We start from the raw sequence: 109,607 nt of genomic DNA, 5'->3' as shown, positions 1-109,607 counted from the left end.
AAGCGCTTTGGCGGCGGCGCGCAGCTCGGCCTCGCTTGGGGCGTCCGTGAGGTAAAGGCGCACTTCGGGCGCGTGCGCTTCGATCAGCGCCAGCGTCTGGCGCGATTTTGAGCACCGCGGGTTGTGCCAGATGATCAGAGCCATGCGTCACGCCCTGTGCCGACGGCCTCGGCCACATTGGCAAAACCGTCTTTTTCAAGCAGCGCATCAAGGCCATGGGCGATCTCGCCGGCGAGGCTGAGGCCGTGATAGACGAGAGCGGAGTAAAGCTGCACCGCAGAGGCCCCTGCGCGAATTTTGGCATAGGCCTGCTCGGCCGTGGCGATGCCGCCGACACCGACGAGGGGGAGCTTGCCCTCGGTGGCTTTGGAGAGCTTTGCCAACACCTGCGTGGAGCGCTCAAAAAGCGGCGCGCCGGAGAGGCCGCCTGCCTCGGATTTGGCGGCGTTTTGCAGGCCCTCGCGTGACAGGGTTGTGTTGGTCGCGATGATGGCGCTGAGGCCTTGGGCGCGGGCGACATCAGCGATTTCGCTGATTTCCATATCGCTCAGGTCGGGCGCGATTTTGAGAAACACAGGCAGCGGCGTCTTGAGCCAGCTGTTGGCCTCCATGACCCCCGCGAGCAGGGCCGAAAGCGCTTCGGCGCCTTGCAGATCGCGCAGCTTTTCTGTGTTGGGAGAGGAGACATTGACGGTGGCAAAGTCAAGATGCGCGCCGCAATAGCCGAGCACGCGGGCGAAGTCCTCTGCGCGGTTTTCGCTGTCTTTGTTGGCGCCAAGGTTGAGGCCGATGATGGCGTCTTTCGGGCGCTGCGCCAGCCGTGCGTTGGCGGCGTCCATGCCTTGGTTGTTAAAGCCGAAACGGTTGATCACGGCCTTGTCCTCCGGCAGGCGGAAGAGCCGCGGCTTGGGGTTGCCTGCTTGGGCGCGGGGGGTCACGGCGCCAACCTCTAGAAAGCCGAAGCCTGCGCGCGACAGCGGGCCAAGCACCTCGGCGTTTTTGTCAAAGCCAGCGGCGAGGCCGACAGGATTGGGCAGGCTGAGGCCCGCCAGTGTGGTGGCGAGGCGCGGCGAGGTGACGGGGCCTGAGAGCGGCACAAGGCCGAGCTTGAGCGCGGATAGGGCGAGGCCGTGAGCGCGCTCGGGGTCAAAAGCGTGCATGGCTTTGAGGGCAAGCGCTTCGAGCTTAGTCATCGGCCAGCGCCTCTTTCGGGAAGACATGAACACCATCAACAAGCGGCAACGGCCAATACGCGACGACATCCGATAGCTTCAGGTTGCGGTAAAGATGCGGAAAAAGATCATCGCCGCGCGAGACTTCCCATTCGAGCGCGTCATCGACGGCGTCAGACTCAACCGCCAGCAAGACAAGACCCTCTTCGCCGGCAAAATGCTTGGCGGCGGTCTCTTGAGCCTGTGTGGGCGTGGAAAAATGCACATAGCCATCGGCTATATCAATCGGCGCGCCTTGGCTTTCGCCGTTTGCGCGCAGGGCCGCCCATTCGGGGGCGCGGAATATCTTGAGGATCAGCATAAATGCCAAATGCCTGCTCTCTTCTGGAGCGTCAAGCCTTGCCGGAACAGGGCACACAGGATTTATTCAATGGCTGCCCTGTCCAGAGACGCGCAAAGCCTCTGGCTCTTTTTCTTTCTAAAAATATCCCGGGGTGAGGGGCAGAGCCCCTCATGGTCGGATTTGCGAAGCAAATTCGATCTTTCTGCCCTCGGGCCAGCGCCCCGCTGACGAGAGGCACGGCGTCACTCTGTGCTGAGGAGCACCACTTCGACACGCCTGTTGGCCTCACGCCCCTCTGGCGTGAGATTGCTCAGGACGGGGGCGAGATATCCCATGCCTTCCGCTTCCATCTGTGCGCTGGGGATGCCATGGGCCGTGGCGAGGCGCTGCATGACCGATGTGGCGCGGCGCTTGGAGAGGGCGATATTGCCCGAGAGCGCGCCAACCGTATCGGTATGGCCGACAAGAGCGACTTTACGGCTCGGGTTGGCGCGCAGATAGGTGGCGAGAGCCTCGAGGCTGGCAAATGCACCTTGGCCAAGGTCGGCTGAGCCGGTTTCAAACGCGAGATCCGACAGAATAGCGTGGCCCTGAGTTTCGAGCTGGGTGCCGATGGGGCTTTCGGGCGGGCGCAATGAGGTGACCGCGTCCACAACCAGCGCTTCGCCGCGTTCTGTGGGCAGAGGGCTTGCGCCTGTGGGGGTGATCTGGATGATCTGGACATAGCCTGCGGTGCTGTCGCGGCTCACAAGGAGGGTGATATACTCAGAGGCTGTGCCGCCGTCTGGCAGACGCCGTGTGGTGAGAAAGATATAGTCAAACAGGTCTACAAACATATCGGGCGCAGGCAAGACATCGGTTGAGAAGCGAAAGTCGAACCCGCCACAGAACCTGTCCTGGCATTTGAACAGCGGCTCAAACCCTGCGGCCTCCAAGCTCTCTTCAATGGGCGTCAGGATTTGTTGGGGTGTGATGCCTTGCTGGGGGATGCGGTAGGCTTGCTTTGTAATGCGCCCCTGCACGTCGAACACGGGCAGAAGCCCCGCAGAATAGGGCGCGACGGGGGCAGAATAGCTTGCGGCGCTTTTCACAACTTCTCGGGTCAGGCGCGCATTGGAGGGCAGCGCCAGCGCTTCGGCGAGAAGCGGCGCAGCCGTCAGGTATAGGAGCGCCAGTGCGGCGCAGAAAACACTAGCGCGATTGCGCGTGATACTCATCATTCGGGCGCATATCTGTGGCGGAGGCCACGCGGTTGGTCATGTTGTAAAAGCCTGCGACATTGGCAATGTCCCAGATGTCGCGGTCCGAGAAGCCTTCGGCGCGCAGGGTCTCGCGGTCGGCTTCAACGATTGTGTGGCTGGCGACAGTGATTTTCTCCGCAAAGCCGAGCATCGCGGTTTGGCGTGCGTCCAGACCGGCGGAACGCCAGTTCATCACCAGCATTTCGCCAAGCATCGGATCTCCCGAAAGCTGGCGCACGGCTTGGCCGTGGGCTGTGAGGCAGTAAAAGCATTTGTTGATCGAGGAGACGGCCACGGCGATCATCTCGCGCTCAAGCTTGCTGAGGCCGCTTTGGGCGAGCATCAGGTCATTGTAGAGCGCTGTGAAGGCGTTGAGCTTGTCGATGTCAAAGGCATAGGCTTGCAGCACGTTGGGCACGAGGCCGAGCTTGTCTTGACAGATATCAAAGTATTTCTGCGTCTCTGCGGGGAGCGGATTGACCATGGGCAGGTCAAGTGCAGTCGGTTGTTTATGGCTCATGTCAGCCCTCTTTCTTCAAGCGGTAGTGATACTGTCCCACAGATGTCATGCCGAGGGAAGTGTAGAGCGCGTTGCCGGCCTGATTGGCTTGGGTGACCACAAGCGAGATATGGCTCGCGCCGTTGCGCGCGGCCCAATGGGCCAGCTCGTACATGGCGTATTTGCCCATGTTTTGCTGGCGCTGGTGGGGCAAGACCTCAAGCGCGTGGACCATGGCGACACCGTCATGAATGGCACAGAAGGCGGCGGCGGCGGGGTGGTCATTGAGCCGTCCGATGAGGCCTGTTTTGGGGCCTTGGGCGCGGTGCATCACATCAACGCGGCCCTCGGTGATGCCGCCTTTGGCCCAGATGTCGAGCATGATGGCCAGTGGTTCCCACGCCAGCAAAGCGCAGATGCGCGGCGGGTGTTTTTCGGCAAAGAGTGATACGGGGGCGACATAAGCTGTGACGGGGTCATGCACCTCATAGCCCTGCGTGGCGAGGAGGGCATCGAGCGCCGCGTCGCCTTCGCGGATCATGAAGAGATTGGGCTGGCCCATCGTCTTCATCTGCGCTTCGGCTGTGGCAATGTCGTCGGTTGTGGTAGGGCCACGGGCGGTTGTGGCGCTGACGCGCTGGCCCCCGCCTGCGCCACGCCGAAAGAGCCATGGGCCTGTCTGCATATACTCGGCGGCGGGCCATGTGCCATCGACCACATCATAGATTTGCTGGATGCTGGGGAGGCTCATGCGGGGAATATCTCAGCCAGTTCGCACATGGCTTCGTCAAGCAGAGGGCCATCGGCGCTGCGCATAACGATATTGGAACCATAAACGCCGTTGTCCTGAAACGGGTAGGAGCCGATTGACAGCGTAGGATAGCGCGCAGCCAGATCAGCCAAGGGGCCAGCGATATCGCCTTCGCCACGGTTGATGCGCAGGGTCTGGCTTAGCAGCGGCGCGCCGCCTGTGAGGGTCGGCAGGACTGTGGCAAGCATAGCTTGGAAAACGGAGGGGACGCCTGCCATGACGTGCACATTGCCCAGAGTGAAACCAGGCGCGATGGAGACGGGGTTGTCTATCAGGGTCGCACCATCAGGGATACGGGCCATGCGCATCCGCGCGGCGTTGAACTCTCGGCCTGTCTCTTCATAAAAGGCGGCGAGCAGCGCGCGGGCATCATCACGCACATCAATATGCGCGCCAAAGGCTTCTGCGATACAATCGGCGGTGATATCGTCATGGGTTGGGCCAATGCCGCCTGATGTGAAGACTGTGTCATAGGCCGCCGAGAGCGCCTGAACCGCCGCCACAATCGCTGGGGCGTCGTCTGACACAACACGGACCTCTGAAAGCGTGATACCTGCTTTGGTCAACTCGCCTGCGAGGTGGTGCATATTGGCGTCGCGGGTGCGGCCTGAGAGGATCTCGTCGCCGATGACGAGCATTGCGGCTGTTGGGTTCTTCATGCGGTGTTCCTTGAAGCTCTGTTGGCTTGGGTATAGGCCGTAAGCCATGCGCTTTCAAACCCCACTTGAACCTGCGACACTCTTGCGCCGCTACAAACGCTTTCTGGCCGATATCCGTTTTGCGGACGGGCGCGAGGCGGTGGCGCATTGTGCAAACCCCGGCTCGATGATGGGGCTTGCCGAGGCGGGGGCGCGCATCTGGGTTGAGCCCAATGACGACCCCAAGAAGAAGCTTAAATATGGCTGGCGGCTTGTGGAGCATGGTGGCGGGCATTTTTCGGGGGTGGATACCTCTGTGGCGAACCGCGTGGTCAAGGCGGCACTTGAGGCGCGCGCTATAGCGGGGCTTGAGTATGATGTGGTGCGCCCTGAAGTGAAATATGGCGAAAAGAGCCGTGTCGACTTTTTGCTGCAAGGCGGCGCGCGTGATCTTTATCTTGAGGTGAAATCGGTCACGCTGATGCGGCAGGCGGGGCTTGCCGAGTTTCCTGATTCTGTCACGGCGCGGGGACTGAAGCATTTGCAGGAGCTTGCCGCCATGGTCACGCAGGGGCACAGGGCGCTTCTGTTTTTTCTGGTGCAGCGCACGGATGCACAATCGGTGAGTGTGGCGGGCGACATTGACGCGGCCTATGCGGCGGGGCTGCGCGCGGCTATGGCGGCGGGGGTTGAGATTATGGCTTATGATTGCCGGATTGATGTGCAGGGCATCACCCTTGGCAAGGCCTTGCCTTTGCAGCTCTGATCAGGCGGCGTGCGCTGCTTTTCGCATGGGGTGGCCCTTGGGGCTGATCCGATTTATGTAGGGCGAAAGGGACCAAACAAAGATGAGGCCAGCGCCGTGGGTGAAAAGCATAACGGACCAGTGACGAGAGACGGTATCCGCATTCATAGCGAGGCCGATTTTGCAGGGATGCGCGCGGCGGGGCGGCTTGCGGCAGATATTCTGGACCGCATTGGCGCGCACGTTTTTGTGGGGCAGAGCACTGCCGAGATTGACCGTATTGTAGAAGAGATGGTGAATGCGGCGGGGGCGACCTCGGCCACAATCGGCTATAAGGGCTATGAGCACGCGAGCTGTATTTCGATCAACCATGTGGTCTGTCACGGCATTCCCTCGGACAAAAAGCTCAAGGATGGCGACATTCTCAACATTGATGTGACGGTCATTGTGGACGGTTGGTTTGGTGATACCAGCCGTATGTTCGTCGCGGGCAAGCTTGGCCGCAAGGCGGAGCGGCTGATCGAGATTACCCATGAGGCGCTGTTTAAGGGGATTGAGGCTGTGAAGCCTGGCAATACTTTTGGCGATATCGGCTATGCGATCCAGAGCTTTGTCGAGGCGCAGCGGATGTCTGTTGTGCGCGACTTCTGCGGCCACGGGCTTGGCACAGTTTTCCATGCGCCTCCGAATGTTCTGCACTACGGGCGCGAAGGCACGGGGCCTGTCTTGGAAGAGGGGATGTTCTTTACCATCGAGCCGATGGTGAACCTCGGGCGGCCTGAGACCAAAGTTCTGGCCGACGATTGGACGGCTGTAACGCGGGACAAATCTTTGAGTGCGCAGTTTGAGCACTCGATTGGTGTGACGGCGACGGGCTATGAGATCTTTACGCTCTCGCCTGCGGGGCGGTTTCATCCGACCTATGGCTAGACCCTATGACTCGGCTGGCGCGCGCAGAAGCGTGATCACTGTGCTGCCGTATTTGCGCTGATCTTCTAGCGTGAAGCCTTTGGGCGCATACATGGGCGTGTTTTCTTCCCAGACGATCAAGGCCCCATCCGCCAGCCAGCCTTGGGCAAGGGCTGAGGCGAGGGCCTGCTCGCCCAAGGCCTTGCCATAAGGCGGATCAAGAAAAACCAGATCACAGGGGGCTTTGGCGGGAGGCAGGCTTGTGGCGTCACTTTTGAGCAGGGTCGCGTCTTGGGTGCGGCGGGCTTTGGTCAGGTTTTCAAGGATGAGCTTCTGGCCTGTGCGGCCGTTTTCCACATAGCTCACATGGTGCGCGCCACGGCTGAGCGCTTCAAGGCCGAGCGCGCCTGTGCCTGCGAAGAGATCGAGCACACGCGCGCCAGCGGGCTGGCCGTAATGGGCGAGAATATTGAACAGGCTCTCGCGGACGCGATCAGACGTCGGGCGCAGGTGGGCTGTGGTGTCACCTTGGCCGACCTCGGCCAATATGAGGCCGCGATGTTGCCCTGCGATAATTCTCACGCGGTCATCAGCGATTTGAGCTCGGTGGCGGGGTCTTCGACCACCTCTGGCGCGGGGGATTTGCCAGCCTCGATGAGGCGTTTGCCGATCATATAGGCACGCGGATCATTGGCGGCATCAACGGCGAGGAGCGCCTCGCCTGCGTAATACCAGAACGAGACGGCGCCGTCTTTGTCGCCCTTGCGGGTGATCACGCGGTCATAGCCAGTATTGAGGCCAGCGATCTGGAGTTTGACATCGTATTGATCGGACCAGAACCAAGGCTTGGCGGTGTAGTCGACGCCCTTGCCGAGCATATTTTGGGCGACCACTTCGGCCTGATCAATGGCGTTGGGCACAGACTCAAGGCGGATGCGTCCGTCGCGATAGGGGAAAGAGGCACAGTCGCCTGCGGCCCAGATATGGGCATCAGAGGTGCGCCCGTGGGCGTCTGTCATGATGCCGTTGTCCAGCGTCAGGCCCGCCGATTCAGCCAGAGCTGTGGCGGGGGCAATACCGACGCCGACGAGGGCGAAGTCGATCTCAAGGGTGGTGCCGTCAGACAGCTCGGCGCCTGTGACGCGGCTGTCGCCGATGAGGCGGGTGAGGCCTGTGCCCTCAAGAATATTGACGCCATGGGCGGTATGGAGCGCGCGAAAGTAATCGGAGGTCTGGGGCGAGGCGACGCGCTGAAGGATGCGGTCGGCCATCTCTACGAGCGTGACTTTGAGGCCTTTTTTAGCGGCCACGGCTGCGGCCTCAAGGCCGATATAGCCCCCGCCTATAATGAGCACGTGTTTGCCCTCGCCAAATTCGGGCTCCATTGCATCGACATCAGGCAGACCGCGCACCACATAGACGCCCTCAAGCGCGCCGCCAATGGCGGCGGGCAGACGGCGGGGGGTTGAGCCTGTTGTGAGGGCGAGCTGGTCATAGGCCAATGTCTCGCCGTCGACTGTCAGTGTTTTGGCGGCGGGGTCAATTGCGCTGACCTCTGCACCGAGGCGCAGAGTGATATTCTGGTCTGCATAGAAGCTTTCGGGGCGCAGGTAGAGCCGCTCAAGCTCCATTTCGCCCAAGAGATAGGCTTTGGACAGCGGCGGGCGCTGGTAAGGCGGCGCTGTTTCTTCGCCAATCAGAGTGATCTGCCCCTCAAAGCCTTCATTTCGCAGCTTGGCGACAAGGGAGGCTCCTGCCTGACCTGCACCGACGACGATAATATGAGACATCAGAATGATCCTTCTGCTGGTTCTGAGCGTAAAGACGCTTATATGCATGGATGATCTAAACGCAAACAGGGAGACGCGACAAAAATGACGATTTCAGTTGGAGATAAGCTGCCAGAGGTGGCTGTTATGACGCTTGGCGCGGATGGGCCTGCGCCTGTGGAGCTAGGCGAGAAACTTAAGGGGCGCAAGGTTGTGATCTTTGCGGTGCCTGGTGCCTATACGCCGACGTGCCATTCGGCGCATATGCCAAGCTTTCTGCGCCAGAAAGAGGCGCTGGCGGCCAAGGGTGTGGAGGAGATCATCTGTCTGTCCGTCAATGACCCGTGGGTTATGAACGCGTGGGGCGAGGCCACAGGCGCGCTCGGCGAAGGCATCACCGTTCTGGCGGACGCATCAGGCGCCTTTACCAAGGCGATTAGTATGGACTTTGATGCGCCCCCCGTTGGCTTTGTGAGCCGCTCACGGCGCTATGCTTTGATGGCAGAAGACGGTGTTGTGAAGGTGCTTCATGCAGAAGACAGCCCAGGAACTTGCGAGATTTCTGGCGGTGAAGCGATGGTTGCGGCGCTCTGAGGGCGAAATATTGTGAGACGGATTGGCCCTCCATAATCTGGGGGGCCATTTTTATTTGCTTTTACATGGCCCTGAGACGCATTAGGCAGGCTTATTCACAGTGTTCAGGGGGCGAACATGGCGCAAAAAGCGACGATCTATAAAGTTGACCTATCCGTGTCGGACATGGACCGTCACTATTACGAGACCCATAAGCTGACCGTTGCCAAGCACCCATCAGAGACAGACGAGCGCCTTATGGTGCGCTTGCTTGCCTTTGCCTTAAATGCCCATGAGCAGCTTGAAATGACCAAGGGGCTATCGACGGACGACGAGCCAGATATTTGGCAAAAGAGCCTTGGCGGCGAGCTTGAGCTTTGGGTCGCGCTGGGGCTGCCGAGCGAGAAGCTAGTGCGCCAGTCTTGTGGCAAGGCGGGCAAAGTGGCTGTCTATAGCTATGGCGGCAGGACCGCCGAGATGTGGTGGGACAAGCTCAAAGGCAGCACCACGCGGTTTGACAACCTTCAGGTGACGAACCTTTCGGAAGACAGCACCCGCGCGCTCGCTGGCTTGGCAAGCCGTGCAATGAAACTTCAGGTCAATATTCAGGACGGTGAAGTCATGGTCAGCGCTGACGCGGGGATGGTCTATGTGACGCCTGTTGAGTGGAAAAGCGCTTTGGGTTGAGGGACGGGGTGGCCTGCCCGCACGCCCCTTCTTTACAAACTGTCCATTTTGCGGGCGAGCTTTGCGTCGAGTGAGCTGAGGCCGCCTGCGTCGTGGGTTGTGAGGGTGACGGTGACGCGGTTGTAAACATTGCTCCATTCTGGGTGATGGTTCCACTTTTCGGCCCAGAGGGCGGCCTGTGTCATCCAGCCGAAGGCCTCTGTGAAGTCTTTGAATGTGTATGTTTTTGTGATGGCGTCGCGGGTTTCGTCCTGCGCCCAGCCGTTTTCTATGAGCGGCGCGAGGAGTTGTTCGCGGGCGGTGTCGCTGAGAATTTCGATCAATCTTGTTCCTCCCTTTTGTCGGATTTGAACGGGCCATAGCCTGTCAGGATTTCGATTTCTTCGCCAATCGCGCGGCGCTCTGAGACCAGATATTGCGCGACTGCATTTGAGAAGCCCTCGTCGGCAAGCCAGTGCAGCGAATGGCAGGTTGTGGGCAGGTAGCCGCGCGCCAGCTTGTGTTCGCCTTGCGCGCCCGCCTCGACGCGGGGCAGGCCCAGCTCTATGGCCGCCTCGATGGCTTGATAGTAGCACAGCTCAAAATGCAGGCAGCGGTGATCTTCCACGCAGCCCCAGTAGCGGCCAAAAAGCGCCTGCTCGCCAATGAAATTGAGCGCGCCTGCGATGGGCACGCCGTCACGCTCTGCCAAGATCAGGATCATGTCGTCGCGCAGGGTCTCTTGAGCGATGTCAAAGAAGGCGCGGGTCAGGTAGGGCGTGCCCCATTTGCGGCGGCCTGTGTCTTGGTAGAACTGCCAGAAAGCGTCCCAATGTTCGGGTTTGATCTGATCGCCTGTGAGGCGTCGGATGGTTCCGCCAAAGGCTTGCGCCTCGGCGCGCTCGCGGCGGATGTTCTTACGCTTGCGCGCGGTGAGGGATGTGAGGAAGTCCTCAAAACGGGCAAAATCACGATTTTCCCAGTGAAACTGCTGGGTGGTGCGGCGCAGAAGCCCCATGGCCTCGCCTGCTATGGCTTCATCTTCGGTGCAAAAGGTCACGTGCAGCGAACTGACGCCTTGCTCTGTGGAGACTTGGATCGCGCCTTGGAGGAGGGCGGGCATGGCGACGGCTTCAAAGCCTGCGCGGGCGAGAAAGCGGGGACCAGTGGCAGGCGTGAAGGGCACGGCGATCTGGAATTTTGGGTAATACTGCCCGCCGGCGCGCGTGAAGGCGTCGGCCCAGTTGAAATCAAAGATGTATTCGCCTTGGGAGTGTGACTTGCCGTAGAGCGGGGCACAGCCGATGATCTGGCCGTTTTGATGCAGGGTGAGATAGAGCGGCTGCCAGCCTGTGCCTGGCCCGACAGAGCAGCTGTCTTCCAGCGCGAGCAGAAAGCGATGGGTTGTGAACGGGTCGCGGGGGCGCGCTGCGAGGGCATGGGCGCAGGCGTCCCAATCGGCTTGCGGGATGTCGCGCAAGCTGGGATTGAGCCTGATCTCGATTTGCGCGTCGCTGTCCATCTTGGCCTCAATATTGTTGCAGACAGGCGCGCTTTCAAGCGGGCAAGTAGCCTTCGAACGTGACGTTATCTGCGATGTGGCGGGCGTCTTCTTCTTCTCGAGGTGAGCGGATTGTCCAGCAGAGGATCGGCACGCCTCGCGCCTTGAGCGCGGCCACAGGGGCGCGCGCCAGATCACTGGCTTGATGGCTGATAAAGCTTGCGCCTGTATGGGAGAAATCGGGAATGGAGACAAGCTCGGCGAGGCGGGCCTTGGGAATGGTGGGCCAGTCTTGGGGCAGATAATCGCAGGTTGTGAGGCCGCGCGGGATATGGGGCGCGAGGCGGGCAAGCGCTGCGACAGAATGGGGATTGAACGACATCAGAGCGACATCGCCTGTGTAGCCTGCGAGGGCTTTGACCGTGGCCTCTTCAAGCGGGCCGACATTGGGGCCAAGGGCGCCGTCTTGATCCTTTAGCTCGATCAGGAGCGGTGCGCGTCCTGCGACATGGGCGAGCGTCTCGGCGAGGGTCGGGATGGCTTCGCTTCCGCCTGTGAGGGCGATCTGACCCAAAGCGGCGGCGGTGCGCTGCGCGAGCGGGCCGTTTTCGGCTGTGAGGCGTTCGAGCGAATAGTCGTGAAACACCATTGCCACGCCGTCTTGGGAGAGCTGCAAGTCAAGCTCGATTGCGTAGCCGCGCGCTATGGCGGCGTCAAAGGCAGCAAGGCTGTTCTCGGGGACACCATTTGGCAGGCTGTGCAGGCCCCGATGGGTGATCGGAGCCTGAAGGAAGGTTTGGGGCAAAGCGGGGTGCTGCATTATTTGATCTCGAAGATGCCTTCGATTTCCACGGCAACGCCGAGGGGGAGCGAGACGGCGGACACGGCGGAGCGCGCATGGCGGCCAATATCGCCGAGCGCTTCGACCATGAAGTCGGAGGCGCCATTGATCACTTTGGGCTGGTCTGTGTAGTCGGCTGTTGAGTTTACAAACCCCACGAGTTTGACGACCCGCACGAGGCGGTCAAGATCACCATCACAGGCGGCTTTGAGCTGGGCCAGAAGGCTGAGTGCACAGCTGCGCGCTGCTGCGACGCCGTCTTCTGTGGTCATGGTGTCGCCGAGTTTTCCAAGGATGAGGCCGTCCGGGCCGTTGGAAATCTGGCCCGAGACGTAGACTGTGTTGCCTGTCACGACGAAGGGCACATAGTTGGCTGCGGGCGCAGGGGCTGCGGGCAGGGTGATGCCCATATCGGTGAGGCGTTGTTCTAGTTTGCTGCTCATCTCGTGTCTCCTGAAATTGGCGAGTCGGGGAGAGGCTAGCGGGAAATGCGCCGCGCCGATACGGCAAAAGCGACCTGTCTTATTCGCGCAAGGCCTGCTTGAAATAATCCGAGAGGGGTTTGAGCAGATAGTCGATAGGGCTTTGCTCTGAGGTGAGGATAAAGGCTTCGGCGGGCATACCCGGAACGAGCGTGGCCCCGTCAGGGAGCTTGGCCAACTCGCCTGCATTGAGGGCGATTTCGGCGCGGTAATAGGATGTGCCGCGTGCCTCATCGACGAAAGCATCGGCGGAGAGCGTGACGACGTGGCCGTAAAGCTCGGGGGTGCGGCGCTGATCGAGGGCAGAGAAGCGCAAATTGACGCTTTGGCCGATATGGAGCCTGTCGATATGAATCACTGGAACTTCGGCGGCGATCACAAGCGGGCGGTCTTGCGGAACGATATAAAGGATCGGCTCGGCGGCGCGGATCACGGCGCGGGGCGTGTTGACTGCGAGACCATAGACCAGACCTGAGGTGGGGGCCTGAATAGAGAGGCCTGCGAGCTGGTCGGCGAGGCGCTGACGCCGCTCGCGCAACTCAAGCTCGCGCCCGCGCAGCTCGCCCAGTTGGCTGATGGCCTCTTCCCGCAGGGAGCTTGTCAGCTTCAGGCTTTCAATCTCAAGTTCCGTGGTGCGGCCCTCGACTTGGGCCTTGGTGGCGCGCAGCTCGCCGACCAGCCCCAAGAGGCGCGCTTCTTCACGGCGCAAAGCCAGCACACGTGAGGCTTGGGCAAGGCCGCGCGCAAGAAGGCTGTTTTGGGCCTCAAGCTCTTCGCCGATGAGGTCGATTTGCTGCCCGATGGCCTCTGTCTGGGCTTGGATGCCGTGGAGCTGATCAAGCATTTGATCGCGGCGCTTGGCGAGCTTTTCGCGCTCGTGGGTGATGCTTTCGGCGCGGGCCGTAAAGAGGCGGATTTGACCTGAAACCAGCTCGGCGATGTCGGGCGTTGTTTTGGCAAGGGTTGCGAGCTCTGGATCAAAGCTGAGGGTCGCGGCTGTGTCGCGCTCGGCCTCAAGGCGGGCACGGCGGGCCATCAGCTCAAACAGCTGGCTTTGCACAATGGCGTGCTCGGAGCCAAGTGAGGCGCTGTCAAGCTGGATCAAGGTCTGGCCCGCTGTGACGCTGTCGCCTTCTTTGACCCTGAGTTCGGCAATGACGCCGCCTTGGGGATGTTGAACGATCTGGCGGTTTTGCTCTACTTCGACACGGCCCTGCGCGACGATTGCGCCAGCAAGGGAACTGAAGACAGCCCAGCCGCCAAAGCCTGCCACAAGCAATATTAGGGCACACAGGCCGACACGCACGGGCATATGCGCAGGCCAAGCGCGTTTGACCTCGTGGCGCGGGTCCGGGCTGGCGGGGGTGCGGGCTTGGGGCGCGTTCATATGGCGCTTCCGTTTGTGCGTGAGCTTGGATGCCATGTGATATCAGGGTGATTTTGGACCATGCGGCGCAGGATGTCGTCCTTTGGGCCAAAGCCGAGAAGGCGGCCCTCCTGCAGCATCATGAGGGTGTCGCATTGCTCTATGGCGGCGGGGCGGTGGGCCATGATCAAGACAGAGTTGCCCGCATCACGGAAGGCCGCAATGGTGCGGTTGAGGGCTTGGCTGCCGTCATTGTCGAGGTTGGAGTTCGGCTCATCAAGAATCAGCAGGACAGGGTCGCCATAGAGCGCGCGGGCCAGACCGATCCGCTGGATCTGACCACCCGACAGGCGCCCGCCGCTGGCGGACACCTCTGTGTCATAGCCCTCAGGCAAGGCCATGATCATGGCGTGGGCATCTGCGCGCTGGGCGGCATTGACGACAGCGGCGGCGTCTGGCGCAGGCGCGAGACGGGCAATGTTTTGTGCAATTGTTCCGTCAAACAGAGCCACGCGCTGGGGGAGATAGCCGATCAGATTGCCCAAGACAGCAGGATCGTATTGATCAAGGCTTGCGCCATCAAGGCAGATTTTGCCACCCGCAGGACGCCATGCGCCCGTGAGCGCGCGGGCCAGAGAGGATTTGCCCGCGCCCAACGGGCCGATGACCCCGACAGCCTGACCCGGCTTGACGGAGAATGTGATCATTTTGAGCGCGGCCTGTGACGCGCCAGGGGGGACGATCGTGGCTTGGGTGACATCCAAACGGGCATTGGGGCGGGGCAAGGCCATGCGCGAAGGCTCGGGGGGGCTGTCGCGGAGCACTTGTGCCAAAGCCCGCCAGCCTTTGCGGGCGCGGGCAAACAGAGGCCATTGGCCTATGCTGAGTTCAATCGGGGCAAGAGCGCGCCCCATCAGGATGGACCCTGCGATCATTGCGCCTGAGGTGAGCTGGTTTTGGAGCACGAGATAGGCCCCAAGGCCAAGCATGGCCGACTGAAGCAAAAGGCGGAAAGCTCTGCCAGCGGTGCTGAAAAGGCTCCCGAGGTCTGCGGCGCGCATATGCTCTTTTAGAGAGGCTTTGCGCGCAGCTTGCCAACGGGCGAAGGCCGCGTCGCGCATTCCCATGGCTTGGATCACCTCGGCTTCGCAACGGAACTGTTCTGCAAGAGTCTCGGCTTGGGCGGCGGCGCGGTTTGCTTCTGTGAGGGGGGCGTGTGTGATCAGAAGATTGAGGAGGGTCAGCCCCAGAAGCAGCGCCCCACCCAGAAGAGCCAGAAGGCCAAGCCAAGGATGAAACAAAAATATCCCGAAGAGAAAGAGCGGGACAAAGGGGATGTCAAAGAGCGCCATGAGCGCGGGCGAGGTGAGCAGGCGTTGAACGGCCTCAAGATCGCGCAGGGCGAGGGCGCTTTCGCTCTGGGGACTATGAGCATTTTTACGGATCACCGCCTCAAAGACGCGCCTGTCAAGGCAGGTTTGAAAGCGCGCGCCCACACGCGCCATGATACGGCCACGGGCGTAATCCAGCAGGCCCATCATGGTGTAGAGAAAAACCACAAGGGCTGTGAGGACCAGCAGCGTGGCCTCGGAGCGCGAGCCAAGAACACGGTCATAGACCTGAAGCATATAGAGCGGGCCTGTGAGCATGAGCAGATTTACAAAGGCGCTGAAGAGACCCGCAGCCCAAAAAAGAGCGCGCGACTCACGTCGTGCGGCGCGCAATTCTTCAAGGCCAAAGGGGATACGGGTCACGCTCATAGGCATTTCATAGGGGCAAACCGTTAGGAAACTCTCAAATCGCGCCGTTTATTGCGCATTTGAGGCGATGTTCTGTTTCCAAACGGCCACATATTGGCAATAACGCGGGAGAGCGCTTGGGCTTGTGCTCTGGATAGCATAGGTAAAACAGACTGTTTTGGATGGGAGTTTGCTTTGCATAAGGGAATTTTGAAACCGGTTGCAATGATTGCGATGATCGGGCTGGCTGGTGCCTGCACCAAGCGCGACGCGGGGCTGGACCCCTCTGTGGTGTTTGACCCTTACGAGAAGGTCAATCGCACGACCCACAAGCTGAACCTCGCGGTTGATCGCAGGCTCCTGCGGCCTGCGGGCAAGGGGTATGTCAGTGTTGTGCCGCAGCCTGTGCAACAGGGCGTGAGCAATTTCTCCTCAAATCTTTCCATGCCAGGCACGATTGTGAACAATGTGCTGCAAGGGCGGATTGGTGAAGCGGGGCAAAACACGCTGCGGTTTGCACTCAACACCACGATCGGCATTGGTGGTCTTTTGGACCCGTCATCGGAATTTAAACTGTATCGTGCCAAGGCTGACTTTGGCGAGACACTCTCTGTCTGGGGTATTGGCGAGGGCGCTTATGTGGAGCTGCCGCTGATCGGCCCTGCGACAGAGCGGGATGCGATCGGGCGGGTTGTGGACCTGTTCACCAACCCGCTGACCTATATGCTGCCCAGTCCTGAGAAATATTACGGCACCGGCGCCTCTGTGGCGGCGCGCCTTGGCGACCGTGGCACCTTTGGCGATATGATTGATTCTGTGCTATATGAAAGTGCCGACAGCTATGCACAGGCGCAAACGCTCTATTTGCAAAATCGCCGTTTTGAGTTGGGTCAGGCTGCGCCTGTGGCGGAGGCCGACCCTTTTGATTTGAACACCGAAGGGTTCTGATTATGCGTTTTATGACACGTCGTCATTCTATCAAACTTATGGCTGCAACTGTGGCCAGCTTTGTCTTGTCTCCGCTGCCTGCCTTGGCCTTTTCCAAGGACGAGGCGCGCAAACTGGTTGATAAGGTTGTGGGCGAGATCAATTCGGTGATTGGCTCGGGGCGGTCTGAAGGCGCGATGTATAAAGACTTTGAGCGCATTTTTGCGCGCTATTCGGACACATCCTATATTGCGGCGTATACTTTGGGCAATGATGGGCGCAGCGCGACGGCGTCTCAAAAGAGGGCGTATTCTGCGGCTTTTGAAACCTATGTTGCGCGCAAATATGGCCGTCGCTTCCGCGAGTTTATTGGCGGGCGTCTTGAGGTTACGGGCGTAAAGCAGGTCAAAAAGTGGTATGAGGTCAGTGCTGTGGCCTATTTGAACGGGCAATCGCCTTTTGAGGTGACCTTTCTTGTTTCGGACCGCTCTGGCGACAACAGGTTCTTCAACCTCTATATCGAGGGGATCAATATGCTTTTGACCGAGCGCACCGAGATCGGCTCCATGCTCGATAAGCGCCGTGGCGATATTGATGCGCTGATCGAGGACTTGAGGCAGGCTGGCTAGGCGATTACGGGTTTTTCTGTTTGGTTTAGAGGGTGTTATGCGTAAAATTTTTCAAATGGCTGTGCTTGTGGCAGGGGTCTGTGTGCCCCAGCTTGGGGCGGCCAAATGTGGCGGTACCTTCTCAAAATTTGTGAGCGAAACAAAGAAAGAGGCTCGCGCCAAGGGCTATGAGGCGGGGCTGGTGGACAGCTTTTTTGCCAATGTGCGCCCTGATAGCAAAGTCATCAAAGCAGACCGTGCGCAGGGGGTCTTCCAGCTTGATTTTACGAGTTTTGCCCGCAGGCTTATTTCAAACGACCGCTTGAACAAGGGCGTCAGCATGGCGAAACGCTATGACAGCGTGTTTGACCGTGTGGAGCGGGAGTATGGCGTGAGCCGGGGTGTGTTGCTGGCGTTTTGGGCGTTTGAAACCGACTTCGGTGCCTTTCAGGGAGATTTCAACACGCTCAACGCGCTGATGACGCTTAGCCATGACTGTCGCCGCCCCGAGTTGTTCCGCCCGCAAGTTTTTGCGGCGCTGGAGCTTTACAAGCATGGCGATTTTAGCCCGACCACAACCACGGGCGCCTGGGCGGGTGAGATCGGCATGGTGCAGATGCTGCCGCAGGATATTATCGACAACGGTGTGGATGGCGACGGGGACGGGCATATTTTGCTCAAAACGTCGCCCGCTGATGCGCTTTTGAGCGGTGCCAAAATGCTGAAGCACCTTGGGTGGCGTGCAGGCGAGCCTTGGCTGCAGGAGGTGGTTGTGCCTGAGACGATGGATTGGTCAAAGTCGGGGTTGCGCACGCAAATGAAGGCGTCAGACTGGGCCAAGATGGGGGTGAGGTCGCGCCATGGCACGCTGGCGGGGAGACTGCCTGCATCGCTTATCTTGCCGCAGGGGCGCAAGGGGCCTGCGTTTCTCGCCTATCCGAATTTTCGGGTTTATTTTGAGTGGAACCAGAGTTTTACCTATGTGCTTACAGCGGCGTATTTTGCCAACCGTTTTGGCGGCGCGCCTGTGTTTGACGCGGGCCAGCCCGAGCGCGGGCTTGCGGGGGGCGATTTGAAAATCCTGCAAGAAAAGCTTGCGCGCAAAGGTTATGACGTTGGCAAGATCGACGGCATTTTGGGGGCTGGCACGCGCGCGGCGGTGCAGGATATGCAACAAAAACTGGGGATGCCTGCTGACGCGTGGCCCACGCGCCAGCTTCTCAACCGGCTTTAACTCGCGGTGGCAAAGCCGACATCAAGCGCTGTCAGGATTGTTTCTACATCGGCAGATGTGAGCACGAGGGGCGGAGAGAGGATCACGTTTGGCCCCGAGACGCGCACCATTGCGCCGTTTTGGTAAGTGACCTCTTGCAAGGTCGCGATTGGAGCTTTGCCTATGGGTGTTTTGCTGGCGCGGTCTGACACCAGCTCCAGTGCGCACATGAGGCCGTGGCCGCCGCGCACATCGCCGATCATCTCGTATTTGCCTTGCAGCGCTTGCAAGCCCGCAAACAGCTCAGCCCCGCGCGCAGCGGCGTTTTCATTGACTTTGAGGCGCTTGGTTTCGGCGAGGCAGGCGAGCGCTGCGGCAGCGCCAACGGGGTGGCCCGAATAGGTATAGCCATGCCCGATGGCGGCCTTGCCTGTTTTGTCTTGTTCAAAGACCTGCACCACCTCGTCGGCGATCATTACGGCCCCGAAGGGGAAGTAACCGTTTGTGATGGCTTTTGCCGTGCACATGAAATCTGGCTTCACGCCCCAGTGACGGCTGCCTGACCAAGAGCCAGTGCGCCCAAAGGCTGTGATGACTTCATCGGCGATTAGTAGGATGCCATTGCGGGTGCAGATGTCGCGCACGCCGGGCATGAAGCTTTTGTGTGGCGGGATAACGCCGCCTGCGCCTAGGATTGGCTCCATGATGAAGGCGGCAATTGTGCCCGCGCCTTGGAAGGCGATTTCGTCTTCCAGCGCTTGCAGGCAAAGATGCGCGAGCTTTTCAGGATCGGTTTCATTGAATGGATTGCGATAGGGGTAGGGCGCGGGGATATGAAAACAGCCCGCCATGAGCGGCTCATAGGCGGTGCGGAAGTTTGCGTTGCCATTCACCGATGCGCCGCCAAAATGTGTGCCGTGATAGCCTTTCTTGAGGCTGAGGTATTTGGTGCGCGCAGGCTCGCCTTTGACTTTGTGATACTGGCGCGCAAGGCGCAGGGCGGTTTCGACGGAATCCGAACCGCCAGATGTATAAAAGGCGCGCGTGAGGCCATCAGGCTCAAAGAAATCGCGCAGCTCCTCAGAAAGCTCGATCACCGCGTCGTTGGTTGTGCCGCGAAATGTCGAGTAATAGGGCAGTTGGTTGAGCTGTGCCGAAATGGCGTCTTTGATCGGCTGGCAGGAGAAGCCGAGGTTGACATTCCAGAGGCCGCCGACCCCGTCGACAACTTTGTGACCGTCGACATCAATGATGCTCACACCCTCGGCACCCGTCACGATTGTGGGCGGATTGGCAAGGCTGTCGGCGGGGTGCGCCATCGGATGCCAGAGGGAGCGGGCGTTCTTTTCTTTGAGGAAGTTGCTGTCTTTCACGGGGCTGTCCTTTCAAGATCAAGGAGGCGCAGAGCCTCTGAGTAGCTGTGAGACGGGTCCATTACGTCAAAATGAACCGAGGGCAGGCCAACGGCCTCTGCCCCTTTGATGTTGCGAAGTTGGTCGTCGACAAAGACGCAGGCGGCGGCAGGCAGGCCCAACTCTTGCAAAACCTGCTCATAGGCGCGGGCGTCGGGCTTGAGGATGCCTGTGTAGGTCGCGTCGACAATGACGTCGAAGTCGGTCAGGAACGGCAGCTTTTCTCGAAAGTCGGCACCGTAAAAGAGATCGAGCTCGTTGGAGAGGATCGCAAGGTGGATGCCTGCGGATTTGCAGGCAGCTATGGTGCTGCGAAATTCGGGGCGGATAACGGCGTCTGGATCAGCGCCGCGCGCAGCGCGGACAAAGTCGCTCATCTCGGTCCAGTTTTGGCCAACGAGCTTGCCCACTTCGGTGGTGCGAGTTTTCCAATAGTCGCGCTCTGATATGTCGTCCGCTTGCATCGCCTGCCAGAGCGGGTCGGCCTCGGGCGCAAAAGGGCCTTGCCATGCGAGGGAGCCTGCGGGCAGGCCGAGGGCCTTTTCGCTCAGATCATGGGTTTCAAACAGGGTGCGGGAAATGACGCCGCCGAAATCAAGAATGAGCGCTTTGGGCTGACAGGAGGTCATAGGGGCGGGACTTTCTGAAGGTAAGTTTCGGGAAGAAAGCCCCCCATAAGGCGTGTTAGGCGCGGGGCGGCTTCCAAGAGCGCGGCCCGAATGGAGGCGCGCCCCTCAGGTGTCATTCGTGCTGTGGGGGCGGCGACAGCCATCGCGCCAATGCAGTTTTTCTGGGCATCAAACAGCGGCGCGGCGTAGGAATGCACATCGGTTTCAAAGGCGCTGACGGCCTCTGCATAGCCTTGGGCGCGAATGTCTTTGAGCATGAGGTTCAGCGCGTTGCGGTCTGTGATTGTGCCTGTGGAGAAGGCTTCAAGCGGGCGGGCAAGCGCGGCTTTGGTAAAATCTGCATCGCCATAGGCCAGCACAACATGGCCCGAGCTTGTGGCGTGAAGTGGCAGGATTTCGGCATCGTCCATTGTGACCTGGAGGCCGTGTTGATGTGCGTAGGCGTAGGCTATTGTGCTCAGCACATCGCCATTCAGAAGCGAGACATGGGCTGTTTCGCCCGTCTTTTGGGCGAGATCATCGGCGAGGCTTTGGGCCAGATCCCGCATCGGAACGGTTGCTTCCCGCAGGGCTGCGAGGCGCAAAAAGGCAGGGCCAAGGCGGTATTCGCGGCCCACGCCGGCCTGTTCAACGAACCCCTCTGACTGCAATTCACTCAACATTCGGTGCACTGTTGTTTTGTTCATGCCTGAGAGGCGAGACATCTCGCTCAGCCCGATCAGGCTACGGGATCGACTGAAAAAGCTGAGCAATGACAGGGCTTTGGACACGGTTCCCATGGGGTCTTTTTCGCCTTTCGTCGCGCGTTTGGAGGTGTAAGCCAGCGCGTGCCTGACTTGCTTGTGAAAGGTGTTGACAGACTCGGTGTGGCTCTGTCAATCTGTTTTAGAACCAACGGTTCAAATAATGAACCAGCATGATCAGGGAGATAACAATGCTAGGTAACAAACTTCTCGGCAGCGCCTTGGCGCTCGGCATGGCCGCCATGGGCGGCGCAGCTTTGGCCGAATATCCCGAAAAACCCGTAAGCTTTGTTGTGCCGTGGCCTCCAGGTGATTTGGAAGATGTGCTGACAAGGATGATCGCGGACGATTTTCAGGCAGCCTATGGCGTGCCTGCGGCGGTTGTGAATAAACCCGGTGGCGGCGGTGGCCCGTTCCCCGGCGCGATTGAAGTCGCGAATGCGCCCGCTGACGGCTATACAATCGGCTCATTCATTATTGCTATTCCTGTTGTCGGTCCGCAGATTGGCATTCCCGAGCTAAACCCCGACCCGTTTGAGCCGCTTGGCAACTTTTTGACCTATCCTTTCGTGATCGCTGCGGGTGCGGATGCGCCGTATGACGACATGGCGGGGCTGGCGACCCATGCGAGCGATAATGACGTTGTGCTTGGGCATTTTGGCGCGCCTTTGGTGCCAACTCAGGTGACCATGGCGCTCGCCAAAGAGATGGGCTTTGCCTATGCCTCAGATGCAGCCTTTGATGCGCTGGATTGCAACACACTGGCCTCTGGTGATGTGGATGTGATCAACACAACTTTGCAGCTGATCCTGCCGTGCCTTGATAAGGTCAAAGTGCTCGCCTCGATCGGAGCCGAGCGGATTGCGCTGACACCTGATACGCCCACTGTGGCCGAGCTTGCTCCGGCGCTGGACGTTGCGCTTTGGAACGGTCTCTTTGTGCACAAAGACACGCCGCAGGATGTGCGCGAAAAGATAATTGCGGTCGCGTCAAAGACTGTGATGTCTGAGCGTGCGCAGCAGCTCGCGGCGGAAACAGGCGCGCTTGTCTACTGGCAGTCGGCTGACGATGTTAAGGCGCAGATCAGCAAGGATATTGCGACCCTGAACAGCATCGACTCCATTCTTAACAACTGATCTTCAAATGACGGGTCGGGCAGCTTTGGCTGCCCGATTTGTATTTGGCCCTTTTCAGACAGGACAGATCTCGATGTCACGCGTCAAAACGCTGCAAGCCCTTTTTCAGCGATATCGCCGGCCTGGGGATATTGTTTTTGCTTGGGTGGTGCTGGGTGTTTCTCTGTTTCTTCTCGCGCAGATTTTTACCCAGACGGCCTATAAGCCCAATGGAAAACTTTTCGCGCAGCCACGATTCTGGCCCGCAGTGTCGCTTCTCGGGATGTCGGGCTTTGCGCTGTTTCATCTCATCGGCTCGCTGCTGTCAGAGCGCATTCAGGGGCGTTGGCAGGAGGTTCTGCTTTGGGCCTCGTCTCTCGAATACGCAGCGTGGTTCATCATGTATGCCGTGCTTGTGCCATGGGCAGGCTACTTGCCCTCCACAGTCCTCTTTTCTGTTTTGCTGGTTTTGCGCGCTGGATACCGCAGCAAGACAGCCTTGATCTCTGCGGCTGTGAGTGCGGTTGTTATTGTGGTGTTGTTCAAAACGTTCTTACAGGTCAAGCTACCTGCAGGGCAGATTTATGAGCTGTTGCCAGACGGTTTGCGCCAAATCATGCTGACATATTTTTGATCGGAAGACCTTATGTTTGAAAATCTGATTGCTGGCGTTGAAATGCTTGCCCGATGGGACGTTTTTGCCGCGCTTCTGGTGGGGTCTATCGGTGGTGTGATTATCGGGGCGATCCCGGGGGTTGGCCCTGCGGTTGCGATTGCGATTTTGTTGCCGGCTACGTTTTCAATGGAGCCGATTGTCGGGCTGACCATGCTGTTGGGCATATATGGCTCTTCGATGTATGGGGGGGCGATCCCTGCTGTTTTGATCAATACGCCAGGCACGGCTGTCAATGCTCTGACCTCTTATGACGGCTACCCAATGACGGAGCGTGGAGAGGGACACCGCGCCGTATCGCTGGCTTATAGCGCGTCGTTTTGGGGCGGGATATTTGGCATTATCAGTCTTATCCTGCTGTCGCCAGTGCTGGCCTATATTGCGCCAATGTTTGGCAGTCGGGAGATTTTCCTCGCGGCCCTATTGGGGATTATTCTCGTTATTCTTGCGCACCGTGGGCAGATATTTGCGGCGGGTTTGCTGGCGATGTTCGGGATCTTTCTTCAGACGGTCGGGCTTGACGCTGTGACCTATACGCAGCGCTATACGTTCGGATATTCGTTTCTCAGCTCGGGGATCAATCTGATTGTGGTTGTGCTGGGTCTGTTTGCTTTGAGCCAAGCTTTTTTCCTGCTCACGGCACCTGACACTAGCCCTGACGCCAAACCCGTCACTGGCAGGATGACCGACGGGTTTAAGGAGCTTCTGAAGCACAAGCGCGTCGCCACTGTGGCGTCGGGTTTTGGTGTGATCCTCGGGATGATCCCCGGGACAGGAGAATTTACGGCGCAATTCATGAGCTATACCTATGCGCAAAAAAGCTCGAAAAAGCCTGATCTTTTTGGCAAAGGCTCGCCTGAAGGGCTGATTGCCTCGGAAGCGGCGAACAATGCTGTGCCTGCGGCTGCAATGATCCCTCTCCTTGCGCTGGGCATTCCCGGCGAAGCGCTTACGGCGATGATGCTTTCGGTGTTTTATGTGCACAATGTTATTCCGGGGCCGCAGCTTTTTCAGAACAATATTGATCTGGTTTACGGGCTTTATATGGCGCTTATTCTGCTCAACGTGATCGTTGTGGTGTTTTTGCTGTTCTCCACAAACCTACTCACCAGGATCATTCGTGTGCCGACACGGTTTCTGGGCGTAATGATCCTGATCCTGTCTTTTGTCGGGGTTTACAGCCTGAGAAATTCGCTGACCGATTGTATGATTGCGGCTGGGTTTGGGGTTTTGGGATTGATTTTAAAACGCCTCAACCTGCCGATTGTCCCGATTATCCTTGGGATGGTTCTGGGCGGGATTATGGAAGTGAAACTGCGGTCTTCACTGCCACGCCTCAAGACGCCGTTGGATATGATTGATCGACCCATTGCTTTTATTCTGTTCAGTCTGATCCTTTTGGTTTTGGCTCTGCATTTGCGCACTTTGTTAAAAGAATATCGCGCGCATCAGCCTGAGCTTGATCATGATATGCACGACACACAAATGAGGTAACACCTAATGGACCAGAGCCATATTGACGCGCTGCGCCACGTAGAAATCGCGCCGCAAAAACTGTTTATTGACGGATCGTGGCAAGAGGCGTCGGGTGAGGCGTTTGATGTTTTGTCTCCGATTGACGGGCAAAAGCTCACCACGATCGAGGGGGCGACGGCCCCTGATGTTGAGCGCGCGGTGGCGGCGGCCCGACGCGCCTTTGAAGACGGGCGCTGGCGCGATATGCCGCCCGCGGGGCGCAAGAAAGTGCTGCACAAGATTGCCGATTTGATCGAGCAATATGCGCTTGAGTTGACCGTTTTGGGCGTGCGCGACAACGGCACGGAATTCAATATGGCGCTCAAGGCCGAGGCGGGATCGGCGGCGGGAACCTTCCGCTATTACGCCGAAGCGCTGGACAAGATTTATGGCGAGGTCGCGCCGACGGCCCCCGACGTTTTGGGGCTTGTGCATCATACGCCTGTCGGAGTTGTGGGCGCGATTGTGCCTTGGAACTTCCCTCTGATGATTGGCGCATGGAAGCTTGCGCCAGCGCTTGCGACGGGGAATTCTGTGGTCTTGAAACCCGCCGAGACGGCGTCGCTTTCGCTCCTCAGGCTTGCAGAAATCTGCGCCGAGGCGGGGCTGCCTGACGGGGTTTTGAATGTCGTCACGGGGCAGGGCGCTGTGACAGGGGAGGCGCTGGCGCTGAGCCATGATGTCGACGTCTTGGTGTTCACGGGCTCTGGGGGCGTGGGCCGGCGCTTGCTGGAATATTCGGCGCGCTCCAATCTCAAGCGTGTTTATCTGGAGCTTGGCGGCAAATCGCCCAACATCGTTTTTGCTGACGCGCCTGATCTGGGGCTTGCGGCCAAGGTTTCGGCAATGGGGATTTTCCGCAATTCGGGTCAGGTCTGTGTGGCCGGCTCGCGGCTTTTGGTCGAGCGCTCGGTGCATGACGAGTTTGTCGCTCTGATGGCGGCAGAGGCCGAGAAGCTCAAGGTGGGTGATCCGCTTGATCTTGGCACACAGATTGGCGCGGTGAACTCTATGCCGCAGCTTGAGGGCAACCTTGGCTTTGTTCAAAAAGCGGTGGCTGAGGGGGCCGAGGCTATCAGCGGCGGCGGACGCATACTGGAAGGAACAGGGGGCTATTATATGGCGCCGACGATCCTCACGGGCGTCGAGCGCGGGCATACCGTTTTCCAAAATGAGGTCTTTGGTCCTGTGCTGGCAGTCACAGCGTTTGACAGGGATGAGGAGGCCGTGAGCCTTGCCAACGGGACGGAGTATGGCCTTTCGGCGGGTGTCTGGACCTCCAACTTAAGTCGTGCGCACCGTATGGTGCACGGCATTCGCGCGGGGATCGTTCATGTGAATACCTATGGTGGATCGGATAATTCCGTGCCACTGGGGGGCGTGAAGCAGTCGGGCAACGGGCATGACAAATCGCTTCACGCGATCGAAAAATATGTCGATCTTAAAACGGCTTGGATTCAACTTTGAGTTTGGAGCGCGCGGCAAAAGCGGCTCGGTCTTGGGGGTTTGAACGCCCGCAGATCAGGCTGGCTGCGGCGCGTGAGAATGTGGTTTACCATGTGGAAGCAGGAGAGACTTATGCGCTGCGCCTGCACCGTATCGGCTATCGCAGCGCAGAAGAGTTACGCCACGAACTCGCGTGGATTGAGGCCATGGCAGAGGCGGGCTTGCCTGTGCCGCGGCCTCTTGCCTTGCCATCTGGGGCGCTTGTCACCGAGGTTGAAGGCCAGCTTGTGAGTATGATCTCATGGCTTGACGGCGCGCCCTTGGGGGAGCCGGGCGAAATGGAAAATGTCAGCGACAGGCCTGCGTTCTGTCGCAAGCTTGGCGCGGTCATGGCGGCGTTGCACACGGCTTGCGATGCTTGGCAGCCGTCTATGGGCTTTGCCCGCCCTGCATGGGACCGCGCGGGGCTTTTGGGCGATGCGCCGTTGTGGGGGAAGTTTTGGCAGCACCCTGATTTTAGTGCGGCTGAGCGCGATTTGGTGCTGGCGGCGCGTGGCAAGGCGGATGCAGCCTTGGCCGAGCGGGAAAGCGCGCTTGACTACGGGTTGATCCATGCCGACCTCGTCGGCCAGAATGTCATGTGGGACGGGGCTAAGGTTGGCCTCATAGATTTTGACGATGGTGGCTATGGCTTTCGCAGCTTTGAGCTGGCGACATTTCTGTTACGGTTTATGGATAAGCCCGACTACCCCGAATTGCGCGTTGCACTTTGTGAGGGGTATGCTGTGCGCGCCAAGGTTGATGCTGAAGAGCTGGACCTGTTTCTGATGCTGCGTGCTTTTACCTATCCGGGCTGGTTTATGGACAGAGCGGGCGAGCCGAACACTGCCGCGCGCGCGGCGCGGGCCAATGCAACTGCGCTCAAACTGGCGCAAGCGTTTATGGAGAGATGAGATGAGCCAAGACAAAACGATCCTGATTGTGGGCACCTATGACACCAAAGATGATGAGCTTGGCTATCTGGCTGATGTGATCCGTGCGCAGGGTGGACAGGTGGCCACGATGGATGTGAGCGTTTTGGGCGAGCCGTCAAAGCCCACGGATTATTCCAAGCATGATGTGGCCGAAGCGGGCGGAAGCACCATCAAGGCCGCGATTGCGGCAGGGGATGAAAACGTTGCGATGCAGATCATGGCTGAGGGCGCTTCAGCGCTGGCGCTCAAGCTTTACCGAGCGGGCAAGTTTGACGGTGTGATTGTGCTTGGCGGTTCTATGGGCACAGACCTTGCACTTGATGTTTGCGCAGCACTGCCATTGGGCGTGCCGAAATATGTTGTTTCGACAGTGTCGTTCTCGGCGATGTTGCCGCCCGAACGGCTTGCGCCTGATATTCAGATGATCTTGTGGGGCGGTGGACTTTATGGGCTGAATTCGGTTTGCAAATCCTCCCTGAGCCAAGCTGCTGGCGCTGTTCTGGGCGCGGCGCGGGCTGTGGAGCCGCCGAAATGGGACAAGCCGCTGATTGGCATGACCTCTTTTGGCAAAACCGTGCTTCGCTATATGGTGGCGCTCAAACCAGCTTTGGAAGAGCGCGGCTTTGAAGTGGCGGTGTTTCATGCCACGGGCATGGGCGGGCGCGCCTTTGAGGGGCTGGCCGCCGAGGGCGCTTTTGCAGCCGTGATGGACTTTGCACCGCAGGAAGTGACCAACCACCATTTTGGCTCAAACATCACCGCAGGCGCGGACCGTTTGACCAATGCGGGGCGCAAAGGCGTTCCACAGATGATTGCGCCTGGGTGTTATGATCTGGTGGATTTTGTCGGCTGGCAGGAGCCGCCCGCGCGGCTTGCAGGCTATGAGACCCATGCGCACAACCGCTTGCTCAGCTCGGCGATGATCGGAGCCGAGGACCGCGTGGAACTGGCAGAAGTGATGTGTGGCAAGCTTGCGCAGGCGACTGGGCCAACCGAGGTTTTTCTGCCGCTTCAGGGCTGTAACGAGTGGGACCGTGAGGGCGCGCCGTTGCATGATGGCGCAGGTCTTGCGGCCTTTATGGGCGCTATGCAACAGCAGATACCCGCAAACGCCACGAGCCATGCACTTGACTGTCATATCAACGACGCAGCCTTTGCCGAGGCGGTGCTGTCTGTCTTTGATAAATGGCTCGCAGAGGGCGTTGTGACGCGCTAATCTCGCGCGCATGGAATGGCGTGACACTGGAATTTTGCTGGCCGTTCGGCCCCATGGCGAAAGCAGCGCCATTCTTGACGTGCTCACGCCTGAGCGCGGCTTGCACTCTGGTGTTGTGCGCGGTGGGGCAAGCCGCAAGATGGCTCCGGTTTTGCAGCCGGGGGCGCAGCTTGATCTAATGTGGCGCGCACGGCTTGAAGAGCATCTGGGAAGCTTTAGCGCCGAACTCATGCGCTCTCGTTCGGCGCAGGTCATGAACTCGCGCCTTGCTTTGGCGGGACTGAATACAGTGACGGCTTTGCTGCGCTATGCCTTGCCTGAGCGGGAAGTGCACTTACCGCTTTACAGGCGCACTGAGGCCTTGATGGACTTGCTCGGGCAAGACGAGATCTGGCCACTGGCCTACCTCAAGTGGGAGGTGGCGCTCTTGGAAGAGCTGGGCTTCGGGCTTGATCTGAGCTGTTGTGCCGTGACGGGCGCAGAAGAGGGGCTTGCCTATGTGTCGCCCAAGACAGGGCGTGCTGTCACCGCAGCGGGCGCGGGCGAATGGGCGAGCAAGCTTTTGGAACTGCCGCCTGTTTTGCTCGGAGAAGGCGATGCGGATGATACCGAGGTCGCTGCGGGCTTACGACTGACGGGGTATTTTCTGGCCGAGCATCTTGCGCCAGAGCTGGGCACAAAGCCTTTGCCTGATGCGCGGGCACGCTTTCTAACTGTCTTTGAGCGGCGGTTCACTCCGCTTTAAACACCATCTCTTGGCCTGCGTCATTGCTCAGGATGAGCGTGTCGCCCGAGACTTCAGACAGCGTCATTTCTGCGAGCGCTGCAAAGAAGAGGCCCTCGGCGGCCAAATCGGGGCAGGCCATTTTGGTGACGCCGATTTGACGCGCCTCAAACCACGGATAAGGCACCTCTAGGGTTCCAAAGTAGCGATTGCACGGCGCTTTACCTGCAAGCCTGCCTTTTTCGGGGAAGTTGAGCGTGGCGCGGGCCGGAAAGGCGGCACCGTTGATCTCTTGCAAATGCCAGAGGCTTGTGTCGCCGCTGAAGCCTCGCAGTGTTTCGTCTGATTGGCAGGCGGGAAGGGTTGCCAGCGCAGTGAGCAGCGTTAAAACATGGAGACTGTGTTTCATCGGCTTCATCTCAGTGCCAGAATAAGGTCGATCATGGTATCGAGAGAGGCCTGCGTCGCGCCAGCTTCTGTCTGCGGCAATATCTGGGCACCAATGGCCGCTGCATAGAGTGCTTTGGCGATATCCGGATTGCTGACGCCTGCGCGCTTGAGCAATGCGGCGAGGTATTTGAGGCGCGCATTGTCGATTTCTGCGAGCGCGTTGGCAACCGATGGGTCTGATTGTGCCCAAGCTCTTACGGCTGTGGTTGCGCCTTGAGGATCAGCGACCAGATGCACAAATTTTTGCAAAGCTGTGTGGGCTGTGTTTTGCTCTTCGATTTCAGCAATCAGCCCTGTCAGCGCTGCCTCTTCCCAATGGGTGAGCATTTGGTTTTGAAAAGCGGGCACGTCGCGGAAGTGCCAATAAAATGACCCTTTGGTTGTGTTGAGCGCTCGCGCAAGCGGCTCTGCCTTTAGGGCCGCGGGCCCTTGCGCTTTGAGCGCTAAAAAGCCAGCGTCGATCCAGTCTTGCTGTGTGAGGCGTGTTTTGGTCATGGAGAAAGCCTATGCGAGCGTATGGTCTCGAACAAGTGATATGCTTTACGCGTTACCATCTTCTCCAGCGCCTGCGCCTTTTGCGCGACTGGCGTCTGTTTCTGGCGCATAGGTGCGCTGGCAAAACAGGTTGAGGGCGTCATAGGTTTCTTGTGAACATTCGGCGCGCCAAACCAGCTCTGCGCTTGGCGCTGCTGAAGGCAGGATGCGCAAACCGCTGTCTTCTGGGGCAGGATGAATGAGATGGAGCCCGCCATCAGGTGTTGCCAACCCCTGAAAGGTTTTGCCTTGCAAGCTCAGCGCCGTGCCTTGATCGTCTGCAAGAAGGCTTAAGAACGGCAGGAGCAACAGCGGGGTGTGACACGCGTTCAGGTCTGGTTTTGCACCATCAATCATCTGGTTGCCAAGTTTGATCGGGCAGGCGCTGTCTTTGACTTTGCCTGCTTCGCGGGCTGTAAGGCAGGCCAAAAGCGCATCGGCCCCGGCCAGCCCAGCGGCGGAAAGGCGGCGCACGGCTTGGCCCGCGTCCTCGGCCTCGCCCCAAGAAAAGCCTGCACCGCGCGTGGCCTTGCGGCAGTGGCTCTCAATTTCGCTCATGGAATAGCTCATCGGGCAGCCCCATAGACCCATGTGTCATCCTGATCGTGGGCCAGTTCGTGCGGGTAGGGTGCGCCACGAAACATATTGATCCGCACCCAGCGGTCTGAGCGGGGGTCAAAATGCGTTGCCCCAAAGAAGCTGAGTTTTGCACGCAGCATATCGATCGGTTTCATATCTGCGCCGATCGTGTTGTCGCGGATTTCGGCGTAGGGGTGGCTTGGAGCCATTTGCACGCGGCGCACGATATGGCGGTGCTCAGGGTGCGCTACGAGAAAGGCCGCCACAGTGCTGTGGTCTGTCTCGTTGAGCGCGGCAAAAAGGAAGGCGGCGTCACGGCCTGGCGCGAGGGGCTGCTCATAGGGCTCAAGCGGCTCTTCAAAGCGCTCGCCAAGGCGCGGCTCAAGTTTGGATTCTGAGACATACCAGAGCCGAGCGGAGGCGTCATGGCTGTGCCAATCTGTGGCGAGCGCCCAAGCATAATGCGTTTTGATCAGCGATTTTAGGGTGCTGAGAGGCATTGCGCCGTCGATCCGGAAGAGCGCGTGCTCATCGGCTTGCATACAGGCGCCAAGGCCCTCAAGCACTGCGCCGTGCGGCTCCATGAGAAGCGAGACGACCAGTTCTTGGCCTTCCTCAGAGAGTGCGCCTTCGGCCCAGAGGTAGAGGGCGTTCCATGGCGCATCTTCCGCGCCGTTAAAGGACCGGAGTTTTTTTTCCAGCGCGCAAATGTCGTTGCCAAGCGCGGCAAGTTTGGCCTGCTGGATCGGGTGATCGGATCGCCAGAGCGCCACAGAGGCGCGAGCCTTTTCAAAGGCGGTCTTGAACGCCGTGATCTCAGACAGGGTGGCCCTTGGAAGGGCACGAATTTTGGCGAGGGCGTATTCGCGGGCCATGATCCAATTGTTCAAGAGGCGCGGATGATTGACAAGGAAGGGGGCCATGCCGAGGCCTGTGGAGTTCCCGATCCCGAGGCTGCGGCGCAGCGCAGGGGCAAGCGGCACCGCCGCGTCAGGCTCTTTGAGCGCTGCCATGTGCTCGACCAGATCGGCGACAAAAGCGCGGGTGAGGTAGACCGAGAGCATTTCGACTTGAAAGGGCGCTTCAAACTCGGACCTCGCGCCAACAAAAGCACGATCAGATGCTCCGAATTTGCCAGAGCCATAAACGGCTGTTGTGCGCATGAGGTAGCCGACGTTTGCAAGCTCTTCCGTGTCAGGCTGCTCGCCCTTGGCGAGGCAGTCGACAACATAGTCCCAGAGCCGCGCAGACCGGTTGGCGCGAGACAGGGACAGCTCTTTTTCGCTGACCCGGCCCGCTTCCTGCAAGGGCACATTGGCGCGCAGCCGCTCGATATCCTGCTCTGTCGGGATGCCGTCAAAGAGGGTGAACGTTGCGTCCCATGCTGTGGCGATGACGCGGTCAGAGCGCATCTCGTCGGGTAGGTCATGAGCGAAAGCAACAAGCGAATAGGCGCGCGTGGGGCCTTGAGCCGTATAGACGGCGACGCCTTCGCCGCGCATGGAAATATCAAAACGGGGGCGGGTGATCTGCCAGTTTTCGCGGCGCATACGGCGCAAGAGCTGGCGCATGAAGGACAGTCGACATTGGTGCAGGCTCCCGAGGCGAGAGAGTGTCATCACTTGCTCAGGCGGGCGCATCACCAGATCTGTCATGGGGTGGGTCCAAAGTTTTGCTCAAAAAAGCGATACCAGTTGTCGCCCATGATCCCCTCTGTTTCAGCTGTGGAAAAGCCGACATCTGCAAGGCCTTGGGCGATATTTCCAAAGTGACGGTTGTCTTGATACCAGTCTGGCATGGGCGGAAAGCCGGGCGCGGCGGCGGAGCCTTCGCCATAGTCGATCTCTTTGGTCCAGCGGCCCACTCGCATCCACTCCACCACGCTATCAGGCTGATCTTGGCAGAGATCAGAGCCTATGCCGAGATGCTCTGCGCCAAATTTTGCGGCTGTGTCTGCGATCATTTGGCAGAAGCTTTCCAAAGTGCAGGCTGATTTGTCTTTGAGGTGGTGAGGGTAGAGGGAGAAGCCGAGCATACCGCCATTGGAGGTCACTGCGCGGATCACGTCGTCGCGTTTGTTGCGCAGGGCGGGCTGCCATGTGTGGGGGTTGGCATGGGTGATCGCGATGGGGCGCTCGGAGAAATCCGCCGCCTCAATTGTGGAGCGGTCGGCGGAGTGGGACATATCAACCACCAACCCCACGCGGTTCATTTCGCGCACCACTTGCTTGCCCATTCGCGTCAGGCCTGTGTCTTCGGCCTCGTAACATCCCGTGGCAAGGAGCGACTGGTTATTATAGGTCAGCTGCATGAAGCGCGCGCCAAGGTCGTGCAGCACTTGGACGAGGCCGATATCATCTTCTATGGGCGATGGGTTCTGGAAGCCAAAGAAGATGGCTGTTCGGCCTGTCTCATGCGCCAGTTGAATATCGCTGGCCCAACGGCCCTTCAGGATCAAGTCTGGGAAGAGTTCAAACCAGCGGTTCCATTGCTCCATGTTGAGCACGGTTTCACGAAAGTTTTCGTGATAGGCGATGGTCACATGGACCGCATCCAACCCGCCCTCACGCATTTGGCGGAAGATTTTCTCAGACCAGTTGGCGTATTGGAGGTTGTCGATGCGATACATGGGTCTACTCTGGCAAGCCTGCGGAAATATAAGCGGTTTTCACGGTTGTGTAGAACTCCGCTGCCGCAGAGCCTTGTTCGCGCGGGCCATAGGAGCTTTCCCCGCGCCCGCCGAAGGGGACATGATAATCTGTGCCTGCGGTGGCCAGATTGACCATCACACAGCCTGAGCGGGCACGCGCTCGGAAGTCGCTGGCGCGGGCCAAGGAGCGGGTCACGATCCCGGCTGTGAGGCCAAAGCGGGTGTCGTTGACTGTATGCAGGGCCTCGTCATAGCTGCCCACTTTGATCACAGCGGTGAGCGGTGCAAAAAGCTCTTCTCGGTTGATGTCCATAGCGTTGGTCGTGCCCAGGAAAACCCCCGGAGTCATAAAGTAGCCTTGGGTGGCGCGCTCAACTTGCTCACCGCCACAGGCCAGCTCTGCCCCTTCGGCGCGGCCTTTGGCAACCCATGCAAGGTTTTCTTTCAGCTGCGTTTCGCTCACAACCGGACCGATCTGGGTGCCCTCTTCGAGGGCATGACCGACTTTCATAGCCTGAGCGCCTGCCACGAGCTTTTCAACGAAGGCGTCATGCACTGCTTCGTGCACGACAAGGCGCGAGGAGGCTGTGCATTTTTGGCCCGTTCCGCCAAAGGCCCCGCCGAGGGCAACAGCCACGGCAAGGTCAAGGTCGCCATCGTCCATGACAGCGAGCGCGTTTTTGGACCCCATTTCCATTTGCAGCTTGGTAAAGTTACCGACAGCCGCCTGTGCGATGCCGCGGCCAACGGGGACGGAGCCTGTAAAGGAAATGGCGTTGATGCCTTTGTGTTCGACAAGCTTCTGGCCGATATCGCGGCCAGAACCCATCACAAGGCTGAAGAGGCCCTTGGGGATGTCCTGACGCGAGATGATTTCGGCCAAGGCCTGCGCCGAAGCTGGCGTTGCATTGGCGGGCTTCCAGATCACGGCGTTGCCATAGGCCAGCGCGGGCGCAATTTTCCAGCTGGCTGTGGCAGTGGGGAAGTTCCACGGGCTGATCACGGCGACTGTGCCTACAGGCTCGCGGCGAATGTCGATATCAACGCCCGGGCGCACGGACTGTGCGTTCTGGCCGAGCTGGCGCAGGACTTCGGCGGCGTAATAGGTAAAGAACTGGCCTGCGCGGTAAACCTCGCCCTTGCCCTCGGCGAGCGGCTTGCCTTCTTCGCGACTGAGCAGTGTGCCGAGCTCTTCGGCGCGCGCCATCATTTCGGTGCCGATTGCATTGAGAACAGCTTGCTTGCGCTCAAGACCATAGGCGGCCCATTCGATTTGGGCGCGCTGGGCGGCTTCAATGGCTGTGTCGAGCTCGTCAGAGGAGGCTTGTGCGTAGAGGCCGACCAGCTCGGACAGATCAGACGGATTGTAGTTTTCGACGACGCCTGCGCCTGTGCTCCATGCGCCAGCGATGAAATTTGGTTTGATATCGGTCATAAGGGTTCCTGAGCCAAGGTTTCTTCCTTTTTGGACCGCCTGAAGCTACAGATCAAACGAATTTAATTGAATCTGGCTTCAGAATTTCTGAAGTGCCGCTTGGCGCAACGTGTCGCTGAAGTGCAGCGCGGGGGGCAAGAGCTGACCTTCGGTGCGATGCATCACATGAACGTGGCGTTGTGCGGTGCTGTCTTTGAGGGGCAAAAATACCAACTCGTCGTCCGCAGCCCCGAGGGCGCGCTTTGGCAAAATGGTGATCCCGACATTGGCACGCAACAGCGCGAGGAGGGAGGCTGTGCTGCGCACGAAAAGGCGGGATCGTGTGAGCATCGCAGCAAAGGCGGGGTCACTGATCATTTCACAAAGACCGTTTGAAATCAGGGGCTCGTCAATGATGTCTGACCAAGTGAGGCTTTCCCATTTGGGCGCTAGGGGATGATCGGCGCGGCAGACCACACCGAAGGGATCAGAAAACAGCTCGAAACGCTCAAACCCCGCACGCTCTGGAAGCGAGGCGATCCCGATATCGGCGCGGTCTGCTTCGAGTTCGGCCAAGACGCCTGCGCTGTCAAGATCGCGCAGCTCGACAGAAACGTCTGGGTAAAGAGCGCTATAGGTTTTGATGATATCAGGCAGGACGGTCTGTGCGACAGAGGGGGTGACTGCGATACGCACTTGTCCGTGTGTTGCGCGGGCGAGGCCTTCTATACGCCGCACGGAGCGTGCGAAATGAGTGATTTGTTCGGAGGCTTCGCTCAGGATCGCTTGCCCCAGAGGGGTGAGCTTTGATTTGCGACTGCCAACAAAAAGCGGTGCGCCCAAATGATCCTCAAATTGCTTGAGAGACATGGAGACAGCCGAGGGCGTGCGCTTCAAGGAGGCGGCGGCTTTGGCGAGCGAGCCTGTTTCGGCCACAGCACAGAATGCGCGCAATAGGTCTATTTTGAGTGTCATGAAGGCAATCTTGCAGGCTATGGCGGGTATGTCTAGGCTCGCTTTTGGTCTGGGTCTGCGCGCGCTATGGCTGCGCTTTTTCCCGTGAGGCCTGACGCCTTTTCGCGTCAGCTTTTTTGCCACAATCAGGATTCATCCTGTGTTTTCGGGGGTATGCAGTGAGAATCTCACGTGCTAGCGTCCCAGCATAAAATAAAAACAAGATCGAGGCAGGCAGTAGTGATGGAAACGGGCTTTAAGGGCACGTTCGTTATCTCTTGGCCGCAAATAAAAATAGACGGGCTGGCGAATGCGCCAGTGGCAGACCTGAACGTTGGGGCAACGTGGTCTTGGCAGGGAGACGCTGTGCGCGTTGACGGGCCTTCCGAGCTATTGCGGCTAGACAAGGCGGACGACGAGACAAACCTCAGACGGCGCGCGGCGCGCATGGTGCACCGCTTGGTCGGGGTCGCAACCAGCGACAGGCGCGACATGGCGAGGGAGACGTCTGACGAGATGAGTGACAACAGCTTTGTTGTGACGGATGGAACGCAAAGTTACACGGTGACGCTGATTGAAATTGGTGCCGAGGCGCAACCTTTGTTGATGTTTGTGGACCAGCTCCCACCGAAAAGCCGCGATCTTTGGATTGTGCATCAGAGTTTTGAGCCCGCACGACAAAGTGCCGAGGGGCCAGATGCGGGCGGGGTGATTTGCTTCACGCCTGGCACACGGATTGCCACGCCTGATGGGGTGAGGGCGATCGAGACGCTAAGGCAAGGCGATTATGTGCAAACCAAAGATGCGGGTGCACAGGAAATCCAATGGGTCGGGCAGCGGCGTATGACGGGAGCGAGGCTGTTTGCTATGCCGCGCTTGCGGCCGATCCGCTTCAGGGCAGGGGCGCTGGGCATCGAGCGGCCAGACCATGAGCTTGTTGTCTCTCCTGAGCATCGTATGCTTGTGAGAGGGGCTGTGGCGCGATCTCTGTTTAATACAGACGAAGTGCTGGTGCGTGCGAAAGATATGCTCAATGGCCAAGACATTGTGATCGACAGCCAAATGAAAGAGGTGACCTATGTTCACCTTCTGCTACCAAATCACCAGATTGTCTGGGCCAATGGCGTGGAGACGGAAAGCTTCCACCCCGCCAATACAGCGCTGGCAACATTGAGCGATGAAGACCGCGAGGCGCTTTTGCGAATGCATCCTGATTTTGAGGTGCAGCCAGAACGGTATGGGGCTTTTGCGCGGCGCAATTTGTCGGAATCGGAAGCGGCGATCCTTTCGTATGAAGCGGCCTAGCCATTTGCAGCCGAAAACAACGGGTTTGCGCTTGACTCAGAGCCGAGCGCAGATATAAGCGCGGCTTCATTGGTGTTGGTGGCCCTCGCAAGAGGATCCCTGTCAGGCCCTAGGCCAGAGGACAACGCCCTTCATAGTGGCCCGCTTGAGGCCTCGTTTTTAGAAGGATATCAGCTGTGACCAAACGCACATCTGCCAAGTACAAAATTGACCGCCGCATGGGCGAAAACATTTGGGGCCGCCCCAAGTCGCCTGTAAACCGTCGTGAATATGGCCCCGGCCAGCACGGTCAGCGCCGCAAGGGCAAACTGTCTGACTTCGGTCTGCAGCTTCGCGCCAAGCAGAAGCTGAAAGGCTACTACGGCGACCTGACAGAGAAGCAATTCCGCCGCATCTTTAAAGAAGCTGAGCGCGTAAAAGGCGATACAGGCGAGAACCTGATTGGTCTGCTCGAGCGCCGTCTTGATGCGGTTGTTTACCGTGCGAAGTTTGTTGCGACAGTTTTTGCGGCACGACAGTTCGTAAACCACGGCCACGTCACTGTGAACGGCAAGAAGGTCAACATTCCTTCATACCGCGTCAAAGAGGGCGATGTCATTGAAGTGCGTGATCGCTCCAAGCAGATCGCTGTTGTGATCGAAGCCACTCAGCTCGCAGAGCGTGACGTGCCTGATTACATCGATGCGGATCACTCCAAAATGAAAGCGACATTTGTGCGCGCTCCTGGTCTTGGCGATGTGCCATACCCGGTTGTGATGGAACCAAACCTCGTTATCGAATATTACGCACAAAACTAAGCACGCGTATTTCGCAAAGCTTTATCAGAGGGCTGTGGCGGGATACCGCTGCGGCCCTTTTTCTTTGCTGGCAGCAGGGTCTGTCTGTCAGTATGACCTGTGAGGAATTTGGAGAGAAGAATGCGCCTTACACCGCAAGCAGGGATCATGAATATCGCTCTTTATGAGGGCGGAAAGTCTAGTATTGCTGGGCATTCGGATGTTTTGAAGCTGTCTTCAAACGAGAACCCGCTTGGCCCGCCTCCCGCAGCCATGGCTGCGATTGCGCAGGCGGCCAGTGAGGTTCATCGCTATCCCTCAACCGACCATGCCGAGCTGCGTGCCGCGATCGGGAAAGCCTATGGGCTGGCGCCCGAGCAGATCATCTGTGGTGTTGGCTCTGATGAGGTTTTACAATTCGTCTGTCAGGCTTATGCAGGCGACGGTGACGAGATTATCTACACCGAACACGGCTTCTCTATGTATCCGATCCTTGCGCATATGGCGGGGGCCACGCCTGTTCAGGTGGCGGAGGCTGAGCGGGTTGTGAGTGTTGATACAATCCTTGCGGCTGTCGGTGAGCGCACGCGGCTTGTTATGCTGGCCAACCCAGCCAACCCGACGGGCACAATGCTGCCCGAGGGCGAGCTTGAGCGGCTTGCGCGGGGTTTGCCTGCAAATGTTATTTTGGTGATTGACGGCGCTTATGCCGAGTATGCCGAGGGCTATGATGGCGGCGCGGGCCTTGTGGCCGAGCTTCCTAACGTCTTGATGACGCGAACGTTTTCCAAAGTCTACGGGCTGGGCGGGCTGCGCATTGGCTGGGGCTACGGGCCACGCGAGATGATTGATGTCATGACGCGGATCAGGCAGCCGTTTAACCTTTCGACGGTGCAGCTTCAGGCGGCGCAGGCGGCTGTAGAGGACTTGGACTGGGTGCCGAATTGCACGGCTTTGAACGCGGCGCAGCGGGCGCGGCTGACGGGGGCATTGCGCCAGTTGGGTGTGGCCTGTGACGAGAGCCACGCGAACTTTGTTTTGGCGCGCTTCACGGACGCGGCAGAGGCGGGGGCGGTGGATCTGGCCTTGCAGGGTGAAGGCATATTGGTACGCCGTGTCACGGGGTATGGATTTGCCGAAGGACTCAGAATGACTGTGGGCAATGAGGCGCAGACGGGCCGTTTGATTGCGGCGCTTACGAAATGGCGGGAGGGTCAGGCATGAGCCAGACATATGAAAAAGTCGCTCTGATCGGGCTGGGCTTGATTGCCTCGTCGATGTTTTGGGCCATGAAACGCGGCGGCCTTGCGGGCGAGGTGCGTGGCTATGCACGCTCAAGCGAGACCCGCGATACGGCCCGCGAGATCGGCCTGTGCGATGTCGTCTGTGACAGTGCGGCGGAGGCTGTGAAAGACGCTGACCTCGTTGTGCTCTGTGTGCCTGTGGGCGCGATGGGCGCTGTGGCGCAAGAAATTGCACCCTATCTGAAGGCGGGTGCGACCGTCAGTGATGTTGGCTCTGTCAAAAAGGCGGTGATCGAGGCTGTTGGGCCGCATCTATCTGAAAATGTTAATTTTATTCCGGCTCACCCTTTGGCGGGAACCGAGCATTCCGGCCCGCGCTCGGGCTTTGCGGAGCTGTTTGACAACCGCTATACCCTGCTGGTTCCCGCGGAGGGCACGCCGCCTGAGGCGGTGAAAACCCTGCGCGACCTTTGGGAGGGGATTGGTGCGAAGGTTGAGGAAATGGATGCGGAGCACCACGACCTTGTGCTGGGTGTGACCTCTCACGCGCCGCATTTGATTGCTTATACGATGGTCGGCGTGGCCGATGATTTGCGCCGTGTGACGGACAGTGAAGTGATCAAATATTCGGCGGCGGGCTTTCGGGACTTTACGCGGATTGCGGCCTCGGATCCGACCATGTGGCGCGATGTTTTTCTCAATAACAAAGAGGCGACATTGGAAATTCTGGGGCGTTTTACCGAAGAGCTTTTTGCGCTGCAACGGGCGATCCGAACGGGCGACGGGGATATGCTTCATGCGTATTTTACCCGCACACGGGCGATCAGGCGCGGGATTATTGAAGCGGGGCAGGATACGGACGCGCCAGACTTCGGGCGGGTTAAGAAAGAGTTAAAATCCTAACACACTGTTTTTGCTACATTTTATTTTTTTTGCTTTCGGGGCGGTGCACTGAGAGGGAAAAACGTTGCGGGTTGAGGCTGTTTTGGGCGGGGTTGGGCTTTGGCGATTTGGCGCTTGAGGGGCGTTGATTTGCGTTGGTCTTGTAGAGCTTACCTCTTGTGGGGTTAAGGGCGCGGTAAGGCGCAGGGCGGTCTGTGGCCTGCACTTTTTGTGCGGGGTTTGGGAGATGGTGAAGCCACCTGTAAGTCTATAAAATCATTGAATTATATGAACTCGGGGTCAGTCGCTTTTCGGGGCGGCAGGCGCAGGCTTTCCGGACCGCTGTTGCGGCGTGAGACGGGGGCAGAGCGGACGCGGCGGGCGGGGGGGTCGCCCCTTGGGAGCGGGCTGCGCGGCGGGCAAACGGGGCGCACATAAAAAGGTTAACGGGGCTGATTCGGGGGGGGTGAAAAGCGTGCACAAAGTGTGCACCACCCGTGCACCGGCAAAACGTGATTTTGGAGTGTTAATAAGGCGCGCGGTAACGCGTCGCCCGCGCGCGGTGATCAGCGCCCGCGCGGCGCTGCCCCCAGACGCTGGTTTAACTGGGGGCGCTGCCCCCAGACGCAAGTTTAACTGGGGGCGCTGCCCCCAGACCCCCGGGATATTTTTAGAAAGAAAAAGACGGGGCAAAGACGGGGCAAAGACGGAGAAAAGACGGGAAAAAACAGAGGTGGGGGTGGCAAGGCAGGCGCGGCGCGGGCGCGGCACGGGCGCGGAGCAGATGGTTAGGTCTCTGCGATTTCGCTGTGAAGGCGGGCGAGGAAGGCGCGCATATAGGTTGTGCGCTCTGTTGCGATTTGGCGGGCGGTCTCTGTGTGCATTGTGTCGGCTAATGTGAAGAGTTTGGTTTGGAAGTGATCAAGGGCGAAGGCGGTGTCGTCGGGGGCGCGGTTTTGGGCCAAGGGATCGGTATGATCATAAAGCGGGCGGTTGAGCGCGCCCGAGATCATGAGCATCCGCGCGAGGCCAATGGCTCCGAGCGCATCGAGGCGGTCGGCGTCCTGCAGAATTTGCGCTTCAAGTGTTTGGGGGGCAATTTTTGCCGAGAAACTATGGGCTGCGATCGCGTGTTTGAGGGCGGGGAGCTTGGCTTCGGGCAGGCCGCAGGCGCGGGCGAGCGGGGCGGCGGCCTCGGCCGAGAGGCGGGAGGCCTCGGCGCGGTTGGGCGCGTTCTTGGGCAGGTTGACAAGATCGTGAAACAGAGCGGCGGCGTGGAGAAGCTCCAGATCGACGGTGGCGTTTTGGCCTTCGCCTTTGGCGATATGCTGGCAATTGGCCCAGACGCGGCGGATATGGGCGAGATCATGGGCGCTGTCTGTTGCGCTGTCTCTCGCGCTTTCTGTGGCCTTGCTCCAATGGGCTTGGAGCGCGGTTTCGTAGGGGCAGGGACCGAGGCTCATTGGATGAAGAGGCGTGGTGCGGGGGCGACAGGGATGGGGCCGATTTTGATATAGCCGCCTGAGAAGGTGAGCGGGATGTCGAGGGTTTCGCTATTGCCCGAGAGGCCTGCGAGCAGGGAGAGGCCCTGCTCGATCTGGGGGGCAAGGCTTTGGGGCAGGGCGCCTGCGGCTGTGGCGAGGGCGAGAATATCGCGCCAGTTTCGCGCCTTGAGGGTGAGGGTGCCTGTCGGGGTGCCTGTGCGATCAATGGAGAGTGCGCCTGCGGCGGCCAGTTTGAGCTGGCCCCATTCGGCTTCGGCGCGGTGAAGTTTGATCTGGGTCGGTTGGGGGCGGCTGTCTTCAAGGGCGCTGATGTCCCATGGTTTGGTGAAATCGAGCGTGGCATCGGCGCGGAAGGATGTGAGCGTCTCGGGCAGCTCCCCTCGCAAGGCGGCGGGCAGGGGCGGGGCGAGGCCATCGGCGTTGAAGGCGGCGCGGTAGCTTGTATCCGCCTCGCGGGTGAGCGCGGTTTGCAACCCAGCGATATGGGTGCGGGGGCCTGTTTCGGGTGTGATGGTCAGGGCGGTGGCGGCGAGATTGGCGCGGCTGAAGGCGAGGGCTGTCTTGGGCTCCATGACCATGGAGGCCTGCATCTTTTCGCTTTTGAGGGAGATGCGCGCGGCGGGGGTGCGCAGGGTCTGGAACGCGGGGAAGGCGGCTATGATGTGATTGGGCTGATAGCTCAGGGCGAAGAGCTGCACGAAGGGGGCCGACCATGCGAGGCCTGTGGCGGGGTCGGCGAGGGCGGGGTCTGTCAGGGTTGTGTCAAAGCGGTTGGGGAAGCCTTTGACTGAGAGGTCAGAGTATTCGGCTTGCCAGCCTTCGCTTTGGCGGGCGTCAAACCACGCTGTTATGCCCGATTTGAGGCTTGTTGCGCCGACAAACCAGTAGCCAGACCAGAGCGCGGCCAAAGTCACGATAAGAACGAGCAATTTTTTCACGCGAGCACCTTTTCCCTTCAGTGGTGATGGTGTTTATGGGGGCAGGCGCGCGAAGGGACAAGTGATATGACGATGTGGGTGTTTGGCTATGGGTCCTTGATCTGGAACCCCGGCTTTGACGTGGAGGAGATGCGGATTGCCACGCTTGAGGGCTATGCCCGCAGCTTTTGTATGCGCTCGATCCACCATCGCGGGACGGAGGAGGCCCCCGGGCTTGTGCTGGCGCTGGACGAGATGCCCAAGGCGCGTTGCCACGGGGTCGCTTTTTCTGTGCGGGCGGGGCAGGAGGAGCAGGTGCTGGCTTATTTGCGCGAGCGCGAGCTGATCTCTTCGGCTTATGTGGAGCGCAGGCTTGATATCACGCTGGCCGACAAGCGGCAGGTGGAGGCTGTGACCTATGTGATTGATGCGGCGCATATCCAGTATTGTGGCGGGCTGGACCTTGAGGAGCAGGCGCGGATCATTGCGCAGGCCCATGGCGGGCGTGGCCCGAACAGCGAATATCTCTTCAATACGGCGGCGCATTTGCACGAGCTGGGGATTTCGGACCCCGAGCTTGACGAGATTGTGGCGCGGGTCAAACTGCTGGGCTGAGGGCCGAGACGGTGGCCGAGATGGCGGGCGCGACGGCCTGCGGGGGAGAGATGCGGCATTTGACTTGGCATATGCGCGGGTTCTGCTTATGGTTGGGCAACTGAAATAAGCGTCAGGAGCCGTCATGAGGGCGCATCCGGAGCGTGAGGCCGAGCTGTATTTTTCACAACCCTTGAGACAGATCGTATTGATGCTGTTGGCCCTCGGGCTTGCGGGCTTTGTCACTTTGCTGGCTTTGCCGCAGGTTTTGCCTGTTTTTGAGGCCAATCCCTATCTCAACGGGTTTATCGTTTTTGTCTTTGCGGTCGGCGTTTTGGCGACGTTTTGGCAGATCTATCAGATGATGCGCTCGGTGCGCTGGATCGAGGCCTTTGCGGCCGATGTGGCGGAGCGTGAGGGGGTCAGGCCGCCGTCTTTGCTTACGCCTTTGGCGAATTTGCTCTCCTCGCGCGGGCGGGGGCGCCAGATCAGCTCTGGCTCGGCGCGCTCTATTCTGGACTCGGTGGCGCAGCGGATTGACGAAGAGCGCGAGATCACGCGCTATATTGTCAGCCTTTTGATTTTTCTTGGCCTTTTGGGCACGTTTTACGGGCTGGCGACGACTGTGCCGGCACTTGTCGACACGATCCGAGGGCTGGCGCCTGCGGAGGGAGAAAGCGGCGTTGAGGTTTTTGGCCGGTTGATGAGCGGGCTGGACCAGCAGCTTTCGGGGATGGGTGTGGCCTTTGCATCGTCGCTGCTCGGGCTTGCTGGCTCGCTTGTTGTGGGGTTGCTGGAGCTGTTTGCAGGCCATGCGCAGAACCGCTTTTATCGTGAGCTGGAGGAATGGCTCAGCTCGATCACCCAGCTGGGCTTTGCCTCTGGCGAGGGGGAGAGCGAAGGCGAGGGCGAGGTGAGCGGTCAGGCGGGGGCTGTCTATGGCGGGCTTCTGGAGCATATGGCGGGACAGATGGAGGCGTTGCAGGATCTGGTGCGCGAGGGCGAGATGCGTCAGGCTGGCAGCGACGCGCGCTTGACGCGGCTGGCGGGAGCGCTGGAGCGGTTGACCGATGAATTGGGCGATGCGAACCCGACTTTGGCTGCGCTGGGCCGTGTGGCCGAGGGGCAGGAGGCGCTGATCCATGAGCTGCGTGCGCGCGGGGGCAGCAGCACGGAAGCGGGGATTGATGCGGAGAGCCGGATGCGCCTGCGCTCGATTGATGTGCAGATGCTGCGGGTCTTGGAAGAGATCAGTGCGGGGCGGCAGGAAATGATGGCCGAGCTGCGCGTTGATATTGCCGATCTCGGCAGGGTGCTGGGCGGGCAGCCGGCGGGCCGCGTGCGCAAGCTGCACGTGACAGACGGCAGGCCCGACAGCGCGGAAAACGAGGGCTAGCACATGGCCCTTTCCCGCCGCACAGGGCAGCGCTTTCAGGCCAATATCTGGCCCGGATTTGTCGATGCGATGACGGGGCTTCTGCTTGTTTTGATGTTTGTCTTAACGATCTTCATGGTCGTGCAATTCGTATTGCGCGAGACGATCACGGGGCAGGAAAGCGAGATGAACCAGCTCAATGCCGAGATTGCCAAGCTGGCGCAGGCGCTTGGGCTGGAGCAGCGCCGCGCCACGGGGCTTGAGGCGCGGGTTGGTGAACTTGGGGTTACGCTTGAGGCGGCGCGCACGCGGGCGGGCGAGCAGGCGGCCTTGATCGCCACGCTGCGGGCCGAAACGCAAGCGCAAGACGCGGCCTTGAGTGCGGCGGAAACGCAGATCACAGAGTTTGAAGCGCAGGTGGTGCGCCTTTTGGCGGAGCGCGATCTGGCCCAAAACGAGGCAGAGGCTTTGCGCGCGGAACGTGCCGACCTCACAACCCAGAAGGCCGCTTTGGATGCGGTGATTGCAGCCGCCGAGGCCGAGGCGGCGGCGCAAGATGAAGCGCTCGCAAGCCTTCAGACGGCTTTGAGCGAGGAAGAGGCCGCCCGCGCCATCGAGCTGGCGGCGGCGGAGGCTTTGCGGGCGCGGCTTGCTGAGGCGGACACCGAACTTACCGCAATGACGCTGGCGCTGGAGGCGGCGCGTAAGGATGCGGAAGAGACGCTGACCTTATTGGCGGCGGCCCAAGCGGCCGAAGAAAATCTTGAGGTGCGGGTGGCCGCGCTTCTGCTTGAGGCCGAGACGCAAGCCAGCGAACAGGCGGTGATGAGTGCCGACTATAAAGCGCAGCTGACGCAGGCCTTGGCCGAGAAAATTGCGCTAGAAGAAGAGCTTGGCGAAACGATCAGCGATGCGGCGGTGCGGGCAGCGCTTTTGGCCGAGGCCAAAGCCAAGCTTGCAGACGAAGAGGCGCTGTCGCTGGAGGCGCAGCGGGCGCAGGCCTTGCTCAACCAGCAGGTTGCGGCTTTGCGCTCACAGCTGGGCAGCCTTCAGGCGATCATTGATGATTATAGAGAGCGTGACGCGGCAAGCGACATTCAGCTGAGCAATCTGGGGCAGGATTTGAACGCTGCCCTCGCGCGTGCGGCGGCCGAAGAGCGCAGGCGGCGCGCGCTGGAAGAGGCCGAGCGGATCAGGCTGGAAGCTGAAAAGCAGAACCTTGAGCGCTATCGCAGCGAATTTTTCGGGCGGCTGCGCGATGTGATCGGGGCGCAGGACGGGGTGCGGATTGTCGGCGACAGGTTTGTCTTTTCGTCCGAGGTGCTGTTTGCGCAGGGGCAGGCCGATCTGAGCCGCGCGGGGCAGGGCGAGCTTGCCAAGATTGCCGATATTCTGCGCAATGTTGTGGGCGATATTCCGCAAGAGATTGATTGGGTGATCCGTGTGGATGGCCACACCGACGATGTGCCGCTCTCGGGCGCGGGCGCGTTTGCGGACAATTGGGAGCTGTCGCAGGCGCGGGCGCTGTCTGTTGTGAGATATATGGTGAATTTCCTTGGCATTCCGCCCGAGCGGCTGAGCGCCAACGGCTTTGGGCAATATCAACCGATTGCCATTGGCGACACGGAGGCGGCGCGGGCGCAGAACCGCAGGATTGAGCTTAAGTTTACTGAAAAGTGATCTAACAGGGCGCTGACAGGGCGCTGACAGGGCGCTGACGGGGCGCTGCGCCAAACGCGCCCTTCATTGGGGGCAGCCCCCAAGCCCATAACTAATTGGGGGCCAGCCCCCAACCCCACCATTAATTGGGGGCCAGCCCCCAACCCCACCATTAATTGGGGGCCAGCCCCCAAGCTCACCACTAATTGGGGGCCAGCCCCCAAGCCCCCGGGATATTTTCAGCAAAAAGAAAGGGTGGCTTGCCTTCGCTGATGGCTTGGGCCAGCTTGGCGGAAATATCTGGGAGAATGCTATGCCTGCTTTGAAGCCGAGTGAGTTTAAGGCGACCATCAAATGGATTGGACGGGTGGAGGACCGCGCGGCGGGCTTGCGCTCGGTGCCGCTTGAGCGGGCGATGCTTGGCTTTGCGGGGCTTGAGGGCGAGGCGCATGGCGGGGTGACGCGGGCGTCGTGTTCGCGCGTGACAAGCCAGCATCCAAAGGGCACCGAGATCGCCAATGTGCGGCAGATCTCTGTTTTGTCGGCTGAGGAAATGGCGCTGATTGCGGCGGATCTGGGGCTTGAGGCGCTGGCGCCCGAGTATCTCGGAGCCTCGCTGATTATTGAGGGCATTCCTGATTTGACGCTGGTGCCGCCCTCCTCGCGGCTTCAGGCGCCCTCGGGGGCGACGCTTGTGATTGATATGGAAAACCGCCCCTGTGTATGGCCCGCCAAAGAAGTGGAGGCCGAGCACGCGGGGCACGGCAAGGCGTTTGTGGGCGCGGCCAAGAACCGCCGCGGTGTGACCGCATGGGTTGAGCGGGGCGGGGAGATTGCGCTTGGCGACGAGTTGGTTTTGCATATCCCTGATCAGCCTGTCTGGCCGCATCTGGCGCAGGCGCGGGGGGAATGAGTTTCCGATAGGCGACAGGCGCGGTTTGGTGCTGCGACACTCCGCCGCTCTGGGCTTCGGAAATGTCGGATTCTGCGCGCCGCTGACGGATTTGGAGCGCTAGAAGGGCAGCAAGAGAAGCCGGATGGGAAAAAGGAATCCGCTATGAGCTATAAGTCCGACATTGAAATCGCCCGCGAAGCCAAGAAGCGCCCGATCCAGGAGATTGGCGACAAGATCGGGATCGCGAGCGAGCATCTGCTGCCCTATGGCCACGACAAGGCCAAGGTGAGCCAGAGCTTTATCAACTCTGTGCAAGGCAACAAAAACGGCAAGCTTATTCTTGTGACCGCGATCAACCCGACGCCTGCGGGCGAGGGCAAGACCACGACGACTGTGGGCCTTGGCGACGGCTTGAATGCGATTGGCAAGAAGGCGATGGTTTGTATCCGTGAGGCCTCGCTTGGCCCGAACTTTGGCATGAAGGGCGGCGCCGCGGGCGGCGGCTATGCGCAAGTTGTGCCGATGGAAGACATGAACCTGCATTTTACAGGCGATTTCCATGCCATTACGAGCGCGCATTCGCTTTTGAGCGCGATGTTGGACAACCATATTTATTGGGGCAATGCTGCTGATATTGACACCCGCCGTGTGACGTGGCGCCGTGTTGTGGACATGAACGACCGCTCTTTGCGCCAGATTACGTCGTCGCTTGGCGGCGTTTCAAACGGCTTTGCGCGCGAAGACGGGTTTGACATCACTGTGGCCTCGGAAGTTATGGCTATTTTGTGCCTGTCCAAAGACCTGAAAGACCTTGAAGAGCGTTTGGGCAGCATGATTGTGGCCTATCGCCGCGACCGCTCGCCTGTTTATGCGCGCGATATCAAGGCGGAAGGTGCGATGACTGTTTTGCTGAAGGACGCGATGCAGCCGAACCTTGTGCAGACGCTTGAGAACAACCCTGCCTTTGTGCACGGTGGCCCGTTTGCCAACATCGCGCATGGTTGTAACTCGGTGATTGCGACGCAGACCGCGCTCAAGCTGGCGGATTATGTTGTGACCGAGGCGGGCTTTGGGGCGGACCTTGGCGCTGAAAAGTTCATGAACATCAAATGCCGCAAAGCCGGCCTTGCGCCTGACTGTGTGGTGCTTGTGGCGACGGTGCGCGCGATGAAGATGAACGGCGGGGTCGCGAAGGCGGACCTTGGCGGGGAGAATGTAGCGGCTGTTGAAAAAGGCTGTGCCAACCTTGGCCGTCATATCGGCAACCTGAAGTCATTTGGCGTGCCTGTTGTGGTTGCGATCAACCATTTTGTGACCGACACCGAGGCCGAAGTGCAGGCTGTGAAAGACTATGTGAAGAGCCAGGGCTCGGAAGCGATTGTCAGCCAGCACTGGGAGTTTGGCTCCAAAGGCAGTGCGGAGCTTTCAAAGCGCGTGGCCGAGATTGCGGACAGTGGCGTGAGCCAGTTTGCACCGCTCTATCCTGATGATATGCCGTTGTTTGAAAAGATTGAGCGGATTGCCAAGGGGATTTACCGTGCCGATGAGGTGATTGCGGATAAGAAAATCCGCGACCAGCTCAAGCTTTGGGAAGAGCAGGGCTATGGCAAGCTGCCTGTCTGTATGGCGAAGACGCAGTATAGCTTCTCGACCGATCCGAACCTGCGCGGCGCGCCAACGGGGCATTCTGTGCCTGTGCGCGAAGTGCGCCTGAGCGCGGGGGCGGGCTTTATTGTTGTGGTCTGTGGTGAGATTATGACCATGCCGGGCTTGCCACGGGTGCCTGCGGCGGAGAGCATCCGCCTCAATGAGGCGGGCGAGATCGAAGGGCTGTTTTAAGCGAAAAAGGCCGGATCGGGCGGGGCATCGAGCCCCGTCCGATCCGGTCGCCGCGTTGCGGCTCCTGCCTGCCCTATCGTCGGCGAAAGCCGACTGTCGGCAATGGGCGGGGATATTTTTAGAAAGAAAAAGAGGGTAGCATGAGCGCGACGATTATTGACGGGAAGGCCTTTGCGGGCACAGTGCGCGAGAAAGTCGCGGGCCATGTGAGCCGCCTCAAGGCAGAGCACGGGATTACGCCGGGGCTGGCTGTTGTGCTTGTGGGGGAAGACCCTGCGAGCCAGGTTTATGTGCGCTCCAAGGGCAAGATGACCGTCGAGGTCGGGATGAAATCTGTTGAGCACAAGCTGGATGTGGAGACGCCCGAGGCGGAGCTTCTGGCGCTGATTGACCAGCTCAACAACGACCCTGAAATCCATGGTATTCTGGTGCAGCTGCCACTGCCTAAGCATTTGAACGAAGACCTTGTGATCAATTCGATTGACCCTGCTAAGGATGTGGACGGGTTTCACATTTCGAACGTTGGCCTGCTGGGCACGGGGCAGAAAAGCATGGTGCCTTGCACGCCGCTTGGCTGCCTTATGATGCTGCGCGACCACCACGGCTCTTTGAGCGGGATGGATGCTGTTGTGATCGGGCGTTCAAATATTGTGGGCAAGCCTATGGCGCAGCTCTTGCTGGGCGACAGCTGCACTGTGACGATTGCGCATTCGCGCACGAAGGATCTGGCCGATGTGGTGCGCCGTGCGGATATCGTTGTGGCGGCTGTCGGGCGGCCTGAGATGGTTCCGGGGGAGTGGATCAAAGAGGGTGCCACTGTGATTGATGTGGGCATCAACCGGATTGAGCGGGACGGCAAAAACAAGCTTGTCGGCGATGTGGATTTTGACAGCTGTGCGGCGCGGGCGGGGGCGATTACGCCTGTGCCGGGCGGGGTTGGGCCGATGACGATTGCCTGCTTGCTGGCCAATACTGTGACAGCCTGTTGCCGCGCCAACGGGCTTGCAGAGCCTGAGGGGCTGACGGCTTAAGGCCCTGACATTTCAAGGCTTTAGGGCGCGCTGGCGAAGGCTGGCGCGCCTTTTTTATGGCTGTTAACCCCTAACTGACGATGTCTTCGTCTTTGACGAACATATTGGCCCATGCCCGATCAATCAGGCTCGGCGACATTTTGTAGGGGATGCCCTCAAAGTCGCAGATGGCGCGCATCTGGTCGATCAGGAAGCCGGGCTGGTAATTGGCATAGATGTTGTCGATCGTGGGGTATTTGACCTTGAGCAGATGCACCAAGGCGGCCTCGTCGAGTTCCATCTTCTTGGCGCGGGCGACCATGGCGAAAATCTTGAGGAAGTTCTCCTGATCGGGGCCGTCGATCTTGATTTTGAAGAAGATGCGGCGCAGGGCGGCTTGGTCAAAAATCTTGTTGGGGTGAAAGTTGGTTGAGAAGATCACAAGGGTATCGAAAGGCACCTCGAATTTCTCGCCCGATTGCAGCGCGAGGATGTCTTTGCTCTCTTCGAGCGGCACGATCCAGCGGTTGATCAGGGATTGGGGCGGCTCTTTCTGGCGGCCCAAGTCGTCGACAATAAAGATCCCGCCTGTGGATTTGAGCTGAAGCGGCGCTTGATATGTGCGCGCGGTCGGGTTGTAGACGAGATCAAGCATATCAAGGGAGAGCTCGCCGCCTGTGATCACTGTGGGGCGGTCGCATTTGACATAGCGGGTGTCAAAGGTCACGCGGCGGCGCAGGGATGTGGGATCATCGACTTCTTCGTCGACGGCGGCGTGCACGATCGGGTCATAGACTGTGATGACCTGACCTGCGTATTCGATGGCGCGGGGGACATAGACCTTGTCGCCCATGGCGTCGCGGATGCCGTTTGAAATCGAGGATTTACCGTTGCCGGGGGGGCCATACATCAGGATCGAGCGGCCTGCGGAAACGGCGGGGCCGAGATGGTCGAGAAGTGTGTTTGGCAAGATCAGGTGGCCCATGGCGCTGGTCAGCTGTTCGCGGGTGACTTGAATGTTGCGGATGGACTGGCGCTTGATCTGTTCGCGATAAACGGCGAGGGGAACGGGCATGGCGCCGAAGTATTCGGACTGCGACAGCGCATCAAGGGTGCGCGATTTGCCAGCCTCGGTGAGCTGGTAGCCCATTTCGCCGCCTGCGCTGGCGTTGAGCGTGCCTGTGGCCTCGACGAGCTTTTGCTCGCGGGCCATGTCGATCAGCTCTTGGGTGACTTGGCGGGGCAGGCAGATGGCGCGGGCCAGCTCGCTCACCTCGTTGATGTTTTTGCGAAACATTGTCTTGAGAGCAATGTCGCGCATCATCACGCGGGGGAGCTGCATATCCTCCAGCGTTTTGGGGGGCGGGGGAGCCATGACGGCTGTAGCTTGCAAATTCATATGACGCCTCAGTCTACTCGTTAACACGGGCCAGTCTGCGCCAGCCTCTTGAGCCAGAGTTTAGCGGCCCTTGGCCCAAGCCCCAAACGAAAACCGCGCAAAGGCCATTATGGCCTCATAATGTGCATAAAAAATGAAGAGGTTGTGATGCAGAACGCACAGGCGGGCGGTGTTTGGGGCTGATTGTCGGGGGCTGGGTTCAGCTTCCGAAGTATGTGCCCATGGCGATATAGAGCGCGAGCGTGCCGCCGAGGCTGAGGCCCATGGGGAAGTCGGAGCCGACGCTCCAGCTTTTCCAGTCGGGGGCAAGGCTGCGCAGCCTGCTGTGTTTGGCGAGGCGGTGGGTGACAAAGGCGGCGAGGAGATTGGCGGCATAGAGCGCCATGAGCACGCGCAGATCACCCAGTGCAATGAAGGGCGCGGCGGCGGCGGCGAACTTGGCATCGCCCGCGCCCATAGCGCCTGTGGCGTTGAGCACGACCCCGACGAGCAGCACAACAAGAAGCTGCGCCAGACGCCAGAGGTAGTCAGGCCATGGCATCACAAAGAGGCCGAGCAGAACAAAGACCAGCGTGAGGGCGATCACGGCTTTGTTGGGGATTTTCATGGCGCGCAGATCGCTCCATGCGACCCAGATACATATGGGCAGAACGAAGGGCAGAAACAGCCATGCGGCGAAGGATGTTTGCTCCATCATCCGCGTCAGTTGCTGACGGTGCTGTCCAGCGCCCGCAGGGAGCGCACGGCGGCTTCAAAATGCTGCGGGTGGGTGTTGATGGCTTCTTGGAGGAGGCCTTTGCCTGTCTGGACATCGCCTTGTTTGATGGCCGAGAGGCCAAGCGTGTGCAAGAGCTGGGCGCGTTCGACCTGAGACATGGGGATGACCGGTAGGTTGTAATCGCGCTGCGCGCCTCGGGCCAGAACCATGTTGTTTTTGGCTGTAAACAAGGTGTTGTCCTGACGGATCGCATCGGCAAAGAGGCGCTCGGCGTCTTTGAAGTCACCACGGGTGAGCTTGGAGTAGCCCCAGTTGTTCAGGACGCCCGCGGGGCGGGTTGTGAGGCCAACGGCTGTTTCATAGAAGCTGTCGGCTTTGCTCCACTCTTTGTTGCTGTCCGCGATCATGGCTTCAAGGCGGTAGCGCTTGAAGGTTTCATAGGTCGGGGGGACGTCATTGAGCGTGGCTTCGGCTTTGGGCCAGTCGCCTGCGCGCAGGAGCGCGTCGGCGTAATCCACGCGGTCTTCATCTGTCGCGCCGTCAAGCTTGAGCAGGCGTTGATAGACGGGAACGGCCTCTGTCGGGCGTTTGGCGCGGATCAGGGACTGACCTAGGCCACGGTGAAGGTCGGCGCGGTCGGGGTTTTCGGCGGCGGTGCGCTTGAAATAATTGACCGCTTCATTGGGGTCTGCGACCGTGAGCATGATGTCACTCAGGTTGCTTTCATCCACGACATTCACATCCTGAAATGCGCGGTTCACCTCTTGTTCGCCTGTCTTTTGACAGCCAGAAAGAGCGGCTATGCCCAGAAAAAACAGGGGAATAAACTTGTAATGGCGCATCTGTCTGCGTCCTTTTACTGCCTTGGCCTCGTTATGGTATCGATCTGATCAGGAAGTCGCTGCTTCCGCGCCGCACCAATTTATATTTTTGCTCTTCGTCAGCGCCAGCATAGTCGGAAATTTGCGTTTTTGCGAGCGCTAAGCGTAGATTATCGCGAATTGAGTCACTTTTGCCATCATCGAGTGCATAGGCGCGCTGAAATATTTGCGCAGCTTCGGCAAATTGGTCACGCTCCATCAGGACAACGCCAAGATTGTTCCAAGCTTCGGGGACGGCGTCATCTTGTTCAATGGCGCGGCGCAAGAGCTTTTCGGCCTGTCCGAGCCGCCCGAGGCCTATATTGGCAGAGCCAAGCGCGCTCAGCACATCAACGGTCAGGCCTTCGGCGGCTGCGGCGCGGGTAAATGCGCGCAGGGCCAGTTCGTGTTCGCCGGCTTCCATCAGGCGGTGACCGACGAGCAGCCCGTCTACGGCCTCAGCGCCGGCCTTGCGACCGGGGGCATAGGGGCTGTCTTTGGACGGGCCAAGGCCGCCCGAAGAACAGGCGGCCAGCGCCAAGAAAAGGGGGGGAGCCAGTAAGCGTGCGAACCCGCGGTATGTCATTGATGCCCTACATATTGCCAAGCTGTGTGATGCCGTGAACTGATGGTCCGACCAGAATGATCAGGAGCGGCGGCACTGTCAGCATCATTGTGGCAAGTGTCATCTTGGTTGGCAACTTGTTCGCGGCTTCTTCGGCGCGCATGACGCGTTTATCGCGCATTTCGGCGGAATAGACGCGCAAAGCATCTGACATGGGCGTGCCGAAAGCTTGGGACTGGTTCATCACGGTGACAAAGCTTGAAATATCCTGAGAGCCGCAGCGCTCGGACATATCATTGAGCACTGTGGATTTGTCTTTACCAGCTTTCATCTCGTTGGCGACGATATCAAATTCGTCGGCCAACTCGGCGCAAGAGGGGCGCACTTCCTTGCCGACACGAATGATCGATTGTTCTATGGATTGGCCCGCCTCGACACAGACAAGCATCATGTCGAGCGCATCGGGGAAGCCGTTTGTGATGGCTTCCTGACGGGTTTGCATCCGCTTTGTCACCCAGTATTTGGGAAACATATAGCCAAGTGCACCCGGCCCGAGGATATACATGATCGTTTGTTGCATGGTGGTCTGGTCGTTTTGCACGAAGCTCACAAAATAGGCCACGCCAAGCACCAAGAGGCCGATCCCGCCTGCAAACTGCGCGAAGTGGAAGTAGCGCACCGAGTCTTTGCCGCGATAGCCCGCTTGCATGAGTTTGAGCTTCATGCCGGCCAGCTCGGTTTCGTCTTGTGGCTCAAGGAAGGTGGCGTAGCGATCTAGCTTTTCGTTGTGCTGTGCGGTGCGCAGCTTTTCTTTCACTTCGCGGGCGTTTGAGGGCAGGCGCGTGTCGCGCTTGAGGCGCTCGAGCGGGTCCATCTTCTCGGCCATAATCATCGAAATGGCGACCAGAACGAGGATAACCCCCAGTAGCCCGACGGCTATGAGGGGGCCAAACGGGCCAAGAGCGCCTGTGAGCGTCGCGGTGAGTTGCTCCATGATCTGGCTCCTAAACCTTGATGTTTGTCAGCACGCGCATGACAATGAGATTGATCGTGAGGAAGGCGGCCACGAAAATACAGGCCGGAATGAAGTAGGGATGATCCATGACCTCGTCGTAATAGTCAGGCTTTGAGACGTTGATCACGATCAGCGCGACAATCGGGAAGGACGAGAGGAACTTGCCCGACCATTGGGCCTCGGCGGTGATCGCTTTGACGCGGCGAAAGAGACGGAAGCGGGCGCGGATCACCTGCGCAAGGCCTGCGAGAATTTCGGCCAGATTGCCGCCTGATTGCTGCTGGATCGTGACTGCGACCGCGAGGAAGCGCAAATCCTGAAGGCCGATCCGCTCGGCCATATCCTTGAGGGCGTCGCCGACATCGCGGCCATAGGCGCTTTCATCGGCAATGATGCCGAATTCGGAGGCGAGGGGGTCTTTGATCTCTTTGGAGACGATTTGCACCGCCGAGGAAAACGGATGGCCGACCCGCAGGCTGCGCACCATCAGCTCGACCGCATCGGGGAGCTGCTCCTCGATCATTGCGATACGTTTGTTGGCTTTGGAATTGACCCAGAAATATATCCCGCCGATCCCCATCAGGGGCGCGACAACGGCGCGGATGGCGACCGAAGTTTCGGTTGCCAGAGTGAGGCCGAAGAAGGCGACAAGCGAGACGAGGCCTATCAGCATGATCAGCTGGATCGGGGTAAAGGCGAGCGCGGCCTTTTGCGCTTTGACGGCGAGAAGGGAATAGAGCGGAATGCCCATTGAGGCTTTGTGCTGGTTCATCTCCTTGCGGAGCTTGTCCATCACATCGGCGCGTTTGTTGCCTTTCTGGATCATCTCGAGGCGGCGGTTGACGCGGCTGTTGAGCGAAATCGAGTGGCCAAAGAGCGTCAGGTAGATGCCTTCGACGAGCACGAGCACGCCGATAAAGATCAGACCGTAAATCAGGGGTTCTGCGCTGATGGCCATGGGGCTTACTCCGCTGCGACAGGTTCAAAGAGGGTGGCGGGCAGATCATAGCCCCAGAGGCGGAAGCGCTCGGAGAAGTGGCTGCGCACGCCTGTGGCGGTGAAGTGACCGATGATTTTGTTGTCGGGTGTGAGGCCGACACGCTGGAAGCGGAAGATTTCCTGCATCGAAATTACATCGCCTTCCATGCCTGTGATCTCGGTGATCGAGGTCATGCGGCGGGAGCCGTCTTGCAGGCGGGAGGCCTGCACGATCAGGTTGACCGCCGAGGAAATCTGGCTGCGCACGGCCTTGAGCGGCATTTCTATGCCGGCCATGGCGACCATATTTTCCAGACGCGAAATCCCGTCACGCGGGTTGTTGGCGTGGATCGTTGTCATGGAGCCATCGTGGCCTGTATTCATGGCTTGGAGCATATCGATCACTTCTTCACCACGCGTTTCGCCCACAATGATGCGGTCAGGGCGCATCCGAAGGGCGTTTTTGAGGCAGTCGCGCGGGGAAACCTCGCCTTTGCCTTCGACGTTGGGGGGGCGGCTTTCCATGCGGCGGACATGGGTCTGTTGCAGCTGAAGTTCGGCGGTGTCTTCGATTGTCAGGATGCGTTCGTCATCGGCGATAAAACTCGACAGGGCATTGAGCGTGGTTGTCTTGCCCGAGCCTGTCCCGCCCGAGACGATCACGTTGAGGCGGGTGGAGACGGCGGCCTGGAGATAGGCGGCCATCTCCTCGGAGAAGGCCCCGAAGTTGACCAGCTCGTCGATCCCGAGTTTGTCTTTTTTGAACTTACGAATGGAGACGAGCGAGCCATCTACCGCAATGGGGGGCACCATTGCGTTAAAACGCGAGCCGTCTTGCAGGCGCGCATCGACATAGGGGTTGCTTTCATCAACGCGGCGGCCCACGGCGGACACGATCTTGTCGATAATCCGCATCAGGTGTTTTTCGTCTTTGAAGGTCACATCCGTGAGCATGAGTTTGCCCGAACGCTCGACAAAAATCTGTTTTGGGCCGTTGACCAGAATATCGTTGACGGTTTCGTCTTGAAGAAGGGTTTCGAGCGGGCCGAGGCCACGGACCTCGTCAAACAGCTCTTTGTTGAGCGTGGCGCGGTCATCGCGGTTGAGCACAACGTTTTTGCCAGAGAGAACTTCATCGGTGATCGCGTTGATCTCGGCCCGCAGGTCTCCCTCGGAGGCTGTGTCAAGCGCGGCGAGATTGAGGCTGTCGAGCAACTCGCGGTGTAGTTCGAGCTTTAGCTCGCCAATCCGCTCGCGGCGTTTGGCTTCTTTGTCAGCGGGGCCAGCCTGTGCGGGTGTGCCCGAAGTGGGACGGCGCAGGCTTGGCTTGGCTTGGGGCGCGAGCGCGTCTGTGGCAACCGCCTTTGGCGGCAGCGGCGTTACGCTTGCGCTCTTGGCGGGCTTGGCTGCGGGGCCGTCTTTTTTATAGCGTGAAAACATCTGTGCGCCCCTTTATGCAGCTTTGACTTCGGACTGGCCGAGCGCATGAAGATCGCTCGCCAGTTTGGCGATTTCTTTGCGCAGCGGGTTTTTTGCCGCCGTGCTGGCAAGGGGTTGGCCGTGATCGGCGCCTTGGGTGACGGGCTTGCCGCCGTCAGAGAGCACCAGCTCGATCTTGATACCGAGGCTTTCAGCCATGCGTTTGATGCGGGATTTACCATTGAGATCGGTAAATTTTGGCCCGCGATTGAGCACATAGCGCAGCTTGTCGGCGGGCAGGTCTTCGGCCTGAAGGGCGCGCACAAGGCGCAGGGTATTTTGGGCCGAGCGCATATCAAGCTCGAGCGTTGCGAAATAGACTGCTGCCTTGCGCAGAACCGCCTCGGACCATTGCACGAGGGTTTTGGGCATATCGACAACAACATAATCAAAATGTGTCGCTGCCATATCGAGCACACGGGTCACATCTTCGGAAGTGATGAGATCAAGCGGGATCATGTCGGCGGGGGCTGTAAAGACGCTGAGGCGCTCTTCAAAAATCACGAGCGCATCCTTGAGCATCCCGTCATCCATGCTTTCTGTATCGGTCCAAAGCTCAAACACTGGCTCAAGGCGGGGCAAGTCAAGATAGGTTGCGACCGATCCGAACTGGAGGTCCAGATCAATCAGGCAGACTTTGGGCGGCTTTTTCTTATCGACCGTGGCCAATTCGAAGGCGAGGTTGACCGCAAGAGTTGTGGCGCCTGTGCCGCCTGCGAGGCCGTGGGTTGCTATGATAACGCCCTCTTTTTTGCCGGGCGCCGTGCCCACAGGCGCGGCGGCGGCCACGGCTTCGGGCGCGGGCGCGTTGAGGCGTTCGATGGCGGCGTGAAGCTCGCCTTCGGGCAGAGGGTAGGGCACAAATTCGTCGGCTCCGTCGCGCAGAAGCTGGTGAAGCGCGGCTGGCGTGACGTCTTCGGCGATTACGATCACCTTGAAGCCTTTGGATTTGGCTGATTTGATGATTTCACTGAGGAAGATGGTTTTGTCTTCATCCTCAGCATCCAGCGCGAGCGCCACAAAGTTGAGGGCTTCGGCTTCTGGCTGCTCAAAGAAATGTCGCGCTTCTTTAAAGCCGATGTCGCCCCAAGCCTCTCCCAATGCGCTTTCCATATCTTCGATCAGGAGATCAAAATTCTGCACATCACGGCTGACTGTAACGGCCTTGAGCGGGGGAAGCTCTTGCGATTGTGCGTCTGAATGCGTCATTTGCTCATTCCTCGTATTGAGTGCACAGGCGGGCTTTTTGCGCCGATACCCTGCGACTCGGTGGCTTGCTTTGGACAAGACACACCACTGCTTTTGAGAAAATATCGCTTTAGACTGGGGCAGAAATGGGGCTAAATCCCTGCATTTCTGCGATTATTGGGGCTTTTATTTGGGAAATCTGACGCTTGCGCCTCAAGGGGCAGAGCGTGGAAAGGGCGGAGCAGGGGTGCTCCGCCAATCTGTTATTGGGAGGTCGAGAGATCGCCACCTGTGATGCCTGAGAGGACTGTTTCGGCCCCCGCACCTGCCACATAGTCACGATAGATGATCTGGGCGTATTTCCCGTCAAGGACCGATTGGTGGCCGCGCACAAAGCCTGAGACTTCTGTGACGGCGCGGCGGTTGCGGCGTTCGCGGCCTTCTGTGGCCACAAGGGGTTGTGTCTCGCCCAATGAGGAGACTGCTTCAAGACGGTCGCTGCTGATGCCTTGGGTGGCAAGGAAGCCGACCACAGCCTTGGCACGGCGCAAGCCGAGAGCTTTGTTATAGCCGTTTGAGCCTGGGGCGTCAGCGTGACCAAAGACACGGAAGGTGATTTCGGGGAACTGACGGATCCAATTGGCCTGCTCGCGCAGGGCGTCTTGGGCGCCCGCATCAAGCTGTGACGAATTGAAGGCAAAATGCACAGTCGTAATGACTTCGGCGGCAAATCTGTTTGCCAGATCAATGGCATAAGACTTTTCGCCAGACATGAGCTGGGTGTTGTTCATGGTGGCATTGCCAAAGTCTTGGCCGCCCAGAAGAACGCCTGCTTCGCTTTCAAAGCGCATCATGGTCGGGTCGTTTGACGCGCAGGCCATGAGCGCTGTGCAGGCCGCAAGGGCGGCAAGTGCGTTTCGCGTCATTGGGGTTTTCATAAGCGCCACCATGTCCCTTACTCCATCACATAACCATAAGAGCCGTTGAAGTCTTGCTTTGCAACCTCTCCGACAACCCCGCCTTGCGCGCCCGTATTGGCGATGCGGCCATGCAGGAACAGGTCTTTTTCAGAGGGCGGGCGAACACGATCGGTGGGAAGGGAGAGGGCTTCGCCGCGTGTCGGTGTGACGAGGTGGGCTGTGATAATGATTACAAGCTCGGATTGCTGGCGGTTGTAATCGGCGCTGCGAAAGAGCGCGCCGAGGACGGGCAAATCGCCGAGCCAAGGCACTTGGCCTGCGCTGTCGCGGAAATCATCTTGCAGAAGGCCCGCGATTGCAAAGCTTTCGCCGTCGCGCAGCTCGACTGTTGTTTTGGTTTCGCGGCGCTTGAAGGCATCAACCGTGAAGTTGTTGAAGGTTGCGCCGTTGTTCGGGTCAATCGAGGAGACCGCGGCCTCCAGCTCGAGGTTGATCAGATCGCCATCCACCACGCGGGGGATGAAGTTGAGCTCGACACCGAAGGGCTTGTATTCGACCGACACCGAGCCACCGTCTTGGGCGACAGGGATCGGATATTCGCCGCCCGCAAGGAACTTGGCCTCCTGACCTGAAAGCGCCGTCAGGTTTGGCTCGGCCAAGGTGCGCACGACGCCTTTTGTTTCGAGGGCTTCGAGCAGGACGCCGACCTGCACAGAGCCGGCATTGAAGCCAAACAGCATCGCGCCGTTGTTTTCATTGAGGCTGGGCACAGCGCCGCCAAGAGCCGTGGCAATGGCGCCAGAGTTGTTTGTGGTGTTGGTGCCGCCGTTGATGCCAAGGTTGCCTCCGGCTGCGTTGCCGTTCAGCGAGAGCGACGAGCTGAGGGACTTGGACACAGTGCGCTGCATTTCGGCAAAGCGCACTTTGAGCATCACTTGCTGAATGCCTCCCACAACCATCAGGTTTGAGACCCGCTCGGGGGCGTAGCGCTCGGCCAGATCAAGCGCGCGCTGGAGGCGGGCTGCTGAGGAGACTGTGCCGGAAAGCACAATGCCGTCATTGGCGGTGCGCACTTCGATTTTCTCGCCCGGCAGAATTTGGCGCAGGCGCTCTTTGAATTCGGAGATGTCGGAGGCAACGCGCACATCAACATTTGTGATGAGCCGGCCATTGGCATCGAGGATGGTCAGGGTTGTCAGGCCGGGGGCCTTGCCCAACACATAGATTGTGCGGTCTGACAGCGACGAAATATCTGCAATGGCGGGGTTTGCGATACTCAGCTCTGCGAAAGGCTGGTCGCTCTCGACCACCACGGCACGGTTCATCGGCACTTCAAGGGTGCTTGATGTGCCACGTTTCACAACACGCAGGGACTCGGCCATGCTGATGCTGGGAGCGGTTGCCAGTGGCAAGGCCAGCGGCGCTGCCAGTGCGAGTGCAATGCTTGCAATCGTCGGTTTGAAAAATCTGCTCAATATCATTGTGACCTGCCTCTCTGATCACATTACCTTATGGGCTTTTTGCCCTTTATTGGCGCGACCATGCGTCAGTTTGGTTTTTTTTGCAAGAATCAATGCGTTTAACGGGTTTGTTTATGTTGATCTGCTGCAACAGCCCCGCAGTTTGGCTTGGCAACAAAGCTGAGGCCCCGCAGGAGCGGAGCCTCAGGCTGGAGTGGTGTTTGGGCCGCTTCAATTGGTGCAGGGGATCTCGATTTCGACCACTTCTGCGCCACGTCGTGTCCGGATGGTGCAGACTTTTTCTTCCTCCACAGCGAGGGGGGCTTCGACTTCGGTGAGGCCCAGAAGGGCATTTTGGTCGACTTCGATCACCTCATCTGTCCGTGCATCTCCCGACCCGACGAGAGACAGCGACAGGCGTCCTGTGGACTGGGCCTGCGCCAGCGAGGCGACCTGCTGGGCGGAGACGGCGACTGTCACGGTGCGGGCGATGCCTGAGCTTTCGACCTCTTCGTTGGCGGATTGGTCAATCGCGATCAGCGGCAGGCTCGACTGGATCAGTTTGGTGACTTCGGCGCTGCGCTGGCTGTTTTGGACCCGACCTGTCCAGTAGACATCGACCGAATGACCCGGGCGCAAGAAGCCAGAGACACCAGAGGACACATCAACCTCGATGGTAAAGGCGCGCTGGCCCGGTTTGAGCAAGGAGGTGAGGCCGGCTTGCTCGCCAGCTTCTGTGAGTTTGACTTTCAGAATGGCTTCGCCAGGCTCGATCGAGCGCAGGACGGCCCGCGGCTTGTCAAACCCTTGGGGGAAGAGATCTGTCGGGACAGTATAGGCCCCGTCAGGGACCGAACTGCGCGGCCAGTGCACCAAGCGCACATCTTCTGCTGTGAGGTTATCGCCATATTTGACGGACGTCTTGGACACAAAAATCTCGACACTATCGATCATACCGCTGTTGGCTTCTGCAGCGGCCAGAGCGTTGCGTGTGCTGTCTATGTAACCTTTCGCCATATACACAGCAAAGCCCGCGAGGGCGATGCCTGCAATGAGTACCAATCCGAAAACGGCTCGCATAATCTATTCCTCAAGTTTTGGTGCGGTGCGGCTTCGAAACGCCCCGCCTTGGCACATGACTAGCCTGTGAATGTGGCGGGAAGATGTTTGATGCGGGGTGATATCGTGAAATTTAAGGGCCGCTTTTGAAACGACAAAACCGCCGGAGGGTCCAGCGGGCGGTATGTTGGTTTGGGGGAAGCAAACGCTAAAACTCGCCGACATCCTGACTGCTCATATAATCGGATGTGCCAGTTGCCAGATCTTCTGTGCCTTGGCGCATCATACCGTATCCTGCCGCAAGAAGCCCGACAACGGCCGCCGTCAGAACCACCCAGTCGACCGTCACAGCGCCATCCTGGCGTTTGAAAAACTGTTTGATTTTTGACAGCAAGGGATATGCCTCCGGAGCAGAAAAACGGGGGTTTACAATAAGCGGGGGCCGCCCCTCCCCACCGAAGGGCGGCGCAACACTTTATGTAAACTTAGCGGAAGCGACCTGGGTTTTGGCTGTCCATGTATGTGTTTGTGCGCGATGTCAGGTCTGATGCGCCCGTCTGGATCGACGAGTAAGCGGCAACTGCGAGGCCAACGACAGCGGCTGTGAGAACAACCCAGTCAACCGTTACGGCGCCGTCTTCGTCTTTGTGGAAGTTTTTGAAAAATTTCATCATCGTATGTCCCTCCAAAGGATCATTTAGGTTTGCGTTACCTTGCGGTCATTTGATGGTCGATCTCTCTTCGGCGCACCACCGTCTCGGTATGGGCAGATATAGCCAGTGGAAAACGGCAGGAATTGGGCACGATTTAAGCAATTTCAGCGCATTTGGATGAAATACGCTGGTATCGACCTAAGCCTATGATAAAAAACAATAAAAAATGTTAATTTTTGCGAATAAAGATGGGTTTCTTTGGCCGACTGGGCAATTTTAGCGCAAATTTGATGTGAAAATACCTCTGTGTCTGGCCCAAATTGAAAGAGTCTGCGATAGTTTGAGGGAGTAACAGGCAGAGCAGAACGCAAAAATGCGGGCCCTATATGTAATGAGTCTTCTGGCGCTTGTGAGTGCGCCTCCTGTGCTGGCAGATGCGCCAGCGCAATTTCGGGAGTTTACCTTCAAAAAGGTAAAGCCGCCGAAGGCTGGCGCGAAGAACAAGATTAATATTCAGATCGAAGCCGCCGATCTTGAGCGTCAGCGTGGTAAGAGTAGCAGCCTTGTGACGACGCCTGAGGCCAAGCCAGCGGAGCCAATAGCGGCGCGTGCTGCACCCCCGACGCAAACATCAGGCACTTATGCTTGGTTTTGGGACAAGATTTCGCCCAGCATGGAGACCAGCGGGCCTGGGCGGCTCGCGCCTGCGCTTGTGAGTGTCAGCCATGGGCCTAGTGGCAAAACAGTTGCGACACCGAGGCTTGAAACGCTGCGCGCGATTGTTGAGGCGCGGGGCGTGGATATTTTGAAAGCAACAATCGGCACCGAAGTGTCGCCCGCCCTTGTGCTTGCGGTGATTGCGATTGAGAGCGGCGGACGGGTGGATGCTGTGAGCGGTGCGGGCGCACAGGGCTTGATGCAGCTGATGCCTGTTACGGCAGAGCGCTTTGGTGTGGTAGATGCGCTTCAACCGGCGGAGAATATCAGGGGCGGTGTGGCGTATCTCGACATCTTGATGAAGCAGTTTGACCGCGACCCTATTCTTGTCTTGGCGAGTTATAACGCGGGCGAAAACGCCGTGAAGCGCGCGGGTGGCGTGCCTGATTATGCTGAGACGCGGGATTATGTGCCTAAGGTTCTGGCCGCCTTCAAGACAGCGATGGGGCTGTGCCTGACGCCGCCAGAGCTGGCGAGTGACGGGTGCGTGTTTAACTTCACGATGGCGCAGGCGGATTGATGCGTTTGAAGGTTTTTGCCCTTGAGGGTGGGCTTTTGCGCACGAGCCTGCGGCTGGAATATTTCTGGGGCGCGCTGAGGCGCAACCCATGGGCGGCTTTTGCGGGCCTTGGGAGCGGGCAAAGCCCCGAGGGCGTGGGCCTGCGCGCGGATTTGTTGCCGCTGAATGAAGATGTGATGGCCGAGATTGTCGCTTTGAAGGCTTCTGGGGGGCGCGTGGCGCTCTCGACGGCGGGGCACCCCGAGGTTGCGCAGGCTTTGGCCGAAGCGCACGGGCTGGAGCTGAGCGGGGCCAAGGGCGAGACGCGTGCGCAGATCTGGCACGCGCGTGCGCTGCTCAAGGCGATCAGGCCGCATCAATGGGTAAAGAATATTCTGTTGCTTGTGCCGCTTCTGGCGGCGCACCGCTTTGACAGCGCCTCGTTGATGCTCGCGTTGCTCGGTATGGTCGCGTTTTCGACCGCCGCCTCTTCTATTTATGTGGTCAATGATCTTGTCGATCTTGAGGCGGATCGCCTGCACCCCGAGAAATGCAAGCGCCCCTTTGCCAGCGGGGCTGTGCCCTTGGGCGTGGGAATGTTGGCGGCGCTCGTTCTTTTGAGCGTGGCACTTGGCGTTGGGGCTTACCTCGGGCTGAGCTTTCTGGCGATAACGCTTTTATATGTCTTTGTGTCGACTGCCTATTCGTTACGCCTGAAGCGGATGCGTTGGGTGGATATTTTCCTTTTGGCGTCGCTTTATTCGCTGCGCGTTGTGGCGGGGGCGGCGGCGGCGGGTGTGGCTGTTTCGGCGGCGCTGCTGTTTTTCATCTTCCCTGTTTTTCTGACGCTCGGCGCGGTCAAGCGGCTCACGGAGCTGACGCTTGCCAAAGCGGATGAGCGACTGCCCGGGCGTGGCTATGGGCGGGCTGATCGGGGCAAGCTTCTCAACTTTGCGGTGGTGAGTATGATTGCTGCGTTGGTGATTTTCTTTGTGTATTCCCAAAGCGCGCAGGCGATGGCGCTTTACCCTGACCGCTGGTTTCTGTGGCTGGCCATTCTGCCGTTGGCGGCTTGGCTCTTCCGGATGGTGCGGCTTGGGTATTATGGCAAGCAGGATTATGACCCGATTGTCTTTGCGCTGAGTGACAAGCGCGGGATCGGGTTGATCCTGATCACGCTGTCGCTGATGTTTTATGCGGCGGGGCTGTGGGCCGAGTGGTTCGGCTTCTGAGCCGCGATCAGATCGACATTTTCTTGAAGATCGGTTCGGGGATTGCGCGGATCGCGAACATGACGAACCGCCAGATGCCTGCGGTGTAGAGCACATTGCGCTTTTTCGCGAGGCCTTTGAGAATATCGTCTGCCACGGCCTCGGGCGTTGTCATGAAGGGCTGTTTGCCAAGGCCCCATGTCATGGCGGTGTCCACAGGGCCGGGCTTCACTGTCATCACATGAACGCCTGAGCGGCCCAAGCGGTTGCGCAGGCCAGACAGATAGGTGGCAAAGCCCGCCTTGGCCGCGCCGTAGACATAGTTTCCAAGGCGGCCACGGTCGCCTGCGACAGAGCCAACACCGACGATTGTTCCGCCGCCGCGCGCCTCCATGAGGGGGGCGAGGCCTTGTAAAAACGTGGCCGCACCTGTGAAACTGTCGGCAATGACGCCTTCAATCAGGGAGGGGTCGGCGTCAATCTCGCTTTGGTCGGGCATGGAGCCGAGAAAGACCGCGCAAGAGAGCTGACCTTCCTGAGCGCTGGCGTGATTGAGGACGGGTGCGAATGTCGCCGCGTTGCGCGCATCAATCGGGACGCGCGTCACCGAGCGTGCGCCGCGCGCGGAACAATCGGCGGCAAGGCGCGCCAGATCGTCTGTGTCGCGGCCCGTCAGGATCAGGGCGTGGCCCTGCGCGGCGAGGCGGCGGATGAAGGCGCGCGCTATGGAGGAGCTTGCGCCAAGGATGATCCATGTGTCTTTGCGTGGCTCGGTCATGTCATGCGCTCCTCAGGCCAAGGCGGCGGGTCAGGTCGGTTGCAAATTGATGCTCGGGGTCGGCCTTATTCACCTCATCGGCCCATGTGGCCCAGTCCGGATACATAGCCTTGGCCTCGGCTTCTGTGGTGAGGCTGTCTTTGGCGAAATAGATCCGCCCGCCTGCGGCGAGGGTGGCGCCGTTGAGCCGTTTGATCAGCTTGCGCGCTTCATCGCTGTCGCGAAAATCAACCGCGAGGGTGTAGCCCTGCATCGGGAAAGACATCAGACCCGCCGTGTCAGCGCCAAGACGTTTGAGCACGGCGAGGGGCGAGGCGAGGCCGCTTGTCGCGATCATCTCGACCATGGCGCGCAGCTCGGGGAGCCTCTCGTCGGGCAGCACACATTGGAACTGATGAAAGCCGCTTTTGCCGTAGAGGCGGTTCCAGTTGTGGATTTTGTCGAGGGGGAAGAAGAAGTCTTCCAGCGGCTTGATGCGGGTTTGGCCGCCATCGCGAATGCGCAGGTAGTAGGCTTTGTTAAAGCCTGAAACCATGGCTTTGGATAGCGTGAAGCGCGGGAAGTTGAACGGCACGGATTTGGCCGCGCCTTTGGGCGCGCTTTGCGGGCGCACGCCCGTTGAGCGGGCCTCTTCGACAATGCCGCGGCCAAGGTTTTTGCCCTTGGCGGTGCAATCGAGCCAGCCGACAGCATAGCGGGCCTTTGAGGCGGAGAGGAGCGCGATGTGTTCATCCCAGCTCTCGGCGCGCTGCTCTGTGACTTCCATGCCGACGCCTTCGCAGCGCGTCATTTGGAGCGTTGCGGAGGCGATCATGCCTGTTTGGCCGAGACCGCCGATTGTGGCCTTGAAGAGCTTGGCGTTGCGCTTGGGGCTTATGGTCTTGGGCTTGCCTGCGACCATGAGCTTGAGTGCGATAACATGGCAGCCAAAGCTGCCGTCGGCATGGTGGTTTTTGCCGTGCACATCCATTGCGATACAGCCGCCGACCGTGGCAAAGCCAGTGCCGGGCAGGACGGTTGGCATCCAGCCGAGGGGCGCAAAGAGGCGGGCCAGCTCGCCCACAGGGACCCCAGCTTCGGCCTCAACGACGCCAGTGGCGGCGTCAAAGCGGAGGATGCGATCCAGCCGTGTCATATCGACGGCGGGGCCTTCCGAGTTCAGGCAAGCGTCGCCGTAGGAGCGGCGCGCGCCAATGGCGGGGTGTGCTGACAGCGCGGCCAAGGCAGGGGCACGCTCGGGGCGGGCAAGATCGCCCTCGGCAGAGAGCACACGGCCCCAGCCTGTGTAGGTTTGGGTGTTCCAGAGCATCAGGCGGCTCCTGTTTTGGCGTTGGATTTTGCCTCGGCGTAGGGAAAGACGCCAAGGCCGATGAGAATGGCAAACCAGAGGGTGGTCAGGCGGATCACGGCTGTGGCGGGGAGGGCGATTTCAAGCGGGATGTTTTGCAGGAGCAGGAGGCCGACCATCGCGGCCTCGGCTCCGCCGACCCCGCCTGGCGCGCCTGTGAGGCCGCCTGCGAGCGTGGAGAAGACAAAGATCAGCACTGCGAGCCAGAAGGATATCTCTGCGTCCATCCATGAGAGCAGAAGCCAGAAGGCGTAGCCCTCGGCGAGCCAGCCTATGAGGCCCAAGAGGGTTGCCAGTGTTAGGATATCGACGCTGGAAAAGGCCCTGAGCGCGCGTGCGGCGCGGCGTAGACGCGCCATGAGGCGGGGGAAGAGGCCTGTGCTGTGGTAGAAGAAGCCCGCGCTGACCGAGAGGAGCGCGGGGCGGGTGACGAGCACGGCGCCTGCGAAAGCAAGCAGCGTGACAGGAAGGGCGAGGCGGATCATTGCGCCAGACAGAAGCAGGCCAGCGAGGAGGAGCAGCGACATTGCGGCCAAATCGGAGGCGCGATCCACGAGCACGAGGGGGGCTGTGCGCTCAAAGCTCCAGCCTGTTTCGCGCTTGATCCAGCGTATGCGGATCAGCTCGCCCACGCGGCCCGGCGTGACCGACATGGCGAAGCCGCCGAGGAAATGACGGATGTTTTGCGCCAGATGCGTGCCAATGCCGAGGCAGCGGGTGAAGTAATGCCACCGCAGGGCGCGAAAGAGGTAATTGACGAGCGACAGCGCCAGCAGAATGACGACCTCAAGAAACGAGAGCTTGCGCAGCTGTGTCAGGGTGTCGTCCCAGCCTGTTGCGGCGGCAAGCGAGGCAAGGCCTGCCAGAACGAGTAGAAACAGCCCGCCCAGAAGCGCATAGTCGCGCCAGCGGTGAAAGCCCGTGCTCTTGGGCGCTACTGGAAAGTCACGGCTCATTGTCATTGCCCGAAGGGTTAGGGGCAAAATAGGGCAATTTTGTGGATTTGTCGCTAGGGCTGCCGAAGAAAAAAGCGGACCTCAAAGGAGGCCCGCTTTTTATCGTTCTGCTGATCGGTTTAGACCAGTGTCGCCTGTGTTGCGGCGCGCATTTCTTCTTCGGAGACGCCATCGGCCAGCTCGACGATTTTGAGGCCGCCTTCGACGACATCAAGCACACCGAGATTGGAGATGATGCGGTCCACAACAGCCTTGCCGGTGAGCGGCAGGGTGCATTCCTTGAGGACTTTGCTCTCGCCATGTTTGTTGGTGTGGTCCATGACCACAACCACACGGCCCACGCCAGCGACGAGGTCCATCGCGCCGCCCATGCCTTTGACGAGCTTGCCAGGGATCATCCAGTTTGCCAGATCGCCGTTCTCGGCGACTTCCATCGCGCCGAGGATCGCCATGGCAATTTTGCCGCCGCGGATCATGCCAAAGCTCTGGGCGCTGTCAAAATAGGCGGTCTGGGGCAGCTCTGTGATGGTCTGTTTGCCGGCGTTGATCAGGTCTGGGTCTTCCTCGCCTTCGATCGGGAAAGGGCCCATGCCGAGCATTCCGTTTTCGGACTGGAGCGTCACTTCAACGCCCTCGGGAATGTAGTTGCTCACCAGCGTCGGGATGCCGATGCCGAGGTTTACATACCAGCCGTCTTGCAGCTCGAGTGCGGCGCGTGCCGCCATTTGATTGCGATCCCACATATTATGCGCTCCGTACTGTGCGTTGCTCGATGCGTTTCTCGTGATCGCCTTGAATGATGCGGTGCACGTAGATGCCGGGCAGGTGAATGTGATCTGGGTCAAGCGAGCCTGTCGGCACGATTTCCTCGACTTCGACGACGCAGATTTTGCCTGACATGGCGGCAGGCGGGTTGAAGTTGCGCGCGGTTTTGCGGAAGACGAGGTTGCCTGTGGCGTCGGCTTTCCACGCTTTGACAACAGCGAGGTCGGCGAAAAGGCCTGTTTCGAGGATATAGGTCTCGTCTTCGCCACCCGGGCCTGTCGGGAAATCTTTGTGCTCTTTGCCATCGGCGATCACTGTGCCGACACCTGTTTTGGTATAAAAGCCGGGGATGCCGCAACCGCCAGAGCGCAGGCGCTCGGCCAATGTGCCTTGGGGATTGAACTCAAGCTCAAGCTCGCCCGAGAGATACTGGCGCATGAACTCGGCGTTTTCGCCAACGTAGGAGGAGATCATTTTCTTTACTTGCTTGGTCTGAAGCAAAATGCCGATGCCAAAGTCATCAACGCCTGCGTTGTTTGAGGCGAAGGTGAGGTCTTTGGTGCCTGCGTCCTTGATGGCTTGCAGCAAAAGCTCGGGCAGACCGCAAAGACCGAAGCCGCCCGAGGCGATGAACATACCGTCAAAGAGAAGGCCGTCCAGCGCTTCGGCGGCTGATCCGTAGACTTTTTTCATGGGATAACTCCTGAGGAATATAGTTGGCCGAGTTTTGGCGCGCGGGCGCAGAAGTGTCAATCATGGCAGGGTTTCTACTTAGGGTCCTGAGCCTAGGCCCCCTGCCACTGATTTCAGTCTTTTTTCGCCGCCGCTTTCTTGGGGGCTGCTTTTTTTGCGGCAGGCTTTTTGGCCGCAGGTTTCTTTGCAGCCGCTTTTTTCTTGGGGGCTGCTTTCTTCTTGCCGCCTTTGGCCGCCTTTTCGGCGATCCATTCGACAGCCTGTTCCATGGTTACATCGCCCGCCTCGACGTCTTTGGGGATTGTGGCGTTGACCTTTTCCCACTTCACATAGGGGCCATAGCGGCCTTCCATGACATTGACGGCGCCGCCACTCTCGGGGTGTTCGCCCAGCTCTTTGAGCGGCTTGGCGGCGGCCGAACGGCCACGGCCCGGATTGGCGCGCTTCTCGGCGAGAAGCTCGACCGCGCGGTTCATACCCAGTTCAAAGACATCATTGGGGTCTTTGAGGTTGGCATAGGTCGGCTTTGCATCATCGGGCAACTGGTGCATCACATAGGGGCCAAAGCGGCCGAAGTTCGAGCTGATCATGCCGCCTTCGGGGTGTTCGCCGATCTGGCGGGGCAGGCTGAGAAGGGTGAGGGCCTTTGCAAGGTCCATCTCGTCTTTTTGCCAGCCTTTGGGCAGAGAGGCGCGGGGCGGCTTCTTGTTCTCTGGAGTGGGTTCACCGCGCTGCACGTAGGGGCCAAAGCGGCCTGACTTGAGCCAGATTTCGTCCCCTGCGTCTTCGCCAAGCACACGCTCGTCGCCATCGGCGCCTTCGCCTGCAATGGGGCGGGTATAGGTGCATTCGGGGTAGTTGCCACAGCCAACAAATCCGCCTGTGCGCGAAGATTTGAGGTGCAACTGACCATTGCCACATTTGGGGCAAACGCGCGGATCGGAGCCGTCTTCGCGTGGCGGATAGAGCTGCGGGGCAAGCGCGGCATCCAGCACATCGAGCACTTCGGAAATACGCAGCTCGCTTGTCTCGGCAATTGCGGCGGAGAAATCGCGCCAGAAACGCTCCAGCACTTTTTTATAGTCGCGGTTGCCTGCGGAGACATCATCAAGCTCGTCTTCCAGCGAAGATGTGAACTCATAGCCGACGTATTTGCGAAAGAAATTCAGCAAAAAGATCGTAACAATGCGGCCCTTGTCCTCGGGGAAGAGGCGGTTTTGCTCTTTACGCACATATTCGCGATCCTGGATCGTGGTGATCACGCTGGCGTAGGTTGAGGGGCGGCCAATGCCCAGCTCTTCCATGCGCTTGACCAGTGTCGCCTCGGTATAGCGGGGGGGCGGCTGGGTATGGTGCTGCTCGGGTGTGACCGACTTTTTGGGCGCGGCTTCGCCCTGAGAAATCTGGGGCAGGCGCTTGTCGTCGTCATCGACAACGGCATCATCGCGGCCCTCTTCATAGACGGCCATGAAGCCATCAAACAAAACAACCTGACCTGTGGCGCGCAGGCCGACTTGGCCGTCTGCCGAGCCGATCTCGACGGTGGTGCGCTCCATGCGGGCGCTTTCCATCTGGCAGGCAAGGGTGCGCTTCCAGATCAGATCATAAAGCTTGGCTTGGTCGGCATCGCGCAGTTTGAGCGCGGCGGCGTCAGCCCCAAGATTGGTCGGGCGGATACATTCATGCGCTTCTTGGGCGTTTTTGGCTTTGTTTTTGTAGATGCGCGCCTCTTTGGGGACGTATTTATCGCCAAAGCGGGCGGCAATGGCGGCGCGGGCTTCTGTCACGGCTTCGGGGGCCATGTCGATCCCGTCGGTCCGCATATATGTGATGTGACCCGCTTCATAGAGGCGCTGGGCCGTGCTCATGCAGGCACGCGCCCCCATGCCAAACTTGCGGGAGGCCTCTTGTTGAAGCGTTGAGGTCATGAAGGGCGCGGAGGGGTTGCGCGCGGCGGGCTTGGCCTCAACCGAGGTGATCGTGAGATCGCGGCTTTCGATGGCTTGGACGGCAAGCTCGGCTTGGGTGGCGTTTGCGATATCAAACTTCTCAAGCTTTTTGCCAGCCAGCACAGTGAGGCGGGCCTCGTAGTCTTGGCCACGCGCCGTGCTGAGCACGGCTTTGACCGTCCAGTATTCTTGCGGATTAAACGCTTCGATCTCCATTTCGCGCTCAACGATGAGACGCAGGCAGACCGACTGCACACGGCCGGCAGAGCGCGCGCCGGGCAGCTTGCGCCAGAGCACGGGGGAGAGATTGAAGCCGACGAGGTAATCAAGTGCGCGGCGGGCCAGATAGGCCTCAACCAAGGGTGCGTCGATTTCGCGGGGGTTTTGCATCGCCTCGGTCACGGCGGCCTTGGTGATGGCGTTGAAGACCACGCGGCTGACGGGGGTGTCTTTCTTGATGGCTTTGCGCTTGCGCAGGGCCTCTTCCAAATGCCAGCTGATCGCCTCTCCCTCGCGGTCGGGGTCGGTTGCGAGAATGAGGTTCGGGTCGTCTTTCAGGGCGTCTGCAATGGCTTTGACGTGTTTGCGGCTGTCGACGCCAATTTCCCAAGTCATGTCAAAGTCGTTGTCTGTGTCAACCGACCCGTCTTTGGGCGGCAGATCGCGCACGTGACCATAAGAGGCCAGCACGGTGTAATCGGACCCCAAATATTTATTGATCGTTTTGGCTTTGGCCGGGGATTCGACAACAACTACGGGCATAAACTTCCTCTCAAATTCGCGCACTTAATGGCCGCGCAAAATGCGGCCAGCACATAGGGAATGTCAATGCGGTGATTGTGGTTCAGCCTTAAAATGGCGCTAATCGCAGCTTATTGAGGCAGGTTTTCCAGCTCTTTTGTGAGCATTCCGCCTGCGGCACGGTTGATTTTGCCATCAAGTTCAAGCTCGACAAGGGCAGGGCCGATCACAGCGGCAGGCGCGGCGAGGTCGCGGATGAGCTGGTCTTCGGGCAGGGGCGAGGGGCTGAGACGCGACAGGATTTGCTGGTGCAAAGCCGCCGTTTCGGCGAGGCCGCGCCGCTCGGGCGGGGGCGGCGGGATATCGAGCGAAAGCTCGGGCAAAACAGCCTGCGCGGCGGGGACGAGTGGCGCGAGGGTTTCCAGAATATCTTCGGTGGAGCGCACAAGCGTGGCCCCATCGCGGATCAGCATATTGCAGCCAGAGGCGCGGGCATCAAAGGGATGACCCGGCACAGCGAGCACCTCGCGGCCCTGATCAAGCGCGTTACGGGCTGTGATCAGGCTGCCAGATTTGGCGGCGGCCTCAACGACCACAAGGCCCACGGAAAGGCCCGATATTAGCCTGTTGCGTCGCGGAAAATGGCGCGCCTGCGGGGCAAGGCCCATGGGCTGCTCGCTGATCAGGAGGCCTTTTTGAGAAATGTCGCGGGCGAGATGTGCGTTCTCTGAGGGGTAGATCACATCAACGCCGCCCGCGAGCACAGCAATCGTGCCGCCCTCAAGGCTGGCGAGATGCGCTGAGGTATCAATTCCGCGGGCGAGGCCCGAGACGATGACATGGCCCTTCTCTGACAGCTCTGAGGCGAGCATCCTTGCGGTGCGCCCGCCCAGAGAAGAGGCGTTGCGTGCGCCGACCATGCCAATGGCGGGCTTGTTCAGAAGAGATGTGTCGCCGCGCACCCAGAGAAGGGGGGGCGGATCGGACAGATCATACAGCGCCTCGGGGTAGTCTGGCGCGCCATAACATACGAGTGTGGCCCCTGCGTCTTTGCCACGGGCAAGCTCGGCCCGCGCGGCTTCTTCAGAGAAGCTTTTGTAGCGCTCCACGCCTGCGGCGCGGGCAATATCCGGGAGGGCGCAAAGCGCGGCGGCGGCGCTGCCATGTTCAGACAAGAGGCGAAAAAACGTTGCGATCCCGACACGGTGCGAACGCAAGAGACGAAGCCACAACACCCGATCATCTTCCGTGGTGGGTGGGAGTGGGGGGTGAGTGGAAGGATGTAAACCTTCGGGCATTGTGACTCCGTTCTCTTACAAGAATCATCATTACCTCGGGATGGTTAACAGCTTCTGAATCAATTTACCTTTTTGCGCGCAATACGGCGCCTGGGTTCAGGATCCCCAGTGGATCGAGTGCTGTCTTTATGCTGTGCATGGCGGCAAGTTTGGTTGGGTCGCCATAGCGCTCCAGATCGGCGGCTTTGAGGCGGCCAAGCCCGTGCTCGGCAGAAAACGAGCCGCCCATGTCCACAGTTATGTCATGGACGATGTCTTGCACAGCACTTGCCGTCTCTTTGTAAGCGTCGCGGTGCGCACCTTTGGGCGGGTAGACATTGAAGTGCAGGTTGCCGTCTCCGAGGTGACCAAAGCAGTTGATGCGATAATCGCCATGCGCGGCCAGCGCCTCTGTGGCGCGGGGGATAAACTCGGAAATAACGCTGAGTGGCAGCGAAATGTCGTGGCTTGAGATACCGCCGACATTTTTATTGGCGATAGGGATCGCTTCGCGCAGGCCCCAGAGCTCGGCGGACTGGCCCTCGCTTTGGGCGATAATCCCGTCGTCAGCAAGGCCCTCTTCCAGCGCGACTTCAAACAGCTCTTCAAAGAGCGCTTGCGGCGTTGGTCCACGTGCGAGGCCAAGCTCGGTCAGCACCATCCACTCGGGCGGATCAGGCCAAGGCAGGCGCTGGTCGGGCAGTGTTTCGGCAACGAACTCAAGCCCTTGACGGTGTAGAAGCTCAAAGGCGCTGATGCTTTCGCCCGCGATGTCGCGCAGACGGGCGAGAAGCGTAAGCGCAGCCTCGGGGCTGCGCACCGCAAAGAGCGCTGTGCCGGTTTGGGCGGGGCGCGCAAAGAGCTTGAGCGCGGCGGCGGTGATGATCCCGAGCGTGCCTTCGGAGCCGATCAAGAGATTGCGCAAATCATAGCCTGTGTTGTCTTTACGCAGGCGGGTGAGGCCGTTCCATATGCTGCCGTCGGGCATAACGGCCTCAAGGCCAAGCGCCAAATCGCGGGCATTGCCATAGCGCAGCACGTTTATGCCGCCAGCGTTTGTGGCGAGGTTGCCGCCGATCTGGGCGGTGCCTTTGGAGCCTATGGAGAGCGGGAAAAGGCGGTTTGCCCCTGTGGCGGCGTCTTGCACGGCTTGGAGCGTGCAGCCTGCTTCGACGACGATCACGTTTTCGGTGGGATGCAGCGCGCGCACCGCATTCATACGCTCAAGCGAGAGGAGGAGCGGCGCGCCTGCGCTTGTGATTTGTCCGCCGACAAGGCCTGTGCCGCCGCCATAGGGGATCAGCGCGATGCGGTGCTCTGAGGAAAAACGCAGGATTGTGCTCACGTCTTCTACGGTTTTGGGGGCCGCCACGGCGGCGGCAACGCCCTGCCATTTGGCGCGCGGCTCTTCAAGGTAGCGCGGCGCAGCCTCGCGCAGCGTGCCGTGAGGCAGGAGCGCCTCCAACTTTGTGAGCAGATCGGGTGTGAGGTCTGTGAGCATGGCGTTAGCCTATATCGGTTTTGCCGCGGCGGTCCATCCGCAGGGCGGCATAGAGCACATGGGTGCGCCAGCGACCGTTGATTTGAAGATAGCTTTGCGCGACGCCCTCATATTTGAAGCCCGAGCGCTCAAGCAGACCACGCGAGGGAGTGTTTTCGGGCAGGCAGGCGGCCTCGATCCGGCTGAGGTCCATGACATGAAATCCGTGGTGCACGACGGCTGTGAGGGCTTCCCGCATGATGCCTTGGCGGGCAAAGTTCTGTCCTGTCCAATAGCCGACTGTGGCGGCTTGGGCGGGGCCACGGCGGATGTTGTCGATGGTGATCGCACCGACGAGTTGCTGATCGGCACGGCGGAAAATAAAGAGGGGCAACGCAGTGTCGCCTGACATGGAGCGCTGCGCCCAGTAGACACGGTTGGTAAAGGCGCGGCGCGAGAGATGGTCAATATTCCAGCTCGGCTCCCAAGGCGTGAGATACTCCTCGGAGTCGTGGCGCAGGGCAGACCAGCTGTGAAAATCGGAATGAACGGGCGCGCGAAGGGTGAGGCGCTCGGTTTCGAGCCTCAGTTTTTTGCGCACCCGCATGAGCATCAGGCGGCTCGTTTTTGCAAGAGCGCGCCAAGCTCCGGGGCGCCCTCAACGGGGCCATAAAGTGCTGCGGCTGTTTTGGCCGATGTTGCCATCTCGGCGCCGAAGTCACGCACGCTCTGGCGGGTGACGGCGTCAATTTTTTGCACGACTTCCTCAAGGTCTGGCACGCGGCCCCAGATCTGTGTCATCCGTGCCAAACGCTCGGCGCGGCTTGAGGGACTTTCAAGGCCCATCAGCATCCCTGCCTTCATTTGCGCGCGGGCGCGGTCGACTTCGACGTCTGACATATCGTCGGCGGCGCGGGTCATTTCGGCCAGCGTGATTTCGGCCAGTTCGCCGACTTGCGCGCCCGAGGTGCCAGCGTAGATTGTCATCATACCTGTGTCGGTGTGAGCGCCTGCAGAGGCAAATATCGTATAGCAGAGGCCGCGCTTTTCGCGAATTTCTTGAAAGAGGCGCGAGGACATCCCGCCGCCGAGCGCTGAGGCATAAATCTGTGCGGTGAAGATCGCGTCATCACGATAGGTTGGACCTTCAAAACCCATGGCGAGGTGCGCTTGTTCAAGGTCTTTGACAACGCGGCGTTCGCCGCCTGTAAACAGCGCTGGCGTCTCTTTGGGTGCATTGCCACGTGGGATGGCCGAAAAGAGCGCTTCGGCTTGTTTCACCAGCGCGTCATGATCAACGCCGCCAGCGGCCGAGAGGATCATGTTTTCTGGGCCGTAATACTGGCCGACAAACTCTTTGAGATTGTCACGCGAGAAGGCTTTGATACGCTCGCTGGGGCCAAGGATCGTGCGCCCCAAGGCCTGATCGGGGTAGGCCTCTTCCTGGAGCCAGTCAAAGATCACATCATCTGGCGTATCAAGCGCCTGACCGATCTCTTGCAGGATCACGCCGCGCTCGATCTCGATTTCGCGGGGGTCAAACACCGGATTGACGAGGATATCGCCGATCACATCGACGGCGAGCGGCACATCGCCCGCGAGAACGCGGGCGTAGTACGCCGTGGTTTCGCGGCTGGTGTAGGCGTTGATATAGCCGCCAACGTTTTCGATCTCTTCGGCAATATCGAGTGCGGAGCGGGTCTTGGTGCCTTTGAAGGCCATGTGCTCAAGGAAATGCGCAATACCGTTCTGCTCGCGTGTCTCGTTGCGTGCGCCTGCGGCGATCCAGATACCGACAGAGGCCGACTGGAGGCCCGGCATATGCTCGGTGACAATGCGAAAGCCGTTTGAGAGTGTGTGCGTCTGGATGCTCAATGCGCGATCCGTTCTTTGATAAGGGTTTGAAGGGCGGCGAGATCGTTCTCGACGCGTGTGACGCGCTCGTCGCGCTCAAAAAGATCGCTCATGCGGGGCGGAAGCGGGGGGCGGATGCCTGTGGCCGCTTCGACCGCATCGGGGAATTTGGCAGGGTGGGCCGTGGCCAATGTGATCATGGGCGTGTCAGGCGCGAGGTGCTCTTCGGCGACTTTGACGCCAATGGCGGAATGCGGGCAGAGGAGCTCGCCTGTTTCGGCCAGAGTGCGGGTGATGGTCTCGCTTGTTTCGGCCTCAGAGCAATTGCCGCTGTCATAGCTTTCGCGCAGGGCTTGCAGCGCGCCTTGGCTGACAGAGAAGCCTGATTGCTTTAGCTCGTCCATGAGCTGTGCGACGGGGGCGGCGTCACGGCCATAGGCTTCAAACAGGGCGCGCTCGAAATTGGAGCTGACCTGAATATCCATCGACGGGCTGATCGAGGGGGTGACGCCATCGGGGCGATATTCCGACGTTGAAAGGCAACGGTGCAGGATATCGTTCTGGTTTGTTGCCACAACGAGGCGGTCAATCGGCAGCCCCATGCGCTTGGCGATATAGCCTGCGAAAATGTCGCCAAAGTTGCCTGTGGGGACTGTGAAGCTCACCTTCTTATGCGGTGCGCCAAGAGACACGGCGGAGGAGAAGTAGTAAACCACCTGCGCCAGAACGCGGCCCCAGTTGATAGAATTGACGCCCGCAAGAGAGACACCGTCGCGGAAGGCAAAGTCGTTGAACATATCTTTGACGCGCGCTTGGCAGTCGTCAAAGTCGCCCGTCATGGCAAGAGCGTGGACATTGCTCTCGCTTGGCGTGGTCATCTGGCGGCGCTGCACTTCGGAAACGCGGCCATGGGGATAGAGGATGAAGACATCGACATTAGACAGCCCGCGGAAGGCCTCTATGGCGGCTGAGCCTGTGTCGCCCGATGTTGCGCCAACAATTGTGATGCGCTTGCCTGAGCGCTCAAGCGCGGCTTGGAACATCTGACCAATGATCTGCATGGCGAAGTCTTTGAAGGCGAGCGTCGGGCCGTGAAACAGCTCGAGCAGGAAGTGCCCTGCGCCCAGCTGCACCAGAGGCGCGCGGGCGGCGTGGCCAAAGCCTGCGTAGGCCTTGGCGATCAGCTCTTTGAACTCGGCGTCGGTGAATGTCTCGCCGATGAAGGGCCGCATGATGGCGAAGGCTGTTTCTTCGTAAGACAGACCTGAGAGCGCGGCGATCTCGTCTTTGGAGAGGGTCGGGATATCATCTGGCAGATAGAGGCCACCGTCGCGGGCGAGGCCTGTGAGCATGGCGTCTTCAAAGGAGAGTTCAGGCGCTTGGCCACGGGTCGAGATATATTTCATTGTTTCGCTTTCGCGCTTCGGCGTTTCAGAAAGTAGGCGGTCATTAGCACCCAAACGGCGGCCAATCCATACCATGTGATGATGTATTCCAAATGGCGGTTCGGGATTGTGCTTGTGTCGAGGGGAAGCGGCAGGATCTGCCGCGTGTTGGGCGTCTCGCTGCGGGCGATGACAAGCACCTCTTCGGTGCCAAGCGCCTGGGCCAGCGCGGGAACGTCACGGGCATACCATGTGTTGCCTGCCAGATCGTTTTCGGGCGTGTAGCTGTCGCGCTCTTGGGGCCAGTGGAGATTGCCTTGGATCGTGGCGGCGCCAACAGGGCGGGGCGCGTCTTTGGCCGCAGAACGGATATAGCCGCGATCTACCAGCAGGCGGCGGCCCTCGGCTTCAAACGCCTGAATGATGCGATAGCCAGCGCCGTAATCACGGGTTGACACGAGCACGCGAATTTCAGGGCCTGTGAAGGCTCCCGTAACAGTGACGGACAGGAACTGATCTGTCGTTGCATCTGGCGTTCTGGGGGGCGCGACGGGGTCGGCGGCGAGGCGCGCCTCAATGGCGGCGATATAGGCCGCTTTCTCGGCTTGGCGTGCGACTTGCCAGTTGCCAAGGCTTACAAGCAGGGCGAGCACGAAGACAGACAGAAGAAGGAAGGGCCAGTTTTGTTTCATAGCAAATGAGTAGGGCGAGAGGGGGGCAAGGCGCAAGGCCTCAAACGCGAAACGCCCCGCGAAAACGGGGCGTTTCTGATGGGTTTGGGCGAAAGCAGCTCGGCCTTATTGGCCCCAGATGTAGATACTGGCGAAGAGGAAAAGCCAGACCACATCCACAAAGTGCCAATACCAAGCCGCGGCCTCAAAGCCGACGTGACGTTCGGGTGTGAAGTGGCCCGCTTGGAGGCGGAAGAGGCAAACGGCGAGGAAGATCGTTCCGATCACAACGTGGAAGCCGTGGAAGCCTGTCGCCATGAAGAAGTTTGCGCCGTAGATGTTGCCTGCAAAGCCGAAGGCAGCGTGGGTGTATTCATAGATTTGGAAGCCCGTAAAGAGAACGCCGAGGGCGACGGCCAGAATAAGGCCCCACTTCATGTCTTCGCGGTTGTTCTCATGTGCCATCGCGTGGTGTGCCCATGTGGCGGCCGCACCTGAGCAAAGCAGGATCAGCGTATTAATCAAGGGCAGGTGCCATGGATCGAATGTTTCGATACCAGCGGGAGGCCACTGGCCGTCTACCATCGGGCTTTCGGGGCCCATCGGGTAGAGCGCGTGCTTGAAAAAGCTCCAGAACCAAGCGGCGAAGAACATGACTTCGGACATGATGAACAGAACAACGCCATAGCGTAGGCCGATTTGAACCACTGGCGTATGATCGCCTGTGTTGCTTTCATGAACAACTTCAGCCCACCAGCCATACATCACGTAGAAGGTGAAGAGGAAGCCTGCGATCATAACGAAAGCTGTGACATCGTGGAAATACAGCGTAGCGCCGAAGAGCAGCACAAAGCAAGCAAGCGCGCCGAGAAGCGGCCATGCTGATGGTGGAAGAATGTGATAGTCGTGGTTTTTTTCGTGCGCCATGGTGTCCCTCGCCTGAGGCTAGATGTTATTAGTTAAGGTTCGTATAGTCGCCTGTCTCAAGTGAAGCTTGCGCTTCTGGCAGGTCTATTTCGTAGAAGGTGTAGCCCAAAGTGATGGTATGGACATACTGCCCTTCGCGGTCTGTGACAATCTCTGGATCAACATAGAAGGTCACAGGCATTTGCACCCGCTCGCCAGGCTGAAGCACCTGTTCTTCAAAGCAGAAGCAGTCAATCTTGGTGAAAAATCCGCCAGCCTCGTAGGGCGTAACGTTATAGGCTGCCGAGCCGGCAACGGGGCGGTCTGTCGGGTTGTAGGCCTCGTAAAATGCGAGGCCTGTTTCGCCGATGCGCACTTCCATTTCACGCTGCATGGGGGTGAAAGTCCATGGGAAGTCGCGTTCGATGGAGGCGTCAAATCGGATTTTGATTGTTTGGTCGAGGATGACGTCGGAGCCTGTTTCGGCTGTGTTGGTGACGCCACCAAAGCCTGTCACGCGGCAGAACCAGTCATAAAACGGAACAGAGGCCCATGCGAGTGCGCCCATGAACACAACGACGCCCACGGTTTGGGCCAGTGTTTTGTTTTTACCTTCGAGTGCCATCAGTCACTTGTCTCCTGAGAAGAAGTTGATGTGGCTGTCCCTTCTGCTGCGGCTTGGGCCGCTTGTTTTTTGGCGTGCTCTGCCGCCATTTCCGCATTTTGCGCGGTCAGTTTTACGTAGGTCATACCCATGACAAGAAACACAAACGAGCCGAGCACAATTCCGAGGCCCACGTTGCGGCTGCGGCGGCGACCATGAATTTCGTGCTCGACGCGGGGTGTGCTGCTGCTCATGACCAGCCTCCAAGACCGTAGGGCGCAAGGCCCTTCTCCACCAGAATGGCGACGAAATGGGCGAAAAGATAGAAAATCGAGAAGGCAAAGAAGCGCTTTTCTGTTTTGTAGTCGTCGGCTTCGGCCAAGGCCTCTTCGCGGCGCCAGATGTCCCATGCGCCTTTCAGGAAGATCGCGTTGAGCAGCAGGGCGGTTGTCAGGTAGACAGGGCCGCCAATGCTTGTGAAGCCTGTGCCTATCGCAATAGGTGCGAGCAGGATGGTATAGATGATGATGTGCGCGCGGGTCGCTTTGCGGCCGTGTGTCACGGTGAGCATGGGCACGCCAGCGTCGCGGTAGTCTGACTTCATAAACAGAGCCAGCGCCCAGAAGTGGGGCGGCGTCCACATGAAGATCAGAGTGAACATCAGAACGCTTTCGACACTTACGCCCCCTGTGGCGACAGCCCAGCCGATCATGGGGGGGAAGGCACCCGCCGCACCGCCGATGACGATGTTTTGAGGGGTCCAGCGCTTGAGCCACATGGTGTAAACCACGACGTAAAAGAAGATCGTGAAGGCAAGAAGGCCGGCGGCGACAAAGTTGCTCGCCAGTGCCAGCATGATGACGGAGAACACCGACAGGAACATACCGAAGGCAAAGGTTTCGCTCTCGGTGATTTTGCCAGCGGGAATGGGGCGGCTTTGGGTGCGGCGCATGATGCGGTCAATATCGGCATCATACCACATATTCAGCGCGCCAGAGGCTCCGCCGCCAATCGCAACAAACAAGATCGCAGCGAAGGCCAAGAGCGGATGCACAGGCACGGGCGCAGCGAGCAGGCCCACAAGCGCTGTGAAGACAACAAGCGACATAACGCGCGGCTTCAGCAAGGCGAAGTAGTCGCCAAAGCCGGCCTCGCCCGTGTCCGAGCGGGTTTCTACGCGTGTGTTTGTTGAAATATCGCTCATGCCATCTCTCTGGATCAGGTGAGGAAGGAGGGGGCAGCGCGCTGCCCCGCTCACGATTTAGTCGGCCAGTGCCACGGTGACGGGGGCCGCAACGCCTGCGAACTCTTCTTTCGCGCCGACGAGCCACGCGTCATAGGCCTCTTGGCTTACAACTTCGACCGTGATGGGCATATAGGCGTGGTCTTTGCCGCAAAGCTCTGAACACTGACCGAAGTAGAGGCCTTCTTTCTCTGCCTTGAACCAAAGCTGCGCGAGGCGGCCAGGAACGGCATCTTGCTTTACGCCAAAGGCTGGGATTGTCCACGAGTGGATCACATCAGCGCCCGTGACCGTCATGACAACAACCTTGTCAACCGGCACAACGATACGTGTGTCTGTGGCGAGGAGGTATTCATCGTCTGAGTAACCGTAGTCAGCAAGTTCTTCGCGGGCGACCATGAAGCTTTCGAAGCCGAACTCTTCGTCTGTATACTCATAGCCCCAATACCACTGGTAGCCTGTGACTTTGATGTTCACTTCACCTTCAGGGATAATCTGTTGCTTGAACAGGATTGGCAGCGAAAACGCCCCGATCCAGACAAGGATCAGCACAGGAACAAGTGTCCAAGCCACCTCGATCGGTGTGTTGTGCGTGAAGTTTGCTGGCTTGGGGTTGGATTTGCGGTTGTGAAACACGATAATCCAGAGGACCAAGCCGATAACGAACAAGCAGATCACAAAGATGATCCAGTTGATGGCCGTATCGAGCCAGATAATGTCGCGCATGAGCTCTGTTGCGGCGACTTGAAAATTAAGCCCGCCATCAACAGGCTTGCCAACGCGCTCGACGCCATCTTGGGCCAAGGCTGGAAGGGCAAAAAAAGCTGTCATAAGAGCCAGAAGAGAAGAAAGAATTCGCATGGTTCACCCTGATCGGTTGAGTATCTCTGTTTTGTCATAAAGCAAATTGAACCAGAGACTCACGTCTCGGCCCATTGCGTCTTGGTGCATCAGAAACCATATTCTGAGCGTGGAGACAATATTGCCGCTTGCGTCAAAGAGACGCTTTTTTGATTTAGATCAAGAAAATACGCACCAAGCCAGACAGGAAGAATCATGAAAAACGCGCCGTTTCGCCCCTTTGAGACAGAAGTAGACGAGGGGAAAGCCCTTAAATTACTGGAGAAAGCCTGCGCTGGTGCGGAGGATGGCGAGCTTTTTCTGGAGCGTGCGAAGTCTGAGGCGCTTGTCTTGGATGACGGGCGCGTAAAGACGGCGAGTTTTGATACATCGCAAGGTTTCGGGATGCGGGCGGTGCTTGGCGAGGTGGCCGGATATGCGCATTCGACCGAGATCAGCGAAGCGGCGATGACGCGTGCTGTCGAGACGGCGCGCCTTGCTGTGGGCGCGGGCGGGGGCACTATGGCTGTGGGGCCAAAGGGCACAAACACGCGGCTTTATGAGGCGATTGACCCGATCGAGAGCGCTGGATTTTCCGCCAAGCTTGATATTTTGAAAGAGATTGACGCCTATGCCCGCGCCCTTGATGCGCGGGTGGTGCAAGTGACGGCCTCCGTGTCGGCGAGCTATCAGGAAGTCGAGATCCTGCGTGTGGGCGGGCAGCGCCTGACGGATGTGCGCCCGATGACACGGCTGAATGTGGGCGTGATTGTCGAGCAGGACGGACGGCGCGAAAGCGGCTCTGCGGGCGGTGGCGGGCGCGTGGGGCTGACAGGGCTTCTGGAGCCAAGCAACTGGCAGGCCAATGCACGCGAGGCGCTGCGGATCGCGCTTGTCAATCTTGAGGCCGTGCCTGCTCCTGCGGGGCAGATGGACATTGTGCTTGGGCCGGGCTGGCCCGGTATTTTGCTGCATGAAGCCATCGGGCATGGGCTTGAGGGCGATTTTAACCGCAAGGGCAGCTCGGCTTTTGCAGGGCTTATGGGCCAGCAGATTGCTGCGAAAGGCGTGACTGTGCTCGACGACGGGACGATCCCTGATCGGCGCGGTTCGATCACGATTGACGACGAAGGCACGCCGAGCGCGAAGAACACATTGATCGAAGACGGGGTTCTGGTTGGCTATATGCAGGACCGTCAGAACGCGCGGTTGATGGGGGTTGCACCCACAGGCAACGGGCGCCGCGAGAGCTTTCAGCACGCGCCGATGCCACGCATGACCAACACCTATATGATGGGCGGGCAGGCCGCGCCAGACGACATTTTGGCCGACCTGAAGGACGGCATTTGGGCCGTGGGCTTTGGCGGCGGGCAGGTGGATATCACCAATGGCAAGTTTGTCTTTTCCTGCACCGAGGCCTACCGCGTCAGAGGGGGCAAAGTCATGGAGCCTGTGAAAGGCGCGACCCTCATTGGCGACGGGGCCACCGCGCTGAAAAACATCCGCGCGCTTGGCAATGATATGGCGCTGGATCCGGGCATGGGCAACTGCGGCAAGGCGGGGCAGTGGGTCCCTGTTGGGGTTGGCCAACCCACTGTTATGATTGGTGGTTTGACCGTAGGCGGCTCTGCCGCCGAAGGCTGACAGGCGCTCTTGATGCGCCGAGAGGCTGGTGGGCGGCTCTGCGACCTAGGGCTTACAGACCTTCAAATGCGCAGAGCGCCATGACGTCCATGCCCATGGCTTCAAGGCGCTTGCGACCGCCGAGGTCAGGCAGATCAATCACGAAGGCGCAGCTGATGATTTCGCCGCCCAAACGCTCAATCAGCTTGATGCCGGCTTCGGCAGTGCCGCCTGTGGCGAGCAGGTCATCGACCACAAGGATTTTCTCGCCCGCCTGGATGGCGTCATCGTGAATTTCGACAATCGCCTCGCCATATTCGAGCGTATATTCTTCCGAAATCACCGCGCCGGGGAGCTTGCCTTTTTTGCGGATTGGCACAAAACCGACCGAAAGCTGATGGGCAATGGCTCCGCCGAGAATAAAGCCGCGCGCCTCAAGGCCGACGACCTTGTCGATCTGTAGCCCTGCGTAGGGGTGCAACATCTGGTCAATCGCCATGCGAAAGCCGCGCGGGTCGGCAAAGAGTGTCGTCACATCGCGAAAGAGAATGCCCTCATGGGGAAAGTCAACAATGGTGCGGATGTAGTCTTTGACGGTTTTCATGAGTGTTCCTAAGGGGTTGCGCGTTTGAGCGTGGCGGTGAAGAGGCCCATGGCGATCAGGGTTGCGCCGCCTGTGCGGGTCATCCAGACAAGCGCCTTGGGCTGGGAAAAGAAGCTGCGGAGACGGTCCGCGAGGAGCGCATAGGCCAATGCGTTGAGCGTGGCAAGGGCGACGAAAGTGGCGATCAACACGCTGATTTGAGGCAGAAACGCCGCTTCGGGGCGGATAAATTGCGGAACAAAGGCGATAAAGAAGGCGATGCTTTTGGGATTGAGGGCTGTGACGGCGGCGGCATGGGCAAAGACGCCACGGGGCGTCACGCTCGGGGCCGCGTCAGGGAGCGCGAGGCTCTCCTCGTTGGCTGAGAACAAAAGCTTTGCGCCCAAATAGACCAGATAGGCTGCGCCAACCCATTTGAGCAGGGTGAAGGCGGTGGCCGAAGCCAGAACCAGCGCGCCAAGCCCTGCAAGCGAGGCCGACATGGCCACAAGATCGCCCAAAGCGACGCCTGCGGCAGAGGCGAGGGCAACGGAGCGGCCCTTGGAGAGGGCGTAGCTCATCACCAGAAGGATCGTCGGGCCGGGGATCATCAAAAGCACCGAGGAGGCGATGACGAAGGCGATCCATGTTTCGAATGTCATGATGGCCGATCTTTCTTAACAAAGGGTGACCCTGTGGTGCGAGGCCACCACAGGGGGCGTTTGGCGCGCCTTAGAGCACACGCCCCGCAACTGCGTCGAGCTTGGCCATGAGGGAGGGGTCGCGGGCGTCTGGTGCGGTCAGGATCGCATACTCCAGAGCGCGGTCGCAGCCATGTGGGCAGGCCTCGCGGGCGGCACCGAGGAGGGCGGGGAGGCGAGAGACAAGGGCGCGGCCTTTGTCGGCGTTGCCCATTAAAGTCTTAATGATTTCAGTGACATCAACTTCGCCATGTTCGGGATGCCAGCTGTCATAATCGGTGATCATCGCCACGGAGGCATAGCACAGCTCGGCTTCGCGGGCGAGTTTGGCTTCGGGCATATTTGTCATGCCGATGACGTCAGCGCCCCAGCTTTCGCGATACATTTTGCTCTCCGCCAGCGTGGAGAACTGGGGGCCTTCCATGGCGAGATATGTGCCGCCGTTGTGGACCGTGATCCCTGCGTCTCGGGCCGCTTCAAGGCAGGCCGCAGAGAGGCGCGGGCAGGTCGGATGGGCGACCGAGACATGGGCGACACAGCCCGTTCCGAAGAAGGATTTCTCGCGCGCGAATGTGCGGTCAATGAATTGATTTACAATGACAAAATCCCCGGGGGCCATCTCTTCGCGGAACGACCCGCAGGCTGAAACAGAGACAACATCTGTCACGCCGAGACGCTTGAGCGCGTCGATATTGGCGCGGTAGGGAACCGTACTCGGGGAGTGGATATGGCCGCGACCATGACGGGGCAGAAAGGCCATTTTGACGCCCTCAAGCGTGCCTGTCAAAACCGCGTCAGAGGGCTTGCCCCAAGGGGTTTCGACCTCTTGCCAGCGGGCGTTTTCCAGCCCGTCGATCTCGTAAATGCCGGACCCGCCGATGACGCCGATAACAGTCTCGCTCATGCTTTTCTCCCAGAGGTTTTCACGCCATTTGTGACCCGTGACAGGGCTAAAGGCAAGGCAACGCGCGCTGTGTTAACGGGGCTGTGATGGCCAAAAAGGGGGGGTGATAAGCGTGCACCCCCCGTGCACCATGCGTGCACCCCCCAAATCGACTTTTGACGCGGCGCGAATCGTTAACCTTTGGGCCGTTTGACACAAAATAGTTGTGCCGAGGTGCGCCCTGCGCCTGTCTCGACCCTGTCTTGGGACTGTCTGGGGGCTGTCTGGGGGCTGGCTATTTTGCGCAGGGCGCGTTAGGGCGCGAGACGAAATACGAACCCGAATGATGACCCGAGTAGGACCGAGAATATGAAACGCGCCCTTATGGCTGCTTTTGCCAACCGAATTGCCATGCCTGATTTGCGGCTGATGCCTGATGAGCCTTGGAGCGTCTCACGGCTTAGGATCGAACTTCTGGCGGGGCTGACTGTGGCGCTTGCGCTGGTGCCTGAGGCGGTGGCCTTTGCCTTTGTTGCGGGGGTTCATCCGCTGGTTGGGCTTTACGCGGCGTTTCTGGTTGGCCTCATTACGGCGGTGTTTGGCGGGCGTCCCGGAATGATCTCGGGGGCGACGGGCGCTCTGGCGGTTGTGATGGTTGCGCTGGTGGCGCAGCACGGGGTGGAATATCTTTTTGCGACGGTCGTTTTGATGGGGCTGTTGCAGCTCTTTGCGGGGGCGATGCATTGGGGCAAGTTTATCCGCCTTGTGCCGCATCCTGTGATGCTCGGGTTTGTGAACGGCCTCGCGATTGTTATTTTTCTTGCGCAGATGACGCAGTTCAAAGTGCCGGGGTCGATGGTCAACACAGGGCACGGCATGAGCGGGGGCGAGTGGCTCACGGGCACGCCTTTGATGATGATGCTGAGCCTCGTGGCGCTGACCATGGCGATTATTTGGGTGATGCCCAAGGTGACGCGGTTTGTGCCTGCGCCTTTGGCGGGGATCGGGATCGTGGCGATTTTGGTGATTGTGCTTGGGCTTGAGGTGCCGCGTGTGGGCGATCTGGCTTCGATCAAGGGCGGCTTTCCGAGCTTTCACAACCCGTTTGGCACGGGTGAGGGGCTTTACGGCACAGCGCTTGCGCCGCTCAATATGGAGACGTTTTATATTATCCTGCCTTATGCCGTTATTCTGGCGGCGATTGGCCTGATCGAAAGCTTGCTGACGCTGAACCTTGTGGGCGAGATCACCGGCAAGCGCGGCGGGGCCTCGCAGGAATGTATGGCGCAGGGTGCGGCCAATGTTGTGACCGGCTTTTTCGGCGGCATGGGCGGCTGTGCGATGATCGGGCAGAGCATGATCAATGTAAAATCTGGCGGGCGCACGCGGATTGCGGGGATTGCGGCGGCGCTGTTCTTGTTGATCTTCATTATGTTTGCCTCGCCTCTGATTGAGCAAATCCCGCTGGCTGCTTTGGTTGGTGTGATGTTTATGGTGGTGATCGGCACGTTTGCTTGGAACTCGCTCACAATCCTGCGGCGGGTGCCGCTCAATGACGCTTTTGTCACTGTTTTGGTGACGATTGTGACGGTGGCCTATGACCTTGCGATTGCGGTTGTTGTGGGTGTGATTGTGTCGGCGCTGGCTTATGCGTGGAACAACGCCACGCGCATTCATGCTGTCACGCGCGAGTCGACCACGGATGAGGGCGCGAAAGTCTATGAAATTCAGGGACCGCTGTTTTTTGGCTCAAGCGACGGGTTTGCCGAGATTTTTGAGGTCGAGAGCGACCCTGATCTTGTGATTGTGGACTTTAAAGAAAGCCGCGTTGTGGATCAGTCGGCGTTGCAGGCGATTGAGGCTTTGGCGGCGCGCTATGAGGCGGCGGGCAAGCAGATCCGTTTGCGTCACTTGAGCCGCGATTGCCACAAGCTCCTCAACAAGGCTGGGCATCTTATGGTCGATAGCGACGATGACCCTGATTATGCGCTGGCTGTGGATTATGATGTGCAGACAGGCATTCTGGAAAGCGGTCACTAAGCCTTTCATGGCGAGCCAACAGTAAGAGCCGCCAGTATGAGCGCCGCCTGTGCAGATGCGCAGGCGGCTCTTTCTATTTGAGCGCAGGTGCGATTTGACATTGCGCCGCAGGCAGGCAGAGTGCGACCGAGATAAAACATGAGGGCGACAGATGAAGCAGCGTGAACTTGGACGCACAGGGATACCTGTGAGCGAGATGTGCCTTGGCACCATGACCTTTGGCACGCAGACAAGCGAGGCCGACAGCCATGCGCAGATGGATATGGCGCTCGATCATGGGGTGCAGTTCTGGGACTGTGCGGAGATGTATCCTGTGAACCCTTTGAGCCGCGAGACGCAGGGCGACGCGGAGCGTATCCTTGGCAACTGGTTTGAAAAGACAGGGCGGCGCAGCGAAGTTGTTTTGGCGACAAAACATTCGGGCGAGGGCTACATGAATGTGCGCGACGGCGCGCCGATCACGGCTGAGACGATCCCTGCCGCGATTGAGGGGAGCCTTGCGCGGCTGAAGACCGATGTGATTGATCTTTACCAGTTTCACTGGCCCAACCGTGGCTCTTATATGTTTCGTAAGAACTGGACCTATGACCCGAGCGGGCAGGACCGCGCCGAGACGATAGCCCATATGGAAGAGGCTTTGGGCGCGCTTCACAAAGAAGTCGAACGCGGGACGATCCGCGCTTTCGGGCTTTCAAACGAGAGCGCTTGGGGGACGTGCCAGTGGCTTCAGGCGGCCGAGCGGGTCGGCGGGCCGCGTGTGGCCTCTGTGCAGAACGAATATTCGCTGCTCTGCCGTTTGTATGACACCGATATGGCCGAGATGAGCGTGAATGAGGATGTGGGTTTGCTGGCGTTTTCGCCGCTGGCGGCCGGGTTTTTGAGCGGCAAATATCAGGGCGGGCAGGTGCCTGACGGCTCGCGCAAGAGCCTTGTGCCCGAGATGGGCGGGCGGATGACGCCGCGGGTGCTTGAGGCTGTGGCGGCTTATCTGGCGATTGCTGAGCGCCACGGGCTTGACCCTGTGCATATGGCGCTGGCCTGGACGCTGACGCGGCCCTTTATGGGCAGCTCGATTTTCGGGGCGACGACGCTGGGCCAGCTTGAACACGCTCTTGGCGCGGCAGATGTGAGCCTTTCAAGCGAGGTTCTGGCGGAGATTGATGCGGCCCATAAGGCGCATCCGATGCCCTATTGACGGGGGCTGAGGCTTCGAATTTCGCTGCGCGAAATCCGACCGTGGCGGGGGACGTTGTCCCCCGCGCCCCCTAGGATATTTAGAGAAAGAGGAAGCCGCTGTTTAGCGCTCTTGGCGCAGGGCGCGCAGGGAGCGGCCGTGGGCTTTCTGGAAGGCGCGGGCGAAGCTGGCTTGGGAGGCAAAACCTGTGGCCAGAGCGATGTCTTGCACGGGAAGGGACGTATCGAGCGCGAGGCGGTGGGCCTCGGAGAGACGCAGCGCGAGGTAGGTGGCCTTGGGGCTTTGGCCGAGGGCGGCTTTGAAGCGCAACTCCAGCACGCGCGGCGAGAGCGACAGGCGCGCGGCGAGCGCGGCGATGCTGAGGGGTGTTTCGACGTGGGATTGCATCAGCGCGAGGGCGCGGGCGACGGCGGGGTGATGGCGCGCGAGGCTTTGACGGCTGGCGGGGTTTTGCGGCAGGTCGGCGGGCTGGGAGGGATCATGCAGGAAAGCGCCTGCGACCTCTTGGGCCAGGCGCGCGCCAAAGTGCTCTCCGATCAGGCGCAGCATCATATCAAGGCCCGGCATGGCGGCGCCTGCTGTGGCGAATTTGCCGGACTGAACGAAGCGGTGGGGCAGGGTTTCGACCGCCTCAAAGCGCGCGGCGAAGCGCTCCAGATCTTCCCAATGGGTGGTGGCGCTCTGACCATTGAGCAGCTCGGCGCGCGCCAGAAGCCAGCTTGCGCCATCAATCGCTGCGATCTGGCCCGCGCGGGGGGCGAGGCGGCGCAGGGCGGCGAGCAGGTGGGGCGTCGCGTGGGCGTCAAGATTGAACCCCGCCACGACGATCAACACATCGCAGGCCTCGACGGCGGCAAGGGGTGTTCCGTGAACCTCTATGCCCGAGGTGAGCCGGACGGGGGCCTCTGTCGGCGTCACAAAGCGCCACGAAAACAGCGCGCGGCCTGCGCGGCGGTTGGCGGCGCGCAAGGGGTCAACGGCGGCGGCGAAGCTCAGCGTGTTGCTGTCGCCAAGCACGAGCACGGCTGTGTCGAGCGGTTTTGATATGATTTTTTCGGCTTGGGTCATATTATTTTCGTAAAAGATCAAAAGAGGCAGCGCAAGAGCGGTGATACTTCGGGAGACACGCCATGCAGAAGAGGATTCGCAGATGCCATTGACTATGAACAAAGAGGTTTTCATCACCTGCGCTGTGACAGGCTCGGGCGGCACCCAAGACCGCAGCCCGCACGTGCCGCGCTCGCCCAAGGAGATTGCCGAGAGCGCGATCAAGGCGGCCAAGGCTGGCGCGGCTGTGGTGCATTGCCATGTGCGCGACCCAGAGACAGGCAAGCCGAGCCGCGACTTGAAGCTTTATCGCGAGCTGACAGACCGCGTGCGGGACGCAGACACGGATGTTGTGCTCAATCTTACAGCGGGCATGGGCGGCGATATTATCTTTGGCAGCTCTGAAGCGCCGTTTCCGCTTGCCGAGGGAACAGACATGGTCGGAGCGAGCGAGCGCGTGGCGCATATCGCGGAATGCCTGCCCGAGATCTGCACGCTGGATTGCGGCACGATGAACTTTGCCGAGGCCGATTATGTGATGACCAACACGCCGGGAATGCTGAGCGCGATGGGCGGCATGATGACCAAGCTTGGGGTCAAGCCCGAGATTGAGGCGTTTGACACGGGGCATCTTTGGTATGCCAAGCAGCTTGTGGCGGACGGCGTGCTTGAGCCTGATGCGCTGGTGCAGCTCTGCATGGGCGTGCCATGGGGCGCGCCTGATGATCTCAATACCTTTATGGCGATGGTGAACAATGTGCCGAGCGAGTGGACCTTTAGCGCCTTTGGCTTGGGGCGCAACCAGATGGCTTATGTTGCGGCCTCGGTGCTTGCGGGGGGCAATGTGCGCGTCGGGCTTGAGGACAACCTCTGGCTCGATAAGGGCGTTTTGGCGGAAAACGACCAGCTTGTGGAGCGCGCTGTCACGATCATTGAGAACATGGGCGCGAAAGTCATCGGGCCTGAGGCTGTGCGTGAGAAGCTCAGGCTGACAAAGCAAGCGCCGAAGGGGTGAGGCCCGGCTGGCTCTTGGCGGCGTCTCTGGCGCTGGCGGGCTGTGTGCCTGTGTCTGTGCCAGAGGCTGCCTTTGAGAGTTATCGCGACAGCGCGGTGATGATTGCCTCGACACTGCGGTTTGATCTGGCGCGCTTTGAGGGCGACTGGGCGGTGCGGGGGGCCTATCCGAACGACCACTTGCAGCGTGTGACGATCAAGGCGCGCGGGGCGCGGCGGTTTGTCTGGCGCAGCGAGGGCCGCGCGGCGCAGGGTGAGGTGACGGGGCCGGGGCGCTTTCGGCTTGCGGGGCAGGCGGCGGACTATTGGGTGCTTTGGGTGGATGAAGACTTTCGCACGGCGGTGATTGGGACGCCTGACGGGCGCTTTGGGCTGATCCTGGACCGCAAGGCAGGCGGCGGGGCGGACCGGATACAGGCGGCGCGGGAGATGCTTGAGTTTAACGGCTATGATCTGGGCCAGATGGTGATGCGCCCCTGAGGCGGGGCGGGATGAAGACGTGAAGACAGAGGGGGCGGAGGCCATGAGACGGATTTTTGCAATTGGGGCGGCTTTGCTGACGGTGGCGGTGCTGGCGTCTTGCCAGATGGCGCAAACCTCAGGTGGCGCGGCGGGTGGCCCTGACGCCACGAGCGGGCGCTCGCCGCTTTTGGTGGCGCAGGACTGTGAGGCCGCTGGCGGGCGCATGGTTGTGGGGCTTGCAGGGCCGCAATGCGCCGCAGCGCAGCCTGATGCGGGCAAATCTTGTCGTGACAATTCTGATTGTGCGGGATTTTGCTTGGCGAAGACGCGAAGCTGCACCCCTGTGACGCCATATTTTGGCTGTCATGACGTTTTGACGGGCGGCAAAGCGGCCACGATTTGCGTAGATTGATTAACCTTTGAAGGACGAAGAAAAGATGACAAAACAAGCTGCTATCATTGGTGGTGGGGTTATTGGCGGCGGCTGGGCTGCGCGCTTTTTGCTCAATGGATGGGATGTGCGGGTGTTTGACCCTGACCCCGAGGCGGAACGCAAGATTGGCGAAGTGTTGGACAATGCGCGCCGCTCTCTTCCGGGGCTGGGCAATATGGCGCTGCCTGAAGAGGGGCGCTTGAGCTTTCACAGTGATCTGGCAGAGGCCTGCGTGGGCGCGCTCTGGGTTCAGGAATCTGTGCCTGAGCGGCTCGACATCAAGCATAAGGTCTATGCGCAACTGGCCGACTGTGTGCCGCGCGGTGCTGTGATCGGCTCTTCGACCTCGGGCTATAAGCCAAGCGAGCTTCAGGCGGGCATGAAAAATGCGCATCAGATTGTGGTGACGCATCCGTTCAATCCTGTTTACCTGCTGCCTTTGGTCGAGCTGGTGAGCACGGAGGCGAACAGTGCCGATGTGATTGCCACTGCGAAAGAGGTCATCTCTGGCATCGGGATGTATCCTTTGCATCTGAAGAAAGAGATTGATGCGCATATTGCCGACCGCTTTCTTGAGGCGGTCTGGCGCGAGGCGCTGTGGCTGATCAAGGACGGGATCGCCACGACCGAGGAGATCGACAATGCGATCCGCTATGGCTTTGGCATTCGTTGGGCGCAGATGGGCTTGTTTGAGACCTATCGTGTTGCGGGCGGCGAGGCAGGGATGCGCCACTTTATTGCGCAGTTCGGGCCGTGCCTCAGCTGGCCATGGACCAAGCTTATGGATGTGCCCGAGCTGACGGACGAGCTTGTTGACGCGATTGCCGACCAGTCTGATGCGCAGTCGGGTATGCATTCTATCCGCGAGCTTGAGCGCATTCGCGACGACAATCTTGTTGGCATGATGCGCAGCCTTGGGGCGAACGACTGGGGTGCGGGCGCTTTGCAAAACGCCCACGACAAAACGCTGCGCGCGGGCGCGGGGATTGTGGGCCGTGTGGATGATATTGCGGATCTGGGCCAGCCTGTGCTGACGCTGCACCGTGTGGTGCCGCTCGATTGGCTTGATTATAACGGGCATATGACCGAGAGCCGTTATTTGCAGGCCTTTGCTGACGCGAGCGACCGCTTTATGGAAATGATCGGCTGTGATGCGGCGTATATCGCCAGTGGTGGCAGCTACTTTACCGCCGAGACGCATATCCGCCATCTTGATGAAGTCCATGCGGGGGCGAAAATAACCGTGCGCACGCAAGTCATTCTGGGGGAGGGCAAGAAGATGCATCTGTGGCATGAAATGTGTGAGGGTGCGCGGGTTTTGGCGACGGGGGAGCATATGCTTTTGCACGTTGATCTGGCGACGCGCCGTGCGGCACCGCCTGCGGCAGAGATCGAGGCGGCTTTGGTCAAGGTGGCGACAGCTCACTCCAGCCTGCCCGCGCCTGAGGGGCTTGGCCGCGCGATCGGTGCGCCACGGTGAAGGTTTTGATTACAGCGGGCGCGTCCGGAATCGGGCGCGCCATGGCGGAGGCTTTTGCGGCGGAGGGCGCTGAAGTCTGGGTGACGGATGTGGATAAGGCGGCGCTTGCACAGCTGCCAGCGCATTGGGGTGCGGCGGATGTGGACGCCTCAGACGAGGCGGCCATGGCCGAGTTTTTTGCCGAGCTGGACGCGCGCTGGGGGCGGTTGGATGTGCTCTGTGCCAATGCGGGCATTGCGGGGCCGACGGCCCCTGTGGAAGAGATTGCGCTCTCGGATTGGCAGCGCTGTGTGAGCGTGAACCTTGAGGGGGCGTTTCTGGCGGCGAAATATGCCACGCCTCTTATGAAGAGCGCTTTGAGCGGCTCGATTGTGCTGACCTCTTCGACGGCGGGGCAATATGGCTATCCGTTTCGCGCGCCCTATGCGGCGGCAAAATGGGCGGTGATCGGCCTGATGAAAACACTGGCGATGGAGCTTGGCCCTTACGGCATCCGCGCCAATGCGATCTGCCCCGGGGCGGTGGAAGGCGCGCGTATGGAAGGCGTTTTGGCGCGCGAAGCGCGGGCCAAGGGCATGACGCGGGACGCGGTTTATGAGGGCTATGCGGCGGGCACCTCGATGCGCAGCTTTGTGAGCGCTGAGGATGTTGCTAATATGGCGGTGTTCCTTGGCTCGGACAAAGCGCGGCTTGTGAGCGGGCAAGTTATTGCTGTGGACGGGCATACGGAGAACCCTGATCCGAAAGTCTGAGGGCGAATTGGCTTTGCCCCCAGACGCAGGCAGAGCTGGGGGCTTTGCCCCAGACGCAGGTTAAACTGGGGGCTTTGCCCCCAGACCCCCAGGATATTTGGGGCAAAAAGAAAGGATCAGGGGCGCTCAGGGGGCAGCTCGGCGGCGAGGCTGTCGAGGTGAGCGGGAAAGTCGCGGGCTGTGACGCGGGCCTCACGCACGAGCGCGTCAAAATGTTGGGTCAGGGCGGCGACGCGCTCGCGGTCGCGGAAGGTGAGATAGTCGCGCCCGACATAGAGCGCGGCGAGGAGCGGGCCGAAGACTGTGATCGGCGAGGAGAACAGGCGGCGGGCGTCAAAGAGGTAAATCCGCAGGCGCGGGTAGAGCTGGTCGTGCAGCTCTTTGAAGCGGGCGATCTGGGCGCGGCGGGCGGCGAGTGGCAGGCCGCGATAGTAGCCCTCACCGTGCACGAAGCTGGCGATTTCATAGAGTGGCAGGGCGATTTCGTAGTCTGAGGGCGTTTCGCGCAGGAGGGTGAGCCGGTCTTCCATCGCGCCGATGGCTTGCTCTGTGGTGCGACCCAGATGGGGCGCATATTCCCATGTCAGCACCTCGCGGGTTTTGAGCATATCGGGGAGCGCGGCGGGGACATGGCGGATCTTGTAGCCTGCGGCCTCTCTGTGCCACTGGAAAATCTGCTCATCAATCATCGCGCGGGGGGCTTCTGTGAGGGTCAGGGAATTGGCCAGCAGAGCAGCGGCTGTTTCGGGCCTGTCGGAGAGCGACAGCAGCCAATCGGCGGAAACGCCGAGGGCGGCGGCGCATTCGCCCACCACCTGTGCGTTGGGCAGGCGGGCGCCCTGACCTGACAACAGCTGGGAAATGGTCGAGCGGTCGACGCTGATCTGGCGGGCGAGGGCGGCTTGACTTTGGCCAGCGCTGTTCATGGCGCTGGCGAGGCGTTGGCGGAACTGGGCAGCGCGGAGGCGTTTGTCTAATTTATCCTGCATATGTTGATTTATATCACCAATGCTTAGAAATGTTAATCATATTCGGACTGCGCGGCGGCGGGCGGGCTGTGTAACGGTTTTGTGACCGTAACAAGAGCTGGAGTAGAGATTGGACAACCGCTGGCGGAGCTTCACAAAGGCTTTAGTGTGGAACCTTTTGGGGTTTGTGACGATGAGCTGTGTCGGGTTCATGGTGACAGGATCTTTTGTTGTGGGGGGGGCTATGGCGCTGGTGAACACCTGCGTCGGCTTTGTGATGTATATCGGGTATGAGCGGTTCTGGGCGGGTATCGCTTGGGGGCGCGTGTGAGGGTTGCGGCGGTCGAATGGCCGACGCTCGGGCTATTGGTGGGCACCTACGGGCTTTGGGCGCTTGGCACGACATGGGCGGCAGAACTCTGGCTGCCTTTGGGAATGTTTTGCGTTATGCTGGCGGCGGTGCTGCATTCCTCGCTTTGTCATGAGGCGCTGCACGGGCATCCGACGCGGCTGAAATGGCTGAATGAGACGCTTGTTTTTGTGCAGCTGTCTCTGGTGATCCCCTATGGGCGGTTTCGCGATCTGCACTTGATTCACCATCGGGATGAGAACCTGACCGATCCTTATGACGACCCTGAGAGCAATTATCGCGACCCCAAGGTCTGGGCTGTGATGCCGCGCTGGGGGCAGGCTTTGCTGAGGTTTAACAACAGGTTGCTGGGGCGTATTGTGATTGGGCCTGCTGTGGGGCAGTTTTTCTTTATGCGCGAGGACTGGCGCGCGATCAGGGCGGGGGACACTGCGGCTTTGCGCGCGTGGCTTGTGCATATTCCTGCGGTGGCGCTTGTGATCTGGTGGGTGCTGGCTGTTGGCGATATGCCGCTCTGGGCGTTCTTTTTGGCCAGTTATGCGGCGCTCGGGGTGTTGAAAATACGCACCTATCTGGAGCATCGCGCACATGAGGCCTGTCAGGGGCGCACTGTGATTGTCGAGGATCGGGGGCTGCTCTCACTTTTGTTTCTCAACAACAACTATCACGTGGTGCATCATGAGCGCCCTGGCGTGCCCTGGTATCGGCTGCCGGCATTGTTCCGCTCCGAGCGGGCGGCCTTTCTGGGCAAGAATGACGGCTATTATTACCGCTCTTATGCTCATGTTTTTTTGAAGTATTTCTGGCGCGCGAAAGACCCTGTGCCGCATCCGCTCTGGCCCAGCGACTAGGCCTGCGCCGATAGGGGCGATGAGCCGGGTTATCCTTTCTGCTCCGGCGGCGGGGGTTTGCGGGCTCAGCCTCAGCTTCAGCTTGGGAACGCGCCTGTCTTGGGCTGGTGTGGCTGTAGGGAGGGGATTTCGAATGTGCTTTGCACATCCGACCCGCTGGGGGTTTCACCCCCAGACCCCCGAGGATATTTCTGGCAAAAAGAAAGACCGAAGAGGCCCTGCTCTGGCGGGAGAGCTCAGTCGCCTGTGATCTGGCGGCCTGTGAGGGGGCCGCGCCCGCCGAGGCGCAGAAACAGGCTTTCTTCCTCGCCGTTGTGAAAAAAAGGCACATTGCCTGGCGGCTCTGTGACGGGGGCGCGGTGGGCGACTTCGGCGAGCACCACTTCGGTTATGAAGGGCAGATCGAAGCTGCGGACCTCATCCAGCGGGATCCATTGCAGGTGGGAGAGCTCGTCTTCGGCTCTTGAGAAATCATCCAGATCAGAGGCGATTTCATCGGCGTCAACGAGAAAGAAGCGAGCGTCAAAGCGGCGGGGGCGGCCCATCGGGGTGATGGCGCGAAAGACGAATTGTAGCGGGCGCGCGGAGGGACGGTAGCCTGCTTTGGCGAAGTCTTCCCAATCGTCGGGGACATCGCCGCGCCAGTCGCCTTTGGCGCCGAGGATGAGGCCGGTTTCTTCCCAGAGTTCGCGGATCGCGGCGACGCCGAGGGCGGGCGAAATATCGCGCGCGCAGCCTTCGGCGAGGCGGGCGGCACAGGTCGGATGAAAGCCTTCGGCGAGGGGGACATTGAAGTCGTCTTCATCCAGTGCGCCGCCGGGAAAGACGAACTTGTTGGGCATGAAGGCGGCTTTTTCGCCGCGCTGGCCCATGAGAACCTTGGGCGCTGTGAAGCGGTCGCGCAGGGCGATCACTGTGGCGGCGTTGCGGATGGCTGTTTTGTCAATCGGTTGTGTCATCTGGCCCTCAAACGGGCGCTTCTGTGATCATGCGGGGCCGTCAAAGCCGTGCAGCCGGCGGGCCCATTGAAAGCCGATCACTGCGCCCTTCATTCTGGGGAGAAGGTATAGGGTGAGTGCGGTGGTGCCAAGCGCGAAGATGGTGAAGAGGGCAAGTGGCTCGGGGCGGTAGTAGACGAAGGCAATGTGCAAGAGTGGGATCATCAGGTGCCCGACCACGAGAATTGTCAGATAGGCGGGGCCGTCATCGGCGCGCTGGGGGGTGAAATCTTCGCCGCAGACGGCGCATTCGCTGTGGACCTTGAGATAGCCTTTGAGCAAGGCACCGCTGCCGCACTGCGGGCATTTGCGCCGCCAGCCTTTGAGGAGGGCGGGCTTGAGGGGGCGCAGGGCCTCATTGGGCGCCTCACCGGGCGCGTGACTTTGGGCGAGGGTCTGGTCGGTGTGGGGCATATGCGGTCCGTGATCTGGGTTTTGCGATAGAGTGCGGGAGAAAACCGCTTGGATAAAGGGGGCAGTCTGTCCTTGCGGCGGGATGTCGCGACTTTTGTGGTTGTTTTGTGTTTGAGCTGCGACGGAAAGCGCGCAGGGGCGCGTATCAGCCTCAGAAGCTGCACAACAGGAGCGCAGCAAGACCGAGGAGATACCAGATGAAATCGAATAAAGCAGTGGCCGTTATTGTCGCAGTGAGCCTTGCCGCGGCGGGCACAAGTGCCTTGGCCTTTGGCAAGATGCACGGCAAGGGCGAGCATGGGCCGCGCGGCGAGATGCGCTTTGAGCAACTTGACGCTGACAAAGACGGCAAGCTCAGCCGCGCCGAGCTTGAAGCGGGGCCTGCGGCGCGCTTTACGAGCACCGACGCCAATAAGGACGGCAAAATCTCGGCAGAGGAAATCAGCGCAGAGGGCAAAAACCGCGCCGAAAAGCGCTTTGGCAAGATGCTGGAGCGGTTTGACGCGGACAAAGACGGCGCGTTGAGCTTTGAGGAGATGAAAGATGGCGAGCGCCATGCCAAGATGTTTGACAAGCTTGATGCGGATGAGGACGGCTTTTTGAGCAAGGACGAGATGCGCAAGATGCGTAAAATGGGCAAGATGCACCGCGACGGCCACGGATATGACCGCGACAAAGCCGAGAAGTGAAATACAAGCTGTGCGCAGGGTCAAAGGCCTTGCGCACTTGCCACAAGGCCTGCACGGGGCTAGGCCGATGGAATGATGCAAATGCCGCTGGATGAAACGGAAACATTGGGGGACGAGGCGCTTCTTTTGCTGTTTGCAAGGGGGGACGCGCGCGCAGCCGAGGTTTTGACGCTGCGGCTTGTGCCTGTGCTGTTGGCGCATTCCTATCGCCTTTTGGGCGACAGGGCCGAGGCGGAAGATGTGGCGCAGGAGGCCATGATGAAGCTTTGGCGGGTCGCGCCCGACTGGCGGCAGGGCGAGGCCAAAGTGACGACATGGCTTTACCGCGTTGTGGCCAATGCCTGCACCGACCGTTTGCGCAAGCGGCGCAGCGTGGCGCTAGAGGCTGTGGCCGAGCCCGAGGACGGGGCGGCAAGCGTGGAGGCGCAATTGCAAGAGCGCGCCCGCGTGGAGGCTTTGCAAGAGGCCTTGAACGCTTTGCCCGAGCGACAGCGACAGGCGGTTGTTTTGCGCCATATCGAGGGGCTGGCAAACCCCGAGATTGCGGCGATTATGGATGTGAAGATCGAGGCGGTTGAAAGCCTGACAGCGCGTGGCAAGCGGGCTTTGAAAGCGGCTCTTGAGGGGCGCAAGGATGAACTGGGGTATGAAGATGACTGAACAGAACCACCTAAGTGACGCGGGTTTGGACGCCCTGTTTGAGGCCGCCAAGCGGGATGCTATGCCGCCTGACACGGCCCTTCTGGCGCGGGTTATGGCGGATGCGCGGCAGGTGCAGGCGGGATTTGAGGCCGCCCCGATGACGTCGATGACGATGACGGCGGCGGCGGCGGCGCATCAGCCCAAGGTCAGGTCGCGCGTGGCGCTGTTTGAGGGGCTGTTTGACATGATTGGCGGCTGGGGCGGACTTGGCGGGCTGGCGACGGCTTCGGCCTTCGGGCTTTGGCTGGGCATGAGCCAGAGCTTGGGGCTGGGGGACGGCCTTGGGCTGTCTGATTTTGGCACGGCGGCGAACTTGGAGAGCCTTGGGGCGGAATATGACTATCTGGCCGGATTGGGAGAGGTGTGATGACGCAGACTGAGAACAGAGCAGAGCCGAAAATGAGCCGCAAGATGAAGGCGGTGTTGATTGGCTCCTTGGCGCTGAACCTTCTGGTTGCGGGTGTCTTTGTGGGCGGGGTCATGCGGCACGCGGGGCCCTATGAGGCGCGCGGGCATTCCGACCTTTTGGTGCGGGTTCTGGACAAGGACGACCGTCGCGCCATTGGCAAGGCTGTGAAAGAGGCGCAGGGCGGCGGGCGGCGCGCCTTTTGGGCGGGGCAGAAGGCCGCGCTGGGCGATGTGGCGGCGGCTTTGCGCGCCGAGCCTTATGACGGCGCGGCGATGCAGGCGGCGTTGATGCGTAAATCGGCGCATATGAGCCAAACGCGCAATGCGGCCGAGGCGGCGATGCTGGCGCGGTTTGAAACGATGAGCGCGGCGCAGCGTGCAGCTTTGGCCGCGCGTTTGGAGAGCGCTATGGCGCGGGGGCCAAAGAAAGACTGACGCAAAAACGACACGCGCACCCCATAGGGCGCGCGAGGGCGCGTGTCAGATCAGGCGGCTGTGCGAATGCTCATGGTCACTTGATTGCGGCCATGGCGCTTGGAGCGGTAAAGCGCATCATCTGCGCGGGCGATCAAGGCTTCGGCAAGGTCGGGGATGTCGCTGCGGAGTCTCTCCGGGCGCGGCTCCTGCACGGCGACGCCGATACTGACTGTGATATGCTGAAGCGGCGCATTTCCGGCAAGATGAAACGGGTGAGCGTCCACGATGGCGCGCAGCCGGTCGGCGACCTCTTGGGCAAGGCCATGAGGGGTGCGAGGCATAACGACCAAGAACTCCTCCCCACCGATCCGCGCAACAAGATCTTCAGCGCGCAGACTATGTTGCAACACGGCGGCAAGCTCGATCAGGGCGGTGTCGCCTGCGCTGTGGCCGAGCTCGTCATTCACCCGCTTGAAGTGATCCACATCTATCGCCATGACGGCGCAGCTCTGACCCGTGGCTTCGCAATCGGCCAAGGTCTGGGCGAGTTTGAGCGCGGCAAAGCGGCGGTTGTAGAGCCCTGTGAGCGGGTCTGTGACGGCGGCGCGCAGGCCTTCGTGCATATAAGCGCGGCGGTGGTCATTGCGCTTTTTGTGTGTGGCGAGCTGGCGGATACGCAGGCCTAGCTCTATCGGGCAAAACCCGTGTGGCAGAACATCATCCGCGCCACGGTCCATGGCATCGCAATAGAGTGTCTCCAGCGGACGATCGAGCACGGCGATCAAACCTGCGTCACGGGTCCGTGGGTGGGCGCGCAGATCGGCCAGCAAACACAGCCCCGCCTCGGGGGCATCGGCTTGAAGCTCAACCACGAGCACATCGGGGCTGGGGCCTGTGCGCTCGTCAAGCAGCTTGGTGGCGTCACAGGTCAACATCTGGCAATCGGGGGCGTTGCCGAGGGCGGCACACCAGGCTTTGGCGCGGGTGGGGGCAGCTGTTGTGACGCTGACACGCGCCGGAGACACAAAGCCGCTCGGCGCTTCGCTAAAGCCGAGAGACTGCGCCATCTGCTCTGTCAAAAGAGCGTCTTCGCGGCTGTCGTGGCGGCGCAAAATCGAGCGAAAGCGCGCCAGCAAGGCGCCGATCTTGGGCGGATGGCACATGACATCAGCCGCGCCTGCCTTGAGCAGTTTGAGCCGTGCGGCAGGATTATAGCCCTCCATCAGCATAATGACGGGGAGTTTGGCGAGCTGCGGGTTTTCGCCGAACGCGCGCAGGAAATGCTCGGGGCTCATTTTGTCGGGGCGGGCGGAGGCCAGCACGACATCAGGCTGTGTCGTGAGCGCTGTGGCGAGGCCCGCTTCAGCGCTTGTGGCTTGAACGACGTCATAGCCCGCAGCAGAAAGCTTGACGTTGAGCACGATCCGATTGGTCGCGATGTCTTCAACGATTAAGACTTTGCGTGGCATGGCACCGAACACCTTTTTAAACTTGTGATTAACTATGACATTGCCCAAGAGTGGTTAAGAAAACCTTTCCAAGAGAGTTAAAAAATGTCTGTTTCGCAAAATGCCGCCGAGGATATCGGTCTGAAAGCACTGATCTGGCTGGCGGGAAACGAGGATTTGATGCCTGTGTTTCTTGGCGCAAGCGGGGCCGATGTCGCGGCGATCAAGGCCAGTGCGGGAGATCCTGCTTTTTTGGCCTCTGTGCTTGATTTTTTGTTAATGGATGATGCCTGGGTGATGGGATTTTGCGAGGCAGAAGGGCTGAGCTATGAGCAGCCAAAGATGGCCCGTGCGGCCTTGCCCGGGGGAGAGCAGGTGAGTTGGACATGACGGCTATTGAAGCCATAGTCTTTGACAAGGACGGCACGCTGTTTGACTTTGCGAGCACATGGGAGGCATGGGCGCTGGCGTTTTTGCGGCGCTTGGCGCGCGATGAGGCCCATGCCCGCCAGATGGCGGAGGCGGTGGGATTTGATTTTGACAGTCAGCATTTCACATCAAATTCGATTGTGATCGCGGGGATGCCTTCGGAAATTGCGCAGGCTTTGGCGGCCCATTTGCCAGAATGGGAAGAGGGCGCGCTTGTGGAGCTGCTCAATGAGGAAGCGGGCAGGGCGCCACAAGCCGAAGCTGTGCCGTTGCGGCCATTGTTGACGGGGCTGCGCGCGGCGGGGCTGAAGCTTGGTGTGGCCACAAATGACGCCGAAGCGCCAGCGCTGGCGCATCTGGCGAGCGCGGGTGTGATGGAGGCCTTTGACTTTGTGGCCGGCTTTGACAGCGGCTATGGCGGCAAACCTGCGCCGGGGCAACTTTTGGCCTTTTGTCTGGCGGTTGGCGTGGTGCCTGAAGCGGTGGTGATGGTTGGAGACAGCACCCATGATTTGCGCGCCGGCCGTGCGGCGGGGATGCGCACCGTGGCTGTGCTGACGGGGATGGCTGATGAGGGGACGCTTGCGCCGCTGGCGGATGTGGTTCTGCCAGACATCGGACATTTGCCGGAGTGGCTTGGGCTGGCGTGAAGTTGCGCATTGGCTTTGCCAATACGCTCGGGGGAGGGGGCTTTGCCCCCTCGGCTTCAAAACCAAGGTTTTGAAGCCTCACCCCCAGGATATTTCTGGAAAGAAAAAGCCTTGTGAGAGCGCTGCGTTTTAATGGGCAGGCTTGATAAAGGTGCCGTTGCGCAGGTCTGACATGGCTTGGCGGATTTCGTCTTTGGTGTTCATGACGATGGGCCCGTGCCATGCGACCGGCTCCTGGATCGGTGCGCCAGAGATCAGGAGGAAGCGGATACCTTCTTCTCCGGCTTGCACTGTGACGCTGTCGCCTGTGCCAAAGCGGATGAGGGTTCGGTCGCCTGACATATCGCGGATGTTGACCTCTTCGCCCATGACCTCTTTTTCAAGTAAGACACCAGAGGGCGCGGAGGCGTCGGCAAAGGCCCCATGACCTTCAAAGACATAGGCAAAGGCGCGGCGGTAGGTGTCTATGGGCAATGTTTTCTTGACGCCTGCGGGCACGAAAACATCGAGATATTGCGGGTCTGCCGCGATCCCGTCTACGGGGCCGCGCTTGCCCCAGAACTCTCCTGTCACCACGCGCACGCGGGTTCCGTCATCGTCGATGATTTCTGGAATCTCTTTGGATTCAACGTCTTGGTAGCGCGGGTCTGTCATTTTGAGATCGCGCGGGAGATTGGCCCAAAGTTGGAAGCCGTGCATCTGGCCGTTCGCATTTCCGCGTGGCATTTCCTGATGCATGATGCCCGAGCCTGCTGTCATCCATTGCACATCGCCCGCCCCGAGGCGGCCTGTGTTGCCGAGGCTGTCGGCGTGGTCGACTTCGCCTGACAAGACGTATGTGATGGTTTCGATGCCGCGGTGTGGATGCCACGGGAAGCCCTTGGCGTAATGGGCGGGAATTTCGTTTCTGAAGTCGTCAAAGAGAAGGAACGGGTCAAGCTCGGACGGATCATGAAAGCCAAAGGCGCGGTGGAGGTGGACGCCGGCGCCTTCCATGGTGGGTTGGGCGGGGCGGGTTTCGAGAATGGGGCGAATGGACATGGGACATGCTCCTGTTGCTGTTGAACGTAAACTAGGCGTGCGCAGCTTTTGGCGCAATTCTGCTTGGTGTGGGGCTGCCTGTGCGTTTGCGCACAGAAGGCGCGTGATGTGCCTGAAAACGCTGTTCTGATGTCGCTTGTAGGCCAGCAGCCCTGCGGCGCAGAGGGGAGCATCACACAAGCGGCAGATCGCAGAACAAGGAGCGTGGCATGAAGGTTGGATTTATTGGGCTTGGGAATGTTGGGGGGAAACTTTCGGGCTCTCTTTTGCGCAACGGGGTCGAGATTATGGTGCATGATCTCAACGAAGACTTTGTTAAGGCCAAGGTTGCGGCCGGGGCGCTCGCTGGTGAGTCGCCCGCCAGAATGATGCGGGAATGCGATGCTGTGATCACCTGTCTGCCAAGCCCTGCGGCGAGTGCGGCTGTGCTCAAGGAGATGTTGCCAGAGGTGTGTGAGGGCAAGATCTGGATGGAAATGAGCACGACCGACGAGGCCGAAGTGAAGCGCATTGGCGCTGAGGTTATCGCGGCGGGGGGCGCGGCTGTGGACTGTCCTGTTTCGGGGGGCTGTCACCGTGCGGATACGGGCAATATCTCTATTTTTGCGGGCTGTGAGCGCGAAACATTCGAGCGCATATTGCCGCTTCTGACCATTATGGGGCGGCGTGTTTTGCACACCGGTGCGCTTGGCTCGGCCTCTGTTTTGAAGGTTCTGACGAACTTTTTGGCGACGGCCAATCTGGTCTCTGTGGCGGAGGCGCTGACTGTGGCCAAGGGCGCGGGTATGGATCTTGGGGTGGCCTATGAGGCGATGGCAATTTCGTCGGGCACGAGCTTTGTGCATGAGACCGAGGGGCAGGTGATCCTGAACGGGAGTCGCGATATTTCGTTCACCATGGATTTGGTGGCCAAAGATATCGGGCTTTTTCAAGAGGTTGCCGACCGAGCGGGTGTGCCGCTCGAGCTGAACCCGCTGCTCATCAATATCTTCCAAGACGGCATCAGCCGCTTTGGCCCGCGCGAGCTTTCGCCCAATATTATCAAGCGCTTGGAGGAGGCGACAGGGCTTGATGTGACGGCGCCCGGCTTTCCTGCGGAAATGACGGATGACGAGCCGGAAGAGCGCGGCGCAGAGGTGATTGTGAAGCGATAGTAAACGGAGCGGCCCGCTTGGTTAACGGGCCGCTTTGAGCGCTGATTCTAGGGGGGTGATATGTGTGCACCACCCGTGCACCATGCGTGCACCGCCCATACAGCAGGTTTTTTAAGAGAAAATTAAATAATGCAGCGTGCGCTCTGCGCGGTTAGGAAGAGCGTGCAGCAATGCACAGCCGACGGGAGCGCGCAGATGACAAACACAATCGAAGTCGAACTGAAGGCCAGCCCGTTTCGGCGCTGGTTTTCTTCGGGGCTGGTGGCGCTGACGGCGGCGTTGCTTTTGAATATGGCCATGACAGCGCCGCCTGCGTCTCTGTTCGGGCAGGGGCTTGTTTGGGCGCTGGCGGCGGTGTTGCTGATCTCGGCTCTGAAACTCTGGCGCGACACGGGCGAGAGCCTGCGCCTTGTGGAGGGGCGTCTGGAGGACAGCCAAGGCCAACTGGTTGTGCGGCTGGACGATGTTCAGAGCCTGACGCGCACGCATTTTTCGTTTCGTCCCTCAAACGGGTTTATGCTGAACCTCACCCGCGAGTATGAGCCGCGCTGGTGCATGGGGCTCTACTGGCGCGCGGGCAAACGCGCGGCGATTGGCGGCGCGGTCAGCGGGGCCGAGGCCAAGCGGATGGCGGAGGCGATCGAACGCGCGCTGCTTGAGGCTGCGGGGGCGCAAGGCCGGTGAGGGCGTCTGCCCAACCCTAGTTGGGGTAGGTGCGGCAGACGTTAAAGCAGACTTGCGGCGCAAAGCGCGGGCGCGCGAAGACGAATGTGGACAGGTCATGGTTTTCCATCAGCCCCCAGAGGAAGGGCGGGGTATATGACATCTTTGTCTCGACCAGAATAATCCGCTCGCCATCCACCAGCATCGGCAGCTTGTCATGCCATTTGCGCACATCTGTGTGGCGCAAGCGTTCTATATCGCCGCGATGTTGCGACCAATCGAGACGAAACTGGTCGATCCGCTCGACATAGCGAATGACCGAGATGCGCAGATCTGGCAGCTCTGGCGCGCGGGTGAGAAACTGGGCCAACCGGCGGGTCGAGTTGATATAGAGGCCATTGAGCGGCTCGGTTTCGCGGCTGATCATATCGGCAATGGTGAAGGCGGCTTTTTGATGGACGCTGACTTGGCGATAGGCGTCAAACCACGAAAACATCGAGGCATAGGCCCAAAAGACGATGGGCGCCATGATGATGAATTCGACCGAGACGGTGCCGCCTGTTTCTTCGCGAAAGGCTTTGAGGCGCGATTTGAGATAGGACCAGAGCATCAGAGCGGCTCCTGAACGAAGGCGGAGGTGGCAATCATCCAGGCTTCACGCTGGCGCCACTCCAGATGACGGCCAAGGCCGGTGAGCGGGAAAATGGGGCGGAACGTATAGCAGGCGCGCAGAATCATCATCTGGTTTTGTGTGCCGTTGCGAAAGTTGCGGGCCGGATTTGTTGTCTGGGTGATGTCAAAGCAGTTGGTGTTTCTGCTCGGGGCCACATAGGCCCGCATATTCAGCGGCTCCATTTCAAGGAACAGGTGGTTTTGGCAATCGGGGAGAAAGCCTGCGTATTCGCAGATCATGTCTTTGATGTCGTCATGTTGGAAATTGGCGCCTGTGGTAAGGCGCACATCGCGCACGGCGAGATCAAGCCCGCGCTCCAGCATGGAGTGGCGGAATGTGATCATGCCAAGCTCTACCGCAGCGCAAAACATAAAGACAAAGAACGGAAACAGGATCGCGAACTCGACCGTTGCGTTGCCGTCTTCGTCGCGTTTGAAGCTGCGCAAAGAGTGAAAGAACCGCGTCATTGGATAAGCTTTAGTTGGCTGATCGACTGGGCGATGGCGGAGAAGGCATCTTCGATTTCGAGACCTTCCACATCAAAGAAGTGGCTCGGCGAGGAGGCGCATTCGAGCAGCTCCCTGATCCCGTCCTCGGGAGCCTGAAAGCCAATGGTATAGACCACGATCCCGTTGTTCTTGGCGGCATCGCAGGTATCTTGCAGGCGGTTGTCCTTGACGCCCCCGTATGTCGGGGTTGAGGGGAAGGCATACCAGTTGTTCCAGAATTGGGGGTCGATATCCTGATAGAAATATGCGGCAATCCACGACAGGCTGACCCGCGCGAAGAGATCCTGATAGGGCAGGCGTGTGAAGCCGCTTGGCTGCGACCATGACCAGTCTTCAGCGCGGATCATACGCGCGCCGCTCTCTGTCTGGTAGTAATAACGTTCGTTGCGAAAGACAGCGTAGCGATCATTGCTTGCGTTATAATAGACATCGGAGTTGCCTGTGCGGAAGTGGGGCCGCATGATATATTGGCTGGTGTTTTGACCATCGGTCATCAGGACAAGCACCTTGATGCTGTTGGGGTCGTCATAGGAGAGGGGGCGGCCCTCAAAGGCGTTGTCAATGGTATTGCTAGCGACAAGATTGCTGACCACGGGTTGCAGGCTTGGATCAAGCAGGGCTGCGCCCCATTTGACGCCAATGTCCATCGAGGTGTTGCCATCGGCGACCAGCGCATTGATCTGGTTGTGGAGGGCGGACACATCGTTGCTGACTGGCAAAATCTGGGAGCTTTGTCTGACGTGGCAGATGGGTTTGGCATGATAGCGCGGGCTATGACGCCACCAGCTGCCCGTGTTTGGCTCATCGCTGAGGCCTTGGGGATCATTGGCGTATGCGAAGACGTCAAAATGCATGGTTTGCTGGTAGTTGTGGCCGCTGTTTGAGGCGGGGAACATGGCTGTCGTGGTGAAGTCAGCCGGCTCGAAGTTGATGCAATGTGAATAGTCGTGGCTGTCAGCGCGGTTGAACTGCGACAGAAGGGGCTGACCAGCGGAAACCTGTGTGGCGTAGGGAACAAGCGAGATCGAGACATCATTGTCATCTGACAGGGCCAGAACGGTATCGACAAAAGAGACTGCGGCGGGGCGCAGGTATTGGATGCGACGGTTGCGCATGGAGCCGGAGATATCAAGGACCAGTGATATTTCGACAGAGTCGACCTGCTCACGCGCGGCAGAGGCGGCGGGGGCCGACATTTCGGCAATGCCGAGCATATGGCTGAGCTGGGTTGGCATGACCTCGCGGGCGGTGGCGCGGACTTCGCGGTAGTTTATGCCATCATCAACAACCGTGGTGAGAAGTTCGGCGTTCGGGAGGCCTGATTTGGCGAAATAATCGGCCACAACCTCGGCGGGGGGGCTGAGCTGATCAAGATCGGCGGCGGCCAGCACGGCTTGGTCGAGCACGTGTTGCAGGCGCGAGCGCTGGGATTCGTAGCGCATGACATCTACGCCAATTGCGCCAACCAATAGGATGATCAACATGAAATAGACGGAAAAGGCGACGATCACGCCATCTTCCTCGCGGGCAAAGCGACGTAGCACAGACGCCAAGTGCGGCGCATTTGGCCTTAAGGCGGCGCGGGCTGGCCGCGATCTGGCTCTTGTCGGTTCCATTTCAACGTCTCCTCCCCAGCAGGCTGGGAAATGTTTAAACTTTGACTCGTGACACAATGCCCCCAAATCATCGCGCCAGAAGCCGCAATGCAGAGGCCGCAGCCCGAGGCAGCCCGAAGGGGCCAGAACACAACGGTCCAAGGCTTTTAGTCGTTCAGTTCTGTGGCGAAATTGAGGCGAGAAATGTGGTTTTTTCAAGAAAAACAAGGTGTTTTGGAACCGATCCGATCCAATTTTGGCGACTGTTTCAAACGCTTCAACAAAGAGACAAATTTGAATTAAGGTTTCAGGGCCGGTTCGGGGCTGGCCTGAAGGCTCGCAAGCGATTTGTTAATATTCTGAGGTTAGAATGGCTGAAAGACGGGTTGGCCCTTGGCCTGATAGGTGCGACAAATATGCGCAGGATGGCTGAGTCGCTGCGGCGCGGCATTCGCAGAACGGCTGAGGCCGAGGGAGAGGCAGTATGAACGCAAACATTAAAGAGCCGAGTTTTCGCGAAAGCGTGGACCTGATGTTTAACCGCGCGGTGGCGGTTATGGACCTGCCGCCCGGTTTGGAGGAGAAGATCAGGGTCTGCAACGCGACCTATACGGTGCGCTTTGGCGTGCGTCTGCGCGGGCAGATCCAGACGTTTACAGGCTATCGCTCGGTGCACAGCGAACATATGGAGCCTGTGAAGGGCGGCATCCGCTATTCTCTCGGGGTCAATCAGGACGAAGTGGAAGCGCTGGCGGCTTTGATGACCTATAAATGCGCCCTTGTGGAAGCGCCGTTTGGCGGCTCCAAGGGCGGGCTTTGCATTGATCCGCGCCAGTATGACGAGCACGAGCTTGAGCTGATCACCCGCCGCTTTGCCTATGAGCTGGCGAAACGCGACCTGATCCACCCCTCCCAGAACGTGCCTGCGCCCGACATGGGCACGGGCGAGCGCGAGATGGCGTGGATTGCCGACCAATACCGCCGCATGAACACAACCGATATCAACGCGGCCGCCTGTGTGACGGGCAAGCCGATCAACGCGGGCGGCATTCAGGGCCGCACGGAAGCCACGGGGCGCGGCGTGCAATATGCGCTGCGCGAGTTCTTCCGCCACCCTGAAGATGTGGCCAAGGCGGGCATGGAAGGCAAGCTTGAGGGCAAGCGCATTATTGTGCAGGGCTTGGGCAATGTGGGCTACCATGCGGCGAAGTTTCTTGGCGACGAAGACGGCGCGCTGATCACGGGGATTATCGAGCGCGATGGCGCGCTTGTGAACCACAAGGGGCTGGATGTGGACGCGGTGCATGGCTGGATCGCCAAGCACGGCGGCGTCACGGGGTTCCCTGATGCGACATATGTGGCGGATGGCGCGCTTGTGCTGGAGGAAGAGTGCGACATTCTTATTCCCGCCGCGCTTGAAGGCGTGATCAACCTTGGCAACGCCGAGCGGATCAAAGCGCCGCTGATGATCGAGGCGGCGAACGGGCCTGTGACGGCGGGGGCCGACGAGATCCTGCGCAACAGGGGCTGTGTGATTATCCCTGATATGTATGCCAATGCGGGCGGTGTGACGGTGTCTTATTTTGAGTGGGTGAAAAACCTCAGCCACATCCGCTTTGGCCGCATGGGCCGCCGGCAGGAAGAGGCGCGCCACGAGCTGATCGTGAGCGAGCTTGAGCGCCTGAGCCGCCATTTGGGCGATGCGTGGTCTATGACGCCCGACTTCAAGGCCAAATACCTGCGCGGCGCAGACGAGCTTGAGCTTGTGCGCTCGGGCCTCGACGACACCATGCGCACGGCCTACCAGAGTATGCGCGAAGTCTGGCACGAGCGCGACGATGTGCCTGATCTGCGCATGGCGGCCTATCTTGTGGCGATCCGCAAGGTGGCGGCGAGCTACCGCGCCAAGGGGCTTTGAATTCTTCGAGAGCTTGATAAAAAGTAAGAAAAGGCAGCTTTCGGGCTGCCTTTTTGGTTTGGGGGGATGCGGCGAAGGGCGGCTTCGAGCCCAGAGCGGACCTTCGATTGGGAGCACCCAGCCGGTTAACAGCCGCAATAGCGGCCCGGCTATCCTTTGCCCCGGCAGGCGAATTGGCTGCACCAATTCTGCCGAGAGGGGGTCAGCCCCTCCC

The 109,607-nt window shown here is 59.6% G+C and carries 115 protein-coding genes (1 of these 115 running past the window's edge); 46 read left to right on the top strand and 69 right to left on the bottom strand.

Features of this window, described 5'->3' with window-relative positions; all coding sequences use genetic code 11:
• The 7 genes from arsC to ACTF58_RS05765 form a co-directional block, all read right to left on the bottom strand.
• Positions 1-144, bottom strand: partial view of an arsenate reductase (glutaredoxin) gene (gene arsC / locus ACTF58_RS05795; protein ID WP_438991025.1) — the 5' end (the start) only. It extends 195 nt beyond the left edge of the window; only the first 144 of its 339 coding nucleotides appear in the window; it begins with the start codon at positions 142-144; its stop codon lies off the left edge, out of view.
• Positions 135-1,193: a quinone-dependent dihydroorotate dehydrogenase gene (locus ACTF58_RS05790; RefSeq protein ID WP_438991024.1), complete on the bottom strand. Its 1,059-nt coding sequence runs from the start codon at positions 1,191-1,193 to the stop codon at positions 135-137. The genes arsC and ACTF58_RS05790 overlap by 10 nt, the downstream gene beginning before the upstream one ends.
• Entirely contained in the window at positions 1,186-1,533 is a 348-nt protein-coding gene (locus ACTF58_RS05785) for a DUF952 domain-containing protein (protein WP_438991082.1), read from the bottom strand. Before ACTF58_RS05785 ends, ACTF58_RS05790 begins: the two co-directional genes overlap by 8 nt.
• Positions 1,534-1,757: 224 nt before the next feature.
• Complete coding sequence (locus tag ACTF58_RS05780) at positions 1,758-2,735, bottom strand: OmpA family protein (protein WP_438991023.1); 978 nt, start codon at positions 2,733-2,735, stop codon at positions 1,758-1,760.
• Entirely contained in the window at positions 2,707-3,276 is a 570-nt protein-coding gene (locus tag ACTF58_RS05775) for a peroxidase-related enzyme (RefSeq protein WP_438991022.1), read from the bottom strand. The genes ACTF58_RS05780 and ACTF58_RS05775 overlap by 29 nt, the downstream gene beginning before the upstream one ends.
• Position 3,277: 1 nt before the next feature.
• A complete protein-coding gene (locus tag ACTF58_RS05770) occupies positions 3,278-4,006 on the bottom strand; it encodes a GNAT family N-acetyltransferase (RefSeq protein ID WP_438991021.1) in 729 nt (242 codons plus the stop codon).
• Entirely contained in the window at positions 4,003-4,725 is a 723-nt protein-coding gene (locus tag ACTF58_RS05765; RefSeq protein WP_438991020.1) for a competence/damage-inducible protein A, read from the bottom strand. Before ACTF58_RS05765 ends, ACTF58_RS05770 begins: the two co-directional genes overlap by 4 nt.
• A gap of 46 nt (positions 4,726-4,771) precedes the next feature.
• Between ACTF58_RS05765 and sfsA the strand changes: the two genes are divergently transcribed.
• Both sfsA and map read left to right on the top strand, forming a co-directional pair.
• Complete coding sequence (sfsA, locus tag ACTF58_RS05760; protein ID WP_438991019.1) at positions 4,772-5,470, top strand: DNA/RNA nuclease SfsA; 699 nt, start codon at positions 4,772-4,774, stop codon at positions 5,468-5,470.
• A 96-nt stretch (positions 5,471-5,566) separates the two neighbouring features.
• Entirely contained in the window at positions 5,567-6,379 is an 813-nt protein-coding gene (map, locus tag ACTF58_RS05755) for a type I methionyl aminopeptidase (RefSeq protein WP_438991018.1), read from the top strand.
• Between the two features lie 3 nt (positions 6,380-6,382).
• On the opposite strand, the gene rsmD is transcribed toward map, so the two are convergent.
• A complete protein-coding gene (rsmD, locus tag ACTF58_RS05750) occupies positions 6,383-6,940 on the bottom strand; it encodes a 16S rRNA (guanine(966)-N(2))-methyltransferase RsmD (RefSeq protein WP_438991017.1) in 558 nt (185 codons plus the stop codon).
• Positions 6,937-8,148, bottom strand: a complete 1,212-nt coding sequence (locus tag ACTF58_RS05745; protein WP_438991016.1) for an NAD(P)/FAD-dependent oxidoreductase — start codon at positions 8,146-8,148, stop codon at positions 6,937-6,939. Before ACTF58_RS05745 ends, rsmD begins: the two co-directional genes overlap by 4 nt.
• An 84-nt stretch (positions 8,149-8,232) precedes the next feature.
• Here ACTF58_RS05745 and ACTF58_RS05740 point away from each other — a divergent pair, with 84 nt between their 5' ends.
• Together ACTF58_RS05740 and ACTF58_RS05735 are read left to right on the top strand one after the other, a co-directional pair.
• Positions 8,233-8,721, top strand: coding sequence for a peroxiredoxin (locus ACTF58_RS05740; RefSeq protein ID WP_438991015.1), 489 nt, complete (start codon positions 8,233-8,235; stop codon positions 8,719-8,721).
• A 117-nt stretch (positions 8,722-8,838) separates the two neighbouring features.
• The gene (locus ACTF58_RS05735; protein ID WP_438991014.1) at positions 8,839-9,387 is read left to right on the top strand and encodes a YaeQ family protein; all 549 of its coding nucleotides are present in this window, start codon (positions 8,839-8,841) and stop codon (positions 9,385-9,387) included.
• A gap of 32 nt (positions 9,388-9,419) precedes the next feature.
• Here the strand turns inward: ACTF58_RS05735 and ACTF58_RS05730 are convergent, their stop codons facing one another.
• The 6 genes from ACTF58_RS05730 to ACTF58_RS05705 form a co-directional block, all read right to left on the bottom strand.
• Positions 9,420-9,710 carry a 4a-hydroxytetrahydrobiopterin dehydratase gene (locus ACTF58_RS05730; RefSeq protein ID WP_438991013.1) on the bottom strand — a complete coding sequence of 97 codons (291 nt, stop codon included), beginning with the start codon at positions 9,708-9,710 and terminating at the stop codon, positions 9,420-9,422.
• Positions 9,707-10,888, bottom strand: a complete 1,182-nt coding sequence (locus tag ACTF58_RS05725; RefSeq protein ID WP_438991012.1) for a GNAT family N-acetyltransferase — start codon at positions 10,886-10,888, stop codon at positions 9,707-9,709. Before ACTF58_RS05725 ends, ACTF58_RS05730 begins: the two co-directional genes overlap by 4 nt.
• A 34-nt stretch (positions 10,889-10,922) precedes the next feature.
• The gene (locus tag ACTF58_RS05720; RefSeq protein WP_438991011.1) at positions 10,923-11,687 is read right to left on the bottom strand and encodes a glycerophosphodiester phosphodiesterase family protein; all 765 of its coding nucleotides are present in this window, start codon (positions 11,685-11,687) and stop codon (positions 10,923-10,925) included.
• A complete protein-coding gene (locus tag ACTF58_RS05715; RefSeq protein WP_438991010.1) occupies positions 11,687-12,151 on the bottom strand; it encodes a RidA family protein in 465 nt (154 codons plus the stop codon). The genes ACTF58_RS05720 and ACTF58_RS05715 overlap by 1 nt, the downstream gene beginning before the upstream one ends.
• Before the next feature lie 79 nt (positions 12,152-12,230).
• Positions 12,231-13,577 carry an HlyD family type I secretion periplasmic adaptor subunit gene (locus tag ACTF58_RS05710; protein WP_438991009.1) on the bottom strand — a complete coding sequence of 449 codons (1,347 nt, stop codon included), beginning with the start codon at positions 13,575-13,577 and terminating at the stop codon, positions 12,231-12,233.
• Positions 13,574-15,316 (bottom strand): type I secretion system permease/ATPase, encoded by a 1,743-nt coding sequence (locus ACTF58_RS05705; RefSeq protein ID WP_438991008.1) that lies wholly within the window; start codon positions 15,314-15,316, stop codon positions 13,574-13,576. Before ACTF58_RS05705 ends, ACTF58_RS05710 begins: the two co-directional genes overlap by 4 nt.
• A 189-nt stretch (positions 15,317-15,505) precedes the next feature.
• On the opposite strand from ACTF58_RS05705, the gene ACTF58_RS05700 reads away from it, so the two are divergent.
• The 3 genes from ACTF58_RS05700 to ACTF58_RS05690 are packed head-to-tail and all read left to right on the top strand — an operon-like array spanning position 15,506 to position 18,064.
• Complete coding sequence (locus ACTF58_RS05700; RefSeq protein WP_438991007.1) at positions 15,506-16,243, top strand: MlaA family lipoprotein; 738 nt, start codon at positions 15,506-15,508, stop codon at positions 16,241-16,243.
• A gap of 11 nt (positions 16,244-16,254) precedes the next feature.
• Positions 16,255-16,851: an MlaC/ttg2D family ABC transporter substrate-binding protein gene (locus tag ACTF58_RS05695; protein ID WP_438991081.1), complete on the top strand. Its 597-nt coding sequence runs from the start codon at positions 16,255-16,257 to the stop codon at positions 16,849-16,851.
• A gap of 37 nt (positions 16,852-16,888) precedes the next feature.
• A complete protein-coding gene (locus tag ACTF58_RS05690; protein WP_438991006.1) occupies positions 16,889-18,064 on the top strand; it encodes a lytic murein transglycosylase in 1,176 nt (391 codons plus the stop codon).
• Here ACTF58_RS05690 and ACTF58_RS05685 read toward each other — a convergent pair.
• The 3 genes from ACTF58_RS05685 to ACTF58_RS05675 are packed head-to-tail and all read right to left on the bottom strand — an operon-like array spanning position 18,061 to position 20,863.
• Complete coding sequence (locus tag ACTF58_RS05685) at positions 18,061-19,416, bottom strand: aspartate aminotransferase family protein (protein ID WP_438991005.1); 1,356 nt, start codon at positions 19,414-19,416, stop codon at positions 18,061-18,063. The two genes, ACTF58_RS05690 and ACTF58_RS05685, sit on opposite strands and share 4 nt — an antisense overlap.
• On the bottom strand, positions 19,413-20,084 hold the full coding sequence (locus ACTF58_RS05680; protein ID WP_438991004.1) for an HAD-IA family hydrolase: 672 nt from the start codon (positions 20,082-20,084) through the stop codon (positions 19,413-19,415). The genes ACTF58_RS05685 and ACTF58_RS05680 overlap by 4 nt, the downstream gene beginning before the upstream one ends.
• The gene (locus ACTF58_RS05675) at positions 20,081-20,863 is read right to left on the bottom strand and encodes an IclR family transcriptional regulator (protein ID WP_438991003.1); all 783 of its coding nucleotides are present in this window, start codon (positions 20,861-20,863) and stop codon (positions 20,081-20,083) included. Before ACTF58_RS05675 ends, ACTF58_RS05680 begins: the two co-directional genes overlap by 4 nt.
• 155 nt (positions 20,864-21,018) lie before the next feature.
• Between ACTF58_RS05675 and ACTF58_RS05670 the strand changes: the two genes are divergently transcribed.
• The 7 genes from ACTF58_RS05670 (at position 21,019) to recO (ending at position 28,511) form a co-directional block, all read left to right on the top strand.
• Positions 21,019-21,963 (top strand): tripartite tricarboxylate transporter substrate-binding protein, encoded by a 945-nt coding sequence (locus tag ACTF58_RS05670; RefSeq protein ID WP_438991002.1) that lies wholly within the window; start codon positions 21,019-21,021, stop codon positions 21,961-21,963.
• 73 nt (positions 21,964-22,036) lie between these two features.
• Entirely contained in the window at positions 22,037-22,576 is a 540-nt protein-coding gene (locus ACTF58_RS05665; RefSeq protein ID WP_438991001.1) for a tripartite tricarboxylate transporter TctB family protein, read from the top strand.
• Between the two features lie 12 nt (positions 22,577-22,588).
• Positions 22,589-24,109, top strand: coding sequence for a tripartite tricarboxylate transporter permease (locus ACTF58_RS05660; RefSeq protein WP_438991000.1), 1,521 nt, complete (start codon positions 22,589-22,591; stop codon positions 24,107-24,109).
• Positions 24,110-24,115: 6 nt separating this feature from the next.
• A complete protein-coding gene (locus tag ACTF58_RS05655; RefSeq protein ID WP_438990999.1) occupies positions 24,116-25,597 on the top strand; it encodes an aldehyde dehydrogenase in 1,482 nt (493 codons plus the stop codon).
• A complete protein-coding gene (locus ACTF58_RS05650) occupies positions 25,594-26,529 on the top strand; it encodes a phosphotransferase enzyme family protein (RefSeq protein WP_438990998.1) in 936 nt (311 codons plus the stop codon). The genes ACTF58_RS05655 and ACTF58_RS05650 overlap by 4 nt, the downstream gene beginning before the upstream one ends.
• Before the next feature lies 1 nt (position 26,530).
• Positions 26,531-27,766, top strand: a complete 1,236-nt coding sequence (locus ACTF58_RS05645) for a Tm-1-like ATP-binding domain-containing protein (RefSeq protein ID WP_438990997.1) — start codon at positions 26,531-26,533, stop codon at positions 27,764-27,766.
• A gap of 10 nt (positions 27,767-27,776) precedes the next feature.
• Positions 27,777-28,511: a DNA repair protein RecO gene (gene recO, locus ACTF58_RS05640; RefSeq protein ID WP_438990996.1), complete on the top strand. Its 735-nt coding sequence runs from the start codon at positions 27,777-27,779 to the stop codon at positions 28,509-28,511.
• Here recO and ACTF58_RS05635 read toward each other — a convergent pair.
• The 7 genes from ACTF58_RS05635 to ACTF58_RS05605 form a co-directional block, all read right to left on the bottom strand.
• The gene (locus ACTF58_RS05635; protein ID WP_438990995.1) at positions 28,498-28,899 is read right to left on the bottom strand and encodes an META domain-containing protein; all 402 of its coding nucleotides are present in this window, start codon (positions 28,897-28,899) and stop codon (positions 28,498-28,500) included. The two genes, recO and ACTF58_RS05635, sit on opposite strands and share 14 nt — an antisense overlap.
• Positions 28,900-28,904: 5 nt before the next feature.
• On the bottom strand, positions 28,905-29,435 hold the full coding sequence (locus ACTF58_RS05630) for a TetR/AcrR family transcriptional regulator (RefSeq protein WP_438990994.1): 531 nt from the start codon (positions 29,433-29,435) through the stop codon (positions 28,905-28,907).
• 45 nt (positions 29,436-29,480) lie between these two features.
• Positions 29,481-30,032, bottom strand: a complete 552-nt coding sequence (locus tag ACTF58_RS05625) for a DUF3726 domain-containing protein (RefSeq protein WP_438990993.1) — start codon at positions 30,030-30,032, stop codon at positions 29,481-29,483.
• An 8-nt stretch (positions 30,033-30,040) separates the two neighbouring features.
• On the bottom strand, positions 30,041-31,708 hold the full coding sequence (locus ACTF58_RS05620; protein ID WP_438990992.1) for a hypothetical protein: 1,668 nt from the start codon (positions 31,706-31,708) through the stop codon (positions 30,041-30,043).
• A complete protein-coding gene (locus ACTF58_RS05615; protein WP_438990991.1) occupies positions 31,705-32,682 on the bottom strand; it encodes a membrane dipeptidase in 978 nt (325 codons plus the stop codon). The genes ACTF58_RS05620 and ACTF58_RS05615 overlap by 4 nt, the downstream gene beginning before the upstream one ends.
• A gap of 4 nt (positions 32,683-32,686) precedes the next feature.
• On the bottom strand, positions 32,687-34,138 hold the full coding sequence (locus tag ACTF58_RS05610) for an aldehyde dehydrogenase family protein (RefSeq protein WP_438990990.1): 1,452 nt from the start codon (positions 34,136-34,138) through the stop codon (positions 32,687-32,689).
• Positions 34,139-34,216: 78 nt separating this feature from the next.
• Complete coding sequence (locus ACTF58_RS05605; protein ID WP_438990989.1) at positions 34,217-35,092, bottom strand: LysR family transcriptional regulator; 876 nt, start codon at positions 35,090-35,092, stop codon at positions 34,217-34,219.
• A 222-nt stretch (positions 35,093-35,314) separates the two neighbouring features.
• Between ACTF58_RS05605 and ACTF58_RS05600 the strand changes: the two genes are divergently transcribed.
• From ACTF58_RS05600 to ACTF58_RS05585, 4 genes are all read left to right on the top strand, one after another.
• Entirely contained in the window at positions 35,315-36,376 is a 1,062-nt protein-coding gene (locus ACTF58_RS05600) for a Hint domain-containing protein (protein ID WP_438990988.1), read from the top strand.
• Positions 36,377-36,552: 176 nt separating this feature from the next.
• Positions 36,553-37,173, top strand: coding sequence for a 30S ribosomal protein S4 (rpsD, locus tag ACTF58_RS05595; protein WP_089887222.1), 621 nt, complete (start codon positions 36,553-36,555; stop codon positions 37,171-37,173).
• Between the two features lie 120 nt (positions 37,174-37,293).
• Positions 37,294-38,376, top strand: a complete 1,083-nt coding sequence (hisC, locus tag ACTF58_RS05590; RefSeq protein WP_438990987.1) for a histidinol-phosphate transaminase — start codon at positions 37,294-37,296, stop codon at positions 38,374-38,376.
• Positions 38,373-39,299, top strand: a complete 927-nt coding sequence (locus ACTF58_RS05585) for a prephenate/arogenate dehydrogenase family protein (protein WP_438990986.1) — start codon at positions 38,373-38,375, stop codon at positions 39,297-39,299. Before hisC ends, ACTF58_RS05585 begins: the two co-directional genes overlap by 4 nt.
• A gap of 767 nt (positions 39,300-40,066) precedes the next feature.
• On the opposite strand, the gene ACTF58_RS05580 is transcribed toward ACTF58_RS05585, so the two are convergent.
• The gene (locus ACTF58_RS05580) at positions 40,067-40,741 is read right to left on the bottom strand and encodes an HD domain-containing protein (RefSeq protein ID WP_438990985.1); all 675 of its coding nucleotides are present in this window, start codon (positions 40,739-40,741) and stop codon (positions 40,067-40,069) included.
• Positions 40,738-41,721 carry a DUF2125 domain-containing protein gene (locus ACTF58_RS05575; RefSeq protein WP_438990984.1) on the bottom strand — a complete coding sequence of 328 codons (984 nt, stop codon included), beginning with the start codon at positions 41,719-41,721 and terminating at the stop codon, positions 40,738-40,740. The genes ACTF58_RS05580 and ACTF58_RS05575 overlap by 4 nt, the downstream gene beginning before the upstream one ends.
• A 66-nt stretch (positions 41,722-41,787) precedes the next feature.
• On the opposite strand from ACTF58_RS05575, the gene ACTF58_RS05570 reads away from it, so the two are divergent.
• From ACTF58_RS05570 to folD, 6 genes are all read left to right on the top strand, one after another.
• Complete coding sequence (locus ACTF58_RS05570) at positions 41,788-42,315, top strand: gamma-glutamylcyclotransferase (protein WP_438990983.1); 528 nt, start codon at positions 41,788-41,790, stop codon at positions 42,313-42,315.
• A gap of 124 nt (positions 42,316-42,439) precedes the next feature.
• Positions 42,440-43,690, top strand: coding sequence for a biopolymer transporter ExbB (locus tag ACTF58_RS05565; protein WP_438990982.1), 1,251 nt, complete (start codon positions 42,440-42,442; stop codon positions 43,688-43,690).
• A gap of 3 nt (positions 43,691-43,693) precedes the next feature.
• Complete coding sequence (locus ACTF58_RS05560; RefSeq protein ID WP_438990981.1) at positions 43,694-45,349, top strand: peptidoglycan -binding protein; 1,656 nt, start codon at positions 43,694-43,696, stop codon at positions 45,347-45,349.
• Positions 45,350-45,641: 292 nt separating this feature from the next.
• Positions 45,642-46,241 carry an MOSC domain-containing protein gene (locus tag ACTF58_RS05555; protein ID WP_438990980.1) on the top strand — a complete coding sequence of 200 codons (600 nt, stop codon included), beginning with the start codon at positions 45,642-45,644 and terminating at the stop codon, positions 46,239-46,241.
• Positions 46,242-46,385: 144 nt separating this feature from the next.
• Positions 46,386-48,062 (top strand): formate--tetrahydrofolate ligase, encoded by a 1,677-nt coding sequence (locus tag ACTF58_RS05550; protein WP_438990979.1) that lies wholly within the window; start codon positions 46,386-46,388, stop codon positions 48,060-48,062.
• A 140-nt stretch (positions 48,063-48,202) separates the two neighbouring features.
• Positions 48,203-49,093 carry a bifunctional methylenetetrahydrofolate dehydrogenase/methenyltetrahydrofolate cyclohydrolase FolD gene (gene folD, locus ACTF58_RS05545; RefSeq protein ID WP_438990978.1) on the top strand — a complete coding sequence of 297 codons (891 nt, stop codon included), beginning with the start codon at positions 48,203-48,205 and terminating at the stop codon, positions 49,091-49,093.
• A gap of 70 nt (positions 49,094-49,163) precedes the next feature.
• Here the strand turns inward: folD and ACTF58_RS05540 are convergent, their stop codons facing one another.
• The 10 genes from ACTF58_RS05540 to ACTF58_RS05495 all read right to left on the bottom strand — a co-directional run bounded on the left by ACTF58_RS05540 (position 49,164) and on the right by ACTF58_RS05495 (position 59,576).
• Positions 49,164-50,471 (bottom strand): ATPase, encoded by a 1,308-nt coding sequence (locus ACTF58_RS05540; protein ID WP_438990977.1) that lies wholly within the window; start codon positions 50,469-50,471, stop codon positions 49,164-49,166.
• Between the two features lie 199 nt (positions 50,472-50,670).
• A complete protein-coding gene (locus tag ACTF58_RS05535) occupies positions 50,671-51,168 on the bottom strand; it encodes a prepilin peptidase (RefSeq protein ID WP_438990976.1) in 498 nt (165 codons plus the stop codon).
• Positions 51,169-51,173: 5 nt separating this feature from the next.
• Positions 51,174-52,031: a tetratricopeptide repeat protein gene (locus tag ACTF58_RS05530; RefSeq protein WP_438990975.1), complete on the bottom strand. Its 858-nt coding sequence runs from the start codon at positions 52,029-52,031 to the stop codon at positions 51,174-51,176.
• A 31-nt stretch (positions 52,032-52,062) separates the two neighbouring features.
• Complete coding sequence (locus ACTF58_RS05525) at positions 52,063-52,635, bottom strand: tetratricopeptide repeat protein (RefSeq protein WP_438990974.1); 573 nt, start codon at positions 52,633-52,635, stop codon at positions 52,063-52,065.
• 7 nt (positions 52,636-52,642) lie between these two features.
• On the bottom strand, positions 52,643-53,608 hold the full coding sequence (locus tag ACTF58_RS05520) for a type II secretion system F family protein (RefSeq protein ID WP_438990973.1): 966 nt from the start codon (positions 53,606-53,608) through the stop codon (positions 52,643-52,645).
• Positions 53,609-53,618: 10 nt separating this feature from the next.
• On the bottom strand, positions 53,619-54,587 hold the full coding sequence (locus tag ACTF58_RS05515) for a type II secretion system F family protein (RefSeq protein WP_438990972.1): 969 nt from the start codon (positions 54,585-54,587) through the stop codon (positions 53,619-53,621).
• Between the two features lie 5 nt (positions 54,588-54,592).
• On the bottom strand, positions 54,593-56,047 hold the full coding sequence (locus ACTF58_RS05510; RefSeq protein ID WP_438990971.1) for a CpaF family protein: 1,455 nt from the start codon (positions 56,045-56,047) through the stop codon (positions 54,593-54,595).
• 12 nt (positions 56,048-56,059) lie between these two features.
• Complete coding sequence (locus ACTF58_RS05505) at positions 56,060-57,295, bottom strand: AAA family ATPase (protein ID WP_438990970.1); 1,236 nt, start codon at positions 57,293-57,295, stop codon at positions 56,060-56,062.
• Positions 57,296-57,537: 242 nt separating this feature from the next.
• A complete protein-coding gene (locus ACTF58_RS05500; RefSeq protein ID WP_438990969.1) occupies positions 57,538-58,200 on the bottom strand; it encodes an OmpA family protein in 663 nt (220 codons plus the stop codon).
• 29 nt (positions 58,201-58,229) lie between these two features.
• Positions 58,230-59,576 carry a type II and III secretion system protein family protein gene (locus ACTF58_RS05495; RefSeq protein WP_438990968.1) on the bottom strand — a complete coding sequence of 449 codons (1,347 nt, stop codon included), beginning with the start codon at positions 59,574-59,576 and terminating at the stop codon, positions 58,230-58,232.
• On the opposite strand from ACTF58_RS05495, the gene ACTF58_RS05490 reads away from it, so the two are divergent.
• Positions 59,575-59,838, top strand: coding sequence for a hypothetical protein (locus ACTF58_RS05490; RefSeq protein WP_438990967.1), 264 nt, complete (start codon positions 59,575-59,577; stop codon positions 59,836-59,838). The two genes, ACTF58_RS05495 and ACTF58_RS05490, sit on opposite strands and share 2 nt — an antisense overlap.
• A 47-nt stretch (positions 59,839-59,885) precedes the next feature.
• Here the strand turns inward: ACTF58_RS05490 and cpaB are convergent, their stop codons facing one another.
• The 3 genes from cpaB to ACTF58_RS05475 form a co-directional block, all read right to left on the bottom strand.
• The gene (cpaB, locus tag ACTF58_RS05485; protein ID WP_438990966.1) at positions 59,886-60,734 is read right to left on the bottom strand and encodes a Flp pilus assembly protein CpaB; all 849 of its coding nucleotides are present in this window, start codon (positions 60,732-60,734) and stop codon (positions 59,886-59,888) included.
• 187 nt (positions 60,735-60,921) lie between these two features.
• Positions 60,922-61,062, bottom strand: a complete 141-nt coding sequence (locus ACTF58_RS05480; RefSeq protein ID WP_438990965.1) for a hypothetical protein — start codon at positions 61,060-61,062, stop codon at positions 60,922-60,924.
• 136 nt (positions 61,063-61,198) lie between these two features.
• Positions 61,199-61,387 (bottom strand): Flp family type IVb pilin, encoded by a 189-nt coding sequence (locus tag ACTF58_RS05475; protein WP_438990964.1) that lies wholly within the window; start codon positions 61,385-61,387, stop codon positions 61,199-61,201.
• Positions 61,388-61,757: 370 nt separating this feature from the next.
• On the opposite strand from ACTF58_RS05475, the gene ACTF58_RS05470 reads away from it, so the two are divergent.
• Both ACTF58_RS05470 and ACTF58_RS05465 read left to right on the top strand, forming a co-directional pair.
• Positions 61,758-62,603: a lytic transglycosylase domain-containing protein gene (locus ACTF58_RS05470; protein ID WP_438990963.1), complete on the top strand. Its 846-nt coding sequence runs from the start codon at positions 61,758-61,760 to the stop codon at positions 62,601-62,603.
• Positions 62,603-63,814, top strand: a complete 1,212-nt coding sequence (locus ACTF58_RS05465) for a UbiA family prenyltransferase (RefSeq protein ID WP_438990962.1) — start codon at positions 62,603-62,605, stop codon at positions 63,812-63,814. The genes ACTF58_RS05470 and ACTF58_RS05465 overlap by 1 nt, the downstream gene beginning before the upstream one ends.
• Positions 63,815-63,821: 7 nt before the next feature.
• Here ACTF58_RS05465 and ACTF58_RS05460 read toward each other — a convergent pair whose 3' ends face one another.
• The 17 genes from ACTF58_RS05460 to coxB all read right to left on the bottom strand — a co-directional run bounded on the left by ACTF58_RS05460 (position 63,822) and on the right by coxB (position 81,304).
• On the bottom strand, positions 63,822-64,571 hold the full coding sequence (locus ACTF58_RS05460) for an SDR family NAD(P)-dependent oxidoreductase (RefSeq protein WP_438990961.1): 750 nt from the start codon (positions 64,569-64,571) through the stop codon (positions 63,822-63,824).
• Between the two features lies 1 nt (position 64,572).
• Positions 64,573-65,880 carry an FAD-binding protein gene (locus ACTF58_RS05455; RefSeq protein ID WP_438990960.1) on the bottom strand — a complete coding sequence of 436 codons (1,308 nt, stop codon included), beginning with the start codon at positions 65,878-65,880 and terminating at the stop codon, positions 64,573-64,575.
• Positions 65,880-66,875, bottom strand: coding sequence for a lysylphosphatidylglycerol synthase transmembrane domain-containing protein (locus ACTF58_RS05450; protein ID WP_438990959.1), 996 nt, complete (start codon positions 66,873-66,875; stop codon positions 65,880-65,882). The genes ACTF58_RS05455 and ACTF58_RS05450 overlap by 1 nt, the downstream gene beginning before the upstream one ends.
• Positions 66,876-66,994: 119 nt before the next feature.
• Positions 66,995-67,618 carry a 3-oxoacid CoA-transferase subunit B gene (locus ACTF58_RS05445; protein WP_438990958.1) on the bottom strand — a complete coding sequence of 208 codons (624 nt, stop codon included), beginning with the start codon at positions 67,616-67,618 and terminating at the stop codon, positions 66,995-66,997.
• 1 nt (position 67,619) lies between these two features.
• Positions 67,620-68,333, bottom strand: coding sequence for a CoA transferase subunit A (locus tag ACTF58_RS05440; protein ID WP_438990957.1), 714 nt, complete (start codon positions 68,331-68,333; stop codon positions 67,620-67,622).
• A gap of 113 nt (positions 68,334-68,446) precedes the next feature.
• Complete coding sequence (gene topA, locus ACTF58_RS05435) at positions 68,447-71,044, bottom strand: type I DNA topoisomerase (protein WP_438990956.1); 2,598 nt, start codon at positions 71,042-71,044, stop codon at positions 68,447-68,449.
• A 110-nt stretch (positions 71,045-71,154) separates the two neighbouring features.
• The gene (gene dprA / locus ACTF58_RS05430; RefSeq protein WP_438990955.1) at positions 71,155-72,321 is read right to left on the bottom strand and encodes a DNA-processing protein DprA; all 1,167 of its coding nucleotides are present in this window, start codon (positions 72,319-72,321) and stop codon (positions 71,155-71,157) included.
• A gap of 64 nt (positions 72,322-72,385) precedes the next feature.
• Positions 72,386-73,801 (bottom strand): FAD-binding oxidoreductase, encoded by a 1,416-nt coding sequence (locus tag ACTF58_RS05425; protein ID WP_438990954.1) that lies wholly within the window; start codon positions 73,799-73,801, stop codon positions 72,386-72,388.
• 4 nt (positions 73,802-73,805) lie between these two features.
• On the bottom strand, positions 73,806-74,393 hold the full coding sequence (locus ACTF58_RS05420; protein WP_438990953.1) for a GNAT family N-acetyltransferase: 588 nt from the start codon (positions 74,391-74,393) through the stop codon (positions 73,806-73,808).
• On the bottom strand, positions 74,393-75,655 hold the full coding sequence (locus ACTF58_RS05415; RefSeq protein ID WP_438990952.1) for a M16 family metallopeptidase: 1,263 nt from the start codon (positions 75,653-75,655) through the stop codon (positions 74,393-74,395). The genes ACTF58_RS05420 and ACTF58_RS05415 overlap by 1 nt, the downstream gene beginning before the upstream one ends.
• On the bottom strand, positions 75,652-77,040 hold the full coding sequence (gene thrC, locus ACTF58_RS05410; RefSeq protein WP_438990951.1) for a threonine synthase: 1,389 nt from the start codon (positions 77,038-77,040) through the stop codon (positions 75,652-75,654). The genes ACTF58_RS05415 and thrC overlap by 4 nt, the downstream gene beginning before the upstream one ends.
• Positions 77,037-77,711, bottom strand: coding sequence for an SURF1 family protein (locus tag ACTF58_RS05405; RefSeq protein ID WP_438990950.1), 675 nt, complete (start codon positions 77,709-77,711; stop codon positions 77,037-77,039). The genes thrC and ACTF58_RS05405 overlap by 4 nt, the downstream gene beginning before the upstream one ends.
• A 105-nt stretch (positions 77,712-77,816) precedes the next feature.
• A complete protein-coding gene (locus ACTF58_RS05400) occupies positions 77,817-78,617 on the bottom strand; it encodes a cytochrome c oxidase subunit 3 (protein WP_438990949.1) in 801 nt (266 codons plus the stop codon).
• Positions 78,618-78,645: 28 nt separating this feature from the next.
• Entirely contained in the window at positions 78,646-79,221 is a 576-nt protein-coding gene (locus tag ACTF58_RS05395; protein ID WP_438990948.1) for a cytochrome c oxidase assembly protein, read from the bottom strand.
• Positions 79,221-79,454, bottom strand: coding sequence for a cytochrome C oxidase assembly protein (locus ACTF58_RS05390; protein WP_438990947.1), 234 nt, complete (start codon positions 79,452-79,454; stop codon positions 79,221-79,223). Before ACTF58_RS05390 ends, ACTF58_RS05395 begins: the two co-directional genes overlap by 1 nt.
• Complete coding sequence (gene cyoE, locus ACTF58_RS05385; protein ID WP_438990946.1) at positions 79,451-80,404, bottom strand: heme o synthase; 954 nt, start codon at positions 80,402-80,404, stop codon at positions 79,451-79,453. Before cyoE ends, ACTF58_RS05390 begins: the two co-directional genes overlap by 4 nt.
• Positions 80,405-80,461: 57 nt before the next feature.
• Positions 80,462-81,304, bottom strand: a complete 843-nt coding sequence (gene coxB / locus ACTF58_RS05380; RefSeq protein ID WP_438990945.1) for a cytochrome c oxidase subunit II — start codon at positions 81,302-81,304, stop codon at positions 80,462-80,464.
• Between the two features lie 195 nt (positions 81,305-81,499).
• Here coxB and tldD point away from each other — a divergent pair, with 195 nt between their 5' ends.
• The gene (gene tldD, locus ACTF58_RS05375) at positions 81,500-82,927 is read left to right on the top strand and encodes a metalloprotease TldD (protein WP_438990944.1); all 1,428 of its coding nucleotides are present in this window, start codon (positions 81,500-81,502) and stop codon (positions 82,925-82,927) included.
• A 52-nt stretch (positions 82,928-82,979) separates the two neighbouring features.
• Here the strand turns inward: tldD and ACTF58_RS05370 are convergent, their stop codons facing one another.
• From ACTF58_RS05370 to ACTF58_RS05360, 3 genes are all read right to left on the bottom strand, one after another.
• A complete protein-coding gene (locus tag ACTF58_RS05370) occupies positions 82,980-83,510 on the bottom strand; it encodes an adenine phosphoribosyltransferase (RefSeq protein WP_438990943.1) in 531 nt (176 codons plus the stop codon).
• 8 nt (positions 83,511-83,518) lie between these two features.
• Positions 83,519-84,151 (bottom strand): LysE family translocator, encoded by a 633-nt coding sequence (locus tag ACTF58_RS05365; protein ID WP_438990942.1) that lies wholly within the window; start codon positions 84,149-84,151, stop codon positions 83,519-83,521.
• A gap of 70 nt (positions 84,152-84,221) precedes the next feature.
• The gene (locus tag ACTF58_RS05360) at positions 84,222-85,094 is read right to left on the bottom strand and encodes an S-methyl-5'-thioadenosine phosphorylase (RefSeq protein WP_438990941.1); all 873 of its coding nucleotides are present in this window, start codon (positions 85,092-85,094) and stop codon (positions 84,222-84,224) included.
• A gap of 348 nt (positions 85,095-85,442) precedes the next feature.
• On the opposite strand from ACTF58_RS05360, the gene ACTF58_RS05355 reads away from it, so the two are divergent.
• Both ACTF58_RS05355 and ACTF58_RS05350 read left to right on the top strand, forming a co-directional pair.
• On the top strand, positions 85,443-87,113 hold the full coding sequence (locus ACTF58_RS05355; RefSeq protein ID WP_438990940.1) for a SulP family inorganic anion transporter: 1,671 nt from the start codon (positions 85,443-85,445) through the stop codon (positions 87,111-87,113).
• Positions 87,114-87,264: 151 nt separating this feature from the next.
• On the top strand, positions 87,265-88,308 hold the full coding sequence (locus ACTF58_RS05350; RefSeq protein WP_438990939.1) for an aldo/keto reductase: 1,044 nt from the start codon (positions 87,265-87,267) through the stop codon (positions 88,306-88,308).
• A 102-nt stretch (positions 88,309-88,410) separates the two neighbouring features.
• On the opposite strand, the gene ACTF58_RS05345 is transcribed toward ACTF58_RS05350, so the two are convergent.
• Positions 88,411-89,376 (bottom strand): GlxA family transcriptional regulator, encoded by a 966-nt coding sequence (locus ACTF58_RS05345; RefSeq protein WP_438990938.1) that lies wholly within the window; start codon positions 89,374-89,376, stop codon positions 88,411-88,413.
• Positions 89,377-89,458: 82 nt separating this feature from the next.
• Here ACTF58_RS05345 and ACTF58_RS05340 point away from each other — a divergent pair, with 82 nt between their 5' ends.
• Genes ACTF58_RS05340 through ACTF58_RS05320 form a run of 5 tightly spaced genes read left to right on the top strand, consistent with a single transcriptional unit; the run spans position 89,459 to position 93,496 of the window.
• On the top strand, positions 89,459-90,370 hold the full coding sequence (locus tag ACTF58_RS05340; protein ID WP_438990937.1) for a 3-keto-5-aminohexanoate cleavage protein: 912 nt from the start codon (positions 89,459-89,461) through the stop codon (positions 90,368-90,370).
• The gene (locus tag ACTF58_RS05335) at positions 90,367-90,849 is read left to right on the top strand and encodes a lipocalin family protein (protein WP_438990936.1); all 483 of its coding nucleotides are present in this window, start codon (positions 90,367-90,369) and stop codon (positions 90,847-90,849) included. Before ACTF58_RS05340 ends, ACTF58_RS05335 begins: the two co-directional genes overlap by 4 nt.
• A gap of 43 nt (positions 90,850-90,892) precedes the next feature.
• Positions 90,893-91,243 carry a hypothetical protein gene (locus ACTF58_RS05330; RefSeq protein WP_438990935.1) on the top strand — a complete coding sequence of 117 codons (351 nt, stop codon included), beginning with the start codon at positions 90,893-90,895 and terminating at the stop codon, positions 91,241-91,243.
• A 25-nt stretch (positions 91,244-91,268) separates the two neighbouring features.
• Positions 91,269-92,744: a carnitine 3-dehydrogenase gene (locus ACTF58_RS05325; RefSeq protein ID WP_438990934.1), complete on the top strand. Its 1,476-nt coding sequence runs from the start codon at positions 91,269-91,271 to the stop codon at positions 92,742-92,744.
• A gap of 41 nt (positions 92,745-92,785) precedes the next feature.
• A complete protein-coding gene (locus ACTF58_RS05320; RefSeq protein WP_438991080.1) occupies positions 92,786-93,496 on the top strand; it encodes an SDR family oxidoreductase in 711 nt (236 codons plus the stop codon).
• A 116-nt stretch (positions 93,497-93,612) separates the two neighbouring features.
• Here ACTF58_RS05320 and ACTF58_RS05315 read toward each other — a convergent pair whose 3' ends face one another.
• Positions 93,613-94,485: a helix-turn-helix domain-containing protein gene (locus tag ACTF58_RS05315; protein WP_438990933.1), complete on the bottom strand. Its 873-nt coding sequence runs from the start codon at positions 94,483-94,485 to the stop codon at positions 93,613-93,615.
• A 109-nt stretch (positions 94,486-94,594) separates the two neighbouring features.
• Here ACTF58_RS05315 and ACTF58_RS05310 point away from each other — a divergent pair, with 109 nt between their 5' ends.
• Positions 94,595-94,795, top strand: a complete 201-nt coding sequence (locus ACTF58_RS05310; RefSeq protein WP_438990932.1) for a DUF2061 domain-containing protein — start codon at positions 94,595-94,597, stop codon at positions 94,793-94,795.
• Entirely contained in the window at positions 94,792-95,685 is an 894-nt protein-coding gene (locus ACTF58_RS05305; RefSeq protein ID WP_438990931.1) for a fatty acid desaturase, read from the top strand. The genes ACTF58_RS05310 and ACTF58_RS05305 overlap by 4 nt, the downstream gene beginning before the upstream one ends.
• Positions 95,686-95,921: 236 nt before the next feature.
• Here ACTF58_RS05305 and ACTF58_RS05300 read toward each other — a convergent pair whose 3' ends face one another.
• A complete protein-coding gene (locus ACTF58_RS05300) occupies positions 95,922-96,644 on the bottom strand; it encodes an NUDIX hydrolase (RefSeq protein ID WP_438990930.1) in 723 nt (240 codons plus the stop codon).
• A gap of 27 nt (positions 96,645-96,671) precedes the next feature.
• Positions 96,672-97,097, bottom strand: coding sequence for a DUF983 domain-containing protein (locus ACTF58_RS05295; protein ID WP_438990929.1), 426 nt, complete (start codon positions 97,095-97,097; stop codon positions 96,672-96,674).
• Positions 97,098-97,294: 197 nt separating this feature from the next.
• Between ACTF58_RS05295 and ACTF58_RS05290 the strand changes: the two genes are divergently transcribed.
• The 4 genes from ACTF58_RS05290 to ACTF58_RS05275 all read left to right on the top strand — a co-directional run bounded on the left by ACTF58_RS05290 (position 97,295) and on the right by ACTF58_RS05275 (position 99,331).
• Positions 97,295-97,786, top strand: a complete 492-nt coding sequence (locus ACTF58_RS05290) for an EF-hand domain-containing protein (protein WP_438990928.1) — start codon at positions 97,295-97,297, stop codon at positions 97,784-97,786.
• A 75-nt stretch (positions 97,787-97,861) separates the two neighbouring features.
• Positions 97,862-98,446 carry an RNA polymerase sigma factor gene (locus ACTF58_RS05285; RefSeq protein WP_438991079.1) on the top strand — a complete coding sequence of 195 codons (585 nt, stop codon included), beginning with the start codon at positions 97,862-97,864 and terminating at the stop codon, positions 98,444-98,446.
• A complete protein-coding gene (locus tag ACTF58_RS05280; protein ID WP_438990927.1) occupies positions 98,433-98,855 on the top strand; it encodes a hypothetical protein in 423 nt (140 codons plus the stop codon). Before ACTF58_RS05285 ends, ACTF58_RS05280 begins: the two co-directional genes overlap by 14 nt.
• Positions 98,855-99,331 carry a periplasmic heavy metal sensor gene (locus ACTF58_RS05275; RefSeq protein WP_438990926.1) on the top strand — a complete coding sequence of 159 codons (477 nt, stop codon included), beginning with the start codon at positions 98,855-98,857 and terminating at the stop codon, positions 99,329-99,331. The genes ACTF58_RS05280 and ACTF58_RS05275 overlap by 1 nt, the downstream gene beginning before the upstream one ends.
• 50 nt (positions 99,332-99,381) lie before the next feature.
• On the opposite strand, the gene ACTF58_RS05270 is transcribed toward ACTF58_RS05275, so the two are convergent.
• Positions 99,382-100,782: a diguanylate cyclase gene (locus ACTF58_RS05270; RefSeq protein WP_438990925.1), complete on the bottom strand. Its 1,401-nt coding sequence runs from the start codon at positions 100,780-100,782 to the stop codon at positions 99,382-99,384.
• 84 nt (positions 100,783-100,866) lie between these two features.
• On the opposite strand from ACTF58_RS05270, the gene ACTF58_RS05265 reads away from it, so the two are divergent.
• Positions 100,867-101,151, top strand: coding sequence for a DUF3572 domain-containing protein (locus ACTF58_RS05265; RefSeq protein WP_438990924.1), 285 nt, complete (start codon positions 100,867-100,869; stop codon positions 101,149-101,151).
• A complete protein-coding gene (locus ACTF58_RS05260) occupies positions 101,148-101,840 on the top strand; it encodes an HAD family hydrolase (protein ID WP_438990923.1) in 693 nt (230 codons plus the stop codon). The genes ACTF58_RS05265 and ACTF58_RS05260 overlap by 4 nt, the downstream gene beginning before the upstream one ends.
• A 129-nt stretch (positions 101,841-101,969) precedes the next feature.
• Here ACTF58_RS05260 and ACTF58_RS05255 read toward each other — a convergent pair whose 3' ends face one another.
• Positions 101,970-102,881, bottom strand: a complete 912-nt coding sequence (locus tag ACTF58_RS05255; protein ID WP_438990922.1) for a pirin family protein — start codon at positions 102,879-102,881, stop codon at positions 101,970-101,972.
• Positions 102,882-103,033: 152 nt separating this feature from the next.
• On the opposite strand from ACTF58_RS05255, the gene ACTF58_RS05250 reads away from it, so the two are divergent.
• Both ACTF58_RS05250 and ACTF58_RS05245 read left to right on the top strand, forming a co-directional pair.
• Positions 103,034-104,035: an NAD(P)-dependent oxidoreductase gene (locus tag ACTF58_RS05250; protein WP_438991078.1), complete on the top strand. Its 1,002-nt coding sequence runs from the start codon at positions 103,034-103,036 to the stop codon at positions 104,033-104,035.
• A gap of 195 nt (positions 104,036-104,230) precedes the next feature.
• A complete protein-coding gene (locus ACTF58_RS05245) occupies positions 104,231-104,719 on the top strand; it encodes a hypothetical protein (RefSeq protein ID WP_438990921.1) in 489 nt (162 codons plus the stop codon).
• Positions 104,720-104,735: 16 nt separating this feature from the next.
• Here the strand turns inward: ACTF58_RS05245 and ACTF58_RS05240 are convergent, their stop codons facing one another.
• The 3 genes from ACTF58_RS05240 to ACTF58_RS05230 are packed head-to-tail and all read right to left on the bottom strand — an operon-like array spanning position 104,736 to position 107,496.
• On the bottom strand, positions 104,736-105,308 hold the full coding sequence (locus ACTF58_RS05240; protein WP_438990920.1) for a TadE/TadG family type IV pilus assembly protein: 573 nt from the start codon (positions 105,306-105,308) through the stop codon (positions 104,736-104,738).
• The gene (locus ACTF58_RS05235) at positions 105,308-105,838 is read right to left on the bottom strand and encodes a TadE/TadG family type IV pilus assembly protein (RefSeq protein WP_438990919.1); all 531 of its coding nucleotides are present in this window, start codon (positions 105,836-105,838) and stop codon (positions 105,308-105,310) included. The genes ACTF58_RS05240 and ACTF58_RS05235 overlap by 1 nt, the downstream gene beginning before the upstream one ends.
• Positions 105,835-107,496 carry a pilus assembly protein TadG-related protein gene (locus ACTF58_RS05230; RefSeq protein WP_438990918.1) on the bottom strand — a complete coding sequence of 554 codons (1,662 nt, stop codon included), beginning with the start codon at positions 107,494-107,496 and terminating at the stop codon, positions 105,835-105,837. The genes ACTF58_RS05235 and ACTF58_RS05230 overlap by 4 nt, the downstream gene beginning before the upstream one ends.
• Positions 107,497-107,959: 463 nt before the next feature.
• On the opposite strand from ACTF58_RS05230, the gene ACTF58_RS05225 reads away from it, so the two are divergent.
• Entirely contained in the window at positions 107,960-109,393 is a 1,434-nt protein-coding gene (locus tag ACTF58_RS05225; protein WP_438990917.1) for a Glu/Leu/Phe/Val family dehydrogenase, read from the top strand.
• Positions 109,394-109,607 lie beyond the last annotated feature (214 nt).

The sequence above is a fragment of the Lentibacter sp. genome (assembly GCF_965657785.1).
Lineage (GTDB): Bacteria > Pseudomonadota > Alphaproteobacteria > Rhodobacterales > Rhodobacteraceae > Lentibacter.
This window is presented reverse-complemented; position numbering and strand designations above follow the sequence as displayed.

What these genes read in the sequence shown, in the direction of transcription:
- ACTF58_RS05790 (WP_438991024.1), bottom strand. Translation starts at nt 1,193, where the DNA reads ATGACTAAGCTCGAAGCGCTTGCCCTCAAAGCCATGCACGCTTTTGAC.
- ACTF58_RS05785 (WP_438991082.1), bottom strand. Translation starts at nt 1,533, where the DNA reads ATGCTGATCCTCAAGATATTCCGCGCCCCCGAATGGGCGGCCCTGCGC.
- ACTF58_RS05780 (WP_438991023.1), bottom strand. Translation starts at nt 2,735, where the DNA reads ATGATGAGTATCACGCGCAATCGCGCTAGTGTTTTCTGCGCCGCACTG.
- ACTF58_RS05775 (WP_438991022.1), bottom strand. Translation starts at nt 3,276, where the DNA reads ATGAGCCATAAACAACCGACTGCACTTGACCTGCCCATGGTCAATCCG.
- ACTF58_RS05770 (WP_438991021.1), bottom strand. Translation starts at nt 4,006, where the DNA reads ATGAGCCTCCCCAGCATCCAGCAAATCTATGATGTGGTCGATGGCACA.
- ACTF58_RS05765 (WP_438991020.1), bottom strand. Translation starts at nt 4,725, where the DNA reads ATGAAGAACCCAACAGCCGCAATGCTCGTCATCGGCGACGAGATCCTC.
- sfsA (WP_438991019.1), top strand. Translation starts at nt 4,772, where the DNA reads ATGCGCTTTCAAACCCCACTTGAACCTGCGACACTCTTGCGCCGCTAC.
- ACTF58_RS05745 (WP_438991016.1), bottom strand. Translation starts at nt 8,148, where the DNA reads ATGTCTCATATTATCGTCGTCGGTGCAGGTCAGGCAGGAGCCTCCCTT.
- ACTF58_RS05740 (WP_438991015.1), top strand. Translation starts at nt 8,233, where the DNA reads ATGACGATTTCAGTTGGAGATAAGCTGCCAGAGGTGGCTGTTATGACG.
- ACTF58_RS05735 (WP_438991014.1), top strand. Translation starts at nt 8,839, where the DNA reads ATGGCGCAAAAAGCGACGATCTATAAAGTTGACCTATCCGTGTCGGAC.
- ACTF58_RS05725 (WP_438991012.1), bottom strand. Translation starts at nt 10,888, where the DNA reads ATGGACAGCGACGCGCAAATCGAGATCAGGCTCAATCCCAGCTTGCGC.
- ACTF58_RS05720 (WP_438991011.1), bottom strand. Translation starts at nt 11,687, where the DNA reads ATGCAGCACCCCGCTTTGCCCCAAACCTTCCTTCAGGCTCCGATCACC.
- ACTF58_RS05715 (WP_438991010.1), bottom strand. Translation starts at nt 12,151, where the DNA reads ATGAGCAGCAAACTAGAACAACGCCTCACCGATATGGGCATCACCCTG.
- ACTF58_RS05710 (WP_438991009.1), bottom strand. Translation starts at nt 13,577, where the DNA reads ATGAACGCGCCCCAAGCCCGCACCCCCGCCAGCCCGGACCCGCGCCAC.
- ACTF58_RS05705 (WP_438991008.1), bottom strand. Translation starts at nt 15,316, where the DNA reads ATGAGCGTGACCCGTATCCCCTTTGGCCTTGAAGAATTGCGCGCCGCA.
- ACTF58_RS05695 (WP_438991081.1), top strand. Translation starts at nt 16,255, where the DNA reads ATGACACGTCGTCATTCTATCAAACTTATGGCTGCAACTGTGGCCAGC.
- ACTF58_RS05690 (WP_438991006.1), top strand. Translation starts at nt 16,889, where the DNA reads ATGCGTAAAATTTTTCAAATGGCTGTGCTTGTGGCAGGGGTCTGTGTG.
- ACTF58_RS05680 (WP_438991004.1), bottom strand. Translation starts at nt 20,084, where the DNA reads ATGACCTCCTGTCAGCCCAAAGCGCTCATTCTTGATTTCGGCGGCGTC.
- ACTF58_RS05675 (WP_438991003.1), bottom strand. Translation starts at nt 20,863, where the DNA reads ATGGGAACCGTGTCCAAAGCCCTGTCATTGCTCAGCTTTTTCAGTCGA.
- ACTF58_RS05670 (WP_438991002.1), top strand. Translation starts at nt 21,019, where the DNA reads ATGCTAGGTAACAAACTTCTCGGCAGCGCCTTGGCGCTCGGCATGGCC.
- ACTF58_RS05665 (WP_438991001.1), top strand. Translation starts at nt 22,037, where the DNA reads ATGTCACGCGTCAAAACGCTGCAAGCCCTTTTTCAGCGATATCGCCGG.
- ACTF58_RS05660 (WP_438991000.1), top strand. Translation starts at nt 22,589, where the DNA reads ATGTTTGAAAATCTGATTGCTGGCGTTGAAATGCTTGCCCGATGGGAC.
- ACTF58_RS05655 (WP_438990999.1), top strand. Translation starts at nt 24,116, where the DNA reads ATGGACCAGAGCCATATTGACGCGCTGCGCCACGTAGAAATCGCGCCG.
- ACTF58_RS05645 (WP_438990997.1), top strand. Translation starts at nt 26,531, where the DNA reads ATGAGCCAAGACAAAACGATCCTGATTGTGGGCACCTATGACACCAAA.
- recO (WP_438990996.1), top strand. Translation starts at nt 27,777, where the DNA reads ATGGAATGGCGTGACACTGGAATTTTGCTGGCCGTTCGGCCCCATGGC.
- ACTF58_RS05635 (WP_438990995.1), bottom strand. Translation starts at nt 28,899, where the DNA reads ATGAAACACAGTCTCCATGTTTTAACGCTGCTCACTGCGCTGGCAACC.
- ACTF58_RS05630 (WP_438990994.1), bottom strand. Translation starts at nt 29,435, where the DNA reads ATGACCAAAACACGCCTCACACAGCAAGACTGGATCGACGCTGGCTTT.
- ACTF58_RS05625 (WP_438990993.1), bottom strand. Translation starts at nt 30,032, where the DNA reads ATGAGCGAAATTGAGAGCCACTGCCGCAAGGCCACGCGCGGTGCAGGC.
- ACTF58_RS05620 (WP_438990992.1), bottom strand. Translation starts at nt 31,708, where the DNA reads ATGACAGATCTGGTGATGCGCCCGCCTGAGCAAGTGATGACACTCTCT.
- ACTF58_RS05615 (WP_438990991.1), bottom strand. Translation starts at nt 32,682, where the DNA reads ATGTATCGCATCGACAACCTCCAATACGCCAACTGGTCTGAGAAAATC.
- ACTF58_RS05610 (WP_438990990.1), bottom strand. Translation starts at nt 34,138, where the DNA reads ATGACCGATATCAAACCAAATTTCATCGCTGGCGCATGGAGCACAGGC.
- ACTF58_RS05605 (WP_438990989.1), bottom strand. Translation starts at nt 35,092, where the DNA reads ATGACACTCAAAATAGACCTATTGCGCGCATTCTGTGCTGTGGCCGAA.
- ACTF58_RS05600 (WP_438990988.1), top strand. Translation starts at nt 35,315, where the DNA reads ATGGAAACGGGCTTTAAGGGCACGTTCGTTATCTCTTGGCCGCAAATA.
- hisC (WP_438990987.1), top strand. Translation starts at nt 37,294, where the DNA reads ATGCGCCTTACACCGCAAGCAGGGATCATGAATATCGCTCTTTATGAG.
- ACTF58_RS05585 (WP_438990986.1), top strand. Translation starts at nt 38,373, where the DNA reads ATGAGCCAGACATATGAAAAAGTCGCTCTGATCGGGCTGGGCTTGATT.
- ACTF58_RS05580 (WP_438990985.1), bottom strand. Translation starts at nt 40,741, where the DNA reads ATGAGCCTCGGTCCCTGCCCCTACGAAACCGCGCTCCAAGCCCATTGG.
- ACTF58_RS05570 (WP_438990983.1), top strand. Translation starts at nt 41,788, where the DNA reads ATGACGATGTGGGTGTTTGGCTATGGGTCCTTGATCTGGAACCCCGGC.
- ACTF58_RS05565 (WP_438990982.1), top strand. Translation starts at nt 42,440, where the DNA reads ATGAGGGCGCATCCGGAGCGTGAGGCCGAGCTGTATTTTTCACAACCC.
- ACTF58_RS05560 (WP_438990981.1), top strand. Translation starts at nt 43,694, where the DNA reads ATGGCCCTTTCCCGCCGCACAGGGCAGCGCTTTCAGGCCAATATCTGG.
- ACTF58_RS05555 (WP_438990980.1), top strand. Translation starts at nt 45,642, where the DNA reads ATGCCTGCTTTGAAGCCGAGTGAGTTTAAGGCGACCATCAAATGGATT.
- ACTF58_RS05550 (WP_438990979.1), top strand. Translation starts at nt 46,386, where the DNA reads ATGAGCTATAAGTCCGACATTGAAATCGCCCGCGAAGCCAAGAAGCGC.
- folD (WP_438990978.1), top strand. Translation starts at nt 48,203, where the DNA reads ATGAGCGCGACGATTATTGACGGGAAGGCCTTTGCGGGCACAGTGCGC.
- ACTF58_RS05540 (WP_438990977.1), bottom strand. Translation starts at nt 50,471, where the DNA reads ATGAATTTGCAAGCTACAGCCGTCATGGCTCCCCCGCCCCCCAAAACG.
- ACTF58_RS05535 (WP_438990976.1), bottom strand. Translation starts at nt 51,168, where the DNA reads ATGATGGAGCAAACATCCTTCGCCGCATGGCTGTTTCTGCCCTTCGTT.
- ACTF58_RS05530 (WP_438990975.1), bottom strand. Translation starts at nt 52,031, where the DNA reads ATGCGCCATTACAAGTTTATTCCCCTGTTTTTTCTGGGCATAGCCGCT.
- ACTF58_RS05525 (WP_438990974.1), bottom strand. Translation starts at nt 52,635, where the DNA reads ATGACATACCGCGGGTTCGCACGCTTACTGGCTCCCCCCCTTTTCTTG.
- ACTF58_RS05520 (WP_438990973.1), bottom strand. Translation starts at nt 53,608, where the DNA reads ATGGAGCAACTCACCGCGACGCTCACAGGCGCTCTTGGCCCGTTTGGC.
- ACTF58_RS05515 (WP_438990972.1), bottom strand. Translation starts at nt 54,587, where the DNA reads ATGGCCATCAGCGCAGAACCCCTGATTTACGGTCTGATCTTTATCGGC.
- ACTF58_RS05510 (WP_438990971.1), bottom strand. Translation starts at nt 56,047, where the DNA reads ATGTTTTCACGCTATAAAAAAGACGGCCCCGCAGCCAAGCCCGCCAAG.
- ACTF58_RS05505 (WP_438990970.1), bottom strand. Translation starts at nt 57,295, where the DNA reads ATGACGCATTCAGACGCACAATCGCAAGAGCTTCCCCCGCTCAAGGCC.
- ACTF58_RS05500 (WP_438990969.1), bottom strand. Translation starts at nt 58,200, where the DNA reads ATGACGCGAAACGCACTTGCCGCCCTTGCGGCCTGCACAGCGCTCATG.
- ACTF58_RS05490 (WP_438990967.1), top strand. Translation starts at nt 59,575, where the DNA reads ATGCTGATGCTGGGAGCGGTTGCCAGTGGCAAGGCCAGCGGCGCTGCC.
- ACTF58_RS05495 (WP_438990968.1), bottom strand. Translation starts at nt 59,576, where the DNA reads ATGGCCGAGTCCCTGCGTGTTGTGAAACGTGGCACATCAAGCACCCTT.
- cpaB (WP_438990966.1), bottom strand. Translation starts at nt 60,734, where the DNA reads ATGCGAGCCGTTTTCGGATTGGTACTCATTGCAGGCATCGCCCTCGCG.
- ACTF58_RS05475 (WP_438990964.1), bottom strand. Translation starts at nt 61,387, where the DNA reads ATGATGAAATTTTTCAAAAACTTCCACAAAGACGAAGACGGCGCCGTA.
- ACTF58_RS05470 (WP_438990963.1), top strand. Translation starts at nt 61,758, where the DNA reads ATGAGTCTTCTGGCGCTTGTGAGTGCGCCTCCTGTGCTGGCAGATGCG.
- ACTF58_RS05465 (WP_438990962.1), top strand. Translation starts at nt 62,603, where the DNA reads ATGCGTTTGAAGGTTTTTGCCCTTGAGGGTGGGCTTTTGCGCACGAGC.
- ACTF58_RS05460 (WP_438990961.1), bottom strand. Translation starts at nt 64,571, where the DNA reads ATGACCGAGCCACGCAAAGACACATGGATCATCCTTGGCGCAAGCTCC.
- ACTF58_RS05455 (WP_438990960.1), bottom strand. Translation starts at nt 65,880, where the DNA reads ATGCTCTGGAACACCCAAACCTACACAGGCTGGGGCCGTGTGCTCTCT.
- ACTF58_RS05450 (WP_438990959.1), bottom strand. Translation starts at nt 66,875, where the DNA reads ATGAGCCGTGACTTTCCAGTAGCGCCCAAGAGCACGGGCTTTCACCGC.
- ACTF58_RS05445 (WP_438990958.1), bottom strand. Translation starts at nt 67,618, where the DNA reads ATGTGGGATCGCAATCAAATGGCGGCACGCGCCGCACTCGAGCTGCAA.
- ACTF58_RS05440 (WP_438990957.1), bottom strand. Translation starts at nt 68,333, where the DNA reads ATGAAAAAAGTCTACGGATCAGCCGCCGAAGCGCTGGACGGCCTTCTC.
- topA (WP_438990956.1), bottom strand. Translation starts at nt 71,044, where the DNA reads ATGCCCGTAGTTGTTGTCGAATCCCCGGCCAAAGCCAAAACGATCAAT.
- dprA (WP_438990955.1), bottom strand. Translation starts at nt 72,321, where the DNA reads ATGCCCGAAGGTTTACATCCTTCCACTCACCCCCCACTCCCACCCACC.
- ACTF58_RS05425 (WP_438990954.1), bottom strand. Translation starts at nt 73,801, where the DNA reads ATGCTCACAGACCTCACACCCGATCTGCTCACAAAGTTGGAGGCGCTC.
- ACTF58_RS05420 (WP_438990953.1), bottom strand. Translation starts at nt 74,393, where the DNA reads ATGCTCATGCGGGTGCGCAAAAAACTGAGGCTCGAAACCGAGCGCCTC.
- thrC (WP_438990951.1), bottom strand. Translation starts at nt 77,040, where the DNA reads ATGAAATATATCTCGACCCGTGGCCAAGCGCCTGAACTCTCCTTTGAA.
- ACTF58_RS05405 (WP_438990950.1), bottom strand. Translation starts at nt 77,711, where the DNA reads ATGAAACAAAACTGGCCCTTCCTTCTTCTGTCTGTCTTCGTGCTCGCC.
- ACTF58_RS05400 (WP_438990949.1), bottom strand. Translation starts at nt 78,617, where the DNA reads ATGGCGCACGAAAAAAACCACGACTATCACATTCTTCCACCATCAGCA.
- ACTF58_RS05395 (WP_438990948.1), bottom strand. Translation starts at nt 79,221, where the DNA reads ATGGCACTCGAAGGTAAAAACAAAACACTGGCCCAAACCGTGGGCGTC.
- ACTF58_RS05390 (WP_438990947.1), bottom strand. Translation starts at nt 79,454, where the DNA reads ATGAGCAGCAGCACACCCCGCGTCGAGCACGAAATTCATGGTCGCCGC.
- cyoE (WP_438990946.1), bottom strand. Translation starts at nt 80,404, where the DNA reads ATGAGCGATATTTCAACAAACACACGCGTAGAAACCCGCTCGGACACG.
- coxB (WP_438990945.1), bottom strand. Translation starts at nt 81,304, where the DNA reads ATGCGAATTCTTTCTTCTCTTCTGGCTCTTATGACAGCTTTTTTTGCC.
- tldD (WP_438990944.1), top strand. Translation starts at nt 81,500, where the DNA reads ATGAAAAACGCGCCGTTTCGCCCCTTTGAGACAGAAGTAGACGAGGGG.
- ACTF58_RS05370 (WP_438990943.1), bottom strand. Translation starts at nt 83,510, where the DNA reads ATGAAAACCGTCAAAGACTACATCCGCACCATTGTTGACTTTCCCCAT.
- ACTF58_RS05365 (WP_438990942.1), bottom strand. Translation starts at nt 84,151, where the DNA reads ATGACATTCGAAACATGGATCGCCTTCGTCATCGCCTCCTCGGTGCTT.
- ACTF58_RS05360 (WP_438990941.1), bottom strand. Translation starts at nt 85,094, where the DNA reads ATGAGCGAGACTGTTATCGGCGTCATCGGCGGGTCCGGCATTTACGAG.
- ACTF58_RS05355 (WP_438990940.1), top strand. Translation starts at nt 85,443, where the DNA reads ATGAAACGCGCCCTTATGGCTGCTTTTGCCAACCGAATTGCCATGCCT.
- ACTF58_RS05350 (WP_438990939.1), top strand. Translation starts at nt 87,265, where the DNA reads ATGAAGCAGCGTGAACTTGGACGCACAGGGATACCTGTGAGCGAGATG.
- ACTF58_RS05345 (WP_438990938.1), bottom strand. Translation starts at nt 89,376, where the DNA reads ATGACCCAAGCCGAAAAAATCATATCAAAACCGCTCGACACAGCCGTG.
- ACTF58_RS05340 (WP_438990937.1), top strand. Translation starts at nt 89,459, where the DNA reads ATGCCATTGACTATGAACAAAGAGGTTTTCATCACCTGCGCTGTGACA.
- ACTF58_RS05330 (WP_438990935.1), top strand. Translation starts at nt 90,893, where the DNA reads ATGAGACGGATTTTTGCAATTGGGGCGGCTTTGCTGACGGTGGCGGTG.
- ACTF58_RS05325 (WP_438990934.1), top strand. Translation starts at nt 91,269, where the DNA reads ATGACAAAACAAGCTGCTATCATTGGTGGTGGGGTTATTGGCGGCGGC.
- ACTF58_RS05320 (WP_438991080.1), top strand. Translation starts at nt 92,786, where the DNA reads ATGGCGGAGGCTTTTGCGGCGGAGGGCGCTGAAGTCTGGGTGACGGAT.
- ACTF58_RS05315 (WP_438990933.1), bottom strand. Translation starts at nt 94,485, where the DNA reads ATGCAGGATAAATTAGACAAACGCCTCCGCGCTGCCCAGTTCCGCCAA.
- ACTF58_RS05300 (WP_438990930.1), bottom strand. Translation starts at nt 96,644, where the DNA reads ATGACACAACCGATTGACAAAACAGCCATCCGCAACGCCGCCACAGTG.
- ACTF58_RS05295 (WP_438990929.1), bottom strand. Translation starts at nt 97,097, where the DNA reads ATGCCCCACACCGACCAGACCCTCGCCCAAAGTCACGCGCCCGGTGAG.
- ACTF58_RS05290 (WP_438990928.1), top strand. Translation starts at nt 97,295, where the DNA reads ATGAAATCGAATAAAGCAGTGGCCGTTATTGTCGCAGTGAGCCTTGCC.
- ACTF58_RS05285 (WP_438991079.1), top strand. Translation starts at nt 97,862, where the DNA reads ATGCAAATGCCGCTGGATGAAACGGAAACATTGGGGGACGAGGCGCTT.
- ACTF58_RS05280 (WP_438990927.1), top strand. Translation starts at nt 98,433, where the DNA reads ATGAAGATGACTGAACAGAACCACCTAAGTGACGCGGGTTTGGACGCC.
- ACTF58_RS05275 (WP_438990926.1), top strand. Translation starts at nt 98,855, where the DNA reads ATGACGCAGACTGAGAACAGAGCAGAGCCGAAAATGAGCCGCAAGATG.
- ACTF58_RS05270 (WP_438990925.1), bottom strand. Translation starts at nt 100,782, where the DNA reads ATGCCACGCAAAGTCTTAATCGTTGAAGACATCGCGACCAATCGGATC.
- ACTF58_RS05265 (WP_438990924.1), top strand. Translation starts at nt 100,867, where the DNA reads ATGTCTGTTTCGCAAAATGCCGCCGAGGATATCGGTCTGAAAGCACTG.
- ACTF58_RS05260 (WP_438990923.1), top strand. Translation starts at nt 101,148, where the DNA reads ATGACGGCTATTGAAGCCATAGTCTTTGACAAGGACGGCACGCTGTTT.
- ACTF58_RS05255 (WP_438990922.1), bottom strand. Translation starts at nt 102,881, where the DNA reads ATGTCCATTCGCCCCATTCTCGAAACCCGCCCCGCCCAACCCACCATG.
- ACTF58_RS05245 (WP_438990921.1), top strand. Translation starts at nt 104,231, where the DNA reads ATGACAAACACAATCGAAGTCGAACTGAAGGCCAGCCCGTTTCGGCGC.
- ACTF58_RS05240 (WP_438990920.1), bottom strand. Translation starts at nt 105,308, where the DNA reads ATGCTCTGGTCCTATCTCAAATCGCGCCTCAAAGCCTTTCGCGAAGAA.
- ACTF58_RS05235 (WP_438990919.1), bottom strand. Translation starts at nt 105,838, where the DNA reads ATGACGCGGTTCTTTCACTCTTTGCGCAGCTTCAAACGCGACGAAGAC.
- ACTF58_RS05230 (WP_438990918.1), bottom strand. Translation starts at nt 107,496, where the DNA reads ATGGAACCGACAAGAGCCAGATCGCGGCCAGCCCGCGCCGCCTTAAGG.
- ACTF58_RS05225 (WP_438990917.1), top strand. Translation starts at nt 107,960, where the DNA reads ATGAACGCAAACATTAAAGAGCCGAGTTTTCGCGAAAGCGTGGACCTG.